This is a genomic window from Bradyrhizobium yuanmingense (assembly GCF_900094575.1).
Taxonomy (GTDB): domain Bacteria; phylum Pseudomonadota; class Alphaproteobacteria; order Rhizobiales; family Xanthobacteraceae; genus Bradyrhizobium; species Bradyrhizobium yuanmingense.
The window spans coordinates 275,004-376,197 of the sequence record NZ_FMAE01000008.1 but is presented as its reverse complement, the minus strand read 5'-3'; the positions used below and the strand labels follow the sequence as shown (position 1 = coordinate 376,197).

Sequence of the window (101,194 nt, the reverse complement as noted above, 5' to 3'; positions counted from 1 at the left end):
TACAAGGCTCCGAGCGAGACGGGCACGCATATCGGCCACATCTGGTCGGCTACCGGCCAGGAGCTGGCGACGGTCATGTTTACCAACGAAGGCGCATCGGGCTGGCAGCAGCAGGCGCTCGCCACGCCCCTGACCATCCAGGCCGGCACGACCTACATCGTCTCCGTCAACATCAACAGCAACTACGTCTCCACCACGCAGGGCTTCGCCTCAGCCATCAGCAATGGTGGCCTGAACGCCCCAGTGGGTGCCGGCGTCTTCGACCTGTCCAAGGGCGCCTTCCCCACCAATGTCTATCAGAATGCAAACTATTTCCGCGACGTCGTGTTCGCTGCGGGCAACGTCATCTCACTACTTAGCAGTTCCACAGTCTATGTCAGTGAGACGGGAGGGATGGCTACCATCACCGTCGTACGCTCCGGCGACCTCCAATCTCAAGCAACCGTGGAGTACACGACGAACGAAATCGGCACCGGCGGCACAGCTACCGCGGGCGAGGACTTCATCCAGCCCACGTTTAATGGCCGGTCGAACACCGGTCAGGTCGTCTTCAACCCCGGAGAGAGCACCAAGAGCTTCACCATCTCAATTGTGAACGATCAGCTCACCGAGGGTAACGAGACGTTCGCGGTCGGGCTTCAGAATCCCGGTTCCGGTTCCCTCGGGACCCCGCGCACAGTGCTCGTGACCATCATCGACAACGACTCGCCCGTCGCGATCTCAATGGCGGACGCGGCGATAAGCGTTACCGAGAATACACAGACGGCAACGATTACGCTGCTGCGCAGCGGCAGCACCAGCCAAACAGCTACTGTCGGCTTCACGACAAGCAACGGCAGCGCCCTCGCGGGTTCCGACTACACCGCCTCGTCAGGCACGGTGACTTTCGCTGCTGGCCAGGTGACCCAGACGATCACGGTACCGATCCTCAATGATGCGACACCGGAGAATGATGAGACCTTCACGGTCACGTTGAGCAACCCGACCGGTGCCACTCTCGGCGCCGAGACAACGACGACTGTGAAAATCCTGGATAATGACAACCCCAATCTCGGCAATCTGGCGGGCGAGACGTACGTGACGGGACTGGGCCAGGGGTATGCCGGCGGGCCAACGGCGATCGATTGGACTCCAGACGGCCGCTACATGCTGATTGCCCAAAAGGACGGTGTGGTGCGTGTGGTGGACAACGGAGAACTTCGATCAACTCCGCTGATCGACATTTCGAGCGAGGTAAATGACGTCAATGATCGCGGACTGCTGGGTATCGCGGTGAACCCGAATTTCGCAACGAACCCCTATGTCTACCTGCTCTATACCTACGATCCACCCGAAACGGCGGGCCAGCCTGGCCTTGCCGGCCCCGATCAGGCCGGCAACCGACCGGCTCGCCTGGTGAGGGTTACCGTTGACCCAACCACAATGATTGCCGATCCGGCGAGCGAGGTAGTGCTGGTCGGAAAGAACAGCATCTGGGCCTATACGAGCCGTCCCGACGTAAACAGCACAGGCGATCCGAGCATCGCTCCTTCCGGCATCGTCAACGGCACCACGATCACAGCTCCGGCGAGCCAGATCGAGAGTGGATCGCAGGACAACGATCCGGACCGGACCGGCATCCAGAACCAAAACATTCGTGACTATCTGGCGACTGATAGCGATTCGCACGGCGTAGGCGCTGTTCATTTCGGCCCGGACGGTTATCTCTACCTCACCGTCGGCGATGGCGTGTCGTACAACTTCGTCGACCCCCGGGGAGTGCGCGTCCAAGACATCCACAATCTATCGGGCAAGTTGTTGCGGATCGATCCCGTTACAGGTGAGGGAGTGCCCGGCAATCCGTTCTATCAGGCAAGCGATCCAAACAGTAATGCGTCGAAGGTGTTCTACTACGGTGTTCGCAACGCGTACCGCTTCAGCTTCGATCCAGTTACCAATCTTCCTGTGCTCGGAGATGTGGGCTGGAATAGCTGGGAAGAGCTGAATACGGGGCCAGCCGGCTCGAACTTTGGATGGCCCTATCTCGAAGGCCCCGACAGGACCGGCAGCTACCAAAATCTCGCGCAGGCGATCACCTTCTATAACAATGGCAATCGGAACAATACGTCAGACCCGCCCGCCGTATTTCCGATCCTGTCTCTAAGCCATGGGGCCCCCGACAATGCCCACGTGATTACCGCGGGAGATTTCTATAATCAGAACACGATTTTTTTCGACGATGTCCAGAACGGAACGATCTTCGCTGCGACCTTGAACGCAAGCCGGCAGGTCACCAGCGTCCAATTGGTGGACAACGTACAAGGCATCGTCGACATGCAGAAGGGGCCCGACGGCTGGATGTACGGGGCCAATTTGATTGACGGCACTATCCGACGTTGGGTCGACCCCTCAGCGGGTACGGCGCTGGGGCTCGCAGCGTCGTCCTAGCAGGCGCCGGTCACCGCTTTCCCCATCGATGACGATCTGCTGGGGCGGCTTACGACTTCGGTCGATAAGGCGAGCTTTTGCACGATTGCCCGTCAGCGAACTACCTGTCGTTTTGACCAATGATCGAGATTTCGGCGATGGACGACCTCAGACGGGCGAGCCGGCGTCGCGCCACCAATTCCGGACCAATGGTCAAATCGGCTCCACGGTACTCGCGCCCAAGACTGAGATCTTGCGAAACTCCGCTCAAGGTGCCCGCCACATAGCGTTGAACCACTCGTACATACGCTTCGGCACCGACCATCACGGCTCGGCCAAAAATCCTATGCAAATCGTCCCCTGGTTCGTATCTCGAATGCACTGTCTCAAAGATCGGCCCGCTGTCGACGCCGGACGTGCATTCGTGAATGGTCGCACCGAGCATATCCAACTCGTCGTTGACTACAGGCCAAAAGCTGCACGCGGTTCCGCGATACTGGGGGCTAATACCTGTATGCAGATTGATGCAGATATCGGTTGCAGAGTCGAGGACCGCATTCTTCACGACCGCCGTGCCGTAAATAAGAATCGCATCGGGGCGTCTCTGCCGCAGGACTTCCAAGCTTGCGGTGCCGTTTATGCCCTCGACATAGACGATTCGATCAGATGCATAGAATGTTTGAGCCTTTTGCCCCAACAGACTTTCAAGTGACCGAGTCCGGGCCTCATCGTCTCGAATCATCTTGAGAAAGACAGCACGGGTTGCCTTTCCTAAGAAATGCACCAACCCCTTCCGTACGGCGCGCCGCAGTCTTGTTCTCCGTGCTGACCGGTCCACAATGATGCGGTCAATGGCGAGTCCAGCGCAAAGCATGTTTGCGACATAGCGATGTTCTGGGCCATCCCGCGTCAGAATCACTATTCTCTTTTGTTCGGGCTGCCCAGCTACCATAGCCAATCTCTCGCACACCGTAGTACAGGCATAATCCGGAGCTTGAACGGAATCTCTTCTGGCGCGGCGTTCCCCAGGCTAATCCGATAGAAAATGTCAGCCGCCGGTTTAAAGCGGTTGCTTTTCGCATGCACTAAAAAGATCGCCTTGTGATTACGCCGTGCGGCGCGCAGCGCACCTTCGGTCGCGTCCAATGCATTCCCATAGGGAATACTCAGGCATTGAACCGTTTGTCCCGATAACTTCTCCAGAAGCTCTCGGCTTTGCACGATCTCGGTCTCCAACTCGCTCGATGAAAGCGAACGAAAGAACGTGTGGCTCATCGAGTGGTTTCCTACTTCAATCCCTAAGCTCGCAAACCGCTTGATATCGGTGATATTAAGAAAAAGCTTCGATGTACGCCGGAGTTCCAATTCATTGGTGCCCATTGCGGTACACAGCTGCTGCTTCGCCTCGGCAATTTGCGCCTGAGTCCATTTTGAAATCACGTTGGCGATGAGCCTAGGGACTGATGTTGGTCCGGTTTCGTTGATGTTTAGGAGAGCTATCAGTTGCTGTTTACCGAGCACCACCGCTGCCAACGATAAGATATTATCCACTGGCAATCTGCTTCCGAGCAGCGTTGTCGGATTGACGAAGAACAGCGAAGGTGCATTTGCCGTTTTAAGGACAGTACTTGCGGTATCGAGAACTGAGCGATATGCGTCATCGAAGGTGATCAGCAAAGGTTTACGCGGCAGAGTGCCACTTACAAGGTCCGATCCGCTCACCACGTCAAAATGACGCGCGAAATACTTGACGTGCTTCTCAAAAACCTCTGGCCTTGTAACAACTCCAAGCTTGCTGGTTAACGGGTCTTCACGGTCCGCGATATGATGATAGACCACAATGGTAACGTCGCGCCGCATCAGTGGCTATCCCTGGCGCGAGCGGGATAACGCGTCCCCTAACGGACGTTCCACAGCCGCTACCTCCTCTGGCAGCTTGTTGCGCGGATTGCCGCGCGCGCTCCTCACGCCGACATTGCTCCAGCCATTCACCCAGCGTTGACGATGCTGCCAGACATAGCGCCAGTTTCGCGCCTTTTCACGCAGATCACTTCTGCCGGAGACCAGGCCGGCCGTTCCGTACGCAAGCAAGCGCAGGAGGGGGAGAAGCATGTACAGTGTCTTGCCTGCGAGAATCGTCGCAGCAGAATTGTGACGCCGCAGCAGCGTGATCCGGCCGGCAAGGACCTTGATGCGTTGCTCTGCTTGATCGGGCTCGGAAGACTGGCCGTAATGAATGATGGTAGCTGCAGGCGTGATGGTTGGGGATGCACCAAGCTTGCGCGCCCGGCGGCACAAGTCCGCTTCTTCACCGTACATGAAAAACTCGGGATCAAAGCCGTCAAGTTGCTTCCAAAGTTCGCGGTCTATGAGAAGAAAGCAGCCCGTGACAATGTCGACTGCACGAATGCTGTCACGCTTCCAACCACCGTATCCTTCGGGATTGAAAACCGAGCTGCTGCGCTTCAAGCTGGTCAGACCAGTAGCAAAACAGAAGATGCTCCATAAGGTGGCATCTCCCCAACAGGAGCCAGGATTCAAGCGGCCGTCAGACAGCACGGTGCGCCCGCCCCAGATCCCAAAGCGCGGATTCGCATCGGCGAACTCGTGCAGATGATCGATTGCGCGATTCAAGATCAGGGTGTCCGGGTTGAGCAGCAGAAACCGGCGTCCCCGCGCCCGCATCGCGGCGATGTTGTTGGCGCCGGCAAACCCAAGATTTTCTTGCGACGCGATGAGCTCGAGTTGAGGGAAGTTTGCGCGAATGGCTTCCGGAGATCCGTCTGTTGAAGCGTTATCGAAAACGATGACTTCGTAGAGTACTGTCGTTGTTTGTGCCAAGACAGATCGAATACATTCGAGCGTCATAGTGCGCGTGTTGTAGCTCACGATGATGATCGAAATGTCGGGCTCAGCGGCCCGATAAATTGCATCCGACATGGGATTCAGCCTCATGCGATACGTCAGGCCCCCTTCAATGTTCGACCGAACCCATCTTCGACAACCATCTTGCTCGAACGCGATTTGTCAGGCCCGTCCTTCCTGATGGTCGGCAAACCATCCGGAATTGGCTCATCAATGTGGTGAGTGCCTGGCGACCCGGCCCGGCCATGCTAAGTGCGCGCAGCCTTCCTCGTCTTCTGTATGGCATAACCGACTGGAACCCACGATTAAATATTTATATTGTTAAATTGGTTTAATTTGCAAGTTGTTATTTCCGGACGAGCGACCTTAATCCGAGAATGCAAGCCACGCGGGACCGGGGCAGGAAAATGGATCAGCGGATCCGAGGCTGAGGAAGCAAACTCCCCGGGACGAGCTGGCCATTGACGATGGTTGCACTCCTGACGTTTTCCCATTTGGTGATCGTCATTGTTCCGCCGCCCGCATTGTTAATCAGAAATGCGCCGTATAGGAACGGACCAACGAAATACACATCCTTAAGGGAAACAGTGACGTTCATGCCATCGGGATGCATTCGCAACCCGTAAGGTCCGCCCCAGAACAAGACGTTCTCAAAGCTAACTGAGCCCCCCAATCCATCAGCGTAGAAGAAACCGGCCGTTGCATTGGTGTTGTTGTAGGTCTTGAATGTTGTATTGCGAACCGTGATAGCGTTGGTTTTGCCAGGATCATAACACTGAAGCCCGTCTGCGTGATCGCCCGGCAAACCCTTGGTTTCGATGTAGACGCCATCAATGTTGATGCCGCCAATACCGTCGGAGCCAATACACCGGAATCCCTCGTTGGATCGAATGCGGGAATTTTTCAGAGTGCAATCCCCGCAAACGACCGAGCTTCCATCGTTGTTGTGATCCCAGGAACGATGCTCGACGACTTCACCGTTGCTGAAGAACTTCCCGTAACGGGTGTATGGCTCGGACGTATTTCCAGCAAAGCGGGGGTCATCAAATGAGAGTGGAGGAGCCGACGCAGGAGAAGGCAAACGCGAGGAGGCAGGACCTGGCGCTTGGCTGGAGGAAAGTGTTTGATCCGCCAGTGCGGAACCGGCGTAACACAAGCCGGCGGCTATTTGCGCCCAGCCAAAGCCTCGCCAACGCGATAATTTCTTCACAGATTTCCCCTTCAAATGATTGCGACCATGCGGATTGCGCGTTCACACCGCAGGCGATCTTAACCAGAGATATTTCATTGAATGGTTGTCGGGTTCATGCTCCCTTCCCTTCGATTCTCGCCCACAGAATGTGGCGTGGCATTTGTACCCGAACCCAGCGATAGTGAACGCGCGACCATGGTTTGATTTCGGGTGATAGATTGTCGAGAACGAAATCGCCATTTCGCGTGCGCACGAGAAGCACGAGGTGGTGCTCTCCGGAACTGACGACGACTTCGCTCAGTAGCAGGACTCGCGCAGGCCAGCCGCGCCGAAGCAATTCGTGGCGCTTGCTCACGGCGTAGTCATTGCAATCGCCGTGCTTCGGGTTGATGACCCATTCCTCGCCGGCAAGGCCGAGCTCGTTGCGCGCCGGCACGATGGCGAGATTGACCGCGCGATTGACCTCCTGCAGAGCCGCCCAGCGGTCCTCGGTCAGCCGGATCGGCCCACCGCGAAACGAGCGCGGCGGAAGACATTCCGCCTCGTAGCGCAGGCAGAACACCGTGTACGCAAGGGGCGGCAGCGTCGGGTTTCCCAGTTCAATGTGCTGCCCTGACCGCGGCGTCGCCGGCAAGGACATGCGCCCCGCCCCCGCCCATTGAACTCCTCCGAGCATGATAGCGACCGCCACGACGGAGCCGAAGGTTCGATACATCTGCCGATCCCCTCGCAAACGCAAAACTGAGGCTCGGATCCGCTGGCAGGCTGACACCGACAGTCCCGCGGCAACCATATTTCATCTTTAATTTATTTAATTTAATTGTCAATTAAATATAATCGGCAGGAAGAAATAATTCGTTTGCGCATTATTCAAGCAGATCGCCCCCGCAGACGCGTCCCGGCCCGGCCGCATCGCCGGCCACTATGAGCTGCTCGGCAGCGTTCAGAAATAAGGCGACGATTTAACGATTCCGACGAATTAATCGTTGATTCAATGCGCCCCCCGGCAGATCGTATTCCGAACGACCTCTCCGCCTCACAATCGAGATTGCACATGCCGGAAGAACTGCTCGTCATTTTGGGGGCTGAAGCCATCCTGCTTGTCTTCGTCACAGCGATGACTCTGCACAGCAAGCGAATGGATGTGCTGAGTGGGCTGCACCGCCGGGCAGCTAGCTGGTCCGCCGGCCAACACAGCAAGCCTGCGCCATACTCGGTCCGTGCGCGCGCAGGAGCTTTGCTGTCGGCGCTGACGACGTGGATCGATACTGCCAGGCTCACCCCAGCCAATCTTTGGCGGCTGCTCAGACACGCCCAATCAAGCCTGACGAAGGTGCGAAAGCTGTCCACCCTTGTGGCTCGTTCCTGGCGGCCAGAGCCCCCTCAAGCCACGCCGTCCACCTCCAGCCGCATTGCAGGGGCTCGTCGTCAGCTCGGTGCTCGTTGATGCGGCCAACGTTGCGGTCTACCCCGCATCGACTCGATCAATCTCGCGGCGCAATCTTGAGCTCCGGGCGGTCGAAGCCAAACGATAGGCTTCGGATGCAATGCGACGAGCGGCGAGCCATCCGCAGCGAGCAGCTCTCCTCGGTGTTCACTCAGCTCACGGCACGCCTGCAAGCCCGTCGTTATCTTTTCATTTGGGCTTCTTTTTCGTCTTGAACATCAATGTTGTTCGCAGCAATGGACAAACTCTTGAGATTCCTCTCAGCCCCGAGTGCGGGTCCACTCGGGGCTGTGTCATTTCAAATCCAAAGGGCTCAGCGCTCTTTGAATGCGCGCTGCGCCTGATCGTGTAGCGGCTTGAGCAGGTAGGACAACGCGGTCCGCCCTGCCGTCTTGATGAAGACCTCGACAGGCATGCCGGGCAGCAACTTGGCCGAGCCGAGCTTCACCAGCTCTTCCGTCTTCAGCAAGACGCGGCCTGTGTAGTAACTCGTGCCGGCACGCTGATCCTGCGTGATGTCCGCCGAGACCATGCTGACCTCGCCGTCGATTTCGGGCGTGGTCTTCTGGTTGAACGCTGCGAAGCGCATTGTAGCGGTCTGCCCCACGTAGACCTGATCGATATCCTTCGGTGCGATCTTGACTTCGACCGCGAGCGAGTCCGCGTCAGGAACGATCAGCATGATTTGCTCGCCCGGAGAGATCACCCCCCCGACCGTGTGGACGCTGAGCTCGTGGACGCGACCGGATTGTGGCGCCCGGATATCGACCCGATTCAACTGATCCACCGCCGCAGTCTTGCGTTCGCCCAGCTCGGAGAGTTTCGAGCGGGTTTCGATCAGGTCCTTGCCGACCTCGGTACGGAGGTCCTGGTCGATCTGAATGATCTGGAGTCCGATTTCGGAGATCTTGCCCTTCGACTGAGCGATCATTCCTGCGAGCTGGCTGCGCTCGCCCTCGATGCGGGCGGAGTCGCGCTCGAGGGAATTGAGCCGGGTGATCGGCACCAGGTTCTTCTGCCAGAGGCTGCGCACGCCCTCCAGCTCCTGTCGGATGAACTCCACTTCCTTCTGCTTGGCCTCCGTCTGCCCCATATAGCCCTTGATTTCGTTCTCCAACTGCGCGCTCTTCTCCTGCAACTGCGCTTTTTGGCCGCTCCTCGCCTGACGACGCAGGTCGAACAGCTTCCGCTCCGCGGCGATTGCACGGCTTGCCTCGGAGTTGCTCTCTTTGGCCCGGTCGAGCAGTACCTTTGGAAACACGACCTGCTCGGCACTATCGCGCTCGGCCTCGAGACGGGCCTGCCGTGCCAGCAATTCGTCGATGCTATTCGTGACGATCGTCGCATTCGCGAGCGTCTGCGTCTCGTCGAGGCGGATCAGAATGTCGCCTGCATTGACCCGATCGCCCTGGCGCACGCGCAACTCTCCGACGATTCCACCCGTGGCGTGCTGGACCTTCTTGACGCTCGAATCCACCACGACCACGCCCTGCGCGATCACCGCGCCCGACAATTGGGAAGTCGTCGCCCAGCCGCCGACCCCAAAAGTCACCAAGGCGAACATGATCATTCCGACGATCATGTAACGTTGGATGGACTGCAACGCCGGCGCTATCTGATCGTTCATCGGCCGCCTCCTTGAGCTTCTGCGACGACCTTCAGCGGCACCGGGGTCCGCAGCACTCTCTTGAGTACCTCCTCTCGCTTGCCGAAGGACTGAACTCTGCCTTCGCCGAGGCACAATACATGGTCCACACCTTCCAGCGCCTTCGGCCGATGAGCGACAACGGCCACAATCCCTCCGCGGCGTCGCACGTTCAGGATCGCCTCTGTCAGAGCCTCCTCGCCCTCCGCATCGAGATTGGAAGATGGTTCGTCAAGCACGACCAGGAAGGGTTTGCCGTAAAAAGCGCGCGCAAGCGCGATACGCTGCCGCTGCCCCGCCGACAGCGCCAGCCCTCCCTCGCCGATCTTCGTGCTGTACCCGTCCGGCAGTGAGAGGACGAGATCATGCGCGCCCGCGGCGCGGGCGGCTTCCAGAACAGCGGCGGCGGTTGCGTTCGGGTCGAAGCGTGCAATGTTCATCGCAATGCTGCCGTCGAACAATTCTACGTCTTGGGGCAGATAACCGATGTGCTTGCCGAGGTCGTCCGAAGACCAATGATCGAGGGCGGCGTTGTCGAGCCGGATCCTGCCTCGAATGCACGGCCACACGCCAACCAGCGCACGCGCCAGCGTCGACTTGCCGGATCCGCTCGGACCGATGATTCCGACCGCCTGCCCACTCCGCAGCTGGAATGACACTTCGCTGAGAGTGGGTCTCTCGGAGTTCGGAGCACTGATATAGAGGTTCTCGGCGCTAAGGGTTTCCACAGGCGCAGGCAATGCCAACCGCTCCTCCTCCTGAGGAAGAAGTTTCAGCAAGTAATCGAGCCGTTGTCCCGATTGGCGCGCCGCGACGAACCCCTTCCAGTTCGCAATTGCCATTTCGACAGGCGCAAGGGCCCTCGCGGTGAGGATCGACCCGGCAATGATGATGCCGGCCGTCGATTCCTGGTTGATGACGAGGACGGCGCCAACGGCAAGAACCAGCGATTGCAAGATCGCGCGGAAAATCTTCGAGGCACCACCGAGTCCGTTTGCGACATCGCTGGCCCGTTCATGGGCTGCGAGGTACTTTGCATTGGCATCCTGCCAACGCAAAGCCGCTTGTTGCCGCATACCCATGGCCTGCAGAACTTCGGCATTGCGCCGTCCCTCGAGCGCGAGGGCAGTTCGCGAAATGGCAAGACGCGAGCTCGCCTTTGCCGGACCTCGGGTACGCGTTTCCGTGAGCATCGTAATGCCCACCAGCACCAACGCACCAGCCAGCGCAGTGATGCCAATCCAGAAGTGAAAGAGGAAGCAGACGCCGAGATAGATCGGCATCCAGGGCAGATCGAAGAGCGCCGTCGGCCCGCCGCTCGACAGGAAGCTGCGGACCTGATCGAGGTCCCGCACCGGCTGCAGGCCATCGCCATCCGCTCTGGTCTTCAAAGGCAGGCGAACAAGAGCCTCGAAGATGCGAACCCCGAGACTTTCATCGAAATACCGGCCCACCCGGGCGCTGATCCTGCTCCTGACGAAGTCGAGCCCGCCCTGAAACAGGTAGAGCACCGTTGCCAGAGCCAACAGAGCGACAAGAGTCGGTATACTGCGTCCGGGCAGCACCCGATCATAGACTTGCAGCATGAAGAACGAGCCGGTGAGCATGAGAAGGTTGCTCATGCCGCTGAATGCCGCTAGCGCCCAGAAGATCCGGCGGCAAGACCGCAGGAACGCCGACAACTCTGACTGCGACTCGTCATAGTGATCCACTGGCCGGGGTCGACCAGCGAATATCCGTGACCGCAGCACTTCGATCAGGCCCTTTGCCCAGCCGATCAGTTGCGGCGTCTGCAGTTGAGCGTTTTCCGCCCACTGCCGTCCGGCTGACCAGAGTCCTGATATGTGAAGAAATGGAATTCGATAGAGATTTGCGGGCGGGGGGAATACCCCCCGCCGTCCAAAGTCAATCATGGCTTCTGCCCCTGAAACGCGCCTTTGTTGGAAGATCCCTCAAGAGATCCCCCAAGGCAGTTGTTGAAGATTGCTCTCTGTGGATGCCGTCCCCTACGCGAAGTGGAAGTCGTTGCTGGTCAACGAGCCGAGCTTGGCGTTCTTCAGCGTGAGCGTATCGCTCCCCGTCGCGATCACGACATCGGTGCCGGACTGGGTCGCGTGGGAAAGAACGCTGGCAAAACTGTCGAACACACTCTTGCTGAACTCGATCGTGTCGTGAGCAGGTCCGCGGGCAACGAAGCCCTTGATGACGTCGTTGCCGAAGTTCGCGCCAAACACGAAAGTATCGGCCTGGCTGCTGCCAACGAAGGTGTCATCGCCGGAAGTGCTGGTCAGGGTCGTGTTGCCCGGCGAAGCGATGAACGTACTGCCCGCAATAGCCGCGTTGCTACCGGTTGCAGTGGATGACGTAGCTACGCTGGACGTACCGATCTGCCCGTCACTGTTCAGGTCCTGATGGAAGCTGGTCTCCAGCGTCTTGAGGCCAGAGTCCGTACCCGACACCGAGCCACCGTCCGTGGAGCCGGTCAGGGAGCTGACATGAGACACGTAGTTGCCGTTATTGTCGGTATTCCACGCCGTGTACTGACCGGTGCTCGTCTCCTTCCAGGCAACTTGATAGCCCGTCGCCGTCTTCTCCGCTCCAATGGGAGTCCAGGTGCCATCGGACCCGCCCACGAAATCCACGCCGTCATCCTTTAGTGTCGGGCCAGTGCCGGTGCTGCCGTTGAGGTAGTATTTGCCGCCACTCTCAACGAGACTTGTCACACCAGCCGATTCGACGACCTTGCCAGTCGTCGGGGTTGGCGACGTCGGGATGGTCGCAGTGGAAGTACCTACCTGCCCGTCACCGTTCAGATCCTGATGGAAGCTCGTCTCGAGCGACTTAAGGCCAGAGTCAGTACCCGACACCGAGCCACCGTCTGTGGAGCCGGTCAGGGAGCTGACATGGGACACGTAGTTGCCGTTATTGTCGGTGTTCCACGCCGTGTACTGACCCGTGCTCGTCTCCTTCCACGCAACCACATAGCCCGTCGCCGTCTTCTCCGCACCGATGGGAGTCCAGGTGCCATCCGACCCCTTCACAAACTGCACACCGTTGTCCTTCAGCGTGGGGCCCGATCCGGTGCTGCCATTGAGGTAATATTTGCCGCCGCTCTCAACGAGAGTTGTCGCGCCAGCTGACTCGACCACCGTGCCGGCAGTCGGCGACGTCGGTGACGTCGGCGAGGTCGGTGTGGCTGGCGCCGAGGTGCCGGTGATGCTGGCGGTGAACGCAGTGGACGCCGGGCCGGTATTGCCTGCTGCATCCGTTGCCGTCGCGGTAAGGCTGTGCGAACCGGCCGCAAGGGCGCTGGTTGTATAGCTCCACCCGCCGGTGCTGTTGGCAGTCGCGGTCCCGATCTGGGTCGTGCCGTCGAACACCTTCACGACGCTGCTCGCTTCGGCACTGCCCGACATCACCACCTGATTGGCGGTGTTCACGGTATGGCTGGCAATGGTCGGCGCAGTCGGAGCCTTGGTATCGATAGTGATTGCCAACGCAGACGACGCCGCGCTGGTCTGACCCGACGAGCTGGTCGCCGTTGCGGTCAGCGTATGTTTGGCGTCGGTCAGGATCTTGGTGATGTAGTCCCAACTGCCGCTCGAGTCCGTAGTCGTCGAACCAATTTGGGTCGTACCGTCGTAGATCTTGACCGTGCTGCCGGCAGCCGCGGTGCCCTTGAGCTCGATGGTATTGTCGTTGGTAATCTTGTCGCCAGCGGTGCCGCTGTCGGTCGAGAACGACGCGATAGTCGGAGCATCCGGCACGGTCGGCGTGCTGGGTGCGGTCGGTCCTTCAACCGGAAGCGGAGGCGGGATAAGGTCGCCCGGGATGAGTTGACCGTCCACGATCGTTGCGTAGCGAACATTCTCCCATTGCGTGATGTGTATGTTCGCATTGACCTCCTCCAACCAAAGCGCGCCATACGCAAATGGCCCCACAAAATACACGTCCTTGAGGGCGAGGTAGTCATCGTGACCGGCTCCTGCGTCCGCGGCAATGCGCAGACCAAATGGGCCACCGTCGAACACCACGTTATTGAAAGTGAACGTTCCGCTATAACCATCTGCGATGAACAGCCCAGCAGTGGCATTCTGGTCGTGCGATACAATCGTCGAGTTTGTAATGGTCAGATTCCCGGTGGCGCCGGGAGCATAGGCCTGAATTCCGTCGGCGTGATCGCCCGACAGTCCCGTTGTCTCGATGTACGTATTGTTGATGGTGACATCACCGCTGCCCCCAATGCGCACGCCTTCCCTTGAAGAAATACGGACGTCGTCGATGGTGAACGAGCCGCTCCCTCCGACGGCGACAGTGTCGCTCTGGTCGGAAATGCTCACACCCGAAATCGTCTCTCCATTTCCAAGCCAGACCGTCCCCGAATTGGTCTGGTCGCTAAACATCGGATCATTCCATGTCAGAGGAATGGATGCCATCTAGTTTTCTCCTGTTAATTTCAATCTGGTTTGCCCCTGGCACGCGCCCAATTGTTTCCCCAAGCGACGCGACCCCAAGTGCGACTCTGCTGGCGCAGCGCCGTTGGGGTGCGTCTTCCCGGCGGGTGGAGGCTTTTTTGCGACGACACGACGGCTCACCCAAGGTAATTTCCTGAGCTACCCTAGACACATTCGCATCGCGCGAATTAAATGCCGGAAATTTCTTCAGTCCGATCAACCACTCGTGCACCGCATTGAACGAGGGCCACACAGAGCGGTCGAAGATATACAAAAGTATGCCGGAATCGATGTTACGCCTTCGCCACTAGACAACAGCTTACCAAGTGTCGTCGACGGCGCCACAGCAGAAAACCAATTAAATATTTTGATCCACAAGATTATCCGCCGCCAAACACGACATAATTTTTGTCCGGACAATCAAGAGCGCGAGCGTCGGGCAAGAGCATTTGAGCACACATCGCGCTGCGAACAATCCGAACCCATATTGCCCGGTTCAGGTAATGGCCCATCCAGCGCCATCCAAAAACCCCAAGCAAAGCAAATACCGTTGCGGACACACCATTCAGATCGAGAGTTACGAGCGCGCGCCGATTATCCTGATCGTTGATGTCCCCCGAGCCCAGCACACAGTCACCCGCTTCCCCGGCAGGGTCGCAACAAGATGTTCGATCAGGTCCTGCCGACGACCTGACCATACTCCGCCGCGTCTGACTGATGCAAAGTCAAGCCACCGTCGTCGGTCTGCACCGATCAGAAACTCAGATCTCGAAAGCTCGCGTCAAGAAATTCGGCAACATGCTTTCTCGCCAATAATGCGTTCAAACCCGCGATCTGCTTCTCGTCGATAGCTCGACTGCTGACAGATCTCACGTTTGCCACAACATTCGACGGATTGGATGAGAAAAAGATGACGATCCCGTTTGGATTTGCATTCAGCGCATGGGCCAGCAGTAGATGAGCCAGTTCTGTCGAATCACGTGGATCTACCTGCGTCAGCGAACGCCATTCAGCCGCCATCCGCTCATCGGACAACAATCGATCAAGCAGTATTTTAAATCGGCTGGTAAGAGACGAATGCGTAATCACGAGGCGGTTAGTTGCCGGAACTTTCCTGACGTTCATATTCCAGATGGCATTTGGAATCTGCACAACGTCGAACAGCGCTGCATGTCTTTGGAGGATGGACACCGTCTCCTCTATGCCTGTCGCTATGCCAATGGCGCGAACCTTCCCTTCACGCTTGAGATCATCGAGAAGACGGATCAGGTCCGTTTCCTCTACGTCGGCAGCGCTGCACTCGTGCAGGAGTAGAATATCGAGATAGTCTGTACGCAATTCCTTGAGACTAGTCTCGACACTTTTTCGGAACTCCACGAGACCAAAGGCTCCGAAACGCGGCAGATAGTTGGACGGCACAGGCAGGTAATTCTTTGAGCTTGGCGCGACATTGTGCAGAAGACGAATGCTACGACCCATTGCGCGGACATGAAGTGCATGACTTTGTGGGACAATGCCCGCCTTGCTTGCCAGAACCAGGCGCTCCCGCTTTCGCGCCGCCAACTCTCCCAGAATGCCCTCTGCGCGACCGGCGCCATACATTCGCGCAGTATCAAAATATGTGACCCCACAATCCATAGCTGCTTCGAGCAACTTAAGAGCCTCACGGCGGGTTCGTCGCTTGCTCAACAGTGCGCCGGATCCAAAACCTAGGGGGAGCATGTTTCGCGGAAGGATTTCTCGAAACGGCGCGGCAGCAGCCACCGTCATGACGCGCCTCCGGCTAGTCCGAATGCAGCTTCTCGCTTTGTTTGGGCGACGGTGCTCACCGCATGATGGCATGCGCGCGCGGTCAGAGCGAGAATGGTCAACGTGGGATTCTGCGTGCCCTGGGACGGGAAACAGGCACCATCCGTAACGTACAATCCCTGTGCGTCCCAGCACTGGTTATTTGGATCGAGCACGGAAGTCGCGGGGTCGATACCCATCCGGGCGGTCCCGCATTCATGAATCGCGGAGCCAGGCGGGGCCGGCCGTTCATTAACGCGGCTCAACGTCACGCCAGCTGTTGCGGCGATCTCGCGTATGGCAGCTGCCTGATCGCGGGCACGCGCCAAATCCGCTTCGCTATAGCGGCAGTCGATATGCAATACGGGGATTCCCCATATATCCCGTCGTGTAGGATGCAGCATTACTCGGTTTTCGGCACGAGGAAGCATTTCACCGAAGCTAACCGCAGTAAAATGGGAACGCCCGTGCCCTCCTGGAAATTGATACAACTGCACGCCAAAACCTCGCCCGCCGAGGGGCGCGGGCCCGTCGCGCGCATCGAAGCGTGGAAGGTAAATCGCGCACCCATCTTCGAGCACTGGGCTGGGCTTCAGCGGCGCACCTCCACCCCACCCAGTTACGACAATATGGTCCATCAAGTAGCGCCCCAGCGCGTCAGATCCTGCACCGAGCCCCTGGCCCCCTTTGGATGAACGCGAAAGCAAGAGTATTCGTGTCGACTCTAACGAGGACGCGCACAGAAAGACCAACGGAGCGCAAGCACGTACGTCGGTTCCACTTTGTTGATCGAACCAGACTACGCCGCGTACGCGACCTGATCGATCAACATCGATTTGCCGTACGACTGCGCCCTCACGGCATCGAAGGCGCCCTGTAAGAGCAGCAGTTTCCAAGGCATCCAGCGGTGCGGCAAAGCGCGTGAGCATCGGCCGCGAGTGAGGCCACCGTGCGCGGATCGCTGCCATCAGCGCGAACTGATTCAGTGAAGGTTCAAGTTCTCGCGAGAGGTGACTGTCAGGCTGCCATGGTACGCCATCCATGGCACCGGCAAGCGCTAGCCGTCGCTCGACCATCGAATACCAGGGGTCCAACTCACCCGGCTCTAGCGGCCAAGGCGCGCTCAATCCATCGCACGGCGCAAGGTCGGAGGAGTTCAGCCGATAGTATTGCCGGCCGTGCCCTGGAAGGCCCACGCGTCCGCCGAGCGTTCGCGCGCGTATCCAGACAAAAGGTTGGCTCCGTGGCGTCACGTAAGGCAGATCATGATCGTCTACAAACGAGTCCGGTGCTCGGCCCCAGATGCTGCAGCGAGATTGGATGGGCTGGCGCAACATGCCGAGGCCTCTCAAGGCCATCTTGCCAAAGGGAACAACCGCAGGAGGGAGCAACCGAAGTGTCGCAGGGTCCGCGAGCCTACGGCTCATCCTGGCTATAGCTCGGCGCATCCCAGTCGTTCGCGGCGAATTCTGCCAGCCGGCCTCAAGCACAAGCACGCGCAGGCCAGCCTCGGCGAGTAAGAGCGCCGCCAATCCTCCGGCGGCTCCCCCGCCGATCACGATCGCATCCTGCGCTCCCGGGCGCCGCAACTCCTCAATCGTCGTGGTACCTAATACGCCTGAAAGCGCCGGCCCGATCTGCATGACAACTCCCTTCAAGCGAAAATTGGTCGGGGGCTAGCATGCCAAGCGGACAGCGATGGGCCACCAGCTGTAAACAGCAACTTAAGACAAATCCGTCGACCAACCCGGTAACCGAGCGCTCCGGGTTTAACGCTTAGGCGCAACCGCCCTGGCAATGCATGCAATGAAAGGGAAATTATCGCTTCCGCAAAACCATCACTCATGGCTTTGATTTTCTGTCACAAATTGCAAAAACGAATAATGATAGGCGCAGTTAAATACATCCGTCAACTGTTAATAGGCATTTAATTTCTGCATTGCACAAGCCAACCCATTTCTCCGAATATTCGGAGTGTGTAGCTCCTGCCAAAAGCACTACCTTCTCGCGGACAATACTCCCGGCCGGCTTTCAGCTAGAAACAATGCTTTAGACCCGATCCGCGGCAACGGAAGACCCGATGTGGCAGCGTCCAGCCACTACCTGATGATGCCCGCGCGTTGGCAGCGGGGCGAGTTATTGGGACGTGCTGTGATTCTGCGGGGGGTGGTACTCTCGATCCGATCACGGAACGATAGGAGCGCAAGACATTTGCGGGAATCGTTCCTTGGCGGCTCACGGACAAAGGTCCGAGATGCGCAGGCGAATTGACCGGGCGAAGCTCACCTCACAGGTACTATGAAATCTGCAGTTCTCGCCCGCCGTACACTCTTGATCTGTCGATAACTTCACCTGTATTAAACTATCTGACGTCGAATACGCGTTGGCAGGTTGGGAATGCTTGCAGCACTTCACTACCACGCATGGCGCCGGGTGCGCGCCGCGTACTATGCCTTCGGATTGGCCCGGCTGCCTTTTGGCGACGCGCTGGGGCGTGCCGTTAGCGAGTGGGAGACTGCGCAGGGGTTCGGTGACAGCCCAAAAGCGAAATCCACTTGGGACGCCGAGTACAGCGATGGCCTCTGGACCTACATGCAGCGCGAAGTAGCTCGCTACTGGACACTCATTGGTTTCATGGACGCTTTTAGACGTGGCGGCGAGTACCTCGAGATCGGCTGCGGAGACGGCATGCTATTCGAGCGCTTCAAGCAGCTTGGATATGAACGCTATGTCGGAGTGGACATCTCTGACGTGGCAATCGAGAAGCTCCGTCTGTACAACGACGATCGCACTGACTTTTCTCAGGCTGACGGCGACGTGTACGAGCCCGACGGCCGTTTCGATGTCATCGTCTTCAACGAGTCTCTTTTCTATTTGCGCGACCCCGTTCGGTCGCTCGAGCGTTACGCGCAATCACTCAAACCGGGAGGCTGCATCATCGTCTCGAACTACACCGCATCGCGGCGATCACTGGCAGTGTTGCGGGAGGCAAAACGAGCATTCGAGGTGATCGACGAGGCCAAGACGACTCAACGGGCGATGTCCTGGCTTTGCACAGCACTGAAACCGCCCAAATACTAAAGCGCTAGTGATACCGCAAGCGCATGAGTTGGCGATAGAGCCCGAGCTTTGTGCTGATTTTCCAGGAAACGCCGCGCATCGCATCCGGATCGCGCAAGTGGCGGCGCATGTACTCAGCATCCATGTTGTTCGTCATACAAAGGCGGGAGTACAAAAAAGATTCGAAGCCGCGATGATATCCAAGCTGGATTGTAAAGAGGTGTGTGTAGCCAGCCCTCAGCGCCGCCTCCCAGACCCGTCGGGAAAACCGTCCATATGGGAAAGCGAAGAGAGCTACCTGTCGACCGAGGCGATCCTCGAGCATCGACTTGGACACACCGAGCTCGCGCTCGAGCTCTGCGTCCGAGACGGTCGTCAAATCGACGTGGGCCATGCCATGTGAACCGATCGCAACACCCCCCTTGGCAAGCTCCTCGATCATGTCCCAACTCATACGTCCCGGCGAGCCTACAAAGTCTACCGGGATAAAGGACATGAAACCCGGAATACGACCGGTCGTCATGTAACGAGCGTAGACATGCGTATAGTCCGAAATAAATCCATCGTCGAAAGTCAACAGGACCGCGCCGGTGCCGTGGGATGTCGGATCGCAGCAATGCTCCAGAAAATTCTGGGGCGAGACCAGCGCTTCCCCGCAAAGTGCGAGATGCACTTCGAACGCCTCATGAGTCAGGCACCACGCGTTCGAAGGCGAGGCTTCCACCAGCTCATGATAATTCAAGACGATCATAGAGTTTCTATCAGATCTGAAACCCGCCGGGCCCAAGCCTGCCAGTTCAATCGGGCCTCGAAGGCGTCGCGGCTCGATTGTCTCAGGCGTGCCAGCCGATCCTGGTTAGCAAAGGTCTCGAAGATGACCGCCGCATAGTCCGCCTTCGTCGCGTTCGGTGGCAACAACAAGCCCGTCTCCCCGTTGCGGACGACGCAGGGGACGCCGCCAGTGGCCGGCGCAATGCTCGGTACTCCATGGGCCGCGGCTTCACAGAACACGATTCCATAGCAATCCGCCCGGGTCGGCAGCAGAAATAGATCCGCGTCCCGATAGAGTTGATCCAATCGGTTGCGCTGTTCGCGATCACACTTGTCGAGATAAGGGATGATCGTCAGGCCATCCTGAGCAACTGACTTCGACGGAGTACATCCGCAGATCACGAGCTCCGCCTCCATGCCCCTCTTCCTCAGTTCAGCGAGGACGCCGACCGCGATGTCAGCGCCCTTCTCCTCCCAGTTGGCGCCGATGAAGAGCAGACGGCAGGGACCCGGCTTGCGGCAACCTAGCACGGAGGCACGATCCGGCGCTTCTTCAAGGTTGGCGCCCCAAGGAATGACATGCACCCGGCTACGGTCGGCACCGTAGTCCCTGATGGCAGATTCGGCTGCCCATTCCGAAGGGTAGAGGATCAGATCCGCGCGCGCGATCGTGTCCCGCTCCACGCGTTCAGCGACGTCCCGAGCACCTCGCGACAAGTTTCGATAGTTAGGATGGTAGTTCTCAATGAGCCGAAAGGTCGCGTCGGACGCATAGACGAGCGGAACGCCGTTAGGCACACTCCATGCAAAGGTAGAGCCGGCCGGCGCGAAGACGATATCGGGCGACACCGCTCGGATTTTACGCGCTGAGTCCGCTGCATACTGTGCAACGACCGCCCCCGCATGCAACGGGGAACGGCCGCGCCTGCGAAAGGCACGGCAAAGCCTGGAATACGTCTTGTATAGGGGCAGTATCGGTGCGCTCAACGGACCGATATGGACCAACTCGTGACCTTCACCTGCGAGCGATCTCGACATGTGAAACGGGGTACCGGACCAGAACCTGACCTGGCGCCCATCCCCGATCGTGGCGAATGCAATCCGCCGTGCCGCCGGCCTGTCGGAGATGTGGTTTTGAGTCATTCTATTCACGCACACAGGGACCATCGACCACTTCGCCGGAAAGATCTCTCATGGAGCGAGCGAGCGATCGCTGGATAGAAGTAGCTTTTTCAAACCCGCAGTAAGCGACAGAGGCATAAGAGCCACGCCGGCTCTCATAACGAGAGGTACGTGTCCCGTTTCGGCAAATCCGCGAGCGTAGGTTGAGATCGATTTCATTCGCCTTCCCGAGTGCAGATAGATCCATCCCAGATCCTTGCAATGCCGAGCGATTGCACGATTTGCCGCTTCGAGTGCTTCGCGATCTCGCCGAAGCCCCTTCTTCTCGCTCACTGCCAGCTGCAGCAAGGACGACTTATCCTCCTCCTGGAGTTTCGATAGGGTTGAATCCTCGAGCACCCGCATAACCGCGAGCTTGCGATCGACGTATCCAAATCCATGATGCTTCGAGATTCTCAGGTACAGTTCCCAGTCCTCGCCCGAACACCATGATTCATTATAACCTCTAAACTCATCCAGAACAGTGCGCCGAATCAATACCGCAGTCGGCTTGATAGGCACTTCTTCCAGCAAACACAGATACATCTCACGGCTGCTGAAGAGAAAGACATCGAAATCAGAGCGCGCGCGCGATGCGAGCAGTTTCGGAAATGCACGCATGCTTGAGACAATTGACGACGTGGATCTGCCGCGATCGACCTCAACGTCACAGAACACCGCGCCAATCTGACGATGACGACGCAAAACATCGACGAGACTGCTGAGCATCTCCGGCTTCCACAGATCATCCGAATCCAGATGAGCAATGATATCGCCGTTGGCGGCCTTTATACCCGTGTTGCCTGCCGCACTCACCCCGCGATTGCGATCATGCCTAATGTAACGCACTTTGTCGCTTCGAAACTTTTTCACCGCTGCGGCCGTGCCGTCTGTGGATCCATCATCAACGACGATTATCTCAAGATTCCCATACGTCTGATTCAAGGCACTCTCGATCGCTTCCCCGATGATGTACGCACGATTGTAAGTTCGTATGATAATGGAAACCTTCATGCTTTAGTCCTGCGCAGCGAGAAATCCTGATCGGCATCCCTGCCAGCGTAATGACCTCGCGGTCCACCGTCTTCAAATGTCTCCGGTAATCGGGTCGCATCTCATTCGCGCCGCTGGTGCGGCTCTATCGCGCAATATGGCGGTCTCCGCGAGGTTCGCTCGCATCCCGGTAAACACAGCGATGAGGATCCAACAAATGCCCCAAAAGTGCACAATGAACCCTAGAAAAGCGATCGTCGCTATTACAATTCCGAGCGCCACTGACAGCCGTCTCTCTTCGGGAGTAAGGTGAGGCGATTTGTCGATCGAGCCAAGCCAGCATGCGCTGGCAATTGTCAAAAGGATCAACGCGCTTCCCGGAATTCCATACGACATTGCGGTGGCAAGCCAAAAGGCATCTACGCTCGAACTCACGAGCGCGCCATGCGACTGCCAATTCCAGTCGCCGTTCAAACCAATTCCGAAGATCGGCGAACCGAGGACCACAGGTCCTCCCGTGTCCCAAATCGCTTGGCGAGCCCATGCCGCCTCCGGGCTTACTCCGCTGAGGCGCACAAGGGTTGCGACCGGGCTGCCAGAGAAAGTGAAAACAACAAGGAGTAGCGCGGTCACACACAACCCGACCAACTTCCATCGGGCAGCGAAGCGAGGGCTTGCGGCATAGAAACTCGCCAGCGCAAATCCGATCAAATAGGCCAACAATGGACTGCGCGCCTGCGAAAACCACACACCGATGAGGGCGATGCCCGCCACACCCCAGCCGAGTACCTGGTGCCTAAACGTAGTGAAGGCCACGACACCAAACCAAACGCAAACAGCACCGAACAATATCGAATGCTCGAGCGGCCCCATGGCGCGAACGACACCGTCCCGATAGAACGTGTCAGCCCTGATTGCTAATGGTCCATCGTAACTGAGCTTCGCATAGCCGGTAATACCTTTGATGAACTCATAGGTGAACAGTTTATCACTCAGCGGGTCAAGGAGCGCTATGCCGACGATCACAATCATCAGCTTGCAGGAGAACCGTGCTATTCGAACGGAACTATCGACCGGCCCGAGAAGAAACCGGAACGTCAGGTATGCGCCCACAAATTCGAGTGCCTCGATCCCAGCCCCTTTAACACCCGCCGGACCATCAGTGACTGTGGCAGCCAACATCATCCAAACGCCCGTAAGCGGGGCCAAGATATCCGATGGGACGCAGACGACGGTTCGCGTGCCTAGACGCTGTCCAAGCTGCTGTAGCGCGGCGATGAAGGAACAGAAAATTAGAACTCGAGCAACCGAGAGGCGAAAATCGCCGACGAAGAAAGACAGCCCTTCGGGCAAGACAATCGCGACCAACAATAGCTTCAGATACAGTTCCGTCCCCCAACGCGGCGCCCCCGCCGCGCGACCAACTGGACTCCGCTGCGGACCATACAGATACGTAAGCTGAGAACCCGATTCCAATTCTAAGCTTTTGCGGGTCAACGCGAGTACCTCAAATATCTGAGACGTTCTGCAAACAAGCAGCGCGCTCGAAGCCGAGGCGCCCCACAAAGCGACGTTTCCTCCCTACGAGGCGCTTCATTTCGTCGTCTCCAGGGGAGTCGCCAGGAAGTCACGACGCAGGCGGCTCGCTACGCTGGGTGAAATCAAGGCGTAAACCAGCGCTTTGTAGTAGTGCGGATCCGCTGGGTGCAAACACGCACATTGCCAACCCGTCTTTAATGCCGACAACCGACGGTTCGACCTACGCCAATCCAGCACGCTCTTGATGAAATGGGCGGCGATGTTGTTGTCCAATAAACTGTTGTTAGATCGTCTGTAGCCGCACATCGCATCCGCGCAACCCTGCTCAAACCGCAAACCGCGCCGCTCGCATGCTCGCCTGAAGACATCGACCTCAAACTGCTTCCGCCAGGTTGGCGCCCGTCGGCTGAGGGAATTGGGAAGAATGCGGTAGGCATAAAGGCACTCCCCCAATACGATCATCGGATGCACCTCCCCGACTCTCCATATGTAATCGCAGGTCTCGGCAACCATTAATGATGGCTCGAACCGTATATCGCCAACCAATGACATTCGAAACATTCCCGTGGGATCGAGAGCCGGCATTTGAAAGGCCCTGATCTCGGACTGGCAGTCGCTCTCGCTTTTCGGCGAAAACACGGGTGCCATGAATCTCTCGTTGATGATGAGCTCGTTGCCGCAGAATACGGCAGCCAAATGCGGGCTGTTGAGCAGCGCACGAACCTGCTTTTCGATTCTAGTTGGATAGCTGATGTCATCCGCGTCTTGAATTGCGTAGAACTCGCCGCGGATCTGATCGAGTGCTCGATTGATAGCAACAGGCTTGCCTGAGTTCGCTTGATGGATCACGCGAACACGCTCGTCTATCAGCAAATCCTGAACTGAGCTGAAGCAACCGTCCGAACTGCCATCGTCGACAATAAGAATATCCAGATTCCTGTATGTCTGATTAATTATGCTCAACAGCGACGGTCGAAAATATTTACCAGCGTTGTACACGCACATCACGACCGTGACCAAGGGGTCTTCAGCCCTTCCTCCAGCCTTGGGCGGATGTGCCTTGGACATCACGAAATGCTCCTGCTCAGTCGAGCCTGACACGTCGGCGCCATCTGCACGACCTCCCGGTTCGCTCGCCAGACTTTTTGCAATTCTTCAGCGCGCAAACCAAGAATGGCTTTCTCGGGTTCCGCCGGAGACGCAGTCCGCAAGCACATGAAATTCCGCCTACTCACCGCTTTGTCTGCACTCAAGAATAAAACTTCGTGTCGCCTCAGGACGCATGGCATCCGCCTGTCAGACCCGGAGCCCCTCGGAAGGTTCCTCCGCGCCTCAACATAATTAAATCTGATTTAATTTTCAATCGCCATTTATTTAAATATAAGGGAGGCGTTTTGGTTATATTATAACATCGAGCTTCGACTGAAATACCGGCCTCGCGCCCCGACCATGCTCAACGTTTACGGGGTGCGCCCGGCAAAGCCCACGCCGGCGCAGCCTAATCCCGGGCGACGCGGGCTTCGGTTGAACTTTAAGAGGAAGCTCTCGGAATTAAACATGCGATCTTTGCCTATTTAATTTGGACAGCCGGCAGTTTGTTTATTATATTCATTGCAGATACAAGAAGCTTCGACCCCCGGGCGCCAACGGAGTTCCGCTTGATTGCCCGCGGTCCGCAACCCGGCGAGAACGACAGGCGGGGCATGCAAAGTGACGGCCCGATCAAGAAGGTTGGACAGAGCGATCAGGCCGAAGGCGTCGGCAAGCTCGTCAGTTTCGCGTCATAGTGAGGGCACTGCACCTCTACGGCCTCACCGATCGCTGAGCCGGCAGTCGATCCGCCGTTGTGGCTAGGTACTCGATATGATTTGTAAAACTTGCTTGTCAGACAGCGAACATCGCCACCACGTCTTTATTGAGATGATGTTTGGCACAAAAGAGCGGTTTGAGTACCAGGAATGTAGTGATTGTGGGACGATCCAGCGCTTATCGGACGTAGCCGATGAGAGTCGCCTTTACCCCGATGGGTATTACTCATTCTCCAGACCGTCGCGAAATTCGCGTGTTACTGCCGTCAGGGACGCGCACGCACTTGGCACCAAAAGCATATTGGGAGCCGTGGCGTCCTTTGTGAGGTACGACCCCATCGTAGCGGTCATCGGATGCTTTGGAATTAATCCCTGTTCTCGGGTGCTTGACGTAGGCTGCGGGTCCGGGAAACTTCTTTACAGAATGTCTGCGGCAGGGTTCAAGAATCTTACAGGAGTCGATCCCTACATTGTCGAACCAACAGCAGGTGCCGTGACGATTCGAAAATCGGATCTTCAGAGTATGTCCGGCGAGTTCGACTTCATCATGTTCAATCATTCGTTAGAACACATGCCTGAGCCGGACCAAAGTCTTAGCAATGCAAGAAGGCTACTTGCGCCCGGTGGCCGCATTCTGGTTCGCATCCCAACTTCATCCTCGCATGCGTGGAGAGAGTACGGCCCGAACTGGGTGCAACTGGATGCGCCGCGCCACGTTGTGATACCCTCTCGCAAGGGAATGAGTGCATTGGCGGAGCGCTGTGGTTTGCGTGTTAGGCAATCAATCGACGACTCGACTGCATTTCAGTTCTGGGGAAGCGAAATGTACAGGAGCTCCAAGCCGCTCGCATCATCCAGACCAGATGATGTGTTCAGCCGGCGGGAAATGAGAGAGTTTGCCAAGAGGGCGGCAACGCTGAATATTGAACAGCAGGGCGACCAGGTAGCTTTCCTGCTGAACGCTGCCTAGGGCTGGATCGCCGTAAGTCCAAGCCGAGGCTCACGCTTGAAGTGCAAGGGCATGAGAGCGATTGACTAAGAGATCGGCCAAGCCTGCGACATGCGGCGCGGACTGCAGGGGTCCTCCCGGTCCCGCACCTGGGCAGTGGCGCTCTGGACGGATGAGAATTCGTAGCTAATTGAAAGCTTCATCGGAAGGTTGCCCTGCGGGGGTGTGAGACCTCGGCGAGGACATTTTGGCCTTCCTTGAATCGATATATGCAACCACCTTGCTCATTGACGCAGAAAGAGCGCTGTTTGAATATCTTTCGAGAACCATGGTTTCAGCGCTTGCCACAAGCGCGTCATAGACCGATTCGTTGCTTAAGGCCCTATACGCCTCGCAGAAGCTACGATCATCATTGAACTCCAAAAAATGAACGCCAGAGACGACATCCAGCCCTTCTACACCTTTTCTTGTAGAGATAATGGGCCTCTCCAAGAGTGCCGCCTCCAAAACCTTTAACCGCGTCCCGCTACCCTCGAGCAATGGCACAACAACCGCTCTACAGTCCTTGTAGTACTCGACGACATCAGGGACATCGGGATGCAACTCGACTCCCTTTGAGCGAGCGCAAGCTTCGATCACCTCTGGCAATGGGTCACGTCCAACAACCAAAAGAACGGCATCGGGGTACACATTCCTGTAGAGCGGATACACGTTCTCCAAAAACCAGAGCAAGCCGCTGACATTAGGCTGATAGTGAAGCGCACCAATAAACAGCAAAATGTGTCGGCCGGCGAACCCGCTCCCCATGGGGAGTTTTCCTGGACCTCTCATCCCCAACGTGTTTGGCACAACGAAGATACTTTCAGAGGCCTTTTCACCCCACAGATCCAATTTATCCTTCTCGGAACATACCAAGCAGGCGCCAAAGGCGGTCACACAACGAGTTTGATAGTAAGTCAGGAGCGCCTTGTTGATGGCACGGAACAGTTTCCTCAAGGCATTATTCGTCGGGGTAAACAGCGTATCATAGAGTGAAAGAGTCAGGACGTCATCAATATCAACGATGACCTTCATTTTCGCCGCCTGTGACAATCCAAAAAACCCGGCGGTATTCCGGAGGTATCGCACCAGCACAAAATCGTAGCCGCCAAACTCTATTAGCGCGACCAACTTCTCCATCGAGGCTTTGCTATACTCTCTAACGGGATACGGAAAGCCACGGACCGACATTCCGAACCGTCCCCGCAAGGTTCTAGGGTACTCCAGCTTCTGTAAACAATACTTCCCGGAGAAAACGTCCTCCTTTTCGAGATGTCCCCCCGCTCCGGCCATCTGTCGCAGGCCGGAGGGCAAATCCGAGAGATACGCAATATCGACGAGCCCAAGGCCGGCAAAGTATCGTGCGAGATTCATGGTTCTGATGTCAGCGCCAAACTTCTCAGGCAGAGGAAACCTGTCGCTGATCACTAGGGTCTTCTTCATCGAACTTACAGCAAAAGAGTCGGTTAAACTCGGAAACTGATCCTTCAATCAGCCTCGCACCAAATGCTCTCGAGCGGTTCGCAGCAACTCGCGAACCTGCCGGCCTGGACCACCGAATGAAAGAACAATCAATTTCAAGAACACCGGCAGCATGAAAGGCTTCAGCTTCAATCCCTTCAAATAGTATGATCTCGCTGATACAGAATCGCCCTCTGAATAATAGATCTCAGCCAGCGCCACCATAATGCGTGAACGGATCCACGCCTTCTCCTGCTCAGTATAAGGGCTGCGATCGAGTGTCGCTTCCACCTGCTGAAGATCTATAGTGGACCAGGATGTCTGCCCCATCCACGAATAGGGTTTTGAGGCACAATGTTTGGCATAGAAGTTGGCGAGCGCACCCAAGCAAGCCTTATATACTGTCAGGGCGCCTTTCTCCTTGGCAGCCTGCGATATCATCGTGATGACGGCCAACTCGGAGTGCCAGCAGATATCGATCTTCTCTTGAGTGATGGCGTTTGTCATACTGAGTTCATGTTCACGGTAACACACCATCGGCTCTGCAAAGTATGCGACGTGATAGTGCAAGGAGAACAATAGCCACATGTACCAATCGCCGCCCCATATGAAATCGACCGGAATTCCGGCCCATACCACGTCGACCGGATAGAGGCTCAGTTTCTCGTAACAGTCACGTCGAACAAGCACCGACGCAGCCAGAATCGCATTTCCTTTTACTTTCAATGAGTGCTTGATGATCTCCTCTCCCCTGACGATCGTATCGACGTCTCCATAGGTCGAGTAATCTATCACTGCACCTTCTTTTCCACGTCTCAGGCTAACCCCGGGGCAGAACGCGAGGCCGACCTCCGGATGATTTTCCAGGGTTTCGACGTATCTTTGCAGTATGTACGGTCGGCGCAAGCGATCATCAGCCGATATAAGCCAAACGTACTTCCCTCGACTTAAGAGTATTCCCTTGTTGTAATTCCGGAGCGCTCCCAGGTTCTGCTCGTTCCTGACATAGGTAACGCGACTGTCTGTGAATGTTCTGGCAACTTCTTCCGTGTTGTCCGGAGAGCAATCATCCATGATGAGGATTTCGAAATCCTCAAAGGTCTGCGAGAGGATGCTGTCGACACATTCTGGCAAGAAAGCAGCCAGTCGGTAGCAAGGGACGACAAAGCTAACAAGCGGCTTTTGCATTTGGAATAACTCGCCTATTGTGGATCCGCACTTTGATGAGCCTAAGCCGTAACTTGCTCGATGACGCGCCATGAAGAACGCACAGAGCGTCTTGGGCCTTGAGGAACGCGGCCTATTACAATGCAGAGGCTTGGAGCTCCCTTCGCAACGCGCAGGCGACCCGCTCCTGGTCTTCCTCGTTCATCTGCGCGTAAATTGGCAACAGAATCGAATTGTCCTGCGCGAACTCGGAGTGCCGCAGATCGTGGCGGTGCTTGTCCTTGGCGTAGGGCGCTTCCCGGTGCGAGCACATAATGCCGCGTCGAGTCGCGATGCCCTGATCGAGCAGGCTTTGCATGATCTTGATCTGGTTGACGCGGTCCGGCAGCCCAACGCAATAGCTCTGCCAGTTGGACCGCGCCCATTCGGGCTCGATCGGCAGTCTCAGGCCTCCGAAATTGCCGAGCATTTCTCGATAGCGGGCCGCGATCGCGCGGCGTCGAGACACCAGTGCAGGCAGCCGCTCGAGCTGCTCGCGTCCGACCGCGGCCTGTATATCGGTCATGCGGTAGTTGTAGCCGACTACCAGATAGTCCTCGAAGATCACCTGCTGTGAGCCGTGCCGCACGATGTCCGGAACGCTCATGCCATGCTGGCGCAACAGCCTGAACTTATGGTCGAGCTTCGCATCGGAGGTGGTGAGCATCCCACCCTCGCCGGTCGTGATGACCTTGCGGGGATGAAAGGAGAAGCAGGCGATCCGCCCATGCGGCTTGCCGACGCGCTCCCAGCTGCCATCCACTCGGATCTGGCTGCCGGCGGCGCACGCCGCATCCTCGATCAAGATGATGCCCTGGCGATCGGCCAGCGTGGCGAGGGCTGTCAGATCGCAGGGCATACCCATCTGGTGGACGGCGATCACCGCGCGTGTGCGCCGAGTGATCGCTTCGGCAATCCGGTTAGGGTCGATATTGTATGTACCGGGATCGATGTCGACAAAGACCGGAGTCGCGCCGCAATATCGGATGCAATTGGCCGTGGCGATAAACGAGTGGCTGGCCGTGATGACCTCGTCGCCAGGCCCAATCTCCAGGGCGACGAGCGCCAAATGCAGGGCGGTTGTGCAGTTGGAAACGGCGCAGGCATAAGGCGCACCGACCAGGGCCGCAAAATCGCGCTCGAAGGCTGCCACCTGTGGGCCCTGCGAGACCCAGCCGGAGAGTACAGCTGCGCGAGCTGCGTCGGCCTCCTCCTCAGCAACCAACGGTAATGCGATCGGAATCACGGGATTATCGCCCTCCTGCTGGCGAGCCGCCCAGACCAACCCCTGCCCGGACTTGGCGCTACATCGATCTCAGAACTGGCCCGACGATCTTGAGCTTTCAAACCTGACAAGGGCATCAAGGACTATTCCTATTCCTGGAGCGCGATGCGACGTCGCGATTTATTTGTCATAGATTATTATATTAAGTCAATTAACCCAACGATAATAAATCAAACTAATGTAGATATCCGCCACTGTCGGGGGCAGCTTCAGGCGCCAACCTGCCTTCCTTGCAGCCGATGCGCACGACACTACGGTCGCGTAGCCGAACGTCACCCGACACCACCGCGTCAGCGCAGATGGTCGCCCGGGGGCAACCGCGATCCAGTCCCCCTCGAGGAGGCACGACTATCATCCACTTTCAAGCTTGAGGTAATCATGCAAGCAATGCCGTCACGAGAAATCACGATGTGCGAAGACATGAAGCTGCTGGTCCAGCTGTGACGGCATTCCGACCGCCAGGAAACTCATAGCACCGCGCCTGTGTAATGAGGTCCCTCAGGTCGCGCCAGATGGGGCCACTGCGTCAGCCAGAGGTCGGCGCAATGACCAATCCGGTCTCCCGACATCGAAAGCTGCTCGATGTTGGCGATGCTGTCGAGCCAGATAGTGCGCGCACCCATCATTTGTCCAAACCGTAGTGCCAAATATCCCGGAGCGGCACCCGTCGAAACGACGATGTCCGGCCTTTCATTCCAAACGATCCAGGCCATTCTGCGCGCCGCCTTCAACAGCGCGATTTTGGTCAACCGGTTAGCATCATTGACAAGGTAGAATTTGTGGTCGGGCACCTGGGCTTGATAGGAGTCGTGGACGGTGACGAACGTGACTTCGCAATGCTCGAAGGCGGGTTTGATCCGCAACAGCTGCACCCAATGGCCCCCACCCGAAGAGACCGCCAGCAGTTTCGGCCGAGTGCCGGGTGACCGCGGCGTGTTGTTCTTGAGCAACGTCTTGCGGTGAAAAACCGGGCTGAGAAGCATGGGCTGGCCTCCCTAGAACGCTGCAAGCTCGCAAGCTCCCATGTACGGATCGGGTCCTCGGCGCCTGCATTTAATATTTTAATTTAAATTAACATGCCGCCATTTAAGATCAAGCGATTTATATGCGCGGTACGTCCGATTTCCTGTCAGGCCAGCCGAATTAGAATCTTACTTGATTGAATCTGATAGTACCGCACGGGAAGTGTCGTCGCGTTGCCAACGATGAGCTCCAAGTCGGGAACCCAGGGTAGCCTTACAGCGAGCGGCAATGTTGACCCCACAATAAATCAATAGTCCGGCCCATAAGCGAGGTTGCTTGAACAGCGCAATGAGCGCCCGGCCATTCGCCGGTCCTTTGTTGACACGCAGTTCAGGAAAGCGCCGGGCGAGCTCGAATGTTCCCCTGTAGGCACGAGTTCTGACGGCGATAAGCTGCAGCAGAGTGCGTGGGGCGAATACCGTGGACCTAACGCGGGGCAGTGTCTCCCGCTCTTCTGGTCTGAACTGAAGTCGAACAAAGGTGTCATCAGCGGTGATGTCTGGAAATTGGCCGAACCGCTTGCGTCCCGCCTCAGATAAGGCATAGACGCCAGAACCGCCGATACCCTCACGCGAGGATGGCAGCCGTGACCGGATTCCGAAGTATTTACGGACGAGCCAGGAACAGCCTGCCAGATTGATGTCGGCTGTAGGCGCGACCGCCAAAACGCCACCTTCATCGAGGCGGCTTGCCAAAGCCAGAATGGCATCAACGGTAATCAGAATATCGGCATCAACATAAATCCGCGGAAAAACGTCCGCGATTTGATCGCCAAGGTTCAGAGCGTGGGTCTTCCTTGCGATGTTCGATTCCACAACATTGACGGCTGGGCCGAAACGCCGGGCGACGTTCGCAGTGTCGTCTGAGCACCCGTTGCAGACGACGACCACACGGATCTGGTCCGAAGCTGGGTTGCCAACCCATTGCCTCAACGTCCGTGCGATCACAGAACTCTCATTGTGGGCTGGGACGACGATCGAAATCATGAATGGTCCGGTCGAGATCGATCAAATTTGCGTACCTCTCTGAGGCTGCCACAGGTTCGATCAGCCTCATGGGGTGGTTCAGCCTCACAGCCGATGGCGTTGCGCGGGCGCCGCACAGGCATCGACCGAGCCGACTACAGGGGCGAACCCGTGCTCACCCCGTCTGCGGACTCTACCGAACCTAGCCGGATGGCAGGGCCGCGCGTTCCGCCTCGGCCTCGAACGCTCCGACGCCAAGCAGAGAGAACGGCCAGGCGCGCCGCTTCGGTCTCTTGATCTGCAAGTAGCGACATTGCGATCGGAATCACGATGCCGCCGCCTGCCGCTGATGTTCCGAAGCGAGCTCGCGCTCGGATCGCCACCATTTCACGAGATCTGCGAGCCCTTGCTCCAGCGAAACCGTGGTGCGGAAGCCCAGCAAACGCTCTGCCTTACCCGTCGAGGCCAGCCGTCGCGGTACTGGATTGACCGAGCGCTCCGGCGCGAATTCAGGCGTGAGGCCGCGGTGTCCCATCACCGACGCAAGTACCGTAGCCAGCTCGGTCAGGCTTGTTTCAGTGCCGCTCCCGACGTTAAAGACCTCATCGGTAATCTTTGCCCTGGCGGCAAGGATGTTGGCACGCGCGACGTCGCGGACGTGGACGAAATCCATGGTCTGACGGCCGTCGCCAAAGATAACGGGAGGCAATCCGGCTTCCAGCCGCTCCATCCAGCGGATCAAGACCTCGGTGTACCGTCCGTGGATGTCCATCCGGCTGCCATAGACGTTGAAATACCGGAATGCCACATAGTCGAGGCCGCATGCATCGTTGAAAGCCCGCAGTAGCCCTTCGTTAAACGCCTTGGCGGCCCCATATAGGGTTCGGTTATTGTAGGCATTCTGCCGCTCTGTCGTCGGAAACTCCTCGGCCATGCCATATACCGATGCCGAAGAGGCCGCGATGATCTTCTCAATATCGTGCTTGATGCACAGCTCCAGCAGGTCGTAGGTGGCATCCACCATGACCTCCTTAGCCAGGCGCGGTTCGGCCGCACAATGAGTGATGCGGAGCGCGGCCTGGTGAAAGACGATGTCGGCAGCCTTGACCAGCGCTTCCATCAGCTTGCGATCGCGAATGTCGCCGTGAACCAGCCTTACGGGCCCACGCCCGAGCGCCCGCCGGAGATTTTCCGGCCGGCCTCTGATCATGTTGTCGAGGGCAACAATCTCGATGCAGCCCTCGTCGCAGAGCAGATCAACGATGTGGGAGCCGATAAATCCTGCCCCGCCGGTGACCAGAACGCGTTTACCCTTGATATCGATCAAGACGCTCTCCTGTTGTGGGACCATGTCATGAAGCTTTGTGGATGCTCCGACCGGGTGCTGATGTCTGCGCTAGGCCGCAGCGCCGCACTCCTCAATATTCCGACAACCTCGGCCGTCCGTTCCGGCGGCAACTCGGGATAGATGGGAAGAGAGAGGAAGTCGTTCGCGAGCATCTCAGTGACGGGGAGATCACCGGCCCGATAGCCGAGTTCTGCATATGCCCTCTGCAGATGCACTGGGACGGGATAGTGAATCCCGGCGCCAATCCCGGCATCACGCAATCGGTTCAGCGCGTCGTCGCGGCGCTCCGATCTGACCGCATAGACGTGATACACGTGGCGGGCGTACTGGGGCGGCTGGGGACGCGCGAATGGAAGACCAGAAAGCAGCGCATTGTATCGCTCAGCCAGCGACCGACGTGCGTCCGTCCAATGCTCAATATAGTCCAGCTTGACATTCAGTACCGCGCTCTGGATTTCGTCCATGCGATAGTTGTATCCGGCAATGACGTGGTCGTACTTCGCCTCCTGCCCCCAATCCCGCAACAGGGACACGCGGCGTGCGAATTCAGGCCGGTCGGTGACGACCGCCCCACCCTCGCCAAACGCTCCGAGGTTCTTGCCCGGATAAAAGCTGAAACATCCCAGATCGCCGATCGAGCCTGCGCGACGTCCGCGATATTCCGCGCCGTGCGCCTGCGCGGCGTCCTCAATGACGACCAGCCCGTGACGACGCGCTATGGCCATTATCGGATCCATGTCGGCCATCAGCCCGTGGAGGTGAACTGGCAGAATCGCCTTGGTTCGCGGTGTGATCGCAGCTTCGATCAAGCTGGGATCCATCGTCCATGTTACCGGGTCAACGTCGACAAATACCGGCCTGGCGCCGCTGTAGAGAATAGCTGCGGTTGTTGCGACGAACGTCATGGAGACCGTGATGACTTCGTCACCGGATCCGACGCCGGCCGCCAGCAAGGCAAGGTGAAGCGCCGAGGTGCCACTGTTCACCGCGCGACAAGCGGTGGTCCTGCAATAGTTTGCAAAGCGTTCCTCGAAGGCTGTGACCTCGGGTCCGAGCACAAAGTGCCCGCTACTGACGACCCTCGCCACTGCGGCGTCGATTTCCGGCTTGATCTGGCTGTATTGCGCTTTCAGGTCCAGGAAGGGTATCAAGATTCAAAGCCTTGATTTGATCGACATTATATCGGCTATTTAAATCCCACTATTAAATTTAATCAAGCGTTAAATTCAAGCAGAATATATATTACCGGTGATAGTCTTTCTGAAGCGGCTCTGCTGAGCTACGACCGCTTGGCACCCCGTCGTCAGCGGCGGCCAGAATCCGAGCAGGCACGCCGGCCACGACTGCGCCGGGGGGAATGTCCTTTGTCACCACCGCTCCCGCACCTACGGAGGCCCCCTCTCCGATCGTCACGCCGCATAGAATGGTCGCATTCGAGCCGATGGAGGCTCTCCTACCGACGTGAGTGCGCTGAAGTGTCCAGTCCGAAGCCAGCTGAGGACGACCATTTGCGGTTGTCGCCTTCGGATATTTGTCGTTCGTGAACATCACACCGTGGCCGATGAAAACTTCGTCTTCGATCGTGACGCCCTCGCAGACGAAGGTATGCGACGAAATCTTACAACGCGCACCTATCTTTGCCCCCGCCTGAATCTCGACGAAGGCTCCAATCTTGCTCTCATCGCCAACGGTGCAACCATACAGGTTGACCAGCTCGGGATGAAATATCCTGACGTCACGGCCTAGCTTCACATCCTTCGTTATTGGCATGGTTGTCCTCCAGATTATGCCGGACGTGATCGACGCAGCCTCGGCGCACTCCGGAAGAGCCCGTCTGCAACGTGGCGAAGCTGATGCAGCAGCGGATGGCCGGTCATTGTCAATCCGCACCACCAGCCGAGGCCGGCAATGGGGAACGACAGTATCAGGCCGGTCAGGGAAGTAAGCATGCCCGCTTCGATCAATGCGGCGCAAGCCAGTACACCGGGGGCCATAGCGAACGTCACCAGGCCGCTCTTCAGAGAGGCGCGGAAAAACTCCCCTGAACTGAAGGCCAGATGACGTTTGAGGAAATATATCACCACGGCGGTCTGGAACGGCAGTGTTGCGAGGGCCGCGCTTGCGACAGCCTCTACGCCGAAAAACGATGCGCCCAGAACGACCAGAAGCGAAGGTGGTAGCGAGATGAGCGAAGACACCAAGGCGTCGCGTACGCTTCCAACAGCGAGGAACACGGGATAGGTAAGGCAAGCCGCGAATAGCGCAAGATTTGCAATGCAGAGAATGCGGACCAAGGGAACTATTTCCAGCCACGTCTGCCCGAGCCAAATCAGAACGATCGGCTGAGCCATGAGCGCGACAAAAATCAAGAACGGCCACTGCACAGCCGAAAGGAGTTCAACTGCCTCGAGATAGACGGCCTTCAGATCCGCCCCTGCCCTGCGTTGTGCGACAATCGCCGGCATAATGACAGGATTTAGAGCCTGCGCGACGAGCCGGTCGAACATTTGTGTCAGATTGGTAGCCCGGGTGTACAGACCGACAGATCCAAAATCCAGGATCTTGGCGAGCAGCAGCTGCGGCGCCAGATTGTAGACGAGATTGATGACGCTGACCGCGCTGGAGTAAAGACCGAAGTTGACTACCTCGCGATGCCCGAGCAGCGATGGACGCAAGACGCCCCAGTCCCGATGATTGGCAAGCAGCATCACGGTGAATACAATGCTCCCCGCCAATCCGCCCCAGATTGGCGCCATGTAGCTGAATCCCGCCATCGCAAGCACGATCGATGCGACGGCCGTCGCCGCTCCGGTTGCCAGGTTGCACACGGCCAGCGTGCCGAATTTCATGTCGCGGCGGAGCAGAGCGGATGTTGTCCCGTGAAACGGGACTAGAACAAAATTCAGCGCCGCCACCTGGATGCCCTTTCTGAGACTGTCCTGGGCAAAGAGCTCCGAGAGCGGGCCCGCAAGCACGAACAGCAGAAGCGCAATTGCTACCGATATTCCGAGCGTGATGGTGAACGCGGAGCGAACGTCCGCCGTGGATAATTCACGCTTCTGAATCAGATAGTTTCCGCCCCCGAACTCAAAAAAGGATGCGCCAATCACCGTCGTGATGGCAGTGACGACTGCATAGACCCCGAATTCTGCCGGCGAAAGCAGACGAGCGAGGATAGCGGTGGCAACGAAGACCAGGATAAGGCTGCCATAGCGGTCGGCCGCTGAAAACAGGATGGAACGTTCTACCGAATTCATCGCGAGACCGTCGCGCTGTTCGCGGATACCGTGTCGCCCGCCAATGCTTCAAACCGTCGCCGTCGCACGTTCCGGACTCCTGTACTCCTGCCGTTTCAGTAGGACCGGCTTGCCGTGTTCGGCGATCGACCGAGATGCAGCCTCCAGGACCTCGATCACCCGCAGTCCGGACATGCCACTCGAGATCGGTGGCGTCCCATTGCGCACACAAGCGATGAAATGCTCGACCTCGACCTGCAGCGCTTCCTTAGGAGCGACGTGGGGCGCCCACATATCTCCAGCCCGATAACCGATCCGGAATTGATGGGCGTGATCGGAGGGGCCGTCCACGGTGATACCCTTGTCATACACCTTGATCTTTTCCGTCGGTTCAAGATCGTCATAGACGATCATCTTCTTGCTGCCTCCAATGAACGTCTGGCGGACCTTGATTGGCGAGAGCCAGTTGACGCTGATATGGGCAACGCATGTGCTATCGAAGAACAATGTGATATGGGCCATGCTTTCCGGCGAGCCGGCCACATGGCACGATCCCGTCGCCGAAACTGCAACAGGCCTCTCATCCAAGATATGGTGGATAATCGAAATGTCGTGCACCGCTAAGTCCCAGATCACGTTGACGTCGCTCTGGAACAGGCCAAGGCTGGCCCGCGTGCTGTCGTAGTAATAGACTTCACCGAGCTCCTTCTTAAGCAAGAGCTCGCGGATTTTCCGCACGGCCGGCGTATAGACGAAAGTGTGATCCACGCTCAGTATTAGACCGCGCCGAGCTGCCTCATCGATCAGGCGTCGGGCCAGATCTGAACTTTGTGCCAGCGGCTTTTCAACCAGAACGTGCTTTCCCGCCTTGAGCGCGGATAGCGCCAATTCATAATGTGTATGAACCGGCGTAGCGATGGCCACGGCATCGATGGCCGGGTTCTTGAACAATTCGTCGTAACAGGACGTCGTTATCGCTCCCGGATAAAGACGCTTGCTGGTCGCGAGCTTCTCCGGATCAAGGTCGCTTATACCAACTAGACGTACCGAAGGATGAGCAGCGAAATTGCGGACCAGGTTCGGTCCCCAATAGCCGTATCCGACAACCCCAATGCCAACTGTATCGTTCGACATAACTGCACCAGTGATCAAAACTCGCGTGAGGTTTTCAACTTGCTAGGTTAGTTCGACAGTCCTGGCGATGGCCACACCGCTGACCTCCGCGGCCAAGTGAACACGGACAGACGCGCAGTGTGTCTAGGACATTCCAGCTCACGGTTGCCATGGCGACGTCGAGCAGGGCGGTGCGCTTTTGGCAATCTTCGTTGCTGGCTTAGGCGGAGGTCTCCGTCATCGTTACGGCACGACTGGACAGGAGAAGAGGCTCGGCCGTATTGTATTTTCATATCCACCGCCTAAGCTGAAGCGCTGTTAGGTCCGGAACGAACATGTCCCGTTTCGATGAAACTCCGAATTGCCATGATCAGCTGCGGCGATGCTTCACCACCGAGGCGTTCGCATCGATTGACGATGTCCAACTGATCCAATTTGTCCGTTAATTCCCGTTCTTCGAAAGCGACCTCAATACGGCCTTGCGCGGCGAACTGTTTTGCCGTTGCGATCTGATGATCGTTTCGGTGTTCACCCAGGCTCGCACGGCGTGGCATGACGATAATTCGTTTTCCGAGCTCGAGGGCGGTGATAATGGAGCCCATGCCTGCATGAGCGATCACCACGCTTGCCGCCTCGACGCAACTTTTGAATCGACTTGGGTCAATGAACCGCTCGGTACGGATGTGCTTGAATGGATAGTTTGATGGCCCGATCTGAGCGAAAACATCGCTCCTTGCGCGTGCACCGGCCCATTCGTCGACCGTTCGGATCAGACGGTCGAATTGCACTTGCGTTCCGACTGTTACGAAAATCATAACGCGAGTCCTTCATAGATGCGTTTGACATGCGAACAAGGTGACGTACCGCCACCACACGCGACTTGGCTCCTGACAAATGCGGTCCGGCCATTCGCGGTGGAATTACATACGAGGCGACGCCCACTGCGCATGCGAAGATGTCGAACGCCGGCCAGCCCACAACCGCGCTCGCGAGATCGACGGTGTCGGCCATACCTTGAGTATCGAAGGACCATCGCAAACATCCACGCACGCACCGCAACCCTCTGCAGAAAAATGTATTATTCAATCGAAACAGCATTTAATTATTATTATTCTATAATACCGTCCGGGCGGTTATTTTCAAGAAGATAAATAAATTAAAATTTTAGATCCGTCCCTATTTTCTCGCGGTATTTGTTCGCGACTTTGAAGCTTTCGGCCCCGCGGTTGACGATATGGAATGAAACAGCGTGCGACGCTCTTGCCCTCCACCGCCGCGACTTCCTCCGTCAGTTCGATGCAAGTGCCGACACGCGCACCCGACAGCGCGCGCAGCACTCTTCGACAATCGCCTGTAATGCTACCCCGAAGGCATACTTCGGCCCTGAAGTGCAGTCAGCTGAGGGACGTTGGACGAAGTATCTGCTAAGGCCTAGTGCTCTCAGGCGGCAGGTGGACAGACAAGCAACACATTGAGCGTTTGGAGATCACGCCTCCTGCGAGCGATTTTACTGGTCGGGAAAGATCCATCCAGACGATGGGTGTGCGCCCGGCGGCCATGTTCGGGCTGCAGCACCAAGCCTCAAAGGGCGTAGTTCGACTCTCGCGAGCGCGCGCCCTCTCCGGATGAGGACTGATCTACCTGAACCGGCATCTACGCTGAATTACCTAGTACTCCCGGATGCTTTCATCCAGTCCGCGTAGCAATGGATAGAGGAAGTAGGAGATCACGGTGCGCTTGCCGACTTTCAGTTCGGCCGTCACCGCCATACCCGGAATCAGTTGAATGCGTTCAGCCGGCAGCCGAAGGTGCGTGTCCGACAAATCGACCAGTACGCGGTAATAGGGAGCTGGCGCGCGGCGCGCACCTTCGGCCTTCGTATCCGGGGAAAACGTATCCTGACTGATGACGCGGACTTCTCCCGTTGCAGTTCCATACTTCTGGAAGGGAAACGCTTCGAACTTGATCCGAACCGACTGTCCGAGCGCCACCTGACCGATATCCCGCCCCTCGACGTTGACCTCCGCCTGAAGCGGCACGTCGCGCGGAACCAGAACAAACAACGTTTCGGCCTCGCGAACCACCGAGCCGACTGTCCGGTTCGCGATATCCAGCACCACGGCATCTGCCGGCGCCTGCAGGATGATCAACTGTCGACGAAGCTCGGCCTTCTTCAATTCCTCTGCCGCGCTATTGCGCTTCGGCAGCGTCTCCACCAGTTCCTGATAGGTGGTGCGACGAAACTCCTCGGCGAACACTTTCTGATCAGCGCGGGCCTTTTCGAGCCGATGGGTACTATCGGCGATACTGCCGCGAACACGCGCCAGATTGCTTTCGACCTCGAGCCGAGCATCGCGAGACAGCAGGAAGTTCAGCCTCGAACCGACCTCCTTATCCATCAGCGTGGTCCGCATCGCTTCAATCGAACGCATCGTGTCGAGCCGTTGAAGGAGAACCGCCTCTTCATTCTGTGCCGTCTTGAGATTGGCTTGCGCGGATGCGATCTGTGCGTCGTAGTTCTGAATCTGCGCCTCGTAGGCGGCTCTCCTCTGCAAGAACAGCTTGCCTTGCAGGATCTGATCCGCGTTCGTCAGCTCTTTGACGGCATACTCGATTCCGTTCAATTCAGCGCTCAGACGATCGATCGACGCATCGAATCCAGCCACTCTGCCGCGCAGTTGGTCGAAATCCGCCTGCGAAAACGTCGGATCGAGCGTCGCCAGAACGTCGCCGCGGTTGACGCGATCACCGGCCTTGACGTGGATCTCGCGTATGACCGACGTTTCCAACGGCTGCACGACCAGGTTGGGACGCGTCGTGGTAAGTTTTCCCTGCGCCGTGACGATCATCTCCACCTGCGAAACGGAAGCCCAGATGACCACGAAAGCAATTAGTGCAAGTACGCCGTAAAGGATGAAGCGCGCGAGCCGCGGTGGCGCTTGCTGCTCGAGTTCGGTCGCATCGGACTGGAACTCGGCGATGACTGGCGCTCGCCTCGGTACTGGCCTGAATAGCTTGCGGCGGCGCTCGACCGATCTGGCCGGAACGAGACCGTTCGGATTCACATCCGCGCGTGATGGACCAGTCTCCCTCATGCAATCTGCTTCATCTGTTGATTCCACAAATGCCTGTAGATAGTGCATTTCGACAGGAGGTGGTCGTGGCGATCCATATCGACGATTCGGCCGCGGTCCATCACCAGGATCTGGCTTGCTTCGGTCAGCATCGACAACCGATGCGAGACGACGATAACGGTACGTCCTGCCGCCAAACGGCGGAGATTGCGCCTGATGATCATTTCGCTTTCGGCATCGAGGGCACTCGTCGCTTCATCGAAAATCAAGATCCTTGGATTGACGATCAGAGCTCTCGCAATCGCGAGCCGCTGCTTCTGCCCGCCGGACAGGTTCGATGCATCCTCCTCAAGCATGGTGTCGAAGCCACGCGGCAACCGTTCGATGAACTCGTCGGCGCCTGCGAGCTGAGCTGCAGCGACGACCTCGGCAAAGGTGGCATCACGTTTCACGCAGGCGATATTGTCGCGAATCGTCCCGCGAAACAGGAAATTGTCTTGCAGGACGATCCCAAGGTTTCGGCGCAGATGCGCGAGGTCGAGCTCCCTCGAGTCATATCCGTCGATGCGCAGCAGCCCCTGCTGCACCGGATACATGCCCGAAATCAGCCTGGTGAGAGTCGTCTTGCCTGAGCCGCTCCGTCCCACGATCCCGAAGATCGATCCTGGCTCGACGGTAAAGGAGACATCATCAAGCGCCGGCGATCCCTCGGATCCGTAGCGAAAAGAGACACTTTCGAACTCGATTTTGCCGGCAAGGTCGGGCCGCAGCCCATCTTTCCGACCGTCGCGCTCAGGCCTCTGATTCATCACCTCGCCGAGCATTTTCACGGCAAGAGCCACTTCCTGGTATTCGTGCACCATGGTCACGAGCTGGACCAGCGGTCCGGAGACCCTGCCGGCCAGCATATTGAAGGCGACCAACGCGCCGATTGTCATTTCGCCGGCAAAGACATCGAGTGCCCCGACGGAAATGATTCCGAGCGTCATGATCTTCTCCAGAAATCCGGTAAGCGCCTGGGCGCCTGCGGAGATCTTCTCGACACCGAATCGCATGGTCACGGACTGCGCGCAGCGGCTATCCCACACCCTGCTCTGCACTGGCTCCATCCCCAGCGATTTCACGGTGCGCATGCCGTGAACTGTTTCGACGAGGAGAGCCTGCCGCGCACCTTCCGCTTGATATAGATCGTACAGTCGTCGTCGAAATGGACCCATGAGCAGGCCGACGACGGCGCCGCTCGCGGCGGTGAAGGCCAGGACCATCAAAGTCAATTTGACGCTATAAAGCGCAAGGACCGGCAGGAAGACGAACAGCGAAAGCGCATCGAGGGTCGTCAGAAACAAGCGCCCGGTCAGAAACTCACGGATCCTCGCCGCCTGCTGCATGTGCTTGACCAGGACTCCGGCGGCCATGTGCTCGAAAAACGTAACCGGTAGCCCGAGGAGATGACCGAACGTCTTCGTAGCGACGCGAATGTCGACCCTGTTGGTCGCATATAGCAACAAGTAGCGCCGCAGAAAGCCGAATATCGCGTCAAAGACGAGCGCTACGGCCGCTCCTACCGCGAGTACGTACAGAGTGGTGAAGCTTTCGTGAACCAAAACCTTGTCGATGACGAGCTGGAAAAATATCGGGATGACGAGGCCCAACGCATAGAGCAGGATGGCGGCAATGGCGACGTCCCTGAACAGCCGCCATTGAAGAAGCAGTTCCGGCACAAACCACCGGAGGCCGAAACTCCCTCGGCCATCCTGTGTCAACTGCTCGCGCTTGATCAGGATCGTGTCACCGGCCCACTGCGCACAGAATCGATCGCGCTCGACAACCAAGACCTCGTGCTTGCGGTCGGCGAGCGGGTCGAAGATGCTGACGACCTCGGTGCCATCAGTTCGCCGTCCCGCACCAAGAACGGCGATCCAGTTGCCATTGGCGAGCCTCGCCAGCGCCGGATAGGCCTCTCCAAGATGAATCAGCGCGCCCCAATCCAGCTTCGTGCTCCTCGCGCGCAGGCCTGCATCCTTCGCCATGCGCAGCAGGAGATTCAACGAGAGCGGGCCGGCTACCGCATACGCATGCTTCAAGCGTTCGACCGGCAGATCTATGCCATGGTGACTGGAAACCTTGGACAGGCATTCCAATGCCGTCTGGGTCGACAATCCGGGCGCGGGCGCGTCCGCAACCCGGTCCTTCGCGCCGCCAGCGGCATCGATGTCAGCGGAAGTTCGAAGAGACATTCAGAGACCGTGTGTTGTGCGCCAGCGCATCACGTACTCCCGACGCACCGTTGTGCGATTGAGCTGGCTGGTTCCGCCGGACGACGCCCGCATCGACCAGGCCCTGGAGCGCCTTCTGCATTACGTCGACCGAGTTAGCGAAAGATTCGACCGAAAAGATCAGCCGCTGAGAAAATACGCGCTTCGGAGCGTTGTTGGCGTCACGCTCTGTCGGTGAAAGACTGACCAGATCGACGCGGACGATGGTTCCACTGACGGTAATTTCTTCGATTCCATCGGTATAAAGTTCGGCGTGCATCTTACGTCTCCTATGCTGCTAGCTGAGGTCTGAACAGGACGTCTACGGCGTAACTCGTCGCGTTGAAACTGCTCGTCGGGAACAAACTATCGGTCCCATACGCGTAAACGCCGTTGCCGCCGCTCGACGACGACGACGGAGCCGTTAGCGGTCCACTCGTGAGGGAGCTGGCGAAGAGGTTTGGATCCGCAGAATAGCCCCCCGCACTGTGGTAAGACGCAATATACGTGGTCCCCGCCGCGATCGTCACCGGAGTGCTGAAGCTGACCTGCTGCCAGCCACTCGCCGTTTCGTTGGTGAACGTGGCCGTCGCCAGAAGCGTGCCGGTACTGCTCCACAGATCGGCAACGTGCGTACCCGTGTTGGACGGTCCCTTGTAGAAGCGTAGCCCGATGATATCACCTGGGGCGGAGGCCTGGAATTTCATACCAACCTCGATCGCCTGGCCATCGTTGGCCGATACAACACTCGGCGTGGGATTGGAGCTGAACAGGCTAACGACGTTGGACGATGGGGCATGCACCGTCACGTTGACGGAGGCGCTTGCAGTGCCGCCACGGCCGTCTGAGATGGAGTAGTCGAAAGAAGTCGGCCCGGTAAAGCCGCTCGCTGACGTAAACGTCACCGAATTGTTCTGGGCGTTGAAGCTGGCGGTCCCATTAGCGGCACCGCTCACGCCAGTGATCGTCAGAGCGTCTCCGTTCGGATCGGTATCGTTGGCAAGCAGTGCCGCCCCGTCGATAGTGAGAGGGACGCCTTGAGTGGCGTGGAAGCCGCTGTCAGTCGTAGCCACCGGTTGCTGGTTGCTGCCGCTGGTTCCGTTGAAGACGACGTCGACCCAGTAATTGCTGGCGTTGTACGTGCTGGTCGGGAACAGATTGCCGGCGCCGTAGGTGTAGACGCCGTTGATGCTCGCAGGAGCCGTGAGTGGACCGCTGGTGCGCGCGGTGGTGAAGTAGTTGGTGGTGGACGCATAATGACCATTGCTGTGAAAGCTCGCCACATAGGTCGTGCCAGCCGAGATGGAGACGGGATTGCTGAATGTGACGGTCTGCCAGCCACTGCTGCTCTCGTTGGTGAACGTCGCACTCGCCAGCAGCGTGCCGGTACTGCTCCACAACGAGCCCGTATGAGTCCCGGGGTCGTTTGCACTCTTGTAGTACTTGACGCCAGTGATCGTGCCGGCCACGGAGGACGTAAATTTCACGCCAAGATTGACTTGCGACGCATCGGAATCCGACAGGATGGCCGGCGTGTCCGAGCTCGAGAACAGGCTCACGGTTGAGGGCGTTGTCGTCACCGTGAGATCAAACGTCTCGCTGGCTGACAGGCCGCCGAGATCGGTGGCCGAGGCCTTGATGCTGAGGGTGCCAACATTGCTGGACGTTGGTGTACCGCTGAAGGTCCGCGTCGAGGCGTTGAAGGTCAGCCATGCGGGAAGTGCCGTGCCGTCGGCGGCTGTCGCCGTGTAGGCGAGCGAATCCCCGGAATCGACGTCGGTGAAGGTACCCGCAGGCAGCGTCAACGAGAATGGCGTACCGACCGTTGCGGTCTGATTGCCGGTCTGGGCGGCCAGCACCGGCGCGTCGTTGGCGCCATGGATTGTGACGGTGAGTGTGGACGATGCCGTGGCGCCGGCGGCGTCGCGCATCGTGTAATTGAAGATATCGCTGAGCGTGTCGGTCGACTGCCGCAAGGCCTGCACGGCCGCATCGGTCTCGTTGACCGTATATGTGAAGCCGCCCGAGGCATTGAGCACAAGGCTGCCGTGCGCTCCAGACAGCGCTGAACCGAGTGTGCCGCCGGTCGAGCCGAAGCTGACGGCGGTGACCGTCTTGGTATCGCCCGCGTCGGGATCGGTATCGTTGGTCAGCACGTTGCCAGTCGCCGCCGTGCCACCGACGCTGTTGCTCACGCCGCCCTTTTCGGTGGCTTCAGCGGTGTCGGCGACCGCAGTTGGCGCCGTATTGTTGGGACTGGAGGAGCCGTTGAAGACGACGTCGACCCAGTAGTTCGAGGATTTGAAGGTATTCGTCGGGAACGTGCTTCCGGATCCGTAGGCATAGACTCCGTTGCCGACAGCCGGAGCCGTTAGCTGCCCGTTGGCAAGCGATGTCGTGAAATAGTTCTGGGTTCCAGAATAGTTGCCGTTGGTGTGGTAGGATGCGACATAAATGGTGCCTGCCGTAATCGTCACAGGCGTGGAGAAGTTGACCTGCTGCCAGCCGCTGGCTGTCTCGTTCGTGAATGTCGCAGTTGCGAGCAGAGTTCCGGTCGAGCTCCAGAGATCCGCAATATGGGGACCCGTATTCAACGATCCCTTGTAGAAGCGCAGGCCGGTTATTGTCCCGTTCACCGATGCAGTGAACTTGACTCCGACTTCGACAGGGCTCGTATCCCCGGAATTGGGGACGCTTGGCGCATCATTGGTGCCGAACAGGCTCTGCGCGGAGACCGGATAGTTGACCTTGAGGGACACTTGGCCGGAACCACTTTGGCCGCTCGTGTCTGTGATCGTGTACGTGAAACTTGCCGCGCCGGCATAGCCATCGGTAGGAGCAAAGGTCACCGTCTGGTTCTGCGAGTTGTAGCTTACGCTTCCGTTGACCGGGTTACCGACGCTGGTAAGCGAGAAAGCCAGCCCGGAGGGGTTGGTGTCGTTCGCAAGCAACGTCGATGCCGCGATATTCAGCAAGCCATTCTGGGTAACCGTGAAGCCACTGTCGCCATTAGCTTGTGGCGACGCCACGCCTGAATCATCGAAAACGACGTCTACCCAATAATTCGGAGCTTTCGTTGAGGAAACGGTGCCGGGGAAGGTCGGGCCGCTGCCATAGGCATAGACACCGTTGAGACTGCTACCCGGCGCGGTGAGCGCACCTTTCGTAACGCCTCCATAACCGATGAAGTAGAAGTCGGTCGAGGAATAGTGACCGGTGTTCGCGTGATAGGAAGCAACATACGTCGTGCCAGCGTTCACGCTGACAGGCGTGGCGAAATTGACCTGCTGCCAGCCGCTCGCGGTTTCATTGGTGAAGGTGGCGCTCGCAAGCAGCGTACCGTTTGCGGTCCAGAGATCTCCGATGTGGGTGCCAGTATTCTGAGGCCCTTTGTAGAAGCGAATGCCGGTGATCTTCCCCGACACGGCCGGGACGAATCTGACGCCGAGCTCAACCGAGGCGGAGTCGCTGTCTGAGAGCAACGCAGGCGTATCGGCACTACTGAAGAGTGTCAGGTTGGAAGATGGTGTGACCGTGTAGGTTGTGCCCGCACCGGATGTTTCCAGGTTCAGGCTGTCGTCGACCGCCCTGGTTCTGAGATTATAGGTCCCTTTGGTCCCTGTGACGAACGTGTATGACCAGGTCGCGGTCGCCGCGCCGACATTGCTGTTGGTTGGGTGCCAGGTGTTTCCACCATCTGTGGAAATTTCGACGCCGGCAATCTTTCCGCCCGCGTCATTGGCCGTCCCCGTCACCGTGATCGATTGCCCCTCGACAACGCTGGCAGCCGAGAGATTGCCGATACTAGACGTCGGCGCCGTAGTGTCGGTCGACCGAATCGCGGCCGTCAGGTTTGCTTGCAGCGTCGCCGGCTGAACGCCCATATCAGCGAAAAGGTTGACCATCGCCTGCTGGACATTTGGGTCTACCGGAGTCGCAGGTCCGTCGTGGTCGCTTGCGAGCGCCCAGGGCCAGTTGATCGAACCGGCCGAGAATATCAGTGCGCCACTGACGGGATCCCGATGCAGCACGAGATTGTGGGTTGCCGTGCCGTTTGCGAACGTGTTGCCATAATCGAGGAGAAGCTGTCCATTCACCTGCAATGTGGTAGATGAGACACTCATCAACCCCGCTGGGCGAAATCCGTTGTCCGGCGCCGTGTCCCATTCAACGCCTAACAGGCCAGGTACGAGCGAGGCGGTCTGCCCGGGTGACGTTTGCGCGACGGCCGTATTGCGCCAGAAGCGCAACTGGGTCATTGGATACGGTATCGTGATCGTATCGTACCGGAATGCGTTGACCGCGAACAATGTACCGGTCAACTCGTTCGAGGGGAGAGGCGGACCGAACCGCGGGTCAGAGAAATTGCCGGTCGCCTGTCCCGTTGGATCAATCAACGCATTTGCGTGCGTATCCTTGTAGCTAATGAGTGTGCGATTGGCTGATCCGCTGCCATCGATGCTGGGTGCCAACCTTGTTTTCCAATAGATCTCGTTGCCTGTGAGAAATGCAAGGTTCACGCCAGCATGCGCTGCGGCCTGTACGTTGGCACGCTGAGCTTCGGTCCAATACTCGTCGTGCCCCGCGTCCATGAAGATTTTGTGATTGAGCAACAACGAGCCGTTTGTCGCAGCATCGATTCCCGAAATGTAAGAAACGTCGTACCCGTTTTGCTCGAGCCACTGAATGGCCGCAAACTCAGCCGTGAACGGGGAGTCTCCCCCCTCGGAAAAAGTTCCCTCGCCGTCACGCGTTATGAGGGGGCGATTGTAACTGACCGCGTAGGCTGATCCACGGACGCCCGGACCATTCCCGAAATATAGGTTGGCCCCTCCCCAGCCATTGTAGGCTTGCCAGTCCTGATCACTTGTCTGGAGGACGATGTCGCTGTGCGAAGCGTCGTTCCTTATGATGAATGGGATCTGGAAAATCTCGGTGCCGTTGACGACGCTGGCTATGTAGACGCCCGAGACCGCATCGGCCGGTACGCTCCAGGAATCGGTCACGCTCCAATTGCCGGCATCGACGAGCCCGGTCGACGGATCGCGCAATGGATCGGGTTGGACGACCGCCGTTGCGGCCTGATGCTGCAGGCTCGTAACCAGCCTGGCACCATCGCCGCCGTAATAGCCGAGCCGGTAGACATCGACGCGATAGTTCGGGTTGCCGGTCAGGTTGTTGATCTTGAATTGGACCGTCCCTCCGACATTGGTGCTGATTGCTGTCGCAAATCCTTCTGTCAGAGTTGAATTCTCGCCCGGCTGAATCTGCCAGACACTCTTCGGCGTACCTGGCTTCTGGTTTTCCAGTACAATGGGATTCGTGGGCGGATCGGAAACAATGGTGCCTCCCTGCCCATCGCTTTCAAAATTCCAATTCAAGTCCATCCCCGAGAACAGCAAGGAGACATTGGCCGCACCGTTGCTGAAATCGACCGTGCTGATATTCGAGCTATTGTCGTATTGGACGGTCGCCGACATCGACGATGTAAAGGGGAGATCCTTCAAGTCGATGAGGTTGCCTGGCGCAAGCGGCGCTCCCGGCGACGAACCCGCGATCAAGCCGTGGAAGTTGGCCGACTGATCGAGGACAAGCGTGCCAGTTCCCGTTTCGAACGACACCGTTATGCCGGAGAACGATCCATTCAAGAACTGGCCGGAAACCGAACCTCCGATCTCCAGGATCGCCTTGTCTGCAATCTCGAAAGATCCAGTACCGCTGACGTCACCCCTGAACTCCCCGGTCGGAATGCGATTGCCGAGGAACGCTCCAACCTCGACTGTCCCATTGTTCAGCACATCGCCTTCGACGATAAACGGCGAGCCGGCATTCAACGAAAGCGTCGCACCTGCATCGAGGATCAGACCCCCAATATCAACACCGGCCGAGCTCGTGACGACATACGTTCCTGCTGCATCGAGGAACGCAGCGTCGATGGCGCCTGGGAGCCCGGCGCTCCAGTTCGCTGCGACATTCCAGGCGCCGTCAGTCGGATGGACCCAGTGAGTGGCGCCGGGAGTGGAAGCCGATTGTGATCTCTGCGCCGCTTCGCCCGCCACAGATGAGAACGTTGGCGCCAGGCCATTATGACCGCTCGTCAAAGATGTCGAAGCTAGCAGCGCAGGCAATCGAGACCTGGAAGGTGCAGCGAAGAGAGCGGGCATGACGCCGCGCAAGCCCGCCGAGTCGGTCCGATGCGCCTGTTTGAAGAACGCGGCGTCACTCACTGGAGCGAATGATCCGCTTACTGGTCGATCAACAACCCGCGGAGCCCAGAGGCCAAGTGCGTCGAAACCCGCGAAAGCGCTCGCGAACGCCGATTCCTGCCAAAGGGCTGGAATATCCTGCTCCCAAAAAACGTGCCGAGTTCCCCGGCCGAAGGCGGTCGCCTTTTGAACCAGCATGAGCATACCGATTAAATAAATAATCGCATCTTAATATTTTAATCGCATTTTAAACCATGGTCAATTCAATACATATAATTTAAGCCGGCTTCGATATCGGCCGAGTGGTGCTAGCGCGAGGCAAACTGCGGCAGTCGCGTGATTTCGCTCAGATATTTGCCGTAGCCGCTCTTCTCCAATGGTTGAGCCAACGCTAGGAGTTGATCGCGATCAATGAAGCCAAGTCTGAACGCGATCTCCTCGAGGCACGCAATCTTCATTCCCTGCCGCTTCTCCAGGGTCTGGACGAACGTCCCTGCGTCGATGAGAGATTCGACCGTGCCGGTATCCAACCACGCAAATCCCCGCCCCATGCGTTCAACGTGGAGCGCATTGGCCGAAAGGTAACGCATCTGAAGATCGGTAATCTCGAGCTCGCCGCGCGCCGATGGCTCGACACGGCGAGCGTAGCGGACGACGCGGTTGTCGAAAAAATACAGCCCCGTGATTGCCCAGTTCGAAGCCGGCCGTTTGGGTTTCTCTTCGATCGACACGGGGCGGTCCGCTTCATCAAACGCGACCACGCCGTACCGTTCTGGGTCTCGCACGTGATAGGCAAAGACGGTTGCGCCTTCCGCGCGACCTGCCGCCCTGGCAAGCAACTCGCTCAGGCCATCGCCGAAGAAAATATTATCCCCAAGCACCATCGCCACGCGATCGCTTCCGATGAAATCGGCCCCGACAATGAACGCGTCTGCCAGACCAGCGGGGCGGGTTTGTTCGGCATAGCTAAGCTTGATCCCCCATTGGCTGCCGTCGCCTAGCAATCCCTCGAACTGACACCGATCCGACGGCGTGGTGATGATCAGAATTTCGCGGATCCCTGCCAGCATCAGCGTCGACAGGGGATAGTAGATCATGGGCTTGTCATAGATCGGAAGCAACTGCTTGCTGACCACTCGTGTGATCGGATAGAGGCGCGTTCCGCTGCCGCCAGCCAGCACGATTCCCTTCAGCATCGGCTTCTCCTTCTCCGACCAGCTGGTCCAGACAAGCTTGGAGTGAATGGCGCCAAGGCGCCAAGCGGATCCCGAACACGCGTTCGGCCTTGGATGAGTCCAGACGCGAGTTCAGAGGCCGGCGCGCAGCGGTCGGAAACTCCTCAGTCGTGATCGCCTCGAGCGCCCGAATCCGCGCTCCACGACGGGAACACTCGTGAAAGATTGCCTGCGCAAAATCGTACCAGCTTGCCTCGCCTTGGCCACCGAGATGAAAGATGCCGGCCGTGGCCCTGCGATCGTCGGTTAGTGATTGCTGAGCGATCCGAAGGACTGCTTCTGCGAGGTCGAACGCGTAAGTCGGGTTACCATGTTGGTCGCTGACAACCCTTACGACCTGCTGCGTCTCGCATAGCCGCAGCATCGTTCGGACGAAGTTGCTGCCATAGGGACTGTAAAGCCAGGAGCATCTGATCACGGTCGCGAGCGGGTGCGCTGCCAATACAGCAGCCTCCCCGGCAAGCTTGGATGCGCCGTAGACGTTCAACGGCGCCGGAATGTCGCTTTCGTCGTACGCCTCGGGTTTCGCACCGTCGAATACATAGTCGGTCGAGAGATGGATGAGCGGAATGTTCATTTGCCACGCGACATCCGCCAGCGCGGCCGCGCCATCGCGATTGATGCTGAAGGCCCTCGCCGCTTCAGATTCGGCCTGATCTACCGCCGTATAGGCGGCCGTGTTGATGATCGCAGACGGCCCGATCGACGCAATGAGCTTGTCGATACCTTCCCGATTCTCCAGATCGAGTTCTGGGCGCCCGAGAGCCACCGCAGGCAAACCGCGCGTTGTGGCAAGATCACGAAGGCACATTGCCAGCTGACCATTCCGTCCGGCAAAGAGGATTGGCCGATCTGTCATCTCCACCTCAGTTTTGGGCGGCCAGGAGACCCAGACGCGAGCCGTCATAGACCCCACTACGAGCACGCTCCCACCAGGCGCGGTTCTTGAGATACCATCCGACGGTTTCGAACAGGCCGTGTTCGAAGGTTCTGATCGGTTTCCAGCCGAGCTCGCGATGTGCTTTCGATGCGTCTATTGCATAGCGGGCATCATGCCCGGGACGATCCGGCACGAACGTAATGAGAGAACGTCTGCACCCCGCGCCCGGAGATAAGCGATCCACAACGTCACAGATCCGGGTGACGACCTCCAGGTTGGATCGCTGGGCATCTCCGCCGAAGTTGTACTTCTCGCCGGGCCTTCCTTCGTGCAAAAGTCGTATCAAGCCCGCGGCATGATCATCGACGTGAAGCCAGTCGCGGATATTCCTTCCGTCGCCATAGACCGGCAGAGGCTTCCGGTCGATCGCATTGAGAATCGTCAGCGGGATGAGCTTTTCCGGAAACTGATACGGCCCGTAATTGTTCGAGCAGTTCGACACCATCACCGGCAGGCCGTAGGTCCGAAACCACGCGAGTGCGAGGTGGTCCGCGGCGGCCTTGCTCGCCGAATAGGGCGAGCTCGGCCTGTAGGGCGTATCCTCGCGAAATAGATCATCTGGTCCCAACGAGCCGTAGACTTCGTCTGTCGACACATGGATGAATCGGAAGTGCCTCCGCCTCGAAGCCGGTAGACGTTCGTAGTAAGCTCTGGCCGTCTCCAAGAGCGTGTAGGTGCCAACCACATTGGTATTGACGAAGGCGTCGGGTCCGTTGATGGAGCGGTCGACGTGGCTTTCGGCGGCCAGATGTATGATCGCGTCAGGCTCATAGTCAGCGAACGCAAGATCCATGGCCGCGCGATGGCAGATGTCGGATTGCAGGAACGCATAAGTCTCCAGCTTCTCGATGCTCGCGAGCGAAGCCAGATTGGCTGCATACGTCAACTTGTCTATGTTGATCACTGCGGCACCGGTCTGTAGCACCAAACGGCGACAGACCGCAGAACCGATAAAGCCCGCTCCGCCGGTCACCAAGATACGCATTCTACTCGTCTCCACTAGTCGAAAACGCAACCGAGCTGGCTGAGCGTAGGAAGAGTCTGATCCTTTGGCGACACGTGGGCTTCTGAGGACGTCACGGGCCACTCGATCGCTAACCTTGGATCAGCCCAATAAACGCCACCGTCATGACTTGGGGCATAGACCTGGTCGACTTTGTATAAGACGACGGTCTTGGGCTGCAGCGTACAGAAGCCGTGCGCAAACCCCTTCGGGATGAACACCTGCTCGCCGGTTTCACTATCCAGCTGTATCGCGATGTGCTTGCCGAAGCTGGGCGATGAACGCCGGAGGTCAACTGCAATATCGAGAATCGCCCCGCTCAACACCCGTATCAACTTCGCCTGGGCGAACGGCGGCCGCTGGAAGTGCAGGCCGCGCACCGTGCCGATCTGATCCGAGCTGGACTGATTGTCTTGAACAAAGTCATGGAGAATTCCCTTCTCTGCAAACGCTGATCGCTGGAAGGTCTCAGAGAAGTAACCGCGGGCGTCGGAAAACCGATCTGTGCGAATGACTTTGACATCAGGGATCGCCAAGGATCGCAGCTCCAACATTGGGTACCCTTCTGTCCGCTCTCAATTCGTTGAGGCGGACCATAATCCCCGTCGAGATTAATCTTCACGCTCACAATCAACCACGAAACCGTCGCACGATTTCGGCGAAAGCCGTTAGATCAGCCTGCAAGTCACGGAAATCTCAGGGCATTAGCAAACGCCCCTTTGAGCAAAGCCGCCACACCTGCATTTTTCATCTCCACTTCGATTAATATATTGTCTATTTAATTTGGCAAGCAAGTTTTTATAAGGTATATAATTTCATACCATCTCGCAGATCGCTTTAAATGCCGCCTGCGGGCGGGCGGGCGCAATGTGACCAATCGTCGGACAGGTACGTGATGCTTCAGAACAATCTTCAACATGCGGATAGAATGCGGCTGCCGGTGAACGGACCGGCGCAACCCGCCCAGGCGGACGGTGGAGGGATCACCGACGTCATCAATTTCGGCATCGGGCTTCTACGGCGTCAGTATCTCGTAATCCTTGTTACCGCCGTACTCGCCACTGCGGCCAGCTTGCTCTATCTCCGTGTGGCTTCCCCAACCTATACGGCGCAGGTTCAGATCCTTTTGGCCAATCCCAGGCCTCAATTTGTCCAGCAGCAATCACTCCTCGCCGAGCCGGCCTTCGATCTCAGTCAGATCGAGACACAGCTTCAGCTCCTGAGATCAAAGGCCAATGCGGTTGCAGTAATTAACAAGTTGAAACTGGCCGAGGATCCGGACTTTAGTGCATCCGGCCTCTCTTTGCAGGCGCTCTGGCAACGAATTTGGCCATGGCCCTCGACTAGATCGAAGAAGGATGCGCCACCCGAGACGAATGGCGAACCATCGGACACTCTCGTAGACGCATTTCTCAGTCGGCTTTCCGCTGGACGTGTCGGGTACAGCCGGGTCATTGAGATCAGCTACAGCTCGAGCAACGCAGCTCGGGCCGCGGAGATCGTGAATGCGATAGCCGACACTTATGTTGCAGACCAGCTCAATGCAAAATTCGACGCCAATCGCAAGGCAACCAGTTGGCTGCAGGAGAGGCTACGTGATCTGGGGGACCAAGCCCTCGCCGCGCAACGTGCCGTCGACGTCTACAAGGCTCAGAACAACATTGTTTCTCTGGGTGGAAAGCCCATCGACGAGCAGCAGATCACGGAGATCAACAATCGATTGGCCGCCGCACGTGCTCAGACATCTGAAGCCACCGCCAAGTTGGCTCGTTATGAAACTCTCCTTGCCGTCGACCCGAAAAAGCCGTCCTCGATAGACAATCTGGATGCTATTGGAACGGATGCGCTTAACAGCCAGATTATTACCGGGCTACGCCAGCAATATCTGGAGCTCACCAGACGGGAGGCCGAGTTGGCCGCGAGGGTCGGTCGTGACCACTTGGCAGTCGTCAATATCCGGAACCGCGCGCGAGAGTTCCGCGTCTCCATTTTTGACGAGGTCAAGAGACTTGCCGAGGTCAGCCGAAGCGAATTCGAACTGGCCAAACAGCGCCAGGAAGAGATCGAAAAGCAATTATCCAAAGCCGTTTCGCAATCCCGTTCGGTCAATTCTGCTGAGCTGACCATCAAGGACTTGGAAAGCAAGGCAAAGGGCCTGCATAGCTTGTACGAGACCTTCCTTCAGCGCTACATGGGCTCTACACAGCAGGAGACGTTTCCCACCTCGGATACGCGGGTACTTTTTCCGGCTTCGCCGCCGGCGAGCAAGAGCAAGCCGAAAGCAAGGTTGATCCTGGCGTTTGGTATTCTCGGCGGTCTCGCGCTGGGCATCGGCTTGGCGCTCCTCAGAGACCTCATGGACCGCGTCTTTCGGACCTCTTCACAGGTGGAAACCGTACTGGAGTTGCCTTGTCTATCTTTGGTCCCGTTGTTGCCGGCCCGCAAATCTCCCAAACCACCAATCCGCCTTCAGAAGACCGATGATGATGTTCAGCGACGGATAGCCTCGTCTCCAACCGCAATTCATCAGACCGTGGTCGGGATGCCACTATCTCGATATACGGAGGCCATTCGTTCCATCAAGCTAGCGATCGACCACAACCCGGCGAAAATCTCTTCCCAGGTCGTCGGCATTACCTCTGCGTTACCGAATGAGGGGAAGACCACGATTGCAGCCTCGCTCGCACAGTTGATCGGGCACACCGGCAAAAGAGCTATCATCGTCGATTGCGACCTCAGGAATCCGTCACTAACCGGCATCTTCGCGCCCAAGGCGGCCTGCGGGATCATCGAAGTAGCAAACGGTAGCCGGTCGCTCGCCGAAGCTGTCTGGAGGGACCCGACGACCAATCTTGCATTTCTGCCCGCCGTGCGTCGCGGACCTTTGCTCCACACCAGCGAAATTCTTTGCGCGGACTCGATAAGCAAACTCTTCGACCGTTTACGAGCCGAGTATGACTACATCATCGTCGACCTTCCGCCCTTGACGCCGTTGGTGGATGTTCGAGCCACTTCATCCCTGATTGACTGCTACATTCTCGTTGTTGAATGGGGCCGGACCAAGATTGATGTCGTGCAACACGCACTGCACACGGCACCAAACGTTCACGAATCTCTGATTGGGGCAGTTCTCAGCAAGACCGATACCAAGGCGATGGCTCGATATGACGGTCATCGGAGCTACTATTACCATGATAGCCATTACATCCGTTACGGTCTTTCTGGCTCTTGAGGCTCGCTCATAGCGGCCTGCCCCTTTAGCTGGCCTGAGGGATCAGCGGAGTGACCGCACAATACCACGGGTGTTCACATGATGGTCCGGCTTGTCATATTGGCCGAGTTGGTGGCGATTGCCGCGGCGTTTGCAATGCCAGAAAGCCTGCAGGCCTGGGTATTGATATCGGTCGTACTCGCAACAGCGGCGCTAACGGTCGCGATCTTTCTACCTCCCTCCTCCCTCGGGCTTGCTAAACTGCTCCGTCCTAGTCTCGTCGTTGTACTCGCGGCTCCGGCGCTCTGGATGGCTTTGCAGGCGGTGCCGATGCCGATTGGCAAACTCGGCAATCCCATTTGGGCTACTGCATCGGCGACCTTAAACGAGCCCCTCGCCGAAAAAATCACAGTCGACACTACGGCGACCATGTTCTCGCTCGTGCAGTATTGCGCCGTGCTTGCTGCAGGTCTCACTGCAGCAGTCATCGCGCTTGACCGACATCGCGCAGCGCGACTGCTACATATTCTGCTGTCGATAGCCACAATCGTTACCGCCTTGTGGTTCGGCAGGGAAATAACCGGTGTGGCTGGGCCCGATGGCTCAACCGTCGCGGTGCTCGGTGTGTTGCTCTCCTGCGCAACGGCAATTCGTGCGGTCGATCAAATACTCCGACGCAGTCGGCCAGGAACAATTGCGCTAGGCCCTCTCCCTGCGTTGTCCGTCGCGACCATCGCATTGATTGTCTGTATGGCGGCGCTGCTCATTCGGGGCAACTCAACTGCACTCGTCTCGGCCCTCCTCGGCTCAGAAATCTTGCTCTCGGTGTTCGCGGTTCGCAGGTGGTTCCCGGGATTGTGGGGTACCGCTGGCGTCCTTGCGACTGCCACGATTGTCTTCATTGCCACGGCTACGGTCATTCCCTTCAGAACGAACACCGATCTGACGACCGTCTTGTCAATGAGCAGTCAGGCCGCGACAGAACGGATGCTGCAGGACGTCGCGCCGGCAGGATCCGGTGCGGGTGCTTCGACGGTACTTTTGCCGATTTATCAGGACGCCGGAGTTGGCGACTCCCTGGAAAGACCAACCGCCGCCGCCACGATCGTTATAGACATGGGGTGGGCTTTTCTCTGCGCGGTCGTGGTTGCTGCCTTGCTCTGCGCTTCTGTGCTGATCAGACGTGCTCTGTCGCGTGCTTACGATTACGTCTTCCCAGCGCTGGGCGCCGGTGCATTGATTGCAGTGACGATACTCGCGTTTTCCGATCATGGTATTCTGGGTTTAGGAGCATCGCTTCTGGTCGCTGCGCTTTTTGGGCTGGCGTTCGGTCAAAGCCTCTCCGACGCAGGACGTGACGCCATATCTTCTGGGCCGAAAGCGACGTCTGACCAAATTGCAGTTCAAGCACCTGCGCCTCGCCGAACGTTGACCCCAACGGTAGTCGCCATTTGGCCCCGCGTTAGCCTGATGGTACTTGGTATTGTGCTGATCGTGGAGGCAGCGTGGATGGCCCTTCCTGAGCGGTATCTCGGTGCAAGATCGTCTTTGCCGGTAGTTCTGTCGACTGCAGCAGCAGGGCCGAGCGCGATGTCGAAGACGATTTCCCTTGCGGCAGCGCGCAAAGATTTGTTGATCCGAGGGGAATCAACATTCAACCGGGATTCAGCTCTGGCTGCCGACGAACAAAGGACAGCTCCTCCCATGACTTCGGACGAGTTTGCCCGTGCATTGCGCTCTTCGCCACTCCGCGGCGACATTTGGCTCTTGCTCGCGGCGACGTCGAAGCACAGTTCGCCCCAGCCCAACACGGCAGCGATGCTCAGAATGTCATACTATACTGCGCCGAATGATTTGGACCTGCTTCCGTTGCGCGTATCGGTCGCACTCGCCGCAGATGTCATGGTGCGGGAGCCCGACCTGCGGGAATTGATCAAACGGGACGTCAGCCTCGTCGTTAGGCATCGCCCTGCCCTCAAGCCAACCCTTGTGACCGCGTACCGGTCAGCCTCGGCTGATGGTAAGATCTATTTCGAAGGCCTGATTTCGGAACTCGATCCGACGTTCCTCGACCAGGTGCACGCGCAGAGTTCGCAAAGGGGTTCTCGATAACCTCAAGAGCCGCGCCTCAGCCCACGCCACGATCGCAGATCGGCGACAAAGGGGCGCACGCCATTAAATTTGCGGAACCCGGGTTTTTGCTTGATAAGCGCGATTAATTAATAAATAATTAAATATTAAATCGCAGAGCCCCCGGCACATGAATTTCGTGAACCGACATTTCCCCGATCGGGAGGTTACGGATCGCCTCAGTCCCGAACCGACGGTATTCCGCGAGCCCAAATGGCCCCTCCGTTATGACGCGATCGAGCACGTGGTGCTCGGTGCTGATGTTGCGACTATTCTGTTCGCCAGTCTCGTCTCTACATTGCTTTACCAAGCTCAGTATGGGCAAGCCGCGGCCAACTTGGCCAACGCCCTTGGCTTGGCGCTGGTTAGCGCAGCTTGTCTCGTTTGCCTGCTGAAGACCTACGGCCTTTATCAGCCGGTTGAGCTCCTCGTCCTCCGAAACCAGATGCGCGCGGTCTGTTTAGCTTGGATGTCTTCAGTACTTTTCATCTTGGCGGTGTACGGCTTCGCAATTCGCCCGGAGACCTCTCAGCACCCAGGCCTGCTCTTCGCGGTCTTGAGCCTGAGCTTACTTTTGGGCGAACGGTGGGGAGTCAAGGTGCTTCTCGGAAGGGCCCTGAGCGGCAGGAGGTTCGCCACTACAAACATTGTTCTGATCAGCGATCAACCATTGGCGAAGAACGTGGGATTGTCCGAGACCTTGTCGATGCACGGGTATCTCGTCAAGAAACGGTTCAGCTTGCCTCCGTTAGGCTTCGGTCCTGCCTGCCGAAGGCGGCTCACGACGCGCGTCATCGACTACATCCGCACTTGCCATCTTGATCAGGTGGTGGTGGAAGCTGAACCGGAGCGATGGCCCGAACTGCGAGCCTTTGTTGCCGATCTGCGCGTTTTGCCCTTCCCGATTATATTCGTGCCCGTTGGCACGACATCCGAATTGCTTCGACACCCCAAGCGGAGTCTTGGAAGCGCCGTTTGTGTAGAGCTCCAGCGTGGCCCCCTCACACCGCTGGAGTGCGCGATCAAGCGGACGATTGACGTTATCGGTGCGGGCCTCGCATTGGTGATGCTCGCCCCGCTGCTTGCGCTCACCGCGGTGGCGATCAAGTTAGATTCCCCGGGTCCTGTATTCTTTCGGCAGCAACGCTGTGGCTTTAACGGCCGAATCTTCTTGATCCGTAAATTCCGGACCATGCGTGTGCTCGAGGACGGGCCCGTAATTCTTCAGGCCAACCGCGCCGATCGACGCGTTACCCGCGTCGGCAAATGGCTGCGCCGAATGAGCTTCGATGAATTGCCGCAACTGCTAAACGTTCTCGATGGCAGCATGTCGCTCGTGGGCCCGCGTCCTCACGCCGTGGCTCACGACAGTGAATTTGACAAGCTTGTGCGAAACTACGCGCTTCGGCACCGGGTCAGGCCGGGATTGACTGGCTGGGCTCAAGTCCATGGCTGCCGGGGCGCCACTCCCACAGCAGTCATGGTCGAAACACGTGTCCAATATGATCTCTGGTACATCGACAACTGGAGTCTTGGGTTGGATCTCGCAATCCTCCTGCGAACTCCGGTAGAGGTCTTGCGAGGGCGCAATGCCTACTAGAGCACAGATCATGCGAGTAGCGCCTCTTATTGGCCCTTACACTCCTGCCAATTACCGATTAGTCACGCACGCTGGCGAAGCTTCGGACTTGCTTCGCCAATGCGAAACTCTTCAATTCTCCGGCCAGACTTCATTGCGGCAACCAACCAGCGCGGCCGCTTACCACGTCCCGACCAGGTCTCGGCCGTCTGCGGATTCCGATATTTCGGCAGCACCCGAGGATATTTGCGTCTCGGCTTGCCGGTCGAAGACGCGCCTGCCGGGCTCGAATCCGCCAAAACAGCCATCCCGCCCCCAAGTGCCGCTAAGCGCTTTTCCAGTTCGTTCTTTTCCGCTTTGATCCGGTCAGACAGGATCCCGCTGATTTCCTCATGAAGCGACCAGAGATCGTCAAGGGACATCGCTTCTAACTCAAGTTTCTTAGCCGCCATGATCTCACCGTGTAGTTGCGCCCAACCCAATATTGCCTCTGTCGATATATTAATCAAGACAGAGAGCCCGATTATCCCAGAAGAATGTTTGGAACCGAACTGGAACTGACGCTCCAGATAACTGGGTCCACGTTAATAATCAAGCCGGGAAAATGAGCGATCCGCACAATTTAACCGCGTACAGGAGATGCGCACATCTATTTGCTTAATCACCGCGCGGGAACTGCTCAAGCCCCATCAGAGATGGCATATGAGCCGATCCCGTCAGGGACCTGCCACGCCGCAGCATTAGATGCTGACGCGCCGGACTGCTTTTCTTAAGCCTCGGCTGGCCTACCGCCTTGCGGCCTCCCCAGAGACGCAAACGGCAGCTAATAATCCCAATATCCTTCAGCGCGCGCCGTCTGAGCTCGATTTGGAAGCTCAGGGCCCGGATATCGGACAACACTGTCGACGGAGCCGCAAACCGGCCGACTGAATCCTGAAGACGTTCAAGAGGATACTCGATCAAACCATGCCTCCTCTACGCATCTTCGCAAGATTCTTTGCCACCAAGATCAATTAATAAAATAATCGTCGCATTAATTATTAAATAATATATAATAGATTTATTGCATGGTCAATTTGAGCACTGATTTGGTCAAACATTCATTTGTCACTCGGACGAAGAATGGCTGGATGACGACGGGTCAGTCGAACGGTGTCGAGAAATGCTAATGCGAAGGCAAGATCTCGAAGCCATGGATTTTGAGGAACTTTGGCTCCTTCACGAGGAGCTGACAAAGATTCTCGCCGAAAAGATCACCGCCGAAAAGCGAGAGCTAGAAAAGCGTCTTGCGCAGCTCAACCAGCCGGATCAACTCGGCGGAGCTGAAAGCGGGGCGACTGAGGCGGGAACAGGCCAGCCGCCTCGTCGCAAATACCCGAAGGTCGTGCCGAAATACTTCAATCCGCTTCAGCCAACAGAGACTTGGTCCGGACGTGGTAAGCAGCCCCGCTGGCTCGTTGCCGCCCTGCAATCGGGCCACACGCTCGAGGAGTTCAAGATCCCCGAGAACGGTGAATCGTCCGAACGGAATGCTGGTGGTCGAGAGCATTCCTAGATGCGCGAAAGTCGGACACACCGCATTGAGCTGGGAATTTCCACCGTGCGTCCCGAGCGGCGAATTCCACCTCGAACAGGCGGCGGATCGAAAACCCGCTTGGCCAACCGACGCCTCAATCGCGACAGCGATGACGTTCGCTGGCCTTAGACCTTGCCCGCACGAGCTGCGGTCGTCGCGTTCAAAAGAAGTCGTAAGGTGCTAGCTCTTGGCACAGTCCACAATCCCCGTCGGTTCGCCCCTGTTTTTGTCGAGACGATAGTTGCCTCTCTGCGGTAGTTTCTGAAGTCCAGAAGGCTCATCGCCAGGAGAGGCACGCGCGTAGCCGGAAAGCGTGCTTGCATCAACTGACGCATGAACTGCAGGCGAGGAATCAGTCGGGAGCGCAACGCGTGTGGAATATCGACGCCAAGCAGCTCGGCAACGGCGATCAGCTGGGTTTCAACCGCGTTCTTCATCAAGTCGCCCGAGACACGAGAGGTAAGCTTCTCCCAGTCGACAGGCTCGGCTGAATGGCTTAGGTCGCGCAATTCAACAAGGTGCCGCAGGTCGAGGTCGCCGAGCCAATAACCATAGTCTTGAAACTGATCATGGATGATCAACATCAGCGCTTGGAAGGTTGGCGTGGGGATATATACGCGCGCCCGTCCGAGCGGCGCAGGAATACAATGGTTCAGCGCATGCCCGAAGTTCTGGTAGAGGTACGCAGGACCTGGAGCTGCCTGCTGCAGGTCGATCGACCCGACATCCTGGGGGCGATTCAGATCGGCATACCATCTATGGCTTTCGGGAGGGGTCTGGTTATGGATATCGTAACCAATTCCAGATAGCGCGGCCACTGCCGTTCTGGCCTCGTCCGGCATGACCATGATATCCAGATCGGACATTATCCGAACACCTCTTCGCGCCTCGGGCGCGGTCGCCAGTGTCGAAGCCCCCTTGAGTAGGACCGGCGTAATGCCATGACCGTTCAGCGCAACGACGGCCTCTTCGAGTTGAGCGACGAGGCGGTTATTGCGCAGCCCGTTTCGGCGGTGGATATGGCGAATATAGGCGCAGACGTCCTCCGGCAGCACCGACGCGAATTTGTCGACAAAGTCGATGAGCGCCGGCGTCGTCAGGGTCTGATTTGCGAGCCCGATGACTGAGGTCCACTCCATGTCGACAGGCGGCATGCCTCGCAAGCAATTGCAGAGGCTCCTGACCGCGCTGCTATGCCTTGCCATTGCACAGATCCACAAGCAGGCGCCGAGCCTCTCCGGCCTCGCAGTAGGTGAGTTGAAGCGATTGCGCACCCGCGACAATGCGCCTTAAAGCAAGAAAGCCAGTCTGCGACAGTCTACCATCGCTGGCGAATGCGTGCTCGATGAGCCGCTTCATCGAAGCCAGACGATCTATTTCGGTTAGTTCGGTCGGACCGCTCGCGACCCGGTTCAAGAAGATGATCCAGCCTGCGGAGAAGCTTTCGTTCTGCGCATCAGGAATGGGTACGTACCGCACCCGAACGCCGTCGGAGCGGCAATGCGTCGCATCGTAGCGGTCGCCATGTAGTCGCGAGAGCAAGTCCCACGATCCTTCCTTGAGGGTGAGCGCAAACGGTACTCCGCAGATCGTTCCGTCACCGCCAACCAGCGCGACGTCATCGCCAGCGTACCGAAATCCGGCGTCCACCAGCTGCAATGTGAGGGTAGACTTTCCTGCTCCCGGATGGCCGCATAACAACAGGCCCATGCCGTCGTTCACGAGAGAAGCGGCATGAAGGGAGAACACCCAGCGAATGTTTCGAATAAGCCGCTCGGTGACGTGAGCTTTGATCGTAGGGGCTAGTGCATCGACTTCGCATCTGGAAATGCTGGAATCTTCTGCGCGCAAGAACACTTGTTCATCCAGCATCATTGCCTCGATCGCGATGTCGCCGTCGCCGCCGGCACTCTGGTCCGACACACTGAATGGCGACAGCAGCCGCCTCAAGAGGTCCGGATTTGCAGCCCGGATGTCTATTCTGTGGCGACCCAGATGAGCTGAGAAGGCGCAATCGGTCGGCATTCGCCAATCGACTTCGAGCAACGCTCGATCGACCCAGACATCTACGACCTGTCGCGTGAACTGGCGTGCCGTGTGCTCGTCAATGCCTTGCGCCGCAAGCCCCCGATAAATGTCTCCAAGCGAGGAGCCTTCCCCTAACTTGCACCAGATGAATGCCCCTACTCGGTCGAGTTCAAAAATCTTCTGCCCCGCTTCGCTGAAGATCATTGGTCGACCATCCAACAGCGCGAATACTGCATCCGGAGCCGGTCTCAATACTATCTCTGCCGACGATCTTTCCAGCACGGCTTCCACCAATGTGAACCATTCTGCCTCGCCTGTACCGGCGAGGCGGCGACAGCCGCCGGGATGCGATGTTGTCGCGGCACCGGACAAGCGGACCCGCCGCCACCTGCGAGACTCAATCTAGCCCGGTCTGCGGCGCCTGCGATTTCGTTCACCCGAACACACGCCACCGGTCCGGCTCGTTTGGACATGTCAATCCGGCTGGTCATGCCGCGAGCTGACCGTCCTTGCCCCCGTCTTGAGGAGAGATGTTCAACCCCTGCTCTCCCATGAGGCTCGGCCTGGCGATCGACCGATGAGCATCCAATAGGTACCGATAAGCTTCGCGATCGGCACTCCGTTCTCTTAGAATGCGTTCCTTCTCGCCAATGCTGACCAATTCTGCGCGCATCTGAGCCAGCTGCAGCGTCTCCGAGGTGAGGTTGTACTCGTTAAGAATTAATTCCCACATTGTCTCCTCCAGCCGAAGAAACCTGGACGAGTGTACCTTACGTGATCGGCAGCAATTAACCAACGAGATTTGCAGATTTTGCTTATAATCAAAATTTGTTTCATATTTGAACCTCGGGCGAGCATTCAATACCGTGACAAAGCGCAACCACGTGCCGAACCGACTTGAGAATGGTGGCCTGCAGAAGCCTACGAGAAAAGCGACTGACGTTTTTCGGTAATGCATCGCGCCGCGCAAAAAAATAAATCAGCCGAGAGTCGTAAATCAGACCGACAAGGCGAGTTTTAATTTGCACAAATAATAAAAAAGAGAATAGTTAATGGACTGCACCGAGGGGAGTGACACCAGTGATGCGGTTGGCTGATCTGTCCGTCGAGAGGAAATTGATGGTTTTGTCGCAGGGGGAACGTTCGACACGAAGTCGCGGGTATTTCGACATGACGGTTATTAGGCGCCTCCCAGAAGCGTTCGGTTGAGGTCGGACATTATTCAGAGTTGCGGCGAAAGCCCGCAGCTATCCCAAGAATTCGCCAAGCAGGAATCCGGTCGGTTGGAGAAGCGTCGTCACGAGCAAGCTGCCCTTTTGCTCGAACAACGACCCCAGGTGCGATGCCCCCCAAGTCACCCGCACCGACGAGAGCGCACTCCAGCCGGCCGGCCCTTTTTCTCGACAAATACGTGTTTCAGGGAGGCTCGTATGGGCATGATCATGGTCAAGTGTCCGCAATCCGGCCGCGCGATTCCGACCGGCATCAAATCCGATCGTGAGACTTTCCTGCGAAGCATCGTGTTTTTCGGCAATACTCTTTGTCCGGACTGTCGGGCCAATCACAACTGGTTTGCCCGCGAGGCCTGGGTCGAGGAGCCGATCGTCAGAACAGTAGAGGTAGCTCGTACAGCGCCAACGTGCTGATGCAAATGACGCGCGCGCTTCGGAGAGTGTGTTGATATTCCCCTTCCGATAGCGCGTTGCTGTTGCAATGCATTGCAACCATTTAGAATATTTTCGCGCATTGTCGTAAAACGAACCGACGCCCCCGGTGGCCATCGCTTACACGTTGTTGGCACGTCGCCACAAATCCGAGCTTCCGTCACGAATTCGGCAAAGGCCTGTTTGGGGGTGTTGTAGTGAGTAGTGGGATTTCCAGCCTGGCTGTTCTGCGTGACACAAGAATCGAGCTCGTCAGCCTGCTGGCCCAATTGAGGCGGCTCCGCGAGAGAGTAAGAAGGGCGGAAGCACGGCGCTCGGGACAAAGACGACGATCATCGTCGGCATCGCGCGCCCGAGGCCGCCGAGCATGAGACATCGCACGCAAGGCATCCGCAGTTCAGGGGCAATTGTGACGACTATGCTCCCTGGAGTTGAAGGCCAGCATGGAATTGCAAGCGCTCTTCTGGATCCCCGTTAGTGTAGGACCGCTTCATCGATGCCCAACGGGCGAGGAGAACGATAACGAGCGACCGTATCGCCTCTTTCGTTCCCATTATGTTCTAGCTGGGTATGTCTGACCGACCCGCGAGCTGGCGCATGCCAAACCCGCAACTGACAACCGTCCTCGCCAGGCACCTCCCGAGACCTGAACGTGTGCAACCTCTACTCGATGACGAAGAACGTGGACGCGATCCGCCGCTTTGTTTGGCGAGCTCAACAGCAGCGTCGGCAACTGAGCATGCCAGGCATTTTCCCGGATTACCCCGCCCCCAATCGTCCGCAACGTGCCCGACAGGCGTGGGATCATTGCGGCCGGCTCTCCGCTGAAACTCATCATTACTTAGGATGGGGGGTGAAATCTTGAGGGCAACGAGCAAGCCACACAGTGAGCTTGCGTTCACTTTCGACGGCTCTTGCACACTCGTATTCACCGCCACGGTGGGCAACCCGCCAGCGATTTGCAAATTGTGGTGCGCTCGGAGGGACTCGAACCCCCACGGTGTTACCCACTGCCACCTCAAGGCAGCGCGTCTACCAGTTCCGCCACGAGCGCTAGGAGATGCCGGCCTGAGGTCGTTCGGGCGGCCGGATCAGCGGCGCCGATCTAACAAATCCATCAGGGGGATACAAGCCTGCAAAAGCCCTGAATTCCACAAGCTTGGCAGGAAAAACGCCGCCCTTCCCCAGGAGATCGGCCTTATAGGATACCCAGGCCGCTACCGCTTGCCCGGTCCCGTGTGACCGGGGGCCTACCGCGTCCCCGGCGAGCGCGGCAGCATCTGCTTGACCTCGACCGCGATTCTGTTGCGGTCGACCAGCACAACGCCGGAGGCGACCGGCAGATTATTGGCGAGCACCTTGACTTCGTCGGCCTCAGTTGCGTCCAGCTCGATGATGGCGCCGCGGGAAAGACGTAATACTTGATGGATCGGCATCGTGGTCGTCCCGAGGACGACCATGAGATCCACGGTGACTTTGTCGAGAGTGGGCACTGTCAGGACCGCCGCAACTTGAGACTTGGGACTTGGGACTCTTCATTTGCTCCAGAGATGATCACCACGTTATGGTTAGCCAATGGTTAATTCCCCTGAAAGCCACCGCCAAGACCTCGATTTGACGTCGTTTTCCGCCGCAGGCGGCGAAGTCGTCGAATGGCGGATTTCGGATGCCCCGGTGCCCTATCCGGAGGCCGTGGCCGCCATGGAGGCGCGTGTCGCGGCGATCGCCGCGGGCGAGGCCCCTGAACTGGTCTGGCTGCTGGAACATCCCCCGCTCTACACCTCCGGCACCTCGGGCAAGGAAAGCGACCTGCTCGATTCCCGATTCCCGACCTTCGCGACAGGGCGCGGCGGGCAGCTCACCTATCACGGACCCGGCCAGCGCGTGGCCTACGTCATGCTCGACCTCAAGCGCCGCCGGCCGGACGTGCGGGCCTATGTCGCGAGCCTGGAAGAGCTGATCCTGAAGACGCTCGCCGCCTTCAACGTCCGCGGCGAGCGGCGCGAGGACCGGGTCGGCGTCTGGGTCAGGCGGCCCGACAAGGGACCTGGACACGAAGACAAGATCGCGGCGATCGGCGTCCGCCTGAAGCGCTGGGTCTCGTTTCACGGCATCGCCATTAATGTCGAGCCGGAGCTGTCGCATTTCGCCGGCATCGTGCCCTGCGGCGTCGTCGACCCCCGTTACGGCGTCACCTCGCTGGTCGATCTCGGCCAGCTCGTGACCATGGCCGACGTCGACATCGCGCTCAGGCAGGCGTTCGAAGAGCTGTTCGGACCGACCCGCGCGCTGCTGCCGGAAGCGGCAGTCTAATACTTTTTTTGTTGAGCCGACCGCGCCGCTCTCCGCCCGTCGCGGAATCAGCTACGCTTCATTTCGGTGCCGCCCACGCCTCCTCCCTCCGCCGGGAAAGCAGACCTCATGCCGGGCGAATTGATCATCGGCCGACTGTTCGAGCGCTAGGCATAAGGAGGGGTTGCGATCCATGCTCGCAATGGGAGGTTTTGACGATGAAACTGTCTGCGCCCATCTACCATCTGAAGCGCAAGGCCAGGCGCCTGTCCCGCGAGGCCGGCATTCCGCTCCACGACGCGCTTGACCGCATCGCTGCGACGGAGGGCTTTTCCGCCTGGAGCATGCTCGCGGCGAAAGCAGCCGCACTGACGCCGGCGAGCAAACTGTTCGCGCAGTTCCGGCCGGGCGATTTGGTGCTGGTCGGGGCCCGTCCGGGCCAGGGCAAGACGTTGATGAGCCTCGAACTTGCCGTCGAAGCCATGAAGTCCGGCCATCGCGCCGCATTCTTCTCACTGGAGTACACCGAGCGAGATGTGTTGGACCGCCTCCGTGCGATCGGCGTGGAGCCCACACAGTTCGACAAGCTGTTCGAGGTGGATTGCTCGGACGCAATCAGCGCCGATTACATCGTCAAGCAGATGGAAGCGGCGCCGCGCGGCACCTTCGTCGTGATCGACTATCTGCAACTGCTCGATCAGAGGCGGGAAAACCCCGACCTGACGGTGCAGGTGCGGGCGCTGAGGTCGTTCGCGCGCGACACGGGGCTGATCGTCGTCTTCATCTCGCAGATCGATCGATCCTATGATCCCGCAGCGAAGCCCTGCCCCGATCTCAGCGATGTCCGCCTGCCCAACCCGCTGGACCTGACGCTGTTCGACAAAACATGCTTCATCAACAAAGCCGAAGTGCAATTCCGCGCGGCGAGCTGATGGCTGCAGGCCGCGGGTGAGACGGCTCACCCGCGGCCTCTCGCATCACGCCGCCTGCAGCGAAACCTCGAGCTTGCCTGCGATGTAGCGTCGCTCCTGGGTCAGGCCGCCGAAGCCGTAGGCGTCGCCCTTGACCTCGTCGACATGCAGGTAGGTCTCGGGATGCAGCGGGCCCAGGATCTCGGCCATGCGCTTGAACATGGCGGCGAGATAGGTTGCCTTCTCGTCCTTGGTGTTGGTGCCCTCGGTGACGTGGATGTCGATCCAGTAGCTCGCGAGCTTCTGCTCGGCGAGCGACTTGCCGCCAGCGAACCAGTCGCCTGCCTCGACCGACTTCACGATGATCGCGGTCACCTTGGGATCCTTGTGCAGGATACTTGCTGTGAGCTCGGATACCGCGCTCGCGATATCGGCCTTCAGCGAGGGGGACTGGCGGGACGTGGTGTAAGATACGGTGATCAGGGGCATTGTCGTTCTCCTCGATAAGCTGCGCAAGTTGCGCGGCGTTGGAGGAGAAACTAGACCTGTCGCTGTCATTTTGGTATCTTATCTATCCTGATATCAGTGATAATGATTTATAATGAACCCCATACTCGACGTCGCCACCGTCCAGGCCTTCCTTCTGGTCGCCGACCTTCAGAGCTTCACCCGCGCCGCCGAAGCGCTCGGCACGACGCAGGCCGCCGTCAGTCTCAAGCTGCAGCGGCTGGAGACATTGCTGGACAAGCGCCTCGTCGAGCGCTCGCCGCGCGCAGTCCGCCTTACCGCAGATGGCGCCGCGTTCCTCGATCGCGCCCGCGCGTTGATGACGGCACACGATCTCGCGCTGTCGGGCGACGCGCCGGCCGCGCAGTCGCTCTCGCTCGGCATCTCCGATCACGCCGCTGGCCCCGAATTGGTGCCGCTACTTGAGCGCCTGCACGCCATGTCGTCCAACCTCACCCTCGCCGTCACCATCGGCTTCTCGCGCGAGATGCAGGATGCCTACGATGCGGGCGAGCTCGATGCGGTGATCGTGCGCCAGGAAGGCAGCCGCCGCGGCGGCGAAAAATTGGCCGAGGACGAGTTCGGCTGGTTCGCCGCACGCCGCTTCACCCTGCCGAAAGGGGAGCCGTTGCCGCTCGCAACGCTCGCCCCGCCCTGTGGCGTCCGCGCCGTCGCCGTGCGCGCGCTCGACAAGGCCGGCATCTCCTGGCGCGAGCGCTTCGTCGGCGGCGGCGTCACCGCGGTGGTCGCGGCCGCGCTAGCGGGGCTTGCGATCGCGCCGCTGGCGCGGCGTATCGCGCCGCCCGGGCTGATGGACATCGGTCCTGCGCACAAGCTGCCGAAGCTCGGCAGCTCGAAGGTGATGCTGCATTCGAAGGTCAGCGATCCCGCCAAGCTGGCAGCGTTGCGCACGCTGACGGCGACATTTCGGAGTGTGGCGCCGACCTGAACGCTCACAAGATCGCCTCGAACGCACTGCGCAACGTCTCGTGGCGGAACACGAAGCCGCGGCTCAGCGCCTTGTTCGGCAGCACGCGCTGGCCGCCGAGCAGAAGCTCGTCGGCAAAGCCGCCGCCGATCCGGCGCAGCAGGCCGCCGGGAATGCGGAACACGACGGGCCGGTGCAGGCGGCGGCCGAGCTCTTCGGTGAATTTCGCGTTGGTGACGGGGATCGGCGCCGTGGCGTTGACGGGACCCGACAGATCCGGCGTCGCGATCAGATAGGCGATCAGCCGGATCAGATCGTCGCGCTCGATCCAGGACATCCACTGCCGCCCGGTGCCGAGCGGGCCGCCGAGGCCGAACTCGAATGGCGTCAACATGCGCGTGACGAAGCCGCCTTCCGTGCCGAGCACGAGGCCGATGCGCAAATACACCACGCGCACGCCGAGCTCCTCCGCCGGCCGCGCCGTTGTCTCCCAGGCCGCGCACAGCTCGTGGCTGAAGCAGGCATGCGACTTTGCCGATTCCGTCAGCACCTGGTCGGCCCAAAGGCCGTACCAGCCGATCGCCGAGCCGCTGATCAGCACCTCGGGCTTGCGCGCGAGCCGCGCGATCAGCTTGACGATCTCGCCGGTCGTGTCGATGCGCGAGCCGATGATCTTCGCACGCTTCGCTTCGGTCCAGAGGCCGTTGCCGATCGGCTCACCCGCGAGATTGACGACGGCGTCGATTGGCGTGTCCGCGGCGAGCTGGTCGAGGCTGGTGATCAGCGTCACGGGAGGCGGCAGCATCTCGGCTTTCGCGGGATTGCGGATCAGCGCAATGACGTGATGTCCTGCCCCGCTGAGGCTTGCCGCAAGCCGGCTGCCGATAAAGCCGGTGGCACCTGTGATCAGCACGGTCTTGCGGCCGGGTAGCTGTTCGACAAGTCCGGCCGCCGGCACGCTTCGCATGCGACCGAGCCGCCGCACCGCCGCGAAATCCCTGAGGCCGCACAGTGCCGCGCCAAATGCGCAGGCGGTCGCGGCGATGCTGAGCAGGCCCTGATAGACGACGATCACGCTGACGGGCTGCATCGCCCAGGCGATTAGCACGGGTATCAACAGCACCAGAATGGCGCCGTAATTGATCGCAAGCAGCGTGTGATTGATGCGCTCGCTCGGCGGCAGCTTGCGGCTGAGGTCCTCCTCGATGAAATCCATCAAGGTGATGACGATCTCGGCGACCAGCACCGCGACGATCAACAGCGCCAGCACGCCGTGAACCTCGAGCCAGCCGAGCACCAGGAACAGCAGCGCATAGAGCATGTTGCGGATGCCGTGCAGCTTCAGCTCGAAGCGCTGCGACGGTCGCCAGGCCAGGCGCTCGGTGAATTCGTGGTGATAGAAGGTGTCGAACACGCCCATCATGATCTGGATGGCGATGAGTGTCCACAGCAGCGGCGTCATGATACGGCCTCCCTGAACAGGACGGACTGATGGATCAGCGCACCGTGACGCGGGTGAGTGACATCCAAGCTGAAGCGGAAGGCGCCCTCGCCGAGATCTCGATGTGTCACGATGAGCTCGCCCGGCGTCAGCCAGCCCGGCAGCGGAAGCCACAGCCGTCCAAGCTGGAGGCCGTAGCCGGCGCTGCGAAAGATCAGTACCTGATCCTCGACCGCGATGCGCAGCGCCATCGACACGCCGAAGCCGACATATTCCTCGAGCCCGGTCGGACCGGCGAAACGCTTGGCGGAATGGATCACCTGCGGAAAGCCGCGCTTGCGCGCGCAGATGCGCGTCCAGGTCTGGCCGGTCGCGCCGTCCTCGGTGACCGTGACGATCATGGGCACGCCGATGTCGCGGCCGGTCGGCAATGGTCCGCCGATCAGGCGTGCGGCCTGCGCAAACCACCAGCCGAAATCGCTGAAGGCGATCTCGTCGACTACGCCGACATAGACGATACTGTCGCCGTCGGCGACGCGTTTCGAGAAGCGCCGCCATGTCGCGAGCGGCAGGCGGCCCCAATCCTCGTCCGACAGCAGCGCGCGGAAACGCCGGTCGTCGAGCAGTCTTACGTGAGCGGAGGTCGATGCGTTGGAGCCCGATAGTCTTGCCGACGTCATCGCAACCTCCTCGATGCTATTTGACCTTGCCAATCGGCAGCAGGTTGGCGATCTTCTCGCCAAGCCGCATCAAGGCGACCAGCCGCGGCCGCGGCACTTTCAGCATCTGCATGAACCAGTGGTCGGCAAGCTCGGTGAACGCCAGCATCTCCTTCAGGCGCTTGGCTGCGACGGGACTGATGCCGGGATCGTCCGTGGCATCGGACACGCAAGCGCGAAGGGCCGCGATCGCCGGGTCGATCTCCCGCTCCTTGCGCCGCGCCGCGATTCTCGCGGCGATCTCCCAGATGTCGGTCTCGGCCTCGTAATGGTCGCGGCGGTCGCCCAGGATCGGGACCCGCCGGATCAGGTTCCAGGCGAGCAGCTCCTTCAGCGAATTGGAGACGTTGGACCGTGCCATGCCAAGCGTGTCGGCGATGTCCTCGGCCGTCATCGGCGCCTCGGCGAGATAAAGCAGCCCATGAATCTGGCTTACCGAGCGGTTCACGCCCCACTCGTCGCCCATGTCGCCCCAGTGCAGGATGAAGCGCTCGACAGCGGCGGGCAGTTTCTTTTTTCCGGTTATTTCTGTCATGACAGAAATATCTGACGAACTTGCTTTCTTGTCAAGACGCGCCTTGCATACGGGTCGGTAAAGCTTGCCTAGAAATGTCCCACAGGGCGGGAACCATCTCGCGGATGCCGCGTTTGTTCCCGTCGAGGCGGGGTCCGGGAATGGTCGAAAAGTTCAGTCAACAGAGAGACCTGTTCGAGAGCGAGCGCAGTTTCCGGCTGTTGGTTGAGGGGGTTGCCGACTACGCGCTGTACATGCTCGACCCCAACGGGATCATCACCAGCTGGAACATCGGCGGCGAACGGATCAAGGGCTACCCCCCAGAGGAGATCCTCGGCCAGCATTTTTCCCGTTTCTACACCGAGACCGACCGCGCCAATGGCAAGCCAGCCCGGGCGCTCGGCATCGCGCGGGAAAAAGGCCGGTACGAGGAGGAAGGCTGGCGTGTCCGCAAGGACGGCACGTTCTTCTGGGCGAGCGTCGTGATCGACCCGATCTACGAGGACGGCAGGCTGATCGGCTTCGCCAAGATCACACGCGACATCACAGAGCGCCGCAATGCGCAGCTCAAGCTCGAGGCGATGCAGAAGCAGTTGGCCGAGTCGCAGAAATTCGATGCGCTGGGGCAGCTCACCGGCGGTGTCGCCCACGACTTCAACAATCTTCTGATGATCATCAGCGGCAGCCTTCACATCCTGAAGAAAGGCGCCGCCGACGACCCCAAGCTCGAGCGCGCCATCTCGGCGATCGACACCGCGACCAAGCGCGGCGCAGCGCTGACCAACCAGCTTCTCACCTTCGCGCGTCGGCAAAGCGTCAACCCGCAGGCGATCGATTTTGCCGACCGTGTCGCGGCGATCCGCGAGGTGCTCGACGCGGGCGTCGGCAGCTCCGTGCGTCTCGCTTTCGAGATCGACTCCGGCACCTGGCCGATCAAGGCCGACGTCTCCGAGCTCGAGACCGCGCTGCTCAACCTCGTCATCAATGCGCGCGACGCGATGCCGGACGGCGGCACGGTGACGATAGGTGCGCGCAACGTCATGCTGAACGAGGCCCCCCTCATCGGCGATTTCGTCGCAATCGACGTCCGCGATAGCGGGCTCGGAATTCCTTCCGACGTTCTCGACAAGATCTTCGAGCCGTTCTTCACGACCAAGCCGATCGGAAAGGGCACCGGCCTCGGCCTTTCGCAGGTCCACGGCTTCGCCCACCAGGCCGGCGGCACGGTGAAGGTCGCGAGCGAGCTCGGCAAGGGCACGACATTCACCATCGTCCTGCCGCGTGGCACAGATGTGCCGTCGCGGGAGGTACCGGAAGCGGCGTTCCGCGGCAGCGGCACGGTGCTGCTGGTCGAGGACAATCCCGACGTCGCGCTGGTCAGCATCGGTCTTCTGGAGCAGCTCGGCTACCGGGTGCGCCGTGTCGCCGATGCCGAAGCGGCATTGCGCGAGCTCGAGAGCGATGGCGTCGACTTCGTGTTCTCGGACATTGTCATGCCCGGCAAGATGGACGGCCTCAGCCTCGCCCATCACCTCCGTCAGATCCGTCCCAGCCTGCCGATCCTGCTCGCCACCGGCTACAGCGAGGTCGCCGCCGGCGTGCGCGGCGATTTCCCGATCCTGCGCAAGCCCTATGAGATCCACGAGCTGAGCGAGGCGATCGCGAAATTGCCGAGGTGACGGCTTCTTCATCTCTCCCCGCTTGCGGGGAGAGCGCGATATATCTACACCGTCGGCAGCACCGAAAACGCTTCCCCTGCCCTGCGCAAATTCAGCTCATCCACGCTTGCCGTCTCGCTGGTGACACTGTCGACGCGCGAGGACGGAGGGCCGTGGCGGCACAGCGCGACCATGTCGGCAACGTGCGTCGGGGCGCCAGCGAACAGCGCTTCCACGCTGCCGTCCCGGCGGTTGCGGACCCAGCCTTCGAGGGCATACGCGATGGCCTGAGACTCCACCCAGGCTCGATAACCGACGCCCTGCACGCGGCCGCGGATCATGACCTGGAGAATCGCCCGACTCATGTCTTCTTCCATCCGAGCAAATCGGAGCTGCGCGCCTTGACCGCGGCCTCGCGCGTAACGCGCGCCATCAGCTCCGACGATGCCAGGCCCTTGAGGCTTTTTGGCGCCATGCCCTCGCGCAACGCCTTCTGCGTCTCGTAGACGGCTTGCGTCGCGGCGGCGATCGGTGCATGGCCCTGCAGCGCGATGCGCACGCGTTGACTCGCAAGATAATCGAGCCCGCCCAATTCCTCAGACGCGCCGCCGAGCACGATCGGCAGCCGCGTGGCGGAGACGATCGCCTCGAGCTCGGCGCGCGACTTGATGCCGGTGAAAAACAGCGCATCGACGCCGGCGGCCTCATAAGCCTGGGCGCGGCGCACCGCATCCTCGATCGAGGTGATCGCGGCTGCGCCTGTGCGGCCCATGATGACCAGCGAGGGATCGCCGCGGCCGCCAAGCGCCGCCTCCATCTTGCCGACGCCCTCCTCCAGCGAGATCAGCTGCGCCTTCGTCGCACCGAATGCGGCCGGCAACAGCGTGTCCTCGATGGTGAGGCCGGCCGCGCCCGACGTCTCCAGCTCCTGCACCGTGCGGCGCACGTTCAGCGCATTGCCATAGCCGTGATCGGCGTCGACGAGCACCGGCAGCGCCGAGGCCCGCGACATCCGCCGCATCTGCTCGGCAAGCTCGGTGAGCGTGATCAGCGTGACATCGGGATCGCCGAGCACGGCGAGCGAAGCCACCGATCCGCCGAACATGCCAAGCGGAAAGCCGAGATCCTCGGCAATCCGGATCGAGATCGCGTCATAGACCGAGCCGGGATGGACGCACGTCCCGCCCGACAGGATCGATCGCAGTTTCTCGCGGCGGGAACGAAAGGCCATGGTTGCCCTCCCAATTATTGCGACGCAGCCGCAACGTACTCCGTCATTGCGAGCGCAGCGAAGCAATCCAGTGTCTTTCCGCAGAGGCAGTCTGGATTGCTTCGCTGCGCTCGCAATGACGGTGAGCTTGGGGCCCGGCAAGACCCCCACTCACATCTTTTATCTTACGCAAACTCCAGGATCAGCGCGTCCACCGCGAGTGTCGCGCCGGCGCTGGCGTGGATCTTCTTCACGGTTCCGTCCTGTTCGGCGCGCAGCACGTTCTGCATCTTCATGGCTTCGACCACCGCCAGGGTCTCGCCGGCCTTGACCTCCTGCCCCTCGCTAACCGCGATCGAGACGACGAGGCCCGGCATCGGGCAGAGCAGCTTCTTGCCGCTGTCGGAGGCCGTGGTCACCGGCATCAGCCGCGCGGAGGCCGCCTCGGCCTCGGTCCAGACATAGACCGGCACCTCGACGCCCTGATGCGCGAGGCGGATGCCGTTGGCGATCGGGCGGGTCTGCACGGCGACGAACTGACCGTCGATGGTGCCCTGCCAGACCGGATCGCCCGGCTTCCACGGCGATTGCAACAGATGCGTGTTGCCGGCCTTGCCGTCGGCGTCGATGAAGCGGATCGTGATCGCTTCGCCTTCGCGCGCGACCTCGAGCAGTATCTCCTGGCGGTCGAGCCAAACCGCGCGACGCCGCTCGCGCTGCACGACGCGGCCGCCCATCTGGCCGGAGATCTGCCGTTTGCGCGCTCCGAGCACGTGATCGATCGCGGCGCCGACCGCGGCGATGCGACGCGCGACCTCACCCTCGGGCACACGCACCGCAAAACCCTTGGGGAATTCCTCGGCGATGAAGCCGGTCGAGAGCCGTCCCTCGCGCCAACGCGGATGATGCATCAAGGCCGACAGGAACGGGATGTTGTGGCGGATGCCATCGACATAGAACGAGTCCAGTGCAGTCGCCTGCGCCTCGATCGCCGCCGCGCGCGAGGGCGCATGGGTGACGAGCTTGGCGATCATCGGATCGTAATGGATCGAGATCTCGCCGCCCTCCTGCACGCCGGTATCGTTGCGGATGGTGACGCCGTCCTTGCTGGCCTCCGCCGGCGGACGATACTTCACGAGGCGTCCGATCGAGGGCAGGAAGTTGCGGAACGGATCTTCCGCATAGAGGCGCGATTCCACCGCCCAGCCGGTCAGCGTGACGTCCTTCTGCGCGATGGCGAGCTTCTCGCCGCTCGCGACGCGGATCATCTGCTCGACGAGATCGATGCCGGTGACGAGCTCGGTGACGGGATGCTCGACCTGGAGGCGCGTGTTCATCTCCAGGAAGTAGAAGCTCTTGTCCTGGCCTGCGACGAACTCGACCGTGCCGGCGGAATCGTAGTTCACGGCCTTGGCCAGCGCGACCGCCTGCTCGCCCATCTTGCGGCGGGTCGCCTCGTCCAGAAGCGGCGACGGCGCTTCCTCGATGACCTTCTGGTTGCGGCGCTGGATCGAGCATTCGCGCTCGCCGAGATAGATCACGTTGCCGTGCTTGTCGCCCAGCACCTGGATCTCGATGTGGCGGGGATCGACGATGAACTTTTCGACGAAGACGCGGTCGTCGCCGAACGAGGCCTTTGCCTCCGCCTTGGCGAGGTTGAAGCCCTCGGCAACCTCGGCTTTGGAATGGGCGATGCGCATGCCCTTGCCGCCGCCGCCGGCGGAGGCCTTGATCATGACGGGGTAGCCGATCTCGTCGGCGATCCGCACCGCGTGCTTGTCGTCCTCGATGACGCCGAGATAGCCCGGCACGGTCGAGACTTTTGCTTTTGCGGCGGCCTTCTTGGACTCGATCTTGTCGCCCATTGCGGCGATCGCGCCGGGATTCGGGCCGATGAAAACGATTCCTGCGGCTTCCAGCGCGCGCGGAAACGCCTCGCGCTCGGACAGGAAGCCGTAGCCGGGATGCACAGCCTCGGCACCCGTCTTCCGGCAGGCCTCCACGATCTTCTCGATCACCAGGTAGCTCTCGGCCGCGGCCGGCGGGCCGATCAGCACCGCCTCATCGGCCATCTCGACGTGGAGGGCATCGCGGTCGGCCTCGGAATAGACCGCGACCGTCTGAATTCCCATCTTGCGGGCAGTCTTGATGACCCGGCAGGCGATTTCGCCGCGATTGGCGATCAGAATGCGTTTGAACATGCTTTTCTTGAGTCTCGACCTTGGGCGGGACCCTTCCCTGGCCGTTGGGGCCTTTGGGAGGGGCCGTGTGGCTCCCGTGGTACATCAAAATGGGCCGGAGGCAACGGTCTAAATCGGGCCGCCTTTGGCGTACCAGCGCAAGACCGAAATGGGCCCGGCGCGCCTGCCGTGCGGCATCCCTAGGACTTTCCGGCCTTGGCCGCGTCCCGGACCAGGTCATGAATGAAGCCCAGCTTGCCGACCACCGCGGGCGACAGGATGAAGGGATAGAGGTCGCGCAGGCCCATGGCGCGGTTGACGCTGTTCATGGCGAAGGTGAAGGGCAGCCATGCGTTGACCAGCACCTCGACATCCCTGGCCTCGTACGGGTTGAAGCGGATGCGCGCCGTCAGCTCCCCGTCGCGGTCGACCTTGGGACGCACCTCCATGCCGAACTCGGCGGCCATTTCCAGGGCATCGACGATGTGGAGGTAATGCGCCCATGTCTCGGCAAAATCCTCCCACGGATGCGTCGTGGCATAGGCCGAGACGTAGTTCTGCTGCCAGTCCGGCGGCGCGCCCTCGGCATAATGGCGCTGCAGGGCTTGGCCGTAATCGGCGCTATCGTCGCCGAAGACGGCGCGGCACTGGTCGAGCTTGCCGCCATCGCGCACCAGCACATCCCAGAAGTAATGTCCGACCTCGTGGCGGAAATGCCCGAGCAGCGTCCGATAGGGCTCGCCCATCTCGAGCCGGCGCCGCTCGCGCTCAATGTCGTCGGCCTCGGTCAGCGCGATCGTGATCAGGCCGTTGTCATGGCCGGTCATGACCTTCTCGCCGCTGTGCGGATCGTCGGCGAGGAAGTTGAAGATCAGGCCATGTTCGGGATTGTCCTGGCGGGTCTGGAGCGGCAGCTTCCAGCGGATCAGGGAATAGAACAGCCGGTGCTTGGCCACCTCCAGCTCGCGCCAGCCGGCGAGCTGCGCCGGATCCGAAAGGTTCGGCACGGTCCCGTTGTGGCGGCAGGCGCGGCAATAGCCGGTGCTATCGCCTGCGTCGGTCAGCCAGTTGCAGGCGTCGTACTCGGCATTCCGGCACAGCATCCGGCTCTCACTCTTGTCGGCGAGGATGGTCCAGGCGTCTCCGTCGGCCTCGATCGCCGACATCGTCTCCTTCTCTGGCAGGAAGGCGATCCGATGGCCGCAGCGTTCGCAGGCGCGGTTCTCGAAATAGAGGACGTTGCCGCAGGCCTGGCAGATAAAGAGCTTCAAGATTTAGCCTCGTGGGAAAGGAAAGCCTATGAGCGCGCTGGCACCTCGCGACGACGCCTCAATCCGCCGATCGTTCCAGTATTCGGAACAAATTGCCAGACCGGACGTTACCACCGCGTACTTCTCTCCGTTCAGGCGCGCGCCCCCATTTCCCGGCACCACCTGCCCTCTAAACAATGGCCATCACGCTCCGTCTGTGTGAATATCGGTCCGGCACGTGCGCACCTGCATGACAACGGCCGATGCCTTGAACGAACCCTTGCCCGAGACCATCGCCGCCGAAAGGCTGCGCCAGCACCTCGAAGACGTCGCGCGCGAGCGCGACAATGCCTATCGCGCGCTGCAGGAGCGCGAGGCCGAGCTGGCGCGCATCCAGCGCATCGGCAAGGTCGGCGGCGTCGAGGTCGATTTCCGCGAAGGCTTCAAGAACCGGCGTTCGCCCGAATATCTGATGATCCACGGCCTTCCGCCGGAAGCCGCCGAGGAGTCGCACGAGGATTGGGTCAACCGTATCCATCCCGACGACCGCGACGCCACTGTCAAGCATTTCTTCGAAGCGCTCGCCGGAGCGAGCGAGGACTATAGCGCCGAATACCGCATCATCCGCCCCAGCGACAGCGAGACCCGCTGGATCCGTGTCGTCGCAAAGATCGAGCGCGACAAGGACGGCCGCGCCATCCGGCTCGTCGGCGCTCATATCGACATGACCGATCAGGCGCTGGCGCGCGAGACGCTGCGCGAAAGCGAGGAGCGCTTCCGGCTGATCGCCGACAGCGCGCCGGTGCCGATCTGGGTCACCAAGCTCGACCGCAAGCGGTCCTTCGCCAACCAGGCCTATGTCGATTTCGTCGGCCTGCCCTACGACCAGGCCATCGACTTCGACTGGCGCAAGGTGCTGCATCCCGACGACCTGCCGCACGTGCTGCAGCAATCCGTCCAGGGTGAAGCGTCCCTCAAACCCTTCGTGCTGGAAGCGCGCTACAAGAACGCCAGCGGCGAATGGCGCTGGCTGCGCTCGGAATCGCAGCCGCGCTGGGATGCGACCGGCAAGCATATCGGCTTCATCGGCGTCGCCCACGACGTCACCGTCGCCAAGCAGGCCGAGATCGAGCTCCGGCGGCTGAACGAGACGCTGGAAGAGCGCATCGCCGAGCGCACCGCCGAGCTCGAAGCCAACGAGGCGCGGCTGCGCGCGATCCTGGAGACGAGCAATCAGTATCAGGGCCTGGTCAATCTCGAGGGCCAGCTGGTCTACGCCAACAAGACCGCGCTCGCCGGCATCAAGGCGAATTCCGCGGACGTGGTCGGAAAGCCGTTCTGGGACACACCCTGGTTCACCGGCACGGAGGGCATGAGTGCCGCCGTGCGCGAGGCCTTCGACACCGTGCTCAAGGGCGAACCCGTGCGGCTGGAGATGCGCCTGCGCCTTCCGATCGGCGAGCGCGATTTCGACTTCGGCATGCGTCCCGTGCTCGACCGCCAGGGCAACATCACCGGCGCCGTGCCCGAGGCGGTGGACATCACCGAGCGGCGCCGCGGCGAGGAAGCGCTGCGGCAGTCGCAGAAGATGGAGGCGATCGGCCAGCTCACCGGTGGCGTCGCGCACGACTTCAACAATCTTCTCACCATCATCCGCTCTGCGACCGATTTCCTGCGCCGCCGCGAGCTGCCGGAGGAGCGCCGCCGACGCTACGTCGATGCCATCTCAGACACGGTCGAGCGCGCCTCCAAGCTGACCGCGCAGCTTCTGGCCTTCGCGCGCCGGCAACCGCTGAAGCCGCAGATCTTCAACGTCGGCAGCCAGGTCGAGGGCGTGGCGCAGCTGGTGCGGCCGCTGGTCGGCGCCCGCATCGAGATCGCCGTGGAGGTTCGGGACACCGGTTGCTTCACGGTGGCCGACATCGCCCAGTTCGAGACCGCGCTGATCAATCTCGCCATCAACGCCCGCGATGCCATGGACGGCGAAGGCCGCCTCACCATCGCCGTGCGCAAGGTCTCGGGAATACCGAGCCTGCGCGCACAATCGGCGCGCCGCGGCGACTATGTCGCGATCTCCGTTACCGACACCGGCAGCGGCATCGCGCCGGAACATCTCGAACAGATCTTCGAGCCGTTCTTCACCACCAAGGAGGTCGGCAAGGGCACCGGCCTCGGGCTCAGCCAGGCCTTCGGCTTCGCAAAGCAGTCCGAGGGCGACATTGCGGTGACGAGCACGCAAGGTGAAGGTGCCACCTTCACCATCTACCTGCCGCAGGCGCAAAGCCCCACCACGGAGAAGGAAGCAGCGGCCCTGAGCCACGAGGCGGCCACGACCGGGCGTGGTTATCGCGTGCTCGTGGTCGAGGACGACGACGAGGTCGGCCGCTTCTCCACCGAGCTCCTGGAGGATCTCGGCTATGTCGTGCGCCGCGTCGCCAATGCCAACGCGGCGCTGGCGATCCTGGGCGAGAACGAATTTGCCGTCGACCTCGTGTTCTCCGACGTCATCATGCCCGGCATGAACGGGGTCGAGCTCGCCGGCATCATCCGCGAGCGCTATCCGGGCCTGCCCGTGGTGCTCACTTCCGGCTACAGCAACGTGCTGGCCGAGAACGCCCACCGCGGATTCGAGCTGATCCAGAAGCCGTATTCGGTGGAATCGCTCTCGCGCATCCTGCGCAAGGCGATCATGGAGAAGCTGTCGGTGGCAAGGTGAGTGTCACATTCGCGAGAAGCAGCCACGAATTCCAGACTGTTGCCGCGGCAAGACTCTAGGGGAAGACAGCCGTTCCCGCATCGGTTATCGATGCCGAATGACTGACCGAACCTCAAGGACTGAACGTGCCGTCTGACGCCATCTGGGCCTGGAGCATCATCTTCGTCGCGACCGCCTGCGTCATCATCCGGCCGTTTCGCCTGCCCGAGGCGATCTGGGCCGCGATCGGCGCGAGCGCCCTGGTGCTATCAGGCTTGCTGCCCTGGCAGGAGGCGCTGACGGGCATCGAGAAAGGCCTCGACGTCTATCTCTTCCTGATCGGCATGATGCTGATCGCCGAGCTGGCGCGGCTCGAAGGCCTGTTCGATTATCTGGCCGCGCTCGCGGTGGAATACGCACGCGGCTCGCCGCAGCGGCTGTTCCTGCTGATCTATCTCGTCGGCACGCTCGTGACCGTGCTGCTTTCCAACGATGCTACCGCGATCGTGCTGACGCCGGCCGTCTATGCCGCGACGCGCGCGGCCGGCGCGAAGCCGCTGCCTTATCTGTTCGTCTGCGCCTTCATCGCCAATGCCGCGAGTTTCGTCCTGCCGATCTCCAACCCCGCCAACCTCGTCGTGTTCGGCGCGCGCATGCCGCACCTGACGGAATGGCTACGCCTGTTCGCCTTGCCCTCGGCGGCGTCGATCCTGCTGACCTACATCGTGCTGCGCCTGACCCAGCACCACGCGCTGAAGGAAGAGACGATCGCGCGCAGCGTGCCGCATCCCAAGCTCGGCCGCGGCGGCAAGCTCACCGCAATAGGCATCGTCGCGATCGGCATCGTGCTGGTCACGGCGTCAGCGCTCGACAAGCAGCTCGGCCTGCCGACCTTTATCTGCGGCGGCGTGACGGCCGCGATCGTGCTGCTGCTCAGCCGGCAATCACCCTTGCCCGTGCTGCGCGGGGTGTCCTGGAGCGTGTTGCCGCTCGTCGGCGGGCTCTTCGTCATGGTGGAGGCGTTGATCAAGACCGGCGTGATCGCGCAGCTCAACGCGTTGCTGCACCAGGCGGTAGCTCAATCGGTCCCGCAGGCGGCCTGGAGCGTGGGCATTGCCACCGCGCTCGCCGACAACATCGCCAACAATCTTCCGGTCGGCCTCGTCGCCGGCTCGGTTGCCGCCGGCGATCATCTGCCGGTGCCCGTCCTCAGCGCGATCCTGATCGGCGTCGACCTCGGCCCCAATCTGTCGGTCACCGGCTCGCTCGCCACCATCCTCTGGCTGGTCGCGCTCCGCCGCGAGAAGATCGAGGTCGGCGCCTGGCCGTTCCTCAAGCTCGGCCTGCTGGTGACGCCGCCGGCCCTGATCGCGGCGTTAGCCGCCGCGATCAGATAGCGCTCATCGTCAGTCGTTCTCGTAGCCGTAGACTTCCGGCAGGATGAAGATCGCGGCAAGCAGGCCTACCAGCGGGAAGATCGCGACCATCAGCGTGGCGTTCGCCTGCCCGATCGCGGCAAACACCGTTGGGAACAGGAAGATCGCCAGGAACGACGGCAGCTTCACGAACATGTAGGCGAAGCCGCTTGCGGTGCCCCGATATCGCGGACGGGCGACCATGGTCGGGATCGTCATGCAGTTCGACGCATCCCAATAATGGCCCCAGAGCATGCCGGCGGCGGCGAACGGCAGCAGGATCTTGTTGTCGGTGTAGAGCGCGAAGGCCGCGACCAGCAGCGAAACCAGCACGATGCCGAAGCCGGCGATGGCGATGCCACGATGGCCGATCTTCGGCGTCAGCAAGGGTCCGACCCAGCCCGACAGGGCGGCGAAAGAGAACAGCGCCATCGTCACCACATTGATGCCAAGCACGCTCGATACGCCGACCATCACAAACAGCACCGGCAGATAAAATGCGAAGGTCGAGAACTCGCTCGCCTGGGCGAAACAGGCGATCCAGCCATAAAGGGTGGCACGCCAGCGAATCGGATCCTTCCTGAGGTCAGCGAGGAATGCGCGCGTGCTGGTCTTGGGAACCTCGACGTCCCGATCCGGCAGCATGTCGAGATTGTCGTTGAACATCTCGCGCGCGACCTGCTTGGCCTCGCGGTAGCGCCCCTTTTGCACCAGCCACACCGCCGTCTCCGGCACGTCGTGACGCATGATCAGGATGATCAGTGCCGGCACCGCACCGAGACCGAGCGTCACGCGCCACAGCATCTCGTGGTTCATGTCGACCAGCAGGAAGATCACGATGACGCCGATGGTGAGAACTTCACCGACGGCGAACATGAACTGCCAGCGGTTGCCCATGACCTCGCGCTCGCCCTTGGCCATGGATTCCATGATGTAGGTGTAGCCGGTCGAGATGTCGGAGCCGAGCGGAATGCCGAGCAGGAAGCGGATCACGACGAGCCAGCCGACGCTGGGTACGAAGGCTTGCGCCAGCGCCAGCACGATGAACAGCACCATCGTCACGAGGAACATCACGCGGCGGCCGATCTTGTCGGACAGCCAACCGCCGAGCAGCGCGCCGATCAGGGCACCGCCCTGCGTGCCCGCGGCGGCGAGGCCGAGCATCAGTGGATCGGGATTGTACTGCTCCTTGATGAAGATCAGCACGAAGGCGATCGAATAGAGGTCCCAGGCCTCGACCAGGATCGAGGCCATCATCAGCCAACCGACCTTGTTGCCTTTGGGACTGTAGTTCGTGATGAGGTAGCGGACCGCGGCTTCGCTCGCGGTCGCCTGTGGCATCGCCATCGTTGACTCTTCCTTTCTTCACAACTCTCTGAAGCGCGATGAGATCAGGATCTCCTCGCGCTTTAGCTTGTTGTCTTGCGCATGATCTCTTCGGAGAACCGCCTCACATTTTTCCGGATCAAGCCCTACGCGCCGAGCAGCGGCTCGATGCTGCAATCGAGCAGGCGCGGATCGATCCCCGCCTCCATGCCCGTAAACATCTCGCCCATGTAGTCGATCAACGCGTCGCTCGCCTTCACCGCCTCCTCGACGCGGCGGTTGGCGACGGCTGCAAGAATGGCGAGATGATGATCGATCGTGCCTGACAGATCCGCCTGCCCCGGCATAAAGCGATGGTGGATGTAACCGATGCGCCGATACAGCGTGTGCAGCGGCCGCAGCGTGTGCACCAGGAACGGCTCGCCGGCGGCCTCCAGCACCAACGCGTCGATGCGGCGGTCGATATGATTGAATTCGTCGAGGGTGAGGCTGGCGCGGCGCTCGCGCAGCAGACGCTCGATGTGCATCGCCTGATTGCGATGCGACAGGGTGGCGCGATCGGCGGCGAGGCGGATCACGAAGCGTTCCATGTCGCGGCGTAAGGCCAGCAGCATGCGCTCGCGCGCCAGATCGATCGGCGCGATGTGCAGGCCGTGACGCGGCCGGATGACGATGAGAGTGTCGGCGGAGAGACGATTGACGGCGTGATGCACCGGCGTGCGGCCGAAACCGGTGATTTGCTGCAATTCCAGCATCGTCATGAATTGTCCGGGCTTGAGCTCGCAATGAACGAGCAGCTCCTCGATCCTCTGATAAGCCAGCTCGAAGAAGTTGAGACGGTTGCGCCGGGAGGGCCTGCCCTCCCCGTCGTCGTGTCTCACCACCGCGAGTGCGCGCTTGCGCCGTGCCATGCCGTCCTCTCCCGTCAGCCCGCGCTCTCGTTGCTGGGTGGCGCTTTGTTTGTGGCACCCTTAAAACATGTTGTGATATATTACAAGCAAGCGTAAGAACTCGGCACGACCTGCAGCATGCTGCAGCGCAAAATGAGACGTCGGGTGCGAAGCGCCGTTCGATGGGAGGATACTTGCCGTGAAGATCACGTCGATCGAGACATTGCGCGCCGAGGAATTTTCCAACGTCATCTGGGTCCGCATCCACACCGACACTGGTCTGATCGGTCTCGGCGAAACCTTCTATGGCGCCGGCGCGGTCGAAGCGCAGATCCACGACACCTTTGCCGGCCGCCTGCTCGGCCGCAATCCCCTGCACATCGAAGCGATCCATCGCGACATGCTGAACCTGCCGATGGCGCAGTCCTCGACCGGCGTCGAATACCGCGCGGCATCAGCGATCGACATCGCGCTGTGGGATCTATTCGGCAAGGTCTGCGGTCAGCCGGTGCACCAGATGCTGGGCGGCCTCTGCCGCGACAAGCAGCGCATCTACAACACCTGCGCCGGCACGCAATATGTGCGCTCGACCAATATCAGCCCGGTGACCAATTGGAATCTCGGCGCCTCCAAGGGGCCCTATGAAGATCTCGACGGCTTCATGAACCATGCCGATGCGCTCGCCGAAAGCCTGCTCGAAAGCGGCATCTCGGCGATGAAGATCTGGCCGTTCGATCCCGCCGCGCAGGAGAACAAGGGCCTCTACATCACCGCCGCACAGATGAAGCAGGCGATTGAGCCGTTCGAGAAGATCCGCAAAGCCGTCGGCGACAAGATGGAGATCATGGTCGAGCTCCATTCGCTCTGGAATCTGCCGACCGCCAAGCAGATCGCCCGTGCGCTCGAGCCCTACAAGCCGACCTGGTATGAGGACCCGATCCGGATGAACTCGCCGCAGGCGTTGGCCGAATATGCCCGTTCGACCGACGTCTGGGTCTGCGCCAGCGAGACGCTGGGCTCGCGCTTCCCTTACAAGGACATGCTCGACCGCGATGCCATGCACGTGGTGATGGCCGATCTGTGCTGGACCGGGGGTCTCACCGAAGGCCGCAAGATCGCGGCAATGGCCGAGACCTATCATCGGCCTTTTGCTCCTCATGACTGTATTGGCCCGATCGGCTTCATCGCGGCCATCCACATGTCGTTCAGCCAGCCCAACACCCTGATCCAGGAATCAGTGCGCGCCTTCTACAAGGGCTGGTACAATGAGCTCGTCACCACGATGCCCACCATCAAGGACGGCTATGTCTTTCCGATGGAAGGCCCCGGCCTGGGCGTCGACCTCCTGCCTGCCGTCTTCGAGCGCACCGATCTCACCGTGCGCCGCTCCAACGTCTGAGGAATTCTTGAGATGAGCACTTCCCTCTTCGATCTCTCCGGCCGCACCGCGCTCGTCACCGGCTCCTCCCGCGGCCTCGGTCGCGCCATTGCGGAGGGCATGGCCAAGGCCGGCGCGAAGATCATCATCAACGGCGTCGATCCCAAGCGCGTCGAGCAGGCCGTCGCCGAGTTTCGCGCCGCCGGCCACCAGGCCGAAGGCGCCGCCTTCAACGTCACCGATGAGCCCGCAATCATCGCGGCGTTCAGCGATTTCGATAATAAGGGGATCGCCGTCGATATCCTCGTCAACAATGCCGGCATCCAGCACCGGAAGCCGCTGGTGGAGTTCACCACCGACGAATGGCGCAAGGTGATCGAGACCAACCTCACCAGCGCCTTCGTGATCGGCCGCGAGGCGGCCAAGCGCATGATCCCGCGCAAGCACGGCAAGATCATCAATATCGGCTCGCTCGGCAGCGAGCTCGCCCGCCCCACCATTGCGCCCTACACCGCGGCCAAGGGCGGCATCAAGAACCTGACCCGTTCGATGGCGGTGGAATGGGCCCAGCACGGCATCCAGGCCAATGCGATCGGCCCCGGCTACATGCTCACCGACATGAACGAGGCGCTGGTCAACAATGCCGATTTCAACAATTGGCTGATGGGCCGCATTCCCTCCAAGCGCTGGGGCAAGCCGGATGAGCTGGTGGGCGCCGCGATCTTCCTCGCCTCGGATGCGTCGACCTACGTCAACGGACAGATCATCTATGTCGATGGCGGCATGATCGCCGCGATGTGATCGCCAAGACCACGAAGGAGCAAGCCATGCGCGCCGTCGTCATTCACGCCCCGAAGGACCTGCGGATCGACAATTATGCCGATCCGGCCCCCGGCCCTGGCGAGGTCCGCGTCAAGATCGTCAATGGCGGAATCTGCGGCTCCGATCTGCACTACTATCATCACGGCGGCTTCGGTGTCGTGCGGATCCAGCAACCGATGGCGCTGGGTCACGAGATCGCCGGCGTCGTCGCTGACGTCGGCGGCGGCGTCGCCGGCGTCAAGTCGGGCACGCGCGTTGCGGTCAACCCGAGCAAGCCGTGCGGGGCTTGCCTGCATTGCCAGGAAGGCATGCGCAACCAGTGCCTCGACATGCGCTTCCTCGGCAGCGCGATGCGCTTTCCCCATGTGCAGGGCGGCTTTCGCGAGTTCATCACGGTCGACGCGACGCAGGCCGTGCCGATCTCAGACAAGCTGTCGCTGGCGGAAGCCGCGGTCGCCGAGCCGCTTGCGGTGTGCCTGCATGCCGGCAAGCAGGCCGGTCCCCTGCTCGGCAAGCGCGTGCTGATCACCGGCTGCGGTCCGATCGGCGCGCTGATGATTTTGGTCTCGCGCTTCGGCGGCGCGTCGGAGATCGTTGTCACCGATGTGGCCGACGCTCCGCTCGCGGTCGCGAAAAAGCTCGGCGCCACGCATGCCATCAACGTCGCGACCAATGCCACTGCGCTCGATCCCTGGCGCGCCGGCAAGGGCGTGTTCGACACGCTGTTCGAGGCCTCCGGCAACCAGGCCGCGCTCCGCACCGCGCTCGACGTGCTGAGGCCCGGTGCGACGCTGGTGCAGCTCGGCCTCGGCGGCGAGATGACGCTGCCGATCAATTCCATTGTGGCCAAGGAATTGCAGCTGCGCGGCACATTCCGCTTCGATCCCGAGTTCGAGCTGGCGGTGCGCCTGATGGGCGAAGGCCTGATTGACGTCAAACCGTTGATCACGGCCACCATGCCGTTCGAGAATGCGGTCGCGGCCTTCGAACTCGCCAGCGACCGCGCGCAGTCGATGAAGGTCCAGCTTACCTTCTAGGCGCGTCGTTGGCCTGTTGCCCCTCGATCAGCCGGTCGGTGACCAGCCGCACGGCCCCGCGCTTCCAGGAATAGTCGGCGCCCATGCGTAGTCCGCTGTCGCCGCGCGCCAGCACCGCGCCGGTCTTGGCATCGCGCACCTGGAAGCCGAGCGTGTATTCGGTGCGGCTGACGCGGCGCACCACGCCGATCAGTGATTGGTCGGCGCCGAGCTTGCGCGCAGTAGAGACCTCGCAGCCGCCGCAATCCCGCAACGCGCCGGCCTTCCCCGCCTCTGCGCCGACCTCGACGATGCGGTAACGGCCGGATTGGCCGAGCGCCTCGCGCACACCGCCCGTGACCTCCGCGAGATATGACGCGTCCGACGCAGCGGACGCTCCCGCTGAGGCGGCCGTCATGTCCTCGAGCTCGAAATCGAACACGGCCAGCGCGACCGGCGCAGGCGTGCCGAGCGCGGCGATGACCTCGCGAGACACGAACATCTGGGCGCGCTCCCATGCCTCGTCATTGTCGCCGCGGAAGCTGTAGAGCTTGTCCAGCACAAGCGTCTTGGCGCCGACGTCGATCACGGCGACCTTGGCCCATTGCACCAGCGTACTCGTCTTCTGAATGCCGCCGACCACCTTGAACACCGCTCCATCTTGGGCGGATCGCACCAAGCGGTAGCGCTGGTCTGCCTCGATGTCCCTTCGAAGCGCGGCCATGAACGCCGCCAGCCGCCGCTCGTGGGCCGCGGTCTGGTCGGTCGGCTCGCCCGAAGTGTCGGTGTAGCTGAAATCGTCCATGGCGACGCCGATGGCGGCCTGCGCAGCGAGGGGCGAGCAAGAGAGGACGAGGAGGAGACAGGCGGAGAGAACCAGGCGGCAGCGGTGCATGAACGGACCTCGTGGATGGGACGAAAATCTGGACGGGCCGCCTCAGGCCCCGCACCCGTCACCGTCCCGAGCAGCGCCGGGAAAATTTCACGACGTTGCACTGCGGCAAGTCGGGAACGCTTCCCGCCGCTGGCGTTCTGCCCTTTAATGAGGCGCGACAAGCCCGTTCGCGCCAGGTGCAAGCCGATGTGGAATCGCCCGAGATTCGATCTCAAGGTCCGTCTGACGCTGCGCGTGGCGGCGATATCGGCTGCCTGCTTCGCCGCGATCTCCACCTATTTCCTCATCACCGCCGATAGCGCCGCGCATGCGCGCATCGACGGGATCGCCGCCATCGTGGCCAAGACGCTGGAGCTGCAGCAAGGCAAGGTGCAGTGGGCGGCGAGCCCCCGCTCGGACTTTCCGGACCTCGACCCGGTGTCGGCCCATGTGATGACGCCCGGCCTCTGCCTCGGCTTCCGCAGCGCGAGCGGCGACATGCTGCAGCGCTTCTGTAGCGGCGCGCCTGCCCCGGCGAGCCCGCCGCCGCAAGCCTTCTCCGCCTTCTATCGCAGCCTATTCGACCCCGGCCGCGAGGCGGCGCGCCCCGTGATCGTGCGCGGAACCAAGCTCGGCGAGACCGTGGTCTCTATCGACCCGGCGGTGCAGACGGCGGAGGCCTGGCACGAGGCCGGCCGCTTGATGATCGCGCTTGCGATCGCGCTGCCGCTGCTCTGCGCGCTGGTCTATGCCGCACTGGCCCGCGCCTTGCGGCCCACCCGCATGATCGGCAGCGGCCTCGAACGCATCGCCGCCGGCGACCTCTCCACCCGGCTGCCGCCGTTCGACCTCGCCGAGCTCTCAGCCATCCGCGACGTCTTTAACCATCTCGCGGAAAGCCTCGACACGGCGCTTGCCGAGCGCAACGAGCTGACGCGGAAGCTGATCGCGCTCCAGGACGAGGAGCGCCGCCATCTCGCCCGCGAGTTGCACGACGAGTTCGGCCAGTCCCTCGCCGCGATCCGCGCGCTGGCCGCATCCGCCCGCCAGACTGCGGCACAGGACTGTCCCGACCTGCTCGGCGAATGCGACAGCATCGCCCGCACCGCGACCGGCATGATGGAGACGCTGCGCGGCGCGTTGTTCCGGCTGCGGCCGCCCGATGTCGAGGAGCTCGGCCTGATCGCCAGCCTCGAAGGCCTGGTCTCGGGGTGGAACGGCCGCAGCCGCGGCCAGCCGCGCTTCGAGATCCGGTTCGACGGCGCCTTCGACAGCGTGCCCGCCTCTGTCAGTGCCAACCTGTACCGCATCGTGCAGGAGGCACTCACCAACGCGGCCAAGCATGCCGGTGCAACGAAGGTTAGCCTGCATTTGACCATGGCCGACAGCGAGATTGCTCTCGTGGTCGAGGACGACGGCCGCCCGAACGAGGCTTCCGCAAAATCGGGCATGGGCCTGCTGGGCATGCGCGAGCGCGTCGCCGCGCTTCGCGGCCGGATCAGCTTCGAGACCGGCCTTCAGGGCTCCTCGCTGCGCGTATTCATTCCGCTCCCGGCTGCCGCCTCTGAGGCCCTGGAGCACGCTGCATGAGCACGGCGGAAGCGACCATCCTGCTGGTCGACGACCATTCCGTCGTCCGTGAGGGCTATCGCTCGGTGCTGCAGAAGCAGCCGGGCCTGCGCGTCGTCGCTGAGGCGGCCGACGGAGCGGAAGCCTATCGCCTCTACAAATCCGAGACGCCCGACCTCGTCATCATGGACCTCAGCATGCCCGGCATCGGCGGCATCGAGGCCGTCAGGCGGATCAGGCAGTGGGACAAGGCGGCACGGATTCTCGTTTTCACCATGCACGAGAACGCCGGATTTGCCGTGCAGGCGATCCGCGCCGGTGCAAGGGGCTACGTCACCAAGACCAGCCCGCCCGAGACCCTGGTGCGCGCGGTCAAGGACGTGCTCGCCGGCAAGATTGCCATCAGCCCCGACATCGACCACGAGCTAGCGCTCAGCCGCATCAGCGGCGAGAGCTCCGCCGCCGACGTGCTGACGCCACGCGAGTTCGAGGTGCTGCGGTTGCTGCTCGCCGAGAACACGACGGAGGAGATCGCCGAGACGCTGCATGTCAGCCCGAAGACGGTGGCGAACCTGCACTCGCTGATCAAGGACAAGCTCGGCGTCGGCTCCGACATCGAGCTGGTCCGGCTGGCGCTGCGCCAGGGGATCTTGACGGAGGTTGATCTCGGCGAAGCCTGATCGCGGCGTCGCGGATCACTCACGTGCGACCACCGAGTCCAGCCACGCGCAGTTGAGTGGCGGCACGCGCGGATCGGCGACGCGCACGCCGCGGGCAGCCGCATCCAGCCGCATCTCGCGCAACCGCTTGCGCTGCTCTTCCGGCATATGCAGCCGCTCGTGGCCCCACAGCGAGGGCCCATCAAAGGTCTCGTGCGGCTGCCAGGTCTCGGGATCGATGACGCGTCCGCCCCAGCCATATTCGATGAAGAAGCCGGACGGCGTATTCACGTAGAACGAGGTCATGTGGTCATTGGTGTGCCGGCCCAGCGTGTAGGCGATGCGCCCCTCGTCCATCTGCGCGAGGTCGTAGCCCTGCCCAACATCATCAAGGCAGCCGAGCTCGACCATGAAGTGATGCATCGCCTTTCGCCCCGAGCCGACCATCGCAAAGGAGTGGTGGCGGCCGTTGACGTGGAAGAAATAAAGCCCGTAAGGCTTCAGCCCGAAATCGGAGACGTGAAAGCCGAGCACGTCGCGATAGAACGGCAACAGCGGCTCGAGGTCCTCCACATTGAGCACGACATGCCCCATGCCGAGCGCGCCGGTGCGGAAGCCCGAGATCGGGCGACCCGGCCTGAACGGCTCGCTCGCAAGCTCCGGCTTGCAAAAGGCCTCCAGCCGGTTGCCGGCGGGGTCAGTGAACGCGATCAGCTCGGCGACATGCCGCTCGTCAGCGAGTGCGCGCGAGCCCTTCGCCACCTTGATGCCATGGCTTTCGAGCCGTCCTGCCAACCTGTCCAGCGCGACCGTCGACGGAACTTCCCATCCCATCACTGCAAGGCCGGCATCGCTGCCGCCGTCGACGATCAGCCGCTGCTTGCGGTCGTCCATGCGGAAGGCCCGCATCTTGCCGCCGCGATCGACCTGCTGCATGCCGAGCAGCCCGGTCGCCATCCGGCTCCACTGATCGAGCTGGGATGAACTGATTCCGATATAGCCGAGCGCTGCGATTTCCATCGAATTCCTCCCGGAGGCATCGCGGTCGCCGTACTGCGGCGAGCTTGATACCGGCCGCGCGCGATCCTACGGTGGCGTTCCGCAATCGCCTCGCGTTCGCAGGCGACAATAAGCGCGCCGCGATGTGCCACAAGGGAGGAAATAGGAAGTGTCCAAGGAGCGGACGCGGAACGGCCAGCCTCGGCAGTCTGAGGGCGTCCGTGCCTTCAAGCGCGGGCTCGACGTGCTGCACGAGGTCAACCGCTCCGGCGGCATCCGCGCCGGCGACGTCGCCCGCGCGCTCGACCTGCCCCGACCCACCGTCTACCGCCTCCTCGAAACCCTGGAGGAGCTCGGCTATATCGCCCGCAGCGCCAGCGACGACCGATTTCGGGTCACCCGGCGTGCCCTAAGCCTCGGCGACGGCTACGATCCCGGCGTGGTGATCTGCCAGGCGGCGGCGCCCTATCTCGCCGATCTCAGCAAGAAGCTGGTCTGGCCGGTCGATCTCTCGACTTACGAGAACGCGGCGATGGTGGTGCAGGAGACCACCCACTCTCGCAGCCCGCTCTCGATCGACCGCGGCATGATCGGCAAGCGCCTGCCGATGCTGCGCACGTCTGCGGGCCGCGCCTATCTCGCCGCCTGCCCTGCGCGCGAACGCGATCTCATCATCAATCATCTCCGCCGCATCGATGAGGCCGACGACCGCCCCTTCCTCGACCAGGGCCGGCTCGACCGCATGATCGCCGAGACCGCGGCGCGAGGTTACGCGATCCGAACCGAGGGCGAATACAATCCCAAGACGGCTTCGATTGCCGTTGCCATCGTGCGGGACGGCGCCGTATTCGGCTGCATCTCGATCATCTGGATCCGCTCGGCGCTGGGGATCGAGGAAGCGGTCGCGCAGTTTGCGAGCCAGCTGCTGGAAACGGCGTCGGCCATTCCTGTTGCGGAATAGAGGCCGTCCGCTGGGCGGACACTTGCCGCGCCGGCGTTGATGCGCCGGCCCTGCTTGGGGAAGAGATACCCCATGCAAGATAAATCCACCCCGGAAGAGTTTGACGTCGTGATCGTCGGCCGCGGGCCGGTGGGCGCCACGCTCGCCAACCTGCTCGGCCTGTGCGGCGTGCGGACTCTGGTGCTGGAGCGCGAGGCGCGGACCTATCATCTGCCGCGCGCGGTGCATTTCGACGATGAATGCATGCGCGTGTTCCAGACCATCGGGCTTGCCGAGGCGATCCTGCCGCACGTCATTCTCAGTCCCGGCATGCTGTTTCTTGATGCAGCCGGCCGCATGCTGCTGGACTGGTCCCGTCCGCAAACGCTGACGCCGATGGGCTGGCATCTCAGCTACCGCTTCCACCAGCCGGATCTGGAGGACGCGTTGATCGGTGGCCTCGCCCGCTGGCCACACGTCACCCTGCGTAACCGCTGCGATGTGTTCGCGCTCGATCAGGATGAGGATGGCGTGCGCGTGCGCTACGAAGACCTCTCCAGCGGGAAGCTCATGGAAGTTCGCGGCAGCTATGTGATCGGCTGCGACGGCGCCCGCTCGCTGGTGCGCCGCTTCATCGGTTCTGGCATGGCCGACCTCGGCTTCCACGAGCGGTGGCTGGTGATCGATGTCCTGCTCAAGCGCGAGCGCGACGACCTAGGCGACTACAGCCTTCAGCATTGCGACCCGCGCCGTCCGGCGACCTACGTGCGCGGCACCGGCACGCGGCGGCGCTGGGAGATCACGGTCCTCCCCGACGAGGATTCGCAGGACGTTGCGCAACCCGCGAAGGTCTGGGAGCTGCTGTCGCGCTGGATCACGCCCGCCGATGCCGAGATCGAGCGCGCCGCGGTCTACACGTTCCATTCGGTCATCGCGCAGCAATGGCGGAACGGGCGACTGCTGCTCGCGGGCGATTCTGCGCACCAGACCCCGCCGTTCCTCGGCCAGGGCATGTGCGCCGGCATTCGCGATGCCGCCAACCTCGCCTGGAAGCTGGCGAGCGTGATCCGCGAAGGCGCCGCGCCCGATCTGCTCGACACCTATCAGAGCGAACGGCTGCCGCATGTGCGCGCGTTCATCGAGCTCGCCATTCGCCTCGGCGGTGTCATCAACACCAAGGCGATCGAGGCCGGCCTTGCCGCCGGCGAAGCGCGCGAGAACGCGCCGGTCAAACTGGATGTGAAGAAGCCCCTGCTCGGCCCCGGACTAGAGTTCGGCGACCTGCCGCTCGCCGGACATCTCGCGCCGCAGTTCACGTTGACTGACGCCAGCCGCAGCGATGACCGGACCGGCTACAACCACGTGCTGCTCGTCGAGACAGCGGCGGCGCTCTCATCGCGTCTCATGCTTTCGCAGGCAGGGATCAAGATCCTGACCAGCGACGATGCCAACGATCTTGGGCCCTGGCTGCGCGAGCACGGCATCATCGCCGCACTGGTTCGTCCCGACCGTTACATCCGCGGCTCCGCCCGCAACCAGGCCGAGCTCGACCGCCTCATCGCCGCCATCGCCCCTGCAACCCGAATTCCTTCAGCCCAAGCGCCCTCCGCGGCCTGACCGAACCCTGTCAAGGACATTTCATGAAGCTGCTCTCATTCAGTGTGGACGGACGCCCCTCCTTCGGCGCCGTCAAGGACAACGGCGTCGTCGATCTCGGCGCGCGGATAGCGGCGTGCACCACGCTGCGGGAGCTGCTCGAAGCCGGTCAGCTCGCCGAGGCGGCAAGGCTGGCCGCCTCCGCGGCCCCTGATCATCCGCTCGACAAGATCAACTTCGCGCCCGTGATTCCCGATCCCGGCAAGATCATCTGCGTCGGCCTCAACTATCGCGACCACGTCGCCGAGACCGGCCGCACCGTCACCGAAAAGCCGGCGCTGTTTGCGCGCTTTGCCTGTAGCCAGGTCGGCCATCTCCAGCCCATCGTCAAACCTGGGGTGAGCGACGACTTCGACTATGAAGGCGAGCTCGCGCTCGTCATCGGCACGGCGGGCCGTCACATTCCCCCCGGCCGCGCGCTCGACCACGTCGCCGGCTATTCCTGCTACAACGAGGGCAGCATCCGCGACTGGCAGCGCCACACCAGCCAATTCCTCGCCGGCAAGACCTTTGCCGAGAGCGGCAGTTTCGGTCCGTGGCTGGTGACGACCGACGAGATTCCGGATCCGTCAAAGCTCACCTTGCAGACAAGGCTGAACGGCAATGTCGTGCAGGACACCACGACGGATCTCCTGATCACCGCCATCCCCGAGCTGATCGCCTACATCTCCACCATCTGCCCGCTCGTGCCCGGCGACGTCATCGTCACGGGCACGCCGGGCGGTGTCGGCGCCAAGCGCACGCCGCCGCTGTGGATGCGCCCCGGCGACACCGTCGAGGTCGAGATTTCCGGCATCGGCACCTTGCGCAACTCGGCGATCGCCGAACAGGCCTGACCGTCAACACCGATCAATCAACGATAACATCAAGGAAACGCCATGGGCACGACCCGCACCAACTCCGTCGCCACCCTCCTGATCGCACTTGCGCTCGCGCCCCTCCCCGCGCGGGCCGAGATCAAGGGCGAGGCCATCCGCATCGGCGTCCTCACGGACATGAACGGCGTGTTTGCAACCGCCATGGGTCCGGGCTCAGTCGAAGCGGCGCGAATGGCCGCCGAGGAGTTCGGCGGCAAGATCAACGGCAAGCCGATCGAGATCTTGCAGGCCGATCACCAGAACAAGCCGGATCTCGCCGCATCGCTGGCGCGAAAATGGTTCAGCGACGGGGTCCAGGCCGTCGCCGATGGCGGCAGCTCCGGCGCAGCGCTGGCGGTGCAGGAGCTGGTGCGCGGCAACGGCAAGATATTCCTCATCTCCGGCGCCGGCGCGAACCAGCTGACCGATGAAGCGTGCGCGCCAACCAGCGTGCAATGGACCCAGGACGCCTATTCCACCGCGACCGCCGTGGTCTCCGGCATCATGCAGACCAGCAAGGAGCCCTGGTTCTTCATCACCGGCGACTACGCCTTCGGCCATTCGATCGAGGTGACCGCACGCGAGCGCATCGCCGCACTCGGCGGCAAGGTCGCCGGCAGCGTCAAGGCGCAGCTCGGCACGCCCGATTACAGCTCATTCCTGCTCCAGGCGCAGTCGTCGGGCGCCAAGATCCTGGCCATCAACGTTGCCGGCGACAACGCGACCGCGATCAAGCAGGCCGAGGAGTTCGGCCTCGCCAGCCAAGGCATGAAGATCGTGCCGATGTCGTTCCAGAACGTCGACATCGAGGCGGTTGGGCTCAAAGCGACGCGCGGTGATCTCATCGTCACCTCCTTCTTCGAGGATGTCTCGCCGGCAGCCCGGAAATTCTCCGATGCCTTCTATGCTCGCCGCAAGGCGATGCCCTCGCAGATTCAGGCCGGCGTCTATTCCGCCGTGCGCCACTATCTGCAGGCCGTGAAGGACACCGGTTCCGATGAGGGCGCCGTCGTGATGGCCAAAATGAAGGCGACGCCGGTGTCGGACGCCTACACCCCCAACGGCCGCATCCGCGAGGACCAACGCATGGTGCACGATCTCTATCTGGTGCAGGTCAAGACACCGGAGGAATCCAAGGGTCCGTGGGACTTCGTCAAGCTGGTCGCGACGATCCCGCCCGACCAGGCCTTCCGCCCGCTCGATCGCAGCAAATGCAGCCTGGTCGGCAAATAAAGCCCTCTGAAGCGAAGTGGATACCGCTTCGCTTCAGAGAACGCGTCAAGTTGGAATCTGACCGTCAGGCGAGATAGCGCGTCAGATAGCCTTCCATCGCGTAGAGCGCGCAGAGCGCGAGGCTCGACCACACCGCGGCGCTGAAATACAGGAACATCCAGGTCAGCTCGCCCTTCCAGTGCGCGATGTCGTGGGTCACCACCCAGCGCGTCGAGACGTCATGCAGCCCTTCGAGGAAGCCGAGGAATGTGTTGCCCTCTTCATGCCCTGCCCGCCAGCGGCTGAGATACATCGGCACGTCGACTGTGATGAGGAAGGCGAGGAAGCAGGCGATGCCGACGATGCCTGACATCAGCGCCCAGCGCACCACGCCCTGGAATTCCGGCATCAGGCGGCACAGCGCGATGCCGGCCAGGAAGAAGGTCACAGCCCACAGCGAATTCTCGATCGCGTTGTAGAGGAAGTTGGTCGTCACCACCGCGTACCAGGAGAAGCATTCCGCGATGATGATGATCGGCACGATCACGAGCGCGATGTTCACCGCGGTCTCCGCGCCCGTCATCTTGCCGAGCTGATGCAGGATGATGGCCCATTGCGCGGCGAAGCAGAGCTCGGCCACCGTCGCCACCGTCCGGCCGACGGCGACGCTGGAGAGCCAGGTGTCGAACAGGCAGATGCGCTGCACGTCGGCGCGCGGCAGCACCGAACGGAAGGCGCAGCCGAACACATATCCGGCGCACAGCAGGAACATCAGCCCGATGTCCGAGCCGCCACCGAGGCTGGCCGAAGGCGTCGGATAGAACTCACGATAGAGCATGAACCAGACGAGGATATTGGCGCTGCTCACAAGCGTGAGGGATCCCCACCACCACGCCAGGGGATTTGACCGCGCCTGCCACTGCAACATAAACCGCTCCGCAAAAATTATCGATCTGACACGTCGTCGTAATAATCCTGTCACAGAACGACAGGCAATCACGACAAAAATCTGTGTGCCTGGTCGTTCCAGCGGTGCTCGGAAGGCGCAAGAAGCGCTGCGAGCCGAGTGTCCACATATCGGACAATTTTCTCGTGGATGGCGAATCTATTGGACATTCGAAATCCGTCCGTCTGATATTCCGGGATGGCTCCGACTGACTCACCCAAGCCGCAGCGCCCGCTCTCCTCTGCCGCAGCCGTGCTGGCCGAGAGCGCCGATGACGCCGCTTTCGCCACCACTCTGGCCAAGGGGCTCGTCGTGCTCGAGGCGTTCAAGGCCGGGAGCACGCTGCTGGGCAACATGGAGCTGTCGACGCTGACCGGCATCCCGCGCCCGACGGTGGCGAGGCTGACCCATACCTTGGCCGAGCTCGGCTATCTCCGCTACGACGCCGAGCGGTCGAAGTACCGCGTCGGTGCACGGGCGCTGCGGATGGCGCATCCCCTGCTCGCTGGAATGCAATTCCGCCAGGTTGCGCGGCCGATGATGCAGGAGCTGGCGCACAGCGTCCGCGGCACGGTGTCGATCGGCCTGCTCGATGCGACGTCGATGATCTATGTCGAGACCGCGCGCTCCGGCGATGTCGGCCCGCACGTGCCCGACATCGGCATGCCCATTCCCGTCGTGATGACCGCCATGGGCCGCGCCGCGGCGGCGACCTTGCCGCCGGCCGATGCAGACCGGCTGGAACGCAATCTCGCCGCCGAGGATGCCGGATTGTGGTCGGCGCTCCGCGACAAATACCGCGCCGGCATCGCGCAATGCAAAAGCCGCGGCTTCTGCACCTGCTGGGGCGAGTACATGGCCTCGATCCATGCCGTCGCCGCGCCGCTGTTTCATATCGGCGAAGCGAAACAATCATTCTCGATCAATTGCGGCATCCCCGCCTTCCGGCTGCAGCCCGGGCAGCTCGAGGGCGAAATCGGTCCGCGCATCGCGGCGCTCGCCGATAGCATCCGGGCCATGGTCGGGCAGGCCGAGCTCAAGCCGCCGCCGCGCAAAACCAAGAAAATCACAAGCGCCGGAACATGATATGGCTGGACCGCTCGAAGGATTGAAGGTTCTCGACATCGCGACGATCATCGCCGCGCCGTTCGCCGCCACGCTGCTGGCCGACTACGGCGCGGACGTGCTGAAGATCGAGATGCCCGGGCACGGCGACGGCGTGCGGTCGTTTCCGCCGTTCAAGAACGGCAAGCCGCTGTGGTGGAAGGCCGCCAACCGCAACAAGAAGTTTGCCACGCTCGATCTGCGCACGCCGGAAGGGCTTGCGCTGTTCAAGCAGCTGCTTCCACGCTTCGACGTGCTGATCGAGAATTTTCGTCCGGGAACGCTGGATCGCTGGGGGCTTCCCAAGGAGGTGCTGTGGTCGATCCAGCCGCGTCTCGTGATTCTGCGCGCCACCGCCTTCGGGCAGGATGGTCCCTATCGGGAGCGCCCCGGCTTCGCCCGCATCTTCGAGGCCATGGGCGGACTGACTTACATCACCGGCGAGAGCGGCGGCGAACCGACCCATCCCGGATACCCGATCGGGGATTCGATCGGCGGCCTGTTCGGCGCCGTCGGCGTGCTGGCAGCGCTGTGGAAGCGGGCGCGCGACCCGGATGCGCCGGGCGAGGAGATCGATCTCGCGCTGACCGAAGCCACCTTCCGCCTGCTCGACGTCCTCGCCATCGAGCACGACCAGCTCGGCACCGTTCGCAGCCGCATCGGCAACGCCAATGGTTATTCAGCACCGGCCGCGGTGTTTCGCACCCGCGACGGTCACTGGGTCACGCTCGCAGGTTCGACCAACGCGCTCTTTGCAGCGAACTGCCGGGCGATCGGCCGCCCCGATCTGATCGCGGATCCGCGCTTTGCCGGCAATGAGCAGCGCGTCAAGCACGCCGTCGAACTCAACGACATCTTCGCGGCCTGGTGCGCCGCGCATCCCCTCGACGAGGTCCTCGCGAGATTCAATGCCGCGCAGGGAACGCTCGCCCCGATCTATTCGATCGACCAGATCGCCGACGACCCGCAGGTGAAGGCGCGCGAGGTGATCACGCGCGTTGCCGACCGGGATTTCGGCACGGTCGCCATGACCAATGTCGTGCCGCGTTTCACCGTCGATCCCGCGCGCCTGCGCCATGCCGCGGGCGACGTCGGCCAGGACAATGACGAGGTCTACCGGGATTGGCTCGGGCTCTCGGACGCCAGGATCGAGCAGCTCACCCAACGAAAGGTGATCTGAGGTCGTAAGAGCGGCAGATAAAAGAGAAACAAATACAGGGAGGAAGACAACAGTGGCATCGTTCAAGGTGACGCGGCGAGCTCTGCTGGGCACGATCGCGGGCGGGCTCGCGGCCGGCTCAGGCATGAGGGCACATGCCGAGGACGCCTGGCCCTCGCGCATGGTCCGTCTGATCTCGCCTTACGGGCCCGGCGGGTCCAACGACATCTCGCTGCGTCTGCTCGCCGAAGAGTTCGGCCGCAGCCTGCGTCAGCAGTTTATTGTCGAGAACAAGCCGGGCGCCGGCACGCGCATCGCCAACGACATGGTCGCCCATGCGCCGGGCGACGGCTACACCATCCTCTATGTCGCGGCGCCCTACGCCACCGCCGAGGCGCTGTTCGGCAAGCTGACCTATGAGCGCAAGGATCTGGCGCCGGTGGCGATGGTGGTGATCGCGCCGCTGTTCCTCATCATCAGCGCCGACGCGCCGTTCAAGACGCTTCCCGACCTGATCGCCTACGGCAAATCCAAGCCCGACGGCCTCACCTTCGCCTCCCCAGGCGCCGGCTCGCAGCCGCATCTTGCCGGAGAGCTCCTGTTCCGCGACGCCGGCGTCAAGGGTTTGAACATCCCGTTCCGGGGCGATGCGGCCTCCTACACCGAGCTGCTCGCCGGACGCGTCGACGCCACACTGACCGCGCTGCCGACGGCCTTGCCCTACATCCAGAGCGGCAAGTTCACCGTGCTCGGCGTCGCCTCGGCCGAGCGCAGCGCGCTGTATCCGCAGGCCCCGACGCTGCGCGAGCAGGGCTTTCCCAATGTGGCTGCGGCCGGCTGGTACGGCTTCATGGTGCCGTCCACGACGCCGCGCGCCATCGTGGACAAATTCGAGGCTGAGGTTCTGCGGGCGCTCGCCGAGCCTGCGATCAAGGACAAGCTGACCGCGCAGGGCCTCGAAGTGCGCCCAGGCACCGCCGCCGAGTTCAGCAAGTTCATCGACGCCGAAACGCAGAAATGGACCAAGCTGATCCGCGACGCCGGCCTCAAGGGCGAATGAGGATTGCTGGAGGAAACCGACATGAAAAACGTCGTCACCAAATTCATCGCAGCCTCCGCCCTTCTCCTCTCGGTCGCGGCAGCGCAGGCACAAAAGAAATACGATCCCGGCGCGTCCGACACCGCGATCAAGGTGGGCCAGACCGTGCCGCTCAGCGGCCCGGCCTCGGCCTACGCGGTGATCGGCAAGACCCAGGCCGCCTATCTGAGGATGATCAACGACCAGGGCGGCGTGAACGGCCGCAAGGTCGAGCTGATCCAGTATGACGATGCCTATTCGCCGCCGAAGACGGTGGAGCAGGTCCGCAAGCTCGTCGAAAGCGACGAAGTGCTTTTGACCTTCCAGATCATCG

At 60.4% G+C, this 101,194-nt stretch carries 80 protein-coding genes and 1 tRNA gene (1 of these 81 running past the window's edge); 28 read left to right on the top strand and 53 right to left on the bottom strand.

What is annotated here, in order from left to right:
• A partial coding sequence (locus GA0061099_RS29255) for a Calx-beta domain-containing protein (RefSeq protein WP_074448163.1) occupies positions 1-2,427 on the top strand: 2,427 nt, incomplete at its 5' end.
• A 100-nt stretch (positions 2,428-2,527) separates the two neighbouring features.
• On the opposite strand, the gene GA0061099_RS29250 is transcribed toward GA0061099_RS29255, so the two are convergent.
• From GA0061099_RS29250 to GA0061099_RS29230, 5 genes are all read right to left on the bottom strand, one after another.
• Positions 2,528-3,358 (bottom strand): formyl transferase, encoded by an 831-nt coding sequence (locus GA0061099_RS29250; RefSeq protein ID WP_036029206.1) that lies wholly within the window; start codon positions 3,356-3,358, stop codon positions 2,528-2,530.
• The gene (locus GA0061099_RS29245; protein ID WP_036029203.1) at positions 3,352-4,266 is read right to left on the bottom strand and encodes a polysaccharide deacetylase family protein; all 915 of its coding nucleotides are present in this window, start codon (positions 4,264-4,266) and stop codon (positions 3,352-3,354) included. The genes GA0061099_RS29250 and GA0061099_RS29245 overlap by 7 nt, the downstream gene beginning before the upstream one ends.
• A gap of 6 nt (positions 4,267-4,272) precedes the next feature.
• Positions 4,273-5,346 carry a glycosyltransferase family 2 protein gene (locus GA0061099_RS29240; RefSeq protein WP_081493014.1) on the bottom strand — a complete coding sequence of 358 codons (1,074 nt, stop codon included), beginning with the start codon at positions 5,344-5,346 and terminating at the stop codon, positions 4,273-4,275.
• A 337-nt stretch (positions 5,347-5,683) separates the two neighbouring features.
• Positions 5,684-6,481 (bottom strand): hypothetical protein, encoded by a 798-nt coding sequence (locus GA0061099_RS40380; RefSeq protein WP_141697686.1) that lies wholly within the window; start codon positions 6,479-6,481, stop codon positions 5,684-5,686.
• A 94-nt stretch (positions 6,482-6,575) separates the two neighbouring features.
• Entirely contained in the window at positions 6,576-7,178 is a 603-nt protein-coding gene (locus GA0061099_RS29230) for a transglutaminase-like cysteine peptidase (protein ID WP_036029196.1), read from the bottom strand.
• A 339-nt stretch (positions 7,179-7,517) separates the two neighbouring features.
• Here GA0061099_RS29230 and GA0061099_RS40375 point away from each other — a divergent pair, with 339 nt between their 5' ends.
• Complete coding sequence (locus GA0061099_RS40375) at positions 7,518-7,910, top strand: hypothetical protein (RefSeq protein ID WP_141697685.1); 393 nt, start codon at positions 7,518-7,520, stop codon at positions 7,908-7,910.
• A 313-nt stretch (positions 7,911-8,223) separates the two neighbouring features.
• On the opposite strand, the gene GA0061099_RS29225 is transcribed toward GA0061099_RS40375, so the two are convergent.
• From GA0061099_RS29225 to GA0061099_RS43165, 5 genes are all read right to left on the bottom strand, one after another.
• On the bottom strand, positions 8,224-9,537 hold the full coding sequence (locus GA0061099_RS29225; RefSeq protein ID WP_036029191.1) for an HlyD family type I secretion periplasmic adaptor subunit: 1,314 nt from the start codon (positions 9,535-9,537) through the stop codon (positions 8,224-8,226).
• The gene (locus GA0061099_RS29220) at positions 9,534-11,468 is read right to left on the bottom strand and encodes a type I secretion system permease/ATPase (protein ID WP_225151498.1); all 1,935 of its coding nucleotides are present in this window, start codon (positions 11,466-11,468) and stop codon (positions 9,534-9,536) included. Before GA0061099_RS29220 ends, GA0061099_RS29225 begins: the two co-directional genes overlap by 4 nt.
• A gap of 93 nt (positions 11,469-11,561) precedes the next feature.
• On the bottom strand, positions 11,562-13,991 hold the full coding sequence (locus GA0061099_RS29215; protein ID WP_225114267.1) for an Ig-like domain-containing protein: 2,430 nt from the start codon (positions 13,989-13,991) through the stop codon (positions 11,562-11,564).
• Positions 13,992-14,762: 771 nt separating this feature from the next.
• Entirely contained in the window at positions 14,763-15,779 is a 1,017-nt protein-coding gene (locus tag GA0061099_RS29210; RefSeq protein WP_074448162.1) for an aldo/keto reductase, read from the bottom strand.
• Positions 15,776-17,440, bottom strand: coding sequence for a GMC oxidoreductase (locus tag GA0061099_RS43165; protein WP_083235134.1), 1,665 nt, complete (start codon positions 17,438-17,440; stop codon positions 15,776-15,778). The genes GA0061099_RS29210 and GA0061099_RS43165 overlap by 4 nt, the downstream gene beginning before the upstream one ends.
• A gap of 754 nt (positions 17,441-18,194) precedes the next feature.
• Here GA0061099_RS43165 and GA0061099_RS29200 point away from each other — a divergent pair.
• Entirely contained in the window at positions 18,195-18,878 is a 684-nt protein-coding gene (locus tag GA0061099_RS29200) for a class I SAM-dependent methyltransferase (protein ID WP_057029397.1), read from the top strand.
• 4 nt (positions 18,879-18,882) lie between these two features.
• On the opposite strand, the gene GA0061099_RS29195 is transcribed toward GA0061099_RS29200, so the two are convergent.
• The 5 genes from GA0061099_RS29195 to GA0061099_RS29175 form a co-directional block, all read right to left on the bottom strand.
• Positions 18,883-19,608 (bottom strand): polysaccharide deacetylase family protein, encoded by a 726-nt coding sequence (locus GA0061099_RS29195; protein WP_036029184.1) that lies wholly within the window; start codon positions 19,606-19,608, stop codon positions 18,883-18,885.
• The gene (locus GA0061099_RS29190; RefSeq protein WP_225151542.1) at positions 19,605-20,666 is read right to left on the bottom strand and encodes a glycosyltransferase family 4 protein; all 1,062 of its coding nucleotides are present in this window, start codon (positions 20,664-20,666) and stop codon (positions 19,605-19,607) included. The genes GA0061099_RS29195 and GA0061099_RS29190 overlap by 4 nt, the downstream gene beginning before the upstream one ends.
• Positions 20,667-20,819: 153 nt before the next feature.
• A complete protein-coding gene (locus GA0061099_RS29185) occupies positions 20,820-21,803 on the bottom strand; it encodes a glycosyltransferase family 2 protein (protein ID WP_050996074.1) in 984 nt (327 codons plus the stop codon).
• A gap of 72 nt (positions 21,804-21,875) precedes the next feature.
• Positions 21,876-23,150, bottom strand: a complete 1,275-nt coding sequence (locus tag GA0061099_RS29180) for an O-antigen ligase family protein (protein ID WP_141697684.1) — start codon at positions 23,148-23,150, stop codon at positions 21,876-21,878.
• A gap of 225 nt (positions 23,151-23,375) precedes the next feature.
• Positions 23,376-24,389, bottom strand: coding sequence for a glycosyltransferase family 2 protein (locus GA0061099_RS29175; RefSeq protein ID WP_050996072.1), 1,014 nt, complete (start codon positions 24,387-24,389; stop codon positions 23,376-23,378).
• 795 nt (positions 24,390-25,184) lie between these two features.
• Here GA0061099_RS29175 and GA0061099_RS42805 point away from each other — a divergent pair.
• Positions 25,185-26,099, top strand: coding sequence for a class I SAM-dependent methyltransferase (locus tag GA0061099_RS42805; protein ID WP_081493009.1), 915 nt, complete (start codon positions 25,185-25,187; stop codon positions 26,097-26,099).
• Positions 26,100-26,264: 165 nt separating this feature from the next.
• Here the strand turns inward: GA0061099_RS42805 and GA0061099_RS29160 are convergent, their stop codons facing one another.
• From GA0061099_RS29160 to rfbC, 19 genes are all read right to left on the bottom strand, one after another.
• Positions 26,265-27,608: a glycosyltransferase gene (locus GA0061099_RS29160; protein ID WP_050996063.1), complete on the bottom strand. Its 1,344-nt coding sequence runs from the start codon at positions 27,606-27,608 to the stop codon at positions 26,265-26,267.
• Positions 27,609-28,766 carry a glycosyltransferase family 2 protein gene (locus GA0061099_RS29155; protein ID WP_050996061.1) on the bottom strand — a complete coding sequence of 386 codons (1,158 nt, stop codon included), beginning with the start codon at positions 28,764-28,766 and terminating at the stop codon, positions 27,609-27,611.
• A 115-nt stretch (positions 28,767-28,881) separates the two neighbouring features.
• Positions 28,882-30,030 (bottom strand): DegT/DnrJ/EryC1/StrS family aminotransferase, encoded by a 1,149-nt coding sequence (locus GA0061099_RS29150; protein ID WP_036029239.1) that lies wholly within the window; start codon positions 30,028-30,030, stop codon positions 28,882-28,884.
• Between the two features lie 506 nt (positions 30,031-30,536).
• On the bottom strand, positions 30,537-31,052 hold the full coding sequence (locus tag GA0061099_RS29145; protein ID WP_225139932.1) for a UDP-N-acetylglucosamine--LPS N-acetylglucosamine transferase: 516 nt from the start codon (positions 31,050-31,052) through the stop codon (positions 30,537-30,539).
• A 168-nt stretch (positions 31,053-31,220) separates the two neighbouring features.
• A complete protein-coding gene (locus GA0061099_RS29140) occupies positions 31,221-32,078 on the bottom strand; it encodes a glycosyltransferase (protein ID WP_036029179.1) in 858 nt (285 codons plus the stop codon).
• A gap of 304 nt (positions 32,079-32,382) precedes the next feature.
• Positions 32,383-33,375, bottom strand: coding sequence for an NAD-dependent epimerase/dehydratase family protein (locus GA0061099_RS29135; protein ID WP_036029234.1), 993 nt, complete (start codon positions 33,373-33,375; stop codon positions 32,383-32,385).
• Positions 33,376-33,380: 5 nt separating this feature from the next.
• Complete coding sequence (locus tag GA0061099_RS29130) at positions 33,381-34,556, bottom strand: DegT/DnrJ/EryC1/StrS family aminotransferase (RefSeq protein WP_036029178.1); 1,176 nt, start codon at positions 34,554-34,556, stop codon at positions 33,381-33,383.
• Positions 34,557-34,647: 91 nt separating this feature from the next.
• Entirely contained in the window at positions 34,648-35,175 is a 528-nt protein-coding gene (locus GA0061099_RS29125; protein ID WP_036029176.1) for an acyltransferase, read from the bottom strand.
• Between the two features lie 14 nt (positions 35,176-35,189).
• Entirely contained in the window at positions 35,190-36,662 is a 1,473-nt protein-coding gene (locus GA0061099_RS29120; protein ID WP_036029173.1) for a lipopolysaccharide biosynthesis protein, read from the bottom strand.
• A gap of 48 nt (positions 36,663-36,710) precedes the next feature.
• Complete coding sequence (locus tag GA0061099_RS29115) at positions 36,711-37,775, bottom strand: Gfo/Idh/MocA family protein (RefSeq protein ID WP_036029172.1); 1,065 nt, start codon at positions 37,773-37,775, stop codon at positions 36,711-36,713.
• 281 nt (positions 37,776-38,056) lie between these two features.
• Positions 38,057-38,569: a glycosyltransferase gene (locus GA0061099_RS29110; protein WP_036029170.1), complete on the bottom strand. Its 513-nt coding sequence runs from the start codon at positions 38,567-38,569 to the stop codon at positions 38,057-38,059.
• Between the two features lie 852 nt (positions 38,570-39,421).
• On the bottom strand, positions 39,422-40,849 hold the full coding sequence (locus GA0061099_RS29105) for an HlyD family type I secretion periplasmic adaptor subunit (RefSeq protein ID WP_074448161.1): 1,428 nt from the start codon (positions 40,847-40,849) through the stop codon (positions 39,422-39,424).
• Positions 40,846-43,065, bottom strand: a complete 2,220-nt coding sequence (locus GA0061099_RS29100; RefSeq protein ID WP_225114281.1) for a peptidase domain-containing ABC transporter — start codon at positions 43,063-43,065, stop codon at positions 40,846-40,848. The genes GA0061099_RS29105 and GA0061099_RS29100 overlap by 4 nt, the downstream gene beginning before the upstream one ends.
• Positions 43,043-43,363: a hypothetical protein gene (locus GA0061099_RS29095; RefSeq protein ID WP_057029412.1), complete on the bottom strand. Its 321-nt coding sequence runs from the start codon at positions 43,361-43,363 to the stop codon at positions 43,043-43,045. The genes GA0061099_RS29100 and GA0061099_RS29095 overlap by 23 nt, the downstream gene beginning before the upstream one ends.
• A gap of 10 nt (positions 43,364-43,373) precedes the next feature.
• On the bottom strand, positions 43,374-49,487 hold the full coding sequence (locus tag GA0061099_RS29090; RefSeq protein WP_244429381.1) for a DUF4082 domain-containing protein: 6,114 nt from the start codon (positions 49,485-49,487) through the stop codon (positions 43,374-43,376).
• Between the two features lie 110 nt (positions 49,488-49,597).
• Positions 49,598-50,485, bottom strand: a complete 888-nt coding sequence (gene rfbA / locus GA0061099_RS29085; RefSeq protein WP_036029168.1) for a glucose-1-phosphate thymidylyltransferase RfbA — start codon at positions 50,483-50,485, stop codon at positions 49,598-49,600.
• Positions 50,394-51,383, bottom strand: coding sequence for a dTDP-4-dehydrorhamnose reductase (gene rfbD, locus GA0061099_RS29080; protein WP_036029222.1), 990 nt, complete (start codon positions 51,381-51,383; stop codon positions 50,394-50,396). Before rfbD ends, rfbA begins: the two co-directional genes overlap by 92 nt.
• A 7-nt stretch (positions 51,384-51,390) precedes the next feature.
• A complete protein-coding gene (gene rfbB / locus GA0061099_RS29075; protein WP_036029219.1) occupies positions 51,391-52,449 on the bottom strand; it encodes a dTDP-glucose 4,6-dehydratase in 1,059 nt (352 codons plus the stop codon).
• A 14-nt stretch (positions 52,450-52,463) separates the two neighbouring features.
• On the bottom strand, positions 52,464-53,021 hold the full coding sequence (rfbC, locus tag GA0061099_RS29070; RefSeq protein WP_036029165.1) for a dTDP-4-dehydrorhamnose 3,5-epimerase: 558 nt from the start codon (positions 53,019-53,021) through the stop codon (positions 52,464-52,466).
• Positions 53,022-53,362: 341 nt separating this feature from the next.
• On the opposite strand from rfbC, the gene GA0061099_RS29065 reads away from it, so the two are divergent.
• The 3 genes from GA0061099_RS29065 (at position 53,363) to GA0061099_RS29055 (ending at position 59,408) form a co-directional block, all read left to right on the top strand.
• Positions 53,363-55,699 carry an AAA family ATPase gene (locus GA0061099_RS29065; RefSeq protein ID WP_036029216.1) on the top strand — a complete coding sequence of 779 codons (2,337 nt, stop codon included), beginning with the start codon at positions 53,363-53,365 and terminating at the stop codon, positions 55,697-55,699.
• A 78-nt stretch (positions 55,700-55,777) separates the two neighbouring features.
• Positions 55,778-57,790, top strand: a complete 2,013-nt coding sequence (locus tag GA0061099_RS29060; RefSeq protein ID WP_036029163.1) for a hypothetical protein — start codon at positions 55,778-55,780, stop codon at positions 57,788-57,790.
• Positions 57,791-57,938: 148 nt separating this feature from the next.
• Positions 57,939-59,408, top strand: a complete 1,470-nt coding sequence (locus GA0061099_RS29055) for an exopolysaccharide biosynthesis polyprenyl glycosylphosphotransferase (RefSeq protein WP_036029161.1) — start codon at positions 57,939-57,941, stop codon at positions 59,406-59,408.
• 62 nt (positions 59,409-59,470) lie between these two features.
• On the opposite strand, the gene GA0061099_RS29050 is transcribed toward GA0061099_RS29055, so the two are convergent.
• On the bottom strand, positions 59,471-59,839 hold the full coding sequence (locus GA0061099_RS29050) for an H-NS histone family protein (RefSeq protein WP_036013596.1): 369 nt from the start codon (positions 59,837-59,839) through the stop codon (positions 59,471-59,473).
• Positions 59,840-60,555: 716 nt separating this feature from the next.
• Here GA0061099_RS29050 and GA0061099_RS29045 point away from each other — a divergent pair.
• On the top strand, positions 60,556-60,942 hold the full coding sequence (locus GA0061099_RS29045; RefSeq protein WP_081493007.1) for an H-NS histone family protein: 387 nt from the start codon (positions 60,556-60,558) through the stop codon (positions 60,940-60,942).
• A gap of 146 nt (positions 60,943-61,088) precedes the next feature.
• Here the strand turns inward: GA0061099_RS29045 and GA0061099_RS29040 are convergent, their stop codons facing one another.
• The 3 genes from GA0061099_RS29040 to GA0061099_RS29030 form a co-directional block, all read right to left on the bottom strand.
• The gene (locus GA0061099_RS29040) at positions 61,089-62,117 is read right to left on the bottom strand and encodes a nucleotidyltransferase family protein (protein WP_050996056.1); all 1,029 of its coding nucleotides are present in this window, start codon (positions 62,115-62,117) and stop codon (positions 61,089-61,091) included.
• 37 nt (positions 62,118-62,154) lie between these two features.
• Positions 62,155-63,195: a PqqD family peptide modification chaperone gene (locus GA0061099_RS29035; RefSeq protein ID WP_225124994.1), complete on the bottom strand. Its 1,041-nt coding sequence runs from the start codon at positions 63,193-63,195 to the stop codon at positions 62,155-62,157.
• 283 nt (positions 63,196-63,478) lie between these two features.
• Positions 63,479-63,724, bottom strand: a complete 246-nt coding sequence (locus GA0061099_RS29030) for a hypothetical protein (RefSeq protein WP_036013565.1) — start codon at positions 63,722-63,724, stop codon at positions 63,479-63,481.
• A 697-nt stretch (positions 63,725-64,421) separates the two neighbouring features.
• On the opposite strand from GA0061099_RS29030, the gene GA0061099_RS29025 reads away from it, so the two are divergent.
• On the top strand, positions 64,422-64,637 hold the full coding sequence (locus GA0061099_RS29025) for a hypothetical protein (RefSeq protein WP_074448160.1): 216 nt from the start codon (positions 64,422-64,424) through the stop codon (positions 64,635-64,637).
• 987 nt (positions 64,638-65,624) lie between these two features.
• On the opposite strand, the gene GA0061099_RS29020 is transcribed toward GA0061099_RS29025, so the two are convergent.
• Positions 65,625-65,709, bottom strand: a tRNA-Leu gene (locus GA0061099_RS29020).
• A 196-nt stretch (positions 65,710-65,905) separates the two neighbouring features.
• Positions 65,906-66,148, bottom strand: coding sequence for a FliM/FliN family flagellar motor switch protein (locus GA0061099_RS29015; protein ID WP_018647371.1), 243 nt, complete (start codon positions 66,146-66,148; stop codon positions 65,906-65,908).
• Positions 66,149-66,230: 82 nt separating this feature from the next.
• Here GA0061099_RS29015 and lipB point away from each other — a divergent pair, with 82 nt between their 5' ends.
• Both lipB and GA0061099_RS29005 read left to right on the top strand, forming a co-directional pair.
• Complete coding sequence (gene lipB / locus GA0061099_RS29010; RefSeq protein WP_036013562.1) at positions 66,231-66,968, top strand: lipoyl(octanoyl) transferase LipB; 738 nt, start codon at positions 66,231-66,233, stop codon at positions 66,966-66,968.
• A 197-nt stretch (positions 66,969-67,165) separates the two neighbouring features.
• The gene (locus GA0061099_RS29005; RefSeq protein WP_036029156.1) at positions 67,166-67,879 is read left to right on the top strand and encodes a DNA helicase; all 714 of its coding nucleotides are present in this window, start codon (positions 67,166-67,168) and stop codon (positions 67,877-67,879) included.
• 45 nt (positions 67,880-67,924) lie between these two features.
• Here the strand turns inward: GA0061099_RS29005 and GA0061099_RS29000 are convergent, their stop codons facing one another.
• Positions 67,925-68,347, bottom strand: coding sequence for a tautomerase family protein (locus GA0061099_RS29000; RefSeq protein ID WP_036029153.1), 423 nt, complete (start codon positions 68,345-68,347; stop codon positions 67,925-67,927).
• 112 nt (positions 68,348-68,459) lie between these two features.
• Here GA0061099_RS29000 and GA0061099_RS28995 point away from each other — a divergent pair, with 112 nt between their 5' ends.
• Positions 68,460-69,314: a LysR family transcriptional regulator gene (locus tag GA0061099_RS28995; protein ID WP_036029150.1), complete on the top strand. Its 855-nt coding sequence runs from the start codon at positions 68,460-68,462 to the stop codon at positions 69,312-69,314.
• Positions 69,315-69,318: 4 nt separating this feature from the next.
• On the opposite strand, the gene GA0061099_RS28990 is transcribed toward GA0061099_RS28995, so the two are convergent.
• Genes GA0061099_RS28990 through GA0061099_RS28980 form a run of 3 tightly spaced genes read right to left on the bottom strand, consistent with a single transcriptional unit; the run spans position 69,319 to position 71,988 of the window.
• Positions 69,319-70,755, bottom strand: a complete 1,437-nt coding sequence (locus GA0061099_RS28990; protein ID WP_036029147.1) for a TIGR01777 family oxidoreductase — start codon at positions 70,753-70,755, stop codon at positions 69,319-69,321.
• Complete coding sequence (locus GA0061099_RS28985; protein ID WP_036029139.1) at positions 70,752-71,414, bottom strand: DUF4166 domain-containing protein; 663 nt, start codon at positions 71,412-71,414, stop codon at positions 70,752-70,754. The genes GA0061099_RS28990 and GA0061099_RS28985 overlap by 4 nt, the downstream gene beginning before the upstream one ends.
• 16 nt (positions 71,415-71,430) lie before the next feature.
• The gene (locus tag GA0061099_RS28980) at positions 71,431-71,988 is read right to left on the bottom strand and encodes a GbsR/MarR family transcriptional regulator (protein WP_036029135.1); all 558 of its coding nucleotides are present in this window, start codon (positions 71,986-71,988) and stop codon (positions 71,431-71,433) included.
• Positions 71,989-72,128: 140 nt separating this feature from the next.
• On the opposite strand from GA0061099_RS28980, the gene GA0061099_RS28975 reads away from it, so the two are divergent.
• A complete protein-coding gene (locus GA0061099_RS28975) occupies positions 72,129-73,646 on the top strand; it encodes a PAS domain-containing sensor histidine kinase (RefSeq protein ID WP_036029133.1) in 1,518 nt (505 codons plus the stop codon).
• Between the two features lie 44 nt (positions 73,647-73,690).
• Here the strand turns inward: GA0061099_RS28975 and GA0061099_RS28970 are convergent, their stop codons facing one another.
• The 4 genes from GA0061099_RS28970 to GA0061099_RS28955 form a co-directional block, all read right to left on the bottom strand.
• Positions 73,691-73,990 carry an acylphosphatase gene (locus GA0061099_RS28970; RefSeq protein WP_036029132.1) on the bottom strand — a complete coding sequence of 100 codons (300 nt, stop codon included), beginning with the start codon at positions 73,988-73,990 and terminating at the stop codon, positions 73,691-73,693.
• Positions 73,987-74,856, bottom strand: coding sequence for an isocitrate lyase/PEP mutase family protein (locus GA0061099_RS28965; RefSeq protein ID WP_036029130.1), 870 nt, complete (start codon positions 74,854-74,856; stop codon positions 73,987-73,989). The genes GA0061099_RS28970 and GA0061099_RS28965 overlap by 4 nt, the downstream gene beginning before the upstream one ends.
• A gap of 164 nt (positions 74,857-75,020) precedes the next feature.
• The gene (locus tag GA0061099_RS28960; protein ID WP_036029127.1) at positions 75,021-77,036 is read right to left on the bottom strand and encodes an acetyl-CoA carboxylase biotin carboxylase subunit; all 2,016 of its coding nucleotides are present in this window, start codon (positions 77,034-77,036) and stop codon (positions 75,021-75,023) included.
• A gap of 179 nt (positions 77,037-77,215) precedes the next feature.
• Positions 77,216-78,286 carry a zinc-binding metallopeptidase family protein gene (locus GA0061099_RS28955; RefSeq protein WP_036029125.1) on the bottom strand — a complete coding sequence of 357 codons (1,071 nt, stop codon included), beginning with the start codon at positions 78,284-78,286 and terminating at the stop codon, positions 77,216-77,218.
• A 217-nt stretch (positions 78,287-78,503) separates the two neighbouring features.
• Here GA0061099_RS28955 and GA0061099_RS28950 point away from each other — a divergent pair, with 217 nt between their 5' ends.
• Together GA0061099_RS28950 and GA0061099_RS28945 are read left to right on the top strand one after the other, a co-directional pair.
• On the top strand, positions 78,504-80,981 hold the full coding sequence (locus tag GA0061099_RS28950; RefSeq protein ID WP_036029124.1) for a hybrid sensor histidine kinase/response regulator: 2,478 nt from the start codon (positions 78,504-78,506) through the stop codon (positions 80,979-80,981).
• 125 nt (positions 80,982-81,106) lie between these two features.
• On the top strand, positions 81,107-82,357 hold the full coding sequence (locus tag GA0061099_RS28945; RefSeq protein ID WP_036029122.1) for an arsenic transporter: 1,251 nt from the start codon (positions 81,107-81,109) through the stop codon (positions 82,355-82,357).
• A gap of 9 nt (positions 82,358-82,366) precedes the next feature.
• Here the strand turns inward: GA0061099_RS28945 and GA0061099_RS28940 are convergent, their stop codons facing one another.
• Both GA0061099_RS28940 and GA0061099_RS28935 read right to left on the bottom strand, forming a co-directional pair.
• Complete coding sequence (locus tag GA0061099_RS28940; RefSeq protein WP_036029121.1) at positions 82,367-83,722, bottom strand: MFS transporter; 1,356 nt, start codon at positions 83,720-83,722, stop codon at positions 82,367-82,369.
• Positions 83,723-83,847: 125 nt separating this feature from the next.
• Positions 83,848-84,612 carry a GntR family transcriptional regulator gene (locus GA0061099_RS28935; protein WP_036029119.1) on the bottom strand — a complete coding sequence of 255 codons (765 nt, stop codon included), beginning with the start codon at positions 84,610-84,612 and terminating at the stop codon, positions 83,848-83,850.
• A 178-nt stretch (positions 84,613-84,790) separates the two neighbouring features.
• Here GA0061099_RS28935 and GA0061099_RS28930 point away from each other — a divergent pair, with 178 nt between their 5' ends.
• The 3 genes from GA0061099_RS28930 to GA0061099_RS28920 are packed head-to-tail and all read left to right on the top strand — an operon-like array spanning position 84,791 to position 87,828.
• Positions 84,791-85,990, top strand: a complete 1,200-nt coding sequence (locus GA0061099_RS28930; RefSeq protein WP_036029115.1) for a mandelate racemase/muconate lactonizing enzyme family protein — start codon at positions 84,791-84,793, stop codon at positions 85,988-85,990.
• 12 nt (positions 85,991-86,002) lie between these two features.
• The gene (locus tag GA0061099_RS28925) at positions 86,003-86,770 is read left to right on the top strand and encodes a glucose 1-dehydrogenase (protein ID WP_036029113.1); all 768 of its coding nucleotides are present in this window, start codon (positions 86,003-86,005) and stop codon (positions 86,768-86,770) included.
• Positions 86,771-86,796: 26 nt separating this feature from the next.
• Positions 86,797-87,828 carry an L-idonate 5-dehydrogenase gene (locus tag GA0061099_RS28920; protein ID WP_036013589.1) on the top strand — a complete coding sequence of 344 codons (1,032 nt, stop codon included), beginning with the start codon at positions 86,797-86,799 and terminating at the stop codon, positions 87,826-87,828.
• Here the strand turns inward: GA0061099_RS28920 and GA0061099_RS28915 are convergent.
• Positions 87,818-88,702, bottom strand: coding sequence for a DUF3280 domain-containing protein (locus GA0061099_RS28915; protein WP_036013522.1), 885 nt, complete (start codon positions 88,700-88,702; stop codon positions 87,818-87,820). The genes GA0061099_RS28920 and GA0061099_RS28915 overlap by 11 nt on opposite strands.
• 186 nt (positions 88,703-88,888) lie before the next feature.
• On the opposite strand from GA0061099_RS28915, the gene GA0061099_RS28910 reads away from it, so the two are divergent.
• Positions 88,889-90,271 (top strand): sensor histidine kinase, encoded by a 1,383-nt coding sequence (locus GA0061099_RS28910; protein ID WP_036029212.1) that lies wholly within the window; start codon positions 88,889-88,891, stop codon positions 90,269-90,271.
• Positions 90,268-90,930 carry a response regulator gene (locus GA0061099_RS28905; protein ID WP_036029111.1) on the top strand — a complete coding sequence of 221 codons (663 nt, stop codon included), beginning with the start codon at positions 90,268-90,270 and terminating at the stop codon, positions 90,928-90,930. The genes GA0061099_RS28910 and GA0061099_RS28905 overlap by 4 nt, the downstream gene beginning before the upstream one ends.
• 15 nt (positions 90,931-90,945) lie before the next feature.
• Here the strand turns inward: GA0061099_RS28905 and GA0061099_RS28900 are convergent, their stop codons facing one another.
• Positions 90,946-91,929 carry a VOC family protein gene (locus GA0061099_RS28900; RefSeq protein ID WP_036029108.1) on the bottom strand — a complete coding sequence of 328 codons (984 nt, stop codon included), beginning with the start codon at positions 91,927-91,929 and terminating at the stop codon, positions 90,946-90,948.
• A gap of 148 nt (positions 91,930-92,077) precedes the next feature.
• Here GA0061099_RS28900 and GA0061099_RS28895 point away from each other — a divergent pair, with 148 nt between their 5' ends.
• The 4 genes from GA0061099_RS28895 (at position 92,078) to GA0061099_RS28880 (ending at position 96,594) form a co-directional block, all read left to right on the top strand.
• Positions 92,078-92,869 carry a DNA-binding transcriptional regulator gene (locus GA0061099_RS28895; protein WP_036029106.1) on the top strand — a complete coding sequence of 264 codons (792 nt, stop codon included), beginning with the start codon at positions 92,078-92,080 and terminating at the stop codon, positions 92,867-92,869.
• Between the two features lie 72 nt (positions 92,870-92,941).
• Positions 92,942-94,465 (top strand): bifunctional 3-(3-hydroxy-phenyl)propionate/3-hydroxycinnamic acid hydroxylase MhpA, encoded by a 1,524-nt coding sequence (gene mhpA, locus GA0061099_RS28890; RefSeq protein WP_036029104.1) that lies wholly within the window; start codon positions 92,942-92,944, stop codon positions 94,463-94,465.
• A 23-nt stretch (positions 94,466-94,488) separates the two neighbouring features.
• On the top strand, positions 94,489-95,340 hold the full coding sequence (locus tag GA0061099_RS28885; RefSeq protein WP_036029102.1) for a fumarylacetoacetate hydrolase family protein: 852 nt from the start codon (positions 94,489-94,491) through the stop codon (positions 95,338-95,340).
• A 42-nt stretch (positions 95,341-95,382) separates the two neighbouring features.
• Positions 95,383-96,594 (top strand): ABC transporter substrate-binding protein, encoded by a 1,212-nt coding sequence (locus GA0061099_RS28880; protein WP_036029100.1) that lies wholly within the window; start codon positions 95,383-95,385, stop codon positions 96,592-96,594.
• Between the two features lie 64 nt (positions 96,595-96,658).
• On the opposite strand, the gene GA0061099_RS28875 is transcribed toward GA0061099_RS28880, so the two are convergent.
• On the bottom strand, positions 96,659-97,501 hold the full coding sequence (locus GA0061099_RS28875) for a hypothetical protein (RefSeq protein ID WP_036013504.1): 843 nt from the start codon (positions 97,499-97,501) through the stop codon (positions 96,659-96,661).
• A 216-nt stretch (positions 97,502-97,717) separates the two neighbouring features.
• Here GA0061099_RS28875 and GA0061099_RS28870 point away from each other — a divergent pair, with 216 nt between their 5' ends.
• The 4 genes in view from GA0061099_RS28870 to GA0061099_RS28855 are tightly spaced (at most 52 nt apart) and all read left to right on the top strand, a layout consistent with a single transcriptional unit that may run on beyond the window.
• Positions 97,718-98,605 carry an IclR family transcriptional regulator gene (locus tag GA0061099_RS28870; RefSeq protein WP_036029094.1) on the top strand — a complete coding sequence of 296 codons (888 nt, stop codon included), beginning with the start codon at positions 97,718-97,720 and terminating at the stop codon, positions 98,603-98,605.
• A 1-nt stretch (position 98,606) separates the two neighbouring features.
• Positions 98,607-99,803, top strand: a complete 1,197-nt coding sequence (locus tag GA0061099_RS28865) for a CaiB/BaiF CoA transferase family protein (protein ID WP_036029089.1) — start codon at positions 98,607-98,609, stop codon at positions 99,801-99,803.
• Positions 99,804-99,855: 52 nt separating this feature from the next.
• Positions 99,856-100,842, top strand: coding sequence for a Bug family tripartite tricarboxylate transporter substrate binding protein (locus GA0061099_RS28860; protein ID WP_036029084.1), 987 nt, complete (start codon positions 99,856-99,858; stop codon positions 100,840-100,842).
• Between the two features lie 21 nt (positions 100,843-100,863).
• Positions 100,864-101,194, top strand: partial view of an ABC transporter substrate-binding protein gene (locus tag GA0061099_RS28855; RefSeq protein ID WP_036029080.1) — the beginning only. The gene runs 884 nt beyond the window's last position; only the first 331 of its 1,215 coding nucleotides appear in the window; its start codon is at positions 100,864-100,866; the stop codon falls past the right edge of the window.

Bases quoted from the DNA above. Each gene is read 5' to 3' on its own strand.
- GA0061099_RS29100 (WP_225114281.1), bottom strand. From the start codon at position 43,065: ATGTCTCTTCGAACTTCCGCTGACATCGATGCCGCTGGCGGCGCGAAG.
- GA0061099_RS29060 (WP_036029163.1), top strand. From the start codon at position 55,778: ATGATGGTCCGGCTTGTCATATTGGCCGAGTTGGTGGCGATTGCCGCG.
- GA0061099_RS29035 (WP_225124994.1), bottom strand. From the start codon at position 63,195: ATGATCTTCAGCGAAGCGGGGCAGAAGATTTTTGAACTCGACCGAGTA.
- GA0061099_RS28990 (WP_036029147.1), bottom strand. From the start codon at position 70,755: ATGACGCCGCTGCTGTGGACACTCATCGCCATCCAGATCATGATGGGC.
- GA0061099_RS29145 (WP_225139932.1), bottom strand. From the start codon at position 31,052: ATGCTTCTCAGCCCGGTTTTTCACCGCAAGACGTTGCTCAAGAACAAC.
- GA0061099_RS29045 (WP_081493007.1), top strand. From the start codon at position 60,556: ATGCGAAGGCAAGATCTCGAAGCCATGGATTTTGAGGAACTTTGGCTC.
- GA0061099_RS28880 (WP_036029100.1), top strand. From the start codon at position 95,383: ATGGGCACGACCCGCACCAACTCCGTCGCCACCCTCCTGATCGCACTT.
- GA0061099_RS28995 (WP_036029150.1), top strand. From the start codon at position 68,460: ATGAACCCCATACTCGACGTCGCCACCGTCCAGGCCTTCCTTCTGGTC.
- GA0061099_RS28920 (WP_036013589.1), top strand. From the start codon at position 86,797: ATGCGCGCCGTCGTCATTCACGCCCCGAAGGACCTGCGGATCGACAAT.
- GA0061099_RS29215 (WP_225114267.1), bottom strand. From the start codon at position 13,991: ATGGCATCCATTCCTCTGACATGGAATGATCCGATGTTTAGCGACCAG.
- GA0061099_RS29155 (WP_050996061.1), bottom strand. From the start codon at position 28,766: ATGCAAAAGCCGCTTGTTAGCTTTGTCGTCCCTTGCTACCGACTGGCT.
- GA0061099_RS29190 (WP_225151542.1), bottom strand. From the start codon at position 20,666: ATGTCGAGATCGCTCGCAGGTGAAGGTCACGAGTTGGTCCATATCGGT.
- GA0061099_RS29050 (WP_036013596.1), bottom strand. From the start codon at position 59,839: ATGGCGGCTAAGAAACTTGAGTTAGAAGCGATGTCCCTTGACGATCTC.
- GA0061099_RS29120 (WP_036029173.1), bottom strand. From the start codon at position 36,662: ATGAATTCGGTAGAACGTTCCATCCTGTTTTCAGCGGCCGACCGCTAT.
- rfbA (WP_036029168.1), bottom strand. From the start codon at position 50,485: ATGCTGAAGGGAATCGTGCTGGCTGGCGGCAGCGGAACGCGCCTCTAT.
- GA0061099_RS29030 (WP_036013565.1), bottom strand. From the start codon at position 63,724: ATGTGGGAATTAATTCTTAACGAGTACAACCTCACCTCGGAGACGCTG.
- GA0061099_RS29115 (WP_036029172.1), bottom strand. From the start codon at position 37,775: ATGTCGAACGATACAGTTGGCATTGGGGTTGTCGGATACGGCTATTGG.
- GA0061099_RS29095 (WP_057029412.1), bottom strand. From the start codon at position 43,363: ATGCACGCCGAACTTTATACCGATGGAATCGAAGAAATTACCGTCAGT.
- GA0061099_RS28965 (WP_036029130.1), bottom strand. From the start codon at position 74,856: ATGGCCTTTCGTTCCCGCCGCGAGAAACTGCGATCGATCCTGTCGGGC.
- GA0061099_RS29005 (WP_036029156.1), top strand. From the start codon at position 67,166: ATGAAACTGTCTGCGCCCATCTACCATCTGAAGCGCAAGGCCAGGCGC.
- GA0061099_RS29245 (WP_036029203.1), bottom strand. From the start codon at position 4,266: ATGCGGCGCGACGTTACCATTGTGGTCTATCATCATATCGCGGACCGT.
- GA0061099_RS28865 (WP_036029089.1), top strand. From the start codon at position 98,607: ATGGCTGGACCGCTCGAAGGATTGAAGGTTCTCGACATCGCGACGATC.
- GA0061099_RS29025 (WP_074448160.1), top strand. From the start codon at position 64,422: ATGGGCATGATCATGGTCAAGTGTCCGCAATCCGGCCGCGCGATTCCG.
- GA0061099_RS29220 (WP_225151498.1), bottom strand. From the start codon at position 11,468: ATGATTGACTTTGGACGGCGGGGGGTATTCCCCCCGCCCGCAAATCTC.
- GA0061099_RS29225 (WP_036029191.1), bottom strand. From the start codon at position 9,537: ATGAACGATCAGATAGCGCCGGCGTTGCAGTCCATCCAACGTTACATG.
- mhpA (WP_036029104.1), top strand. From the start codon at position 92,942: ATGCAAGATAAATCCACCCCGGAAGAGTTTGACGTCGTGATCGTCGGC.
- GA0061099_RS29230 (WP_036029196.1), bottom strand. From the start codon at position 7,178: ATGTATCGAACCTTCGGCTCCGTCGTGGCGGTCGCTATCATGCTCGGA.
- GA0061099_RS42805 (WP_081493009.1), top strand. From the start codon at position 25,185: ATGATTTGTAAAACTTGCTTGTCAGACAGCGAACATCGCCACCACGTC.
- GA0061099_RS29200 (WP_057029397.1), top strand. From the start codon at position 18,195: ATGCTTGCAGCACTTCACTACCACGCATGGCGCCGGGTGCGCGCCGCG.
- lipB (WP_036013562.1), top strand. From the start codon at position 66,231: ATGGTTAATTCCCCTGAAAGCCACCGCCAAGACCTCGATTTGACGTCG.
- GA0061099_RS28900 (WP_036029108.1), bottom strand. From the start codon at position 91,929: ATGGAAATCGCAGCGCTCGGCTATATCGGAATCAGTTCATCCCAGCTC.
- GA0061099_RS28870 (WP_036029094.1), top strand. From the start codon at position 97,718: ATGGCTCCGACTGACTCACCCAAGCCGCAGCGCCCGCTCTCCTCTGCC.
- GA0061099_RS29175 (WP_050996072.1), bottom strand. From the start codon at position 24,389: ATGTCCAAGGCACATCCGCCCAAGGCTGGAGGAAGGGCTGAAGACCCC.
- GA0061099_RS29140 (WP_036029179.1), bottom strand. From the start codon at position 32,078: ATGATTTCGATCGTCGTCCCAGCCCACAATGAGAGTTCTGTGATCGCA.
- GA0061099_RS28985 (WP_036029139.1), bottom strand. From the start codon at position 71,414: ATGACGTCGGCAAGACTATCGGGCTCCAACGCATCGACCTCCGCTCAC.
- GA0061099_RS28975 (WP_036029133.1), top strand. From the start codon at position 72,129: ATGGTCGAAAAGTTCAGTCAACAGAGAGACCTGTTCGAGAGCGAGCGC.
- GA0061099_RS28980 (WP_036029135.1), bottom strand. From the start codon at position 71,988: ATGACAGAAATAACCGGAAAAAAGAAACTGCCCGCCGCTGTCGAGCGC.
- GA0061099_RS29210 (WP_074448162.1), bottom strand. From the start codon at position 15,779: ATGACGGTGGCTGCTGCCGCGCCGTTTCGAGAAATCCTTCCGCGAAAC.
- GA0061099_RS29125 (WP_036029176.1), bottom strand. From the start codon at position 35,175: ATGCCAATAACGAAGGATGTGAAGCTAGGCCGTGACGTCAGGATATTT.
- GA0061099_RS28960 (WP_036029127.1), bottom strand. From the start codon at position 77,036: ATGTTCAAACGCATTCTGATCGCCAATCGCGGCGAAATCGCCTGCCGG.
- GA0061099_RS28905 (WP_036029111.1), top strand. From the start codon at position 90,268: ATGAGCACGGCGGAAGCGACCATCCTGCTGGTCGACGACCATTCCGTC.
- GA0061099_RS40375 (WP_141697685.1), top strand. From the start codon at position 7,518: ATGCCGGAAGAACTGCTCGTCATTTTGGGGGCTGAAGCCATCCTGCTT.
- GA0061099_RS28915 (WP_036013522.1), bottom strand. From the start codon at position 88,702: ATGCACCGCTGCCGCCTGGTTCTCTCCGCCTGTCTCCTCCTCGTCCTC.
- GA0061099_RS29185 (WP_050996074.1), bottom strand. From the start codon at position 21,803: ATGAAGGTTTCCATTATCATACGAACTTACAATCGTGCGTACATCATC.
- GA0061099_RS29055 (WP_036029161.1), top strand. From the start codon at position 57,939: ATGAATTTCGTGAACCGACATTTCCCCGATCGGGAGGTTACGGATCGC.
- GA0061099_RS28925 (WP_036029113.1), top strand. From the start codon at position 86,003: ATGAGCACTTCCCTCTTCGATCTCTCCGGCCGCACCGCGCTCGTCACC.
- rfbC (WP_036029165.1), bottom strand. From the start codon at position 53,021: ATGTTGGAGCTGCGATCCTTGGCGATCCCTGATGTCAAAGTCATTCGC.
- GA0061099_RS29240 (WP_081493014.1), bottom strand. From the start codon at position 5,346: ATGTCGGATGCAATTTATCGGGCCGCTGAGCCCGACATTTCGATCATC.
- GA0061099_RS29105 (WP_074448161.1), bottom strand. From the start codon at position 40,849: ATGAGGGAGACTGGTCCATCACGCGCGGATGTGAATCCGAACGGTCTC.
- GA0061099_RS29110 (WP_036029170.1), bottom strand. From the start codon at position 38,569: ATGATTTTCGTAACAGTCGGAACGCAAGTGCAATTCGACCGTCTGATC.
- GA0061099_RS29040 (WP_050996056.1), bottom strand. From the start codon at position 62,117: ATGCCGCCTGTCGACATGGAGTGGACCTCAGTCATCGGGCTCGCAAAT.
- GA0061099_RS29000 (WP_036029153.1), bottom strand. From the start codon at position 68,347: ATGCCCCTGATCACCGTATCTTACACCACGTCCCGCCAGTCCCCCTCG.
- GA0061099_RS29090 (WP_244429381.1), bottom strand. From the start codon at position 49,487: ATGCTGGTTCAAAAGGCGACCGCCTTCGGCCGGGGAACTCGGCACGTT.
- GA0061099_RS29250 (WP_036029206.1), bottom strand. From the start codon at position 3,358: ATGGTAGCTGGGCAGCCCGAACAAAAGAGAATAGTGATTCTGACGCGG.
- GA0061099_RS29195 (WP_036029184.1), bottom strand. From the start codon at position 19,608: ATGATCGTCTTGAATTATCATGAGCTGGTGGAAGCCTCGCCTTCGAAC.
- GA0061099_RS43165 (WP_083235134.1), bottom strand. From the start codon at position 17,440: ATGCAGATCGGGCCGGCGCTTTCAGGCGTATTAGGTACCACGACGATT.
- GA0061099_RS28885 (WP_036029102.1), top strand. From the start codon at position 94,489: ATGAAGCTGCTCTCATTCAGTGTGGACGGACGCCCCTCCTTCGGCGCC.
- rfbD (WP_036029222.1), bottom strand. From the start codon at position 51,383: ATGACAGATCGGCCAATCCTCTTTGCCGGACGGAATGGTCAGCTGGCA.
- GA0061099_RS28875 (WP_036013504.1), bottom strand. From the start codon at position 97,501: ATGTTGCAGTGGCAGGCGCGGTCAAATCCCCTGGCGTGGTGGTGGGGA.
- rfbB (WP_036029219.1), bottom strand. From the start codon at position 52,449: ATGCGTATCTTGGTGACCGGCGGAGCGGGCTTTATCGGTTCTGCGGTC.
- GA0061099_RS28940 (WP_036029121.1), bottom strand. From the start codon at position 83,722: ATGGCGATGCCACAGGCGACCGCGAGCGAAGCCGCGGTCCGCTACCTC.
- GA0061099_RS29065 (WP_036029216.1), top strand. From the start codon at position 53,363: ATGCTTCAGAACAATCTTCAACATGCGGATAGAATGCGGCTGCCGGTG.
- GA0061099_RS28935 (WP_036029119.1), bottom strand. From the start codon at position 84,612: ATGGCACGGCGCAAGCGCGCACTCGCGGTGGTGAGACACGACGACGGG.
- GA0061099_RS28970 (WP_036029132.1), bottom strand. From the start codon at position 73,990: ATGAGTCGGGCGATTCTCCAGGTCATGATCCGCGGCCGCGTGCAGGGC.
- GA0061099_RS28910 (WP_036029212.1), top strand. From the start codon at position 88,889: ATGTGGAATCGCCCGAGATTCGATCTCAAGGTCCGTCTGACGCTGCGC.